Annotated in this window: 100 protein-coding genes and 3 pseudogenes (2 of these 103 cut by a window edge); 46 read left to right on the forward strand and 57 right to left on the reverse strand. The window is 60.1% G+C overall.

Annotated elements, in window-relative coordinates; all coding sequences use genetic code 11:
• The 6 genes from ACP7BN_RS03705 to ACP7BN_RS03730 all read left to right on the forward strand — a co-directional run.
• A protein-coding gene (locus ACP7BN_RS03705; protein WP_426201727.1) for a beta-ketoacyl-[acyl-carrier-protein] synthase family protein crosses the window boundary here: on the forward strand, positions 1–329 show its 3' portion. The gene continues 868 nt to the left of window position 1, outside the view; 329 of the gene's 1,197 nt are visible here — the last part of the coding sequence; its start codon lies beyond the left edge, outside the window; its stop codon occupies positions 327–329.
• Positions 326–790 carry a hotdog family protein gene (locus tag ACP7BN_RS03710; protein WP_426201729.1) on the forward strand — a complete coding sequence of 155 codons (465 nt, stop codon included), beginning with the start codon at positions 326–328 and terminating at the stop codon, positions 788–790. The genes ACP7BN_RS03705 and ACP7BN_RS03710 overlap by 4 nt, the downstream gene beginning before the upstream one ends.
• Entirely contained in the window at positions 783–1,511 is a 729-nt protein-coding gene (fabG, locus tag ACP7BN_RS03715) for a 3-oxoacyl-ACP reductase FabG (RefSeq protein WP_426201731.1), read from the forward strand. The genes ACP7BN_RS03710 and fabG overlap by 8 nt, the downstream gene beginning before the upstream one ends.
• Entirely contained in the window at positions 1,511–2,746 is a 1,236-nt protein-coding gene (locus tag ACP7BN_RS03720; protein ID WP_426201733.1) for a beta-ketoacyl-ACP synthase, read from the forward strand. The genes fabG and ACP7BN_RS03720 overlap by 1 nt, the downstream gene beginning before the upstream one ends.
• A 20-nt stretch (positions 2,747–2,766) precedes the next feature.
• On the forward strand, positions 2,767–3,213 hold the full coding sequence (locus tag ACP7BN_RS03725; protein ID WP_420646910.1) for an excinuclease: 447 nt from the start codon (positions 2,767–2,769) through the stop codon (positions 3,211–3,213).
• Between the two features lie 139 nt (positions 3,214–3,352).
• A complete protein-coding gene (locus ACP7BN_RS03730) occupies positions 3,353–3,790 on the forward strand; it encodes an excinuclease (RefSeq protein WP_426201736.1) in 438 nt (145 codons plus the stop codon).
• Between the two features lie 129 nt (positions 3,791–3,919).
• On the opposite strand, the gene ACP7BN_RS03735 is transcribed toward ACP7BN_RS03730, so the two are convergent.
• Positions 3,920–4,816: a LysR substrate-binding domain-containing protein gene (locus ACP7BN_RS03735; protein ID WP_426201738.1), complete on the reverse strand. Its 897-nt coding sequence runs from the start codon at positions 4,814–4,816 to the stop codon at positions 3,920–3,922.
• Positions 4,817–4,934: 118 nt separating this feature from the next.
• Between ACP7BN_RS03735 and ACP7BN_RS03740 the strand changes: the two genes are divergently transcribed.
• The gene (locus ACP7BN_RS03740) at positions 4,935–6,209 is read left to right on the forward strand and encodes an MFS transporter (protein WP_426201740.1); all 1,275 of its coding nucleotides are present in this window, start codon (positions 4,935–4,937) and stop codon (positions 6,207–6,209) included.
• 62 nt (positions 6,210–6,271) lie between these two features.
• Here the strand turns inward: ACP7BN_RS03740 and hemE are convergent, their stop codons facing one another.
• From hemE to ACP7BN_RS03795, 11 genes are all read right to left on the reverse strand, one after another.
• Entirely contained in the window at positions 6,272–7,339 is a 1,068-nt protein-coding gene (gene hemE / locus ACP7BN_RS03745) for a uroporphyrinogen decarboxylase (RefSeq protein ID WP_420646906.1), read from the reverse strand.
• Between the two features lie 238 nt (positions 7,340–7,577).
• Complete coding sequence (locus ACP7BN_RS03750) at positions 7,578–8,996, reverse strand: FAD-dependent oxidoreductase (protein WP_420646905.1); 1,419 nt, start codon at positions 8,994–8,996, stop codon at positions 7,578–7,580.
• Positions 8,997–9,029: 33 nt separating this feature from the next.
• Positions 9,030–13,475, reverse strand: coding sequence for a glutamate synthase large subunit (gene gltB / locus ACP7BN_RS03755; protein ID WP_426201743.1), 4,446 nt, complete (start codon positions 13,473–13,475; stop codon positions 9,030–9,032).
• Between the two features lie 350 nt (positions 13,476–13,825).
• Entirely contained in the window at positions 13,826–15,421 is a 1,596-nt protein-coding gene (locus tag ACP7BN_RS03760; RefSeq protein ID WP_426201745.1) for an AAA family ATPase, read from the reverse strand.
• Positions 15,422–15,431: 10 nt separating this feature from the next.
• On the reverse strand, positions 15,432–16,532 hold the full coding sequence (gene aroB, locus ACP7BN_RS03765) for a 3-dehydroquinate synthase (RefSeq protein ID WP_426201746.1): 1,101 nt from the start codon (positions 16,530–16,532) through the stop codon (positions 15,432–15,434).
• Between the two features lie 142 nt (positions 16,533–16,674).
• Positions 16,675–17,193, reverse strand: coding sequence for a shikimate kinase AroK (gene aroK / locus ACP7BN_RS03770; RefSeq protein ID WP_420646902.1), 519 nt, complete (start codon positions 17,191–17,193; stop codon positions 16,675–16,677).
• A gap of 4 nt (positions 17,194–17,197) precedes the next feature.
• Positions 17,198–19,276 carry a type IV pilus secretin PilQ gene (pilQ, locus tag ACP7BN_RS03775; RefSeq protein WP_426201749.1) on the reverse strand — a complete coding sequence of 693 codons (2,079 nt, stop codon included), beginning with the start codon at positions 19,274–19,276 and terminating at the stop codon, positions 17,198–17,200.
• A 13-nt stretch (positions 19,277–19,289) separates the two neighbouring features.
• A complete protein-coding gene (locus ACP7BN_RS03780; RefSeq protein WP_420646900.1) occupies positions 19,290–19,817 on the reverse strand; it encodes a pilus assembly protein PilP in 528 nt (175 codons plus the stop codon).
• Positions 19,814–20,437: a type 4a pilus biogenesis protein PilO gene (gene pilO, locus ACP7BN_RS03785; RefSeq protein ID WP_426201751.1), complete on the reverse strand. Its 624-nt coding sequence runs from the start codon at positions 20,435–20,437 to the stop codon at positions 19,814–19,816. The genes ACP7BN_RS03780 and pilO overlap by 4 nt, the downstream gene beginning before the upstream one ends.
• The gene (locus ACP7BN_RS03790; RefSeq protein ID WP_426201753.1) at positions 20,434–21,000 is read right to left on the reverse strand and encodes a PilN domain-containing protein; all 567 of its coding nucleotides are present in this window, start codon (positions 20,998–21,000) and stop codon (positions 20,434–20,436) included. The genes pilO and ACP7BN_RS03790 overlap by 4 nt, the downstream gene beginning before the upstream one ends.
• Positions 21,000–22,064 (reverse strand): pilus assembly protein PilM, encoded by a 1,065-nt coding sequence (locus ACP7BN_RS03795; protein ID WP_426201755.1) that lies wholly within the window; start codon positions 22,062–22,064, stop codon positions 21,000–21,002. Before ACP7BN_RS03795 ends, ACP7BN_RS03790 begins: the two co-directional genes overlap by 1 nt.
• Before the next feature lie 219 nt (positions 22,065–22,283).
• Here ACP7BN_RS03795 and ACP7BN_RS03800 point away from each other — a divergent pair, with 219 nt between their 5' ends.
• Positions 22,284–24,722: a penicillin-binding protein 1A gene (locus ACP7BN_RS03800; protein ID WP_426202200.1), complete on the forward strand. Its 2,439-nt coding sequence runs from the start codon at positions 22,284–22,286 to the stop codon at positions 24,720–24,722.
• 316 nt (positions 24,723–25,038) lie between these two features.
• Here the strand turns inward: ACP7BN_RS03800 and ACP7BN_RS03805 are convergent, their stop codons facing one another.
• From ACP7BN_RS03805 to rpmE, 3 genes are all read right to left on the reverse strand, one after another.
• On the reverse strand, positions 25,039–26,307 hold the full coding sequence (locus ACP7BN_RS03805; protein ID WP_420646896.1) for a malic enzyme-like NAD(P)-binding protein: 1,269 nt from the start codon (positions 26,305–26,307) through the stop codon (positions 25,039–25,041).
• 183 nt (positions 26,308–26,490) lie between these two features.
• Positions 26,491–27,240, reverse strand: a complete 750-nt coding sequence (locus tag ACP7BN_RS03810) for a thermonuclease family protein (protein WP_426201757.1) — start codon at positions 27,238–27,240, stop codon at positions 26,491–26,493.
• Positions 27,241–27,305: 65 nt separating this feature from the next.
• Entirely contained in the window at positions 27,306–27,533 is a 228-nt protein-coding gene (gene rpmE / locus ACP7BN_RS03815; RefSeq protein ID WP_420646894.1) for a 50S ribosomal protein L31, read from the reverse strand.
• 169 nt (positions 27,534–27,702) lie between these two features.
• Here rpmE and ACP7BN_RS03820 point away from each other — a divergent pair, with 169 nt between their 5' ends.
• From ACP7BN_RS03820 to ACP7BN_RS03865, 10 genes are all read left to right on the forward strand, one after another.
• On the forward strand, positions 27,703–29,922 hold the full coding sequence (locus ACP7BN_RS03820) for a primosomal protein N' (protein WP_426201760.1): 2,220 nt from the start codon (positions 27,703–27,705) through the stop codon (positions 29,920–29,922).
• A 243-nt stretch (positions 29,923–30,165) separates the two neighbouring features.
• Positions 30,166–31,902 carry an arginine--tRNA ligase gene (argS, locus tag ACP7BN_RS03825; RefSeq protein WP_426201762.1) on the forward strand — a complete coding sequence of 579 codons (1,737 nt, stop codon included), beginning with the start codon at positions 30,166–30,168 and terminating at the stop codon, positions 31,900–31,902.
• 1 nt (position 31,903) lies between these two features.
• Positions 31,904–32,620 (forward strand): SPOR domain-containing protein, encoded by a 717-nt coding sequence (locus ACP7BN_RS03830; protein WP_420646891.1) that lies wholly within the window; start codon positions 31,904–31,906, stop codon positions 32,618–32,620.
• Between the two features lie 289 nt (positions 32,621–32,909).
• Positions 32,910–33,446, forward strand: a complete 537-nt coding sequence (hslV, locus tag ACP7BN_RS03835; protein WP_420646890.1) for an ATP-dependent protease subunit HslV — start codon at positions 32,910–32,912, stop codon at positions 33,444–33,446.
• A 49-nt stretch (positions 33,447–33,495) separates the two neighbouring features.
• Positions 33,496–34,833 carry an ATP-dependent protease ATPase subunit HslU gene (gene hslU / locus ACP7BN_RS03840; protein WP_426201764.1) on the forward strand — a complete coding sequence of 446 codons (1,338 nt, stop codon included), beginning with the start codon at positions 33,496–33,498 and terminating at the stop codon, positions 34,831–34,833.
• Positions 34,834–34,975: 142 nt separating this feature from the next.
• Positions 34,976–35,347: a gamma-butyrobetaine hydroxylase-like domain-containing protein gene (locus tag ACP7BN_RS03845; RefSeq protein WP_426201766.1), complete on the forward strand. Its 372-nt coding sequence runs from the start codon at positions 34,976–34,978 to the stop codon at positions 35,345–35,347.
• 257 nt (positions 35,348–35,604) lie between these two features.
• Positions 35,605–37,284, forward strand: coding sequence for a class II poly(R)-hydroxyalkanoic acid synthase (gene phaC, locus ACP7BN_RS03850; protein ID WP_426201768.1), 1,680 nt, complete (start codon positions 35,605–35,607; stop codon positions 37,282–37,284).
• 59 nt (positions 37,285–37,343) lie between these two features.
• Positions 37,344–38,198, forward strand: a complete 855-nt coding sequence (gene phaZ, locus ACP7BN_RS03855) for a poly(3-hydroxyalkanoate) depolymerase (RefSeq protein WP_420646886.1) — start codon at positions 37,344–37,346, stop codon at positions 38,196–38,198.
• A 139-nt stretch (positions 38,199–38,337) separates the two neighbouring features.
• Complete coding sequence (phaC, locus tag ACP7BN_RS03860; protein ID WP_426201770.1) at positions 38,338–40,020, forward strand: class II poly(R)-hydroxyalkanoic acid synthase; 1,683 nt, start codon at positions 38,338–38,340, stop codon at positions 40,018–40,020.
• Between the two features lie 28 nt (positions 40,021–40,048).
• Positions 40,049–40,669 (forward strand): TetR/AcrR family transcriptional regulator, encoded by a 621-nt coding sequence (locus ACP7BN_RS03865; protein WP_426201772.1) that lies wholly within the window; start codon positions 40,049–40,051, stop codon positions 40,667–40,669.
• Between the two features lie 259 nt (positions 40,670–40,928).
• Here the strand turns inward: ACP7BN_RS03865 and ACP7BN_RS03870 are convergent, their stop codons facing one another.
• The 3 genes from ACP7BN_RS03870 to ACP7BN_RS03880 form a co-directional block, all read right to left on the reverse strand.
• Positions 40,929–41,783, reverse strand: coding sequence for a phasin family protein (locus tag ACP7BN_RS03870; protein ID WP_426201773.1), 855 nt, complete (start codon positions 41,781–41,783; stop codon positions 40,929–40,931).
• A 10-nt stretch (positions 41,784–41,793) separates the two neighbouring features.
• Positions 41,794–42,216, reverse strand: coding sequence for a phasin family protein (locus ACP7BN_RS03875; RefSeq protein ID WP_426201775.1), 423 nt, complete (start codon positions 42,214–42,216; stop codon positions 41,794–41,796).
• A gap of 119 nt (positions 42,217–42,335) precedes the next feature.
• Positions 42,336–42,611: a polyhydroxyalkanoic acid system family protein gene (locus ACP7BN_RS03880; RefSeq protein ID WP_420646881.1), complete on the reverse strand. Its 276-nt coding sequence runs from the start codon at positions 42,609–42,611 to the stop codon at positions 42,336–42,338.
• A 154-nt stretch (positions 42,612–42,765) separates the two neighbouring features.
• Between ACP7BN_RS03880 and ubiE the strand changes: the two genes are divergently transcribed.
• From ubiE to ACP7BN_RS03930, 10 genes are all read left to right on the forward strand, one after another.
• The gene (gene ubiE, locus ACP7BN_RS03885; RefSeq protein WP_426201777.1) at positions 42,766–43,536 is read left to right on the forward strand and encodes a bifunctional demethylmenaquinone methyltransferase/2-methoxy-6-polyprenyl-1,4-benzoquinol methylase UbiE; all 771 of its coding nucleotides are present in this window, start codon (positions 42,766–42,768) and stop codon (positions 43,534–43,536) included.
• Positions 43,536–44,159: a ubiquinone biosynthesis accessory factor UbiJ gene (locus tag ACP7BN_RS03890; RefSeq protein ID WP_426201779.1), complete on the forward strand. Its 624-nt coding sequence runs from the start codon at positions 43,536–43,538 to the stop codon at positions 44,157–44,159. The genes ubiE and ACP7BN_RS03890 overlap by 1 nt, the downstream gene beginning before the upstream one ends.
• The gene (gene ubiB, locus ACP7BN_RS03895) at positions 44,156–45,760 is read left to right on the forward strand and encodes a ubiquinone biosynthesis regulatory protein kinase UbiB (protein ID WP_420646880.1); all 1,605 of its coding nucleotides are present in this window, start codon (positions 44,156–44,158) and stop codon (positions 45,758–45,760) included. The genes ACP7BN_RS03890 and ubiB overlap by 4 nt, the downstream gene beginning before the upstream one ends.
• Positions 45,761–45,843: 83 nt before the next feature.
• Positions 45,844–46,245: a phosphoribosyl-AMP cyclohydrolase gene (hisI, locus tag ACP7BN_RS03900; RefSeq protein WP_426201781.1), complete on the forward strand. Its 402-nt coding sequence runs from the start codon at positions 45,844–45,846 to the stop codon at positions 46,243–46,245.
• Entirely contained in the window at positions 46,238–46,570 is a 333-nt protein-coding gene (locus tag ACP7BN_RS03905) for a phosphoribosyl-ATP diphosphatase (RefSeq protein WP_420646879.1), read from the forward strand. Before hisI ends, ACP7BN_RS03905 begins: the two co-directional genes overlap by 8 nt.
• A gap of 25 nt (positions 46,571–46,595) precedes the next feature.
• Positions 46,596–46,877, forward strand: a complete 282-nt coding sequence (locus ACP7BN_RS03910; RefSeq protein ID WP_426201784.1) for a twin-arginine translocase TatA/TatE family subunit — start codon at positions 46,596–46,598, stop codon at positions 46,875–46,877.
• Positions 46,878–46,887: 10 nt separating this feature from the next.
• Positions 46,888–47,316, forward strand: a complete 429-nt coding sequence (gene tatB / locus ACP7BN_RS03915; RefSeq protein ID WP_426201786.1) for a Sec-independent protein translocase protein TatB — start codon at positions 46,888–46,890, stop codon at positions 47,314–47,316.
• On the forward strand, positions 47,313–48,104 hold the full coding sequence (gene tatC, locus ACP7BN_RS03920; RefSeq protein WP_426201787.1) for a twin-arginine translocase subunit TatC: 792 nt from the start codon (positions 47,313–47,315) through the stop codon (positions 48,102–48,104). The genes tatB and tatC overlap by 4 nt, the downstream gene beginning before the upstream one ends.
• The gene (locus ACP7BN_RS03925; RefSeq protein ID WP_426201789.1) at positions 48,101–48,808 is read left to right on the forward strand and encodes a 16S rRNA (uracil(1498)-N(3))-methyltransferase; all 708 of its coding nucleotides are present in this window, start codon (positions 48,101–48,103) and stop codon (positions 48,806–48,808) included. Before tatC ends, ACP7BN_RS03925 begins: the two co-directional genes overlap by 4 nt.
• 95 nt (positions 48,809–48,903) lie before the next feature.
• Positions 48,904–50,820, forward strand: coding sequence for a methyl-accepting chemotaxis protein (locus ACP7BN_RS03930; RefSeq protein WP_426201791.1), 1,917 nt, complete (start codon positions 48,904–48,906; stop codon positions 50,818–50,820).
• A gap of 155 nt (positions 50,821–50,975) precedes the next feature.
• On the opposite strand, the gene ACP7BN_RS03935 is transcribed toward ACP7BN_RS03930, so the two are convergent.
• From ACP7BN_RS03935 to hutC, 18 genes are all read right to left on the reverse strand, one after another.
• Entirely contained in the window at positions 50,976–51,710 is a 735-nt protein-coding gene (locus tag ACP7BN_RS03935; protein WP_426201793.1) for an amino acid ABC transporter ATP-binding protein, read from the reverse strand.
• Positions 51,703–52,662: an amino acid ABC transporter permease gene (locus ACP7BN_RS03940; protein WP_426201795.1), complete on the reverse strand. Its 960-nt coding sequence runs from the start codon at positions 52,660–52,662 to the stop codon at positions 51,703–51,705. Before ACP7BN_RS03940 ends, ACP7BN_RS03935 begins: the two co-directional genes overlap by 8 nt.
• A gap of 159 nt (positions 52,663–52,821) precedes the next feature.
• The gene (locus tag ACP7BN_RS03945; protein WP_426201796.1) at positions 52,822–53,619 is read right to left on the reverse strand and encodes a transporter substrate-binding domain-containing protein; all 798 of its coding nucleotides are present in this window, start codon (positions 53,617–53,619) and stop codon (positions 52,822–52,824) included.
• Between the two features lie 189 nt (positions 53,620–53,808).
• A complete protein-coding gene (mdoH, locus tag ACP7BN_RS03950) occupies positions 53,809–56,379 on the reverse strand; it encodes a glucans biosynthesis glucosyltransferase MdoH (RefSeq protein ID WP_426201798.1) in 2,571 nt (856 codons plus the stop codon).
• Complete coding sequence (locus ACP7BN_RS03955) at positions 56,372–58,186, reverse strand: glucan biosynthesis protein G (protein WP_426201800.1); 1,815 nt, start codon at positions 58,184–58,186, stop codon at positions 56,372–56,374. Before ACP7BN_RS03955 ends, mdoH begins: the two co-directional genes overlap by 8 nt.
• Before the next feature lie 276 nt (positions 58,187–58,462).
• Positions 58,463–58,900: a D-aminoacyl-tRNA deacylase gene (gene dtd, locus ACP7BN_RS03960; RefSeq protein ID WP_420646869.1), complete on the reverse strand. Its 438-nt coding sequence runs from the start codon at positions 58,898–58,900 to the stop codon at positions 58,463–58,465.
• A complete protein-coding gene (pip, locus tag ACP7BN_RS03965; RefSeq protein ID WP_420646868.1) occupies positions 58,897–59,868 on the reverse strand; it encodes a prolyl aminopeptidase in 972 nt (323 codons plus the stop codon). The genes dtd and pip overlap by 4 nt, the downstream gene beginning before the upstream one ends.
• A gap of 228 nt (positions 59,869–60,096) precedes the next feature.
• Complete coding sequence (gene hutG / locus ACP7BN_RS03970) at positions 60,097–60,900, reverse strand: N-formylglutamate deformylase (RefSeq protein WP_426201802.1); 804 nt, start codon at positions 60,898–60,900, stop codon at positions 60,097–60,099.
• Between the two features lie 10 nt (positions 60,901–60,910).
• Entirely contained in the window at positions 60,911–62,116 is a 1,206-nt protein-coding gene (gene hutI / locus ACP7BN_RS03975; RefSeq protein WP_426201804.1) for an imidazolonepropionase, read from the reverse strand.
• A gap of 215 nt (positions 62,117–62,331) precedes the next feature.
• A complete protein-coding gene (gene hutH / locus ACP7BN_RS03980; RefSeq protein WP_426201806.1) occupies positions 62,332–63,864 on the reverse strand; it encodes a histidine ammonia-lyase in 1,533 nt (510 codons plus the stop codon).
• Between the two features lie 116 nt (positions 63,865–63,980).
• On the reverse strand, positions 63,981–65,504 hold the full coding sequence (locus ACP7BN_RS03985; protein WP_426201808.1) for an HAL/PAL/TAL family ammonia-lyase: 1,524 nt from the start codon (positions 65,502–65,504) through the stop codon (positions 63,981–63,983).
• A gap of 157 nt (positions 65,505–65,661) precedes the next feature.
• On the reverse strand, positions 65,662–66,492 hold the full coding sequence (locus ACP7BN_RS03990) for a quaternary amine ABC transporter ATP-binding protein (protein ID WP_426201810.1): 831 nt from the start codon (positions 66,490–66,492) through the stop codon (positions 65,662–65,664).
• Positions 66,489–67,340 (reverse strand): ABC transporter permease, encoded by an 852-nt coding sequence (locus ACP7BN_RS03995; protein WP_426201812.1) that lies wholly within the window; start codon positions 67,338–67,340, stop codon positions 66,489–66,491. The genes ACP7BN_RS03990 and ACP7BN_RS03995 overlap by 4 nt, the downstream gene beginning before the upstream one ends.
• 84 nt (positions 67,341–67,424) lie before the next feature.
• A complete protein-coding gene (locus ACP7BN_RS04000) occupies positions 67,425–68,393 on the reverse strand; it encodes an ABC transporter substrate-binding protein (RefSeq protein WP_426201814.1) in 969 nt (322 codons plus the stop codon).
• Positions 68,394–68,463: 70 nt separating this feature from the next.
• On the reverse strand, positions 68,464–69,936 hold the full coding sequence (locus ACP7BN_RS04005; protein ID WP_426201816.1) for a purine-cytosine permease family protein: 1,473 nt from the start codon (positions 69,934–69,936) through the stop codon (positions 68,464–68,466).
• A gap of 45 nt (positions 69,937–69,981) precedes the next feature.
• Positions 69,982–71,679: a urocanate hydratase gene (gene hutU / locus ACP7BN_RS04010; RefSeq protein ID WP_426201818.1), complete on the reverse strand. Its 1,698-nt coding sequence runs from the start codon at positions 71,677–71,679 to the stop codon at positions 69,982–69,984.
• A gap of 489 nt (positions 71,680–72,168) precedes the next feature.
• Positions 72,169–72,738 carry a HutD/Ves family protein gene (locus ACP7BN_RS04015; protein ID WP_426201820.1) on the reverse strand — a complete coding sequence of 190 codons (570 nt, stop codon included), beginning with the start codon at positions 72,736–72,738 and terminating at the stop codon, positions 72,169–72,171.
• Complete coding sequence (gene hutC / locus ACP7BN_RS04020; protein ID WP_426202202.1) at positions 72,735–73,445, reverse strand: histidine utilization repressor; 711 nt, start codon at positions 73,443–73,445, stop codon at positions 72,735–72,737. The genes ACP7BN_RS04015 and hutC overlap by 4 nt, the downstream gene beginning before the upstream one ends.
• Before the next feature lie 146 nt (positions 73,446–73,591).
• On the opposite strand from hutC, the gene ACP7BN_RS04025 reads away from it, so the two are divergent.
• Positions 73,592–74,956, forward strand: a complete 1,365-nt coding sequence (locus ACP7BN_RS04025; RefSeq protein WP_426201822.1) for a formimidoylglutamate deiminase — start codon at positions 73,592–73,594, stop codon at positions 74,954–74,956.
• A gap of 63 nt (positions 74,957–75,019) precedes the next feature.
• On the opposite strand, the gene ACP7BN_RS04030 is transcribed toward ACP7BN_RS04025, so the two are convergent.
• Together ACP7BN_RS04030 and ACP7BN_RS04035 are read right to left on the reverse strand one after the other, a co-directional pair.
• The gene (locus ACP7BN_RS04030; RefSeq protein ID WP_426201824.1) at positions 75,020–75,589 is read right to left on the reverse strand and encodes a lipocalin family protein; all 570 of its coding nucleotides are present in this window, start codon (positions 75,587–75,589) and stop codon (positions 75,020–75,022) included.
• A gap of 31 nt (positions 75,590–75,620) precedes the next feature.
• Positions 75,621–75,875, reverse strand: coding sequence for a hypothetical protein (locus ACP7BN_RS04035; RefSeq protein ID WP_420646855.1), 255 nt, complete (start codon positions 75,873–75,875; stop codon positions 75,621–75,623).
• A 291-nt stretch (positions 75,876–76,166) separates the two neighbouring features.
• Here ACP7BN_RS04035 and ACP7BN_RS04040 point away from each other — a divergent pair.
• The 3 genes and pseudogenes from ACP7BN_RS04040 to ACP7BN_RS04050 form a co-directional block, all read left to right on the forward strand.
• Positions 76,167–77,189 (forward strand): annotated as a pseudogene (locus tag ACP7BN_RS04040) (HAMP domain-containing protein); the annotation flags it as partial.
• Positions 77,190–77,282: 93 nt separating this feature from the next.
• Positions 77,283–78,047, forward strand: coding sequence for a methyl-accepting chemotaxis protein (locus tag ACP7BN_RS04045; RefSeq protein WP_426202205.1), 765 nt, complete (start codon positions 77,283–77,285; stop codon positions 78,045–78,047).
• A 100-nt stretch (positions 78,048–78,147) separates the two neighbouring features.
• Complete coding sequence (locus ACP7BN_RS04050; protein ID WP_426201826.1) at positions 78,148–78,321, forward strand: hypothetical protein; 174 nt, start codon at positions 78,148–78,150, stop codon at positions 78,319–78,321.
• Between the two features lie 75 nt (positions 78,322–78,396).
• Here the strand turns inward: ACP7BN_RS04050 and ACP7BN_RS04055 are convergent.
• The 6 genes and pseudogenes from ACP7BN_RS04055 to ACP7BN_RS04080 form a co-directional block, all read right to left on the reverse strand.
• Positions 78,397–78,573: pseudogene (locus ACP7BN_RS04055) on the reverse strand (DUF924 family protein); the annotation flags it as partial.
• Between the two features lie 3 nt (positions 78,574–78,576).
• Positions 78,577–79,587: a class 1 fructose-bisphosphatase gene (locus tag ACP7BN_RS04060; RefSeq protein ID WP_420646852.1), complete on the reverse strand. Its 1,011-nt coding sequence runs from the start codon at positions 79,585–79,587 to the stop codon at positions 78,577–78,579.
• Positions 79,588–79,782: 195 nt separating this feature from the next.
• Positions 79,783–81,147, reverse strand: a complete 1,365-nt coding sequence (locus ACP7BN_RS04065; RefSeq protein ID WP_426201828.1) for a DUF3999 domain-containing protein — start codon at positions 81,145–81,147, stop codon at positions 79,783–79,785.
• Positions 81,144–84,734: a DUF2339 domain-containing protein gene (locus tag ACP7BN_RS04070; RefSeq protein WP_426201830.1), complete on the reverse strand. Its 3,591-nt coding sequence runs from the start codon at positions 84,732–84,734 to the stop codon at positions 81,144–81,146. Before ACP7BN_RS04070 ends, ACP7BN_RS04065 begins: the two co-directional genes overlap by 4 nt.
• Before the next feature lie 122 nt (positions 84,735–84,856).
• A pseudogene (locus tag ACP7BN_RS04075) lies at positions 84,857–84,913 on the reverse strand (hypothetical protein); the annotation flags it as partial.
• The gene (locus ACP7BN_RS04080) at positions 84,891–87,341 is read right to left on the reverse strand and encodes a glycogen/starch/alpha-glucan phosphorylase (RefSeq protein WP_426201831.1); all 2,451 of its coding nucleotides are present in this window, start codon (positions 87,339–87,341) and stop codon (positions 84,891–84,893) included. The gene ACP7BN_RS04080 and the pseudogene ACP7BN_RS04075, both read right to left, overlap by 23 nt.
• Before the next feature lie 257 nt (positions 87,342–87,598).
• Between ACP7BN_RS04080 and ACP7BN_RS04085 the strand changes: the two genes are divergently transcribed.
• On the forward strand, positions 87,599–88,036 hold the full coding sequence (locus tag ACP7BN_RS04085) for a YkgJ family cysteine cluster protein (protein WP_420646848.1): 438 nt from the start codon (positions 87,599–87,601) through the stop codon (positions 88,034–88,036).
• A 208-nt stretch (positions 88,037–88,244) separates the two neighbouring features.
• Here ACP7BN_RS04085 and typA read toward each other — a convergent pair whose 3' ends face one another.
• Both typA and thiI read right to left on the reverse strand, forming a co-directional pair.
• Complete coding sequence (typA, locus tag ACP7BN_RS04090; RefSeq protein ID WP_420646847.1) at positions 88,245–90,065, reverse strand: translational GTPase TypA; 1,821 nt, start codon at positions 90,063–90,065, stop codon at positions 88,245–88,247.
• Positions 90,066–90,204: 139 nt separating this feature from the next.
• Positions 90,205–91,659 carry a tRNA uracil 4-sulfurtransferase ThiI gene (gene thiI / locus ACP7BN_RS04095; protein ID WP_426201834.1) on the reverse strand — a complete coding sequence of 485 codons (1,455 nt, stop codon included), beginning with the start codon at positions 91,657–91,659 and terminating at the stop codon, positions 90,205–90,207.
• A gap of 327 nt (positions 91,660–91,986) precedes the next feature.
• Between thiI and glnA the strand changes: the two genes are divergently transcribed.
• From glnA to ntrC, 6 genes are all read left to right on the forward strand, one after another.
• Positions 91,987–93,393, forward strand: a complete 1,407-nt coding sequence (gene glnA, locus ACP7BN_RS04100; RefSeq protein WP_420646845.1) for a glutamate--ammonia ligase — start codon at positions 91,987–91,989, stop codon at positions 93,391–93,393.
• 130 nt (positions 93,394–93,523) lie between these two features.
• Positions 93,524–95,587 carry a hypothetical protein gene (locus ACP7BN_RS04105; RefSeq protein WP_426201836.1) on the forward strand — a complete coding sequence of 688 codons (2,064 nt, stop codon included), beginning with the start codon at positions 93,524–93,526 and terminating at the stop codon, positions 95,585–95,587.
• Between the two features lie 109 nt (positions 95,588–95,696).
• A complete protein-coding gene (locus ACP7BN_RS04110; protein ID WP_426201838.1) occupies positions 95,697–96,209 on the forward strand; it encodes a DUF4124 domain-containing protein in 513 nt (170 codons plus the stop codon).
• Positions 96,206–96,832 (forward strand): DUF4124 domain-containing protein, encoded by a 627-nt coding sequence (locus ACP7BN_RS04115; RefSeq protein WP_426201840.1) that lies wholly within the window; start codon positions 96,206–96,208, stop codon positions 96,830–96,832. The genes ACP7BN_RS04110 and ACP7BN_RS04115 overlap by 4 nt, the downstream gene beginning before the upstream one ends.
• 230 nt (positions 96,833–97,062) lie before the next feature.
• A complete protein-coding gene (gene glnL, locus ACP7BN_RS04120; protein WP_426201842.1) occupies positions 97,063–98,148 on the forward strand; it encodes a nitrogen regulation protein NR(II) in 1,086 nt (361 codons plus the stop codon).
• Positions 98,145–99,581 carry a nitrogen regulation protein NR(I) gene (ntrC, locus tag ACP7BN_RS04125; RefSeq protein ID WP_420651274.1) on the forward strand — a complete coding sequence of 479 codons (1,437 nt, stop codon included), beginning with the start codon at positions 98,145–98,147 and terminating at the stop codon, positions 99,579–99,581. Before glnL ends, ntrC begins: the two co-directional genes overlap by 4 nt.
• 437 nt (positions 99,582–100,018) lie before the next feature.
• On the opposite strand, the gene ACP7BN_RS04130 is transcribed toward ntrC, so the two are convergent.
• The gene (locus ACP7BN_RS04130) at positions 100,019–100,459 is read right to left on the reverse strand and encodes a hypothetical protein (RefSeq protein WP_420646839.1); all 441 of its coding nucleotides are present in this window, start codon (positions 100,457–100,459) and stop codon (positions 100,019–100,021) included.
• On the opposite strand from ACP7BN_RS04130, the gene ACP7BN_RS04135 reads away from it, so the two are divergent.
• Complete coding sequence (locus tag ACP7BN_RS04135) at positions 100,458–100,913, forward strand: tRNA (cytidine(34)-2'-O)-methyltransferase (RefSeq protein ID WP_426201844.1); 456 nt, start codon at positions 100,458–100,460, stop codon at positions 100,911–100,913. The two genes, ACP7BN_RS04130 and ACP7BN_RS04135, sit on opposite strands and share 2 nt — an antisense overlap.
• Positions 100,914–101,010: 97 nt before the next feature.
• Here the strand turns inward: ACP7BN_RS04135 and secB are convergent, their stop codons facing one another.
• From secB to ACP7BN_RS04150, 3 genes are read right to left on the reverse strand one after another with little or no spacing between them, the layout of a single operon-like run.
• Positions 101,011–101,496 (reverse strand): protein-export chaperone SecB, encoded by a 486-nt coding sequence (secB, locus tag ACP7BN_RS04140; protein ID WP_420646837.1) that lies wholly within the window; start codon positions 101,494–101,496, stop codon positions 101,011–101,013.
• Positions 101,497–101,556: 60 nt separating this feature from the next.
• Positions 101,557–101,811 (reverse strand): glutaredoxin 3, encoded by a 255-nt coding sequence (gene grxC / locus ACP7BN_RS04145; RefSeq protein ID WP_420646836.1) that lies wholly within the window; start codon positions 101,809–101,811, stop codon positions 101,557–101,559.
• A gap of 1 nt (position 101,812) precedes the next feature.
• A complete protein-coding gene (locus ACP7BN_RS04150) occupies positions 101,813–102,226 on the reverse strand; it encodes a rhodanese-like domain-containing protein (protein WP_420646835.1) in 414 nt (137 codons plus the stop codon).
• A 154-nt stretch (positions 102,227–102,380) separates the two neighbouring features.
• On the opposite strand from ACP7BN_RS04150, the gene gpmI reads away from it, so the two are divergent.
• The 5 genes from gpmI (at position 102,381) to ACP7BN_RS04175 (ending at position 109,108) form a co-directional block, all read left to right on the forward strand.
• Positions 102,381–103,910 (forward strand): 2,3-bisphosphoglycerate-independent phosphoglycerate mutase, encoded by a 1,530-nt coding sequence (gene gpmI / locus ACP7BN_RS04155; protein ID WP_426201847.1) that lies wholly within the window; start codon positions 102,381–102,383, stop codon positions 103,908–103,910.
• A gap of 299 nt (positions 103,911–104,209) precedes the next feature.
• A complete protein-coding gene (locus ACP7BN_RS04160; RefSeq protein ID WP_426201849.1) occupies positions 104,210–105,514 on the forward strand; it encodes a murein hydrolase activator EnvC family protein in 1,305 nt (434 codons plus the stop codon).
• A 31-nt stretch (positions 105,515–105,545) separates the two neighbouring features.
• Positions 105,546–106,865, forward strand: coding sequence for a S41 family peptidase (locus tag ACP7BN_RS04165; protein WP_420646832.1), 1,320 nt, complete (start codon positions 105,546–105,548; stop codon positions 106,863–106,865).
• A 2-nt stretch (positions 106,866–106,867) separates the two neighbouring features.
• Entirely contained in the window at positions 106,868–107,644 is a 777-nt protein-coding gene (locus ACP7BN_RS04170; RefSeq protein ID WP_426201851.1) for a divergent polysaccharide deacetylase family protein, read from the forward strand.
• 111 nt (positions 107,645–107,755) lie between these two features.
• Positions 107,756–109,108, forward strand: coding sequence for a Vps62-related protein (locus ACP7BN_RS04175; protein WP_426201853.1), 1,353 nt, complete (start codon positions 107,756–107,758; stop codon positions 109,106–109,108).
• Here the strand turns inward: ACP7BN_RS04175 and ACP7BN_RS04180 are convergent.
• From ACP7BN_RS04180 to ACP7BN_RS04210, 7 genes are all read right to left on the reverse strand, one after another.
• Positions 109,089–109,844, reverse strand: a complete 756-nt coding sequence (locus tag ACP7BN_RS04180; RefSeq protein WP_426201855.1) for a substrate-binding periplasmic protein — start codon at positions 109,842–109,844, stop codon at positions 109,089–109,091. The two genes, ACP7BN_RS04175 and ACP7BN_RS04180, sit on opposite strands and share 20 nt — an antisense overlap.
• A gap of 77 nt (positions 109,845–109,921) precedes the next feature.
• Positions 109,922–110,692, reverse strand: a complete 771-nt coding sequence (gene hisF, locus ACP7BN_RS04185; RefSeq protein WP_007972752.1) for an imidazole glycerol phosphate synthase subunit HisF — start codon at positions 110,690–110,692, stop codon at positions 109,922–109,924.
• Positions 110,693–110,701: 9 nt separating this feature from the next.
• Positions 110,702–111,439: a 1-(5-phosphoribosyl)-5-[(5-phosphoribosylamino)methylideneamino]imidazole-4-carboxamide isomerase gene (hisA, locus tag ACP7BN_RS04190; protein ID WP_115985282.1), complete on the reverse strand. Its 738-nt coding sequence runs from the start codon at positions 111,437–111,439 to the stop codon at positions 110,702–110,704.
• Between the two features lie 98 nt (positions 111,440–111,537).
• Positions 111,538–111,798, reverse strand: a complete 261-nt coding sequence (locus ACP7BN_RS04195; RefSeq protein WP_426201857.1) for a DUF2164 domain-containing protein — start codon at positions 111,796–111,798, stop codon at positions 111,538–111,540.
• Positions 111,799–112,437 (reverse strand): imidazole glycerol phosphate synthase subunit HisH, encoded by a 639-nt coding sequence (gene hisH / locus ACP7BN_RS04200; protein ID WP_426201859.1) that lies wholly within the window; start codon positions 112,435–112,437, stop codon positions 111,799–111,801. It lies immediately after the preceding gene.
• Positions 112,437–113,030, reverse strand: coding sequence for an imidazoleglycerol-phosphate dehydratase HisB (gene hisB, locus ACP7BN_RS04205; protein WP_007897437.1), 594 nt, complete (start codon positions 113,028–113,030; stop codon positions 112,437–112,439). Before hisB ends, hisH begins: the two co-directional genes overlap by 1 nt.
• Positions 113,031–113,197: 167 nt before the next feature.
• Complete coding sequence (locus tag ACP7BN_RS04210; protein ID WP_426201861.1) at positions 113,198–114,862, reverse strand: OFA family MFS transporter; 1,665 nt, start codon at positions 114,860–114,862, stop codon at positions 113,198–113,200.
• Between the two features lie 354 nt (positions 114,863–115,216).
• Between ACP7BN_RS04210 and ACP7BN_RS04215 the strand changes: the two genes are divergently transcribed.
• Positions 115,217–115,343, forward strand: partial view of an AsmA family protein gene (locus ACP7BN_RS04215; protein WP_426201863.1) — the 5' portion only. Its footprint extends 2,096 nt past the window's final position; the window shows 127 of its 2,223 coding nt (coding positions 1–127); its start codon is at positions 115,217–115,219; its stop codon lies beyond the right edge, outside the window.

The raw sequence follows: 115,343 nt of genomic DNA on the forward strand, positions 1-115,343 counted from the left end.
AACACAACGACTCGATGGAAAGCCTGGCCGTGGCCGCGCTGTTCCCGGAGGGCGTGGCCTGTTCGTCAACCAAACCGCTGACCGGCCACACCCTTGGCGCTGCCGGTGCGCTGGAGGCGGCGTTCTGCTGGCTGAGCCTGAGTGCCGACAATCCCGATCACGCCTTGCCGCCGCACGTCTGGGACGCGCAGCAGGATCCCGCGCTGCCGGCCCTGAAGTGGGTGACTGCAAGCGAACGCCTGTCGTCCATTGCACCCCGCTACCTGATGAGCAATTCGTTCGCTTTCGGTGGCAATAACGTCAGCCTGATTATCGGAGACGCCCCATGACTGACTGGCCGCTCGCCGAACTGCTGCCGCACGCCGGCGACATGATCCTGATCGACAAGATTCTCTGCTTCGACGATGAGCAGATCCACACCCGTCTCACGGTCAAATCCGACGGCCTGTTCAACCTGCCCGACGGCAGCTTGCCGGCATGGGTCGGCGTCGAGCTGATGGCGCAAAGCGTCGCCGCGTTTGCCGGTTGTCATGCGCGACGCAAAGGCAATGCGGTGGAGCTGGGCTTTCTGCTCGGCACGCGCAAATTTGAATGCAATGTCGCGGCGTTTCCCGCTGGCAGTGAGCTGACCATCCACGGCATGCGCTCGCTGGAAGACGACAACGGCATGGGCGTTTTCGAATGCCACATCAACGCGCCCGGCATTGAGGCCAGCGCCCGGCTCAACGTGTTCCGCCCGCCACACGCGGCGAATTATCTAGAACAGAAAAAGGAGTCGAACGATGACTGAATCAATCCTGGTCACCGGCTCCAGCCGTGGCATCGGCCGCGCCATTGCCCTGCGTCTGGCACAGGCCGGACATGACATCGTCGTGCATTGCCGCAGCGGCATGGCCGAGGCGCAAGCGGTGCAGGCGGAAATTCAAGCGCTGGGCCGCAACGCCCGCGTGCTGCAATTCGACGTCGCCGACCGCGAAAGCTGCAAAGCCATTCTCGAGGCCGATGTCGAAACTCACGGTGCCTATTACGGCGTGGTGCTCAACGCCGGCCTGACCCGCGACGGCGCGTTTCCGGCCCTGAGCGACGATGACTGGGACGTGGTGCTGCGCACCAATCTCGATGGTTTCTACAACGTCCTGCACCCGGTGATGATGCCGATGATTCGCCGTCGCGCCGCCGGACGCATCGTCTGCATCACCTCGGTGTCGGGGCTGATCGGCAACCGTGGCCAGGTTAACTACAGCGCTTCGAAGGCTGGCGTTATCGGCGCTGCGAAAGCCTTGGCGATTGAACTGGCCAAGCGCAAAATTACCGTCAACTGCGTCGCTCCGGGTTTGATCGACACAGCGATGCTCGACGAAAACGTGCCGGTGGAAGAACTGATGAAAATGATCCCCGCACAACGCATGGGTACGCCTGAGGAGGTAGCCGGTGCGGTGAATTTCCTGATGTCGGCGGAAGCCTCGTACATCACCCGCCAAGTGCTGGCAGTCAACGGAGGCCTGTGCTGATGAAGCGCGTCGTCGTCACCGGCATGGCCGGCATCACTTCTCTGGGCAGCAACTGGGAGACCATCGCCGGCAACTTCGCGGCCAACCGCAGCGGCATTCGCCGGATGGACGAATGGGATCGGTTTACTGAACTCAACACACGTCTGGCCGGGCCGATCGATGATTTCGTGGTGCCGTCGCACTGGACGCGTAAACAACTGCGCAGCATGGGCCGTGTCTCGCGTCTGGCGGTCGGCGCCGCCGAACAGGCACTCGCCGACGCTGGGCTGCTCGGCGATCCGTCGATCAAGGACGGACGCATGGGCGTGGCCTGTGGCTCGTCCACCGGCAGCACCGACGAGATCAAGGCGTTCGGCAACATGCTGCTCAATTCGGTAGCCGAAGGTCTCAACGCCAACTCCTACGTACGAATGATGCCGCACACCACAGCAGCGAACATCAGCATCTTCTTCGGCCTCACCGGCCGGTTGATCCCGACGTCCAGCGCCTGCACCAGCGGCAGCCAGGGCATCGGCTATGCCTACGAGGCGATCAAGTTCGGCCGCTTGCCGCTGATGCTTGCCGGCGGTGCTGAAGAGCTGTGCCCGACCGAGGCCATGGTGTTCGATGCGCTATACGCCACCAGCCTGAAAAACGATGCCCCGCAAACCAGCCCGCGTCCGTATGACAAAGATCGCGACGGCCTGGTGATCGGTGAAGGCGGCGGCATGCTGGTGCTTGAGGAGCTGGAACACGCCCTCGCGCGCGGCGCGCACATTCACGCTGAGCTGGTCGGTTTCGGCAGCAACGCCGACGGCCAGCACACCACCCGCCCGGAACAGACCACCATGCGCCGTGCGATGGAACTGGCGCTGGAAGACGCCGGCCTGACGCCGGATGCCATCGGTTATGTTAACGGCCACGGCACCGCGACAGAACAGGGCGACATTGCCGAAACACTGGCCACCAGCAGTCTGTTTGGCGAACGCATGCCGATCAGCTCGCAGAAGAGTTTCCTCGGCCACACCCTGGGTGCCTGTGGTGCGCTGGAGTCGTGGTTCAGCATCGAAATGCTCAACCGTGACTTGTACGTGCACACGTTCAATCTCGACGAGGTCGATCCGCACTGCGGCAAGCTCGACTACCTGCGCGGCGAGTTCCGCCAGATGAGCAACGAGTACGTGATGAACAACAATTTTGCCTTCGGCGGGGTCAACACCTCGCTGATCTTCCGCCGCTGGCCGCAACCGAATTAATCCGGGTCAAGGAGACCTCCATGCACTTCAAGAAACTCGCTACCGCCGCCACCCTGCTGATCTGCGCCCTGCCGGCTGTCAGCCAGGCGCGTGACACTGCCGTCTACCTGCCGCTGGACAAAGCCGTCGCCGAAGCCACGCGCAGCGGCAAAATCGATGGCAGCGTGAAGTTCTATCTGGCCGGCAACACCCCGGCCGGCAAAGTCACCGTCCTCAGCCCGGGCGCCGTGACCAACAAGAAAACCAACGCCTTCAACAAGTCCGATCAAGTCGCCTGCGAATGGGTCGCCCAATCGGCAATCATCAGCCTGCACCAGGCCGCGAAAAGCGCCGGCGCCAACGCCGTGACCAACATCGTCAGCTTCTACAAGAGCAACGAGCGCAAGGATGCGAAGAACTATGAATGCCATGCAGGGGCAATCATGGCAGGTGTTGCGTTGAAGGGTGATCTGGCGCAGGTTCAGTAAGCGTCAGAAACGACAAAGGGCGCCTTTCGGCGCCCTTTTTTATTCTCCATCTACACTCGCTCAAGCAGGCCATCGCGTAGCGCCTGCATGAACCGCGAGCGAGCATTCGCGGCTCTCTTTCACCGTCAAGGAGATGACCATGCAAGTGAAAGCACTGATCGCCGCCGTCCTGTTCAGCGTGCTACCCAGCGCCAGCCATGCGACCAATCTGATGTACATGCCATTCGAAACGGTGGTATCGGATGCCCTGCGCGCCGGGCGGCTGGATGGGAGTGTGAAGTTTTATCTGGCGGGGAACGGGCCGCAGGGGACTCAGCGGTTGATGCAGCGCGGCGTGGTCAGTGATCTGAAGACCAACGGCTTCAACAAAAGCGATCACGCTTCGTGCGAGTGGGTGTTGCAGTCGAATCTGATCAAGTTGCAGGCGGATGCGAAGCGTGTCGGGGCGAATGCGGTGACCAATATCGTCAGTTATTACGACCAGCGTGTGCGCAAGGATTTAAATACGTACGAGTGTCGGGCGGGGATCTTTGTGACGCGGGTGGCGTTGAAAGGGGATTTGGTGCGGCTGCCCTGAAATATGTGGTGATTGAGCTGACGTCATCGCTGGCAAGCCAGCTCCCACAGGATTTTGGATGTACACAAAAAATGTGAACAACAGCGAAAACTGTGGGAGCTGGCTTGCCAGCGATTGACGGCGAAGCCGTCAGGTTTGTTCGACCTTGCGCGTGAGGAGGTCGACAAACGCCTTGGCCATCGGTGATTTCTGATCCTTGCGCTGCACCAGCCACACTGCCGAGATCGCTTCGGGGTCAAGCAGCGGCCGATAGACCACGCCGTCGATGCGCATCCGCTGATAAGACGCCGGCAGCACCGAGACGCCCAACCCCGCTGCCACCAGGCCAATGATGGTCATCGCTTCGCCGGCCTCCTGCGCAAAGTGCGGGCTGAACCCGGCATCACGCGCCAGGCTTAACAGTTGCGCGTACAAACCGCTGCCGTAACTGCGTGGGAAAAATACGAAAGGTTCGAGGGCCAATGCCGAGAGAAATAGACCTTCTTCACTGCCGGTGGCCAACGGATGTTTGGAGCTCAGCACGGCGACCAAAGGCTCGCGCATCAATTCGACCACGCTCAGCGAATCCGGCAAACCCAGCGGCCGCATGATGCCCACTTCGATTGATTCATCCACCAGCGCTTCGGCGACCTGGGTGCTGCTCATTTCCCGCAGGTTCAGGTGCACTGCCGGAAAGCGCTGGCGAAACGAGAAAATCGCCTGAGGAATGGTCGAGTTGAACGGCGCCGACGAGGTGAAGCCGATTTTCAGTTCGCCGATTTCGCCTAACTGCGCGCGTCGCGCCACATCCGCCGCTTTGTCGACCTGCGCCAGCACCAGCCGCGCCTCTTGCAGGAACAATCTCCCGGCCTCGCTCAGCTCGACCCGACGATTGGTACGTTCGAACAGCCGCGCGCCGACCTCTTGTTCCAGCGCCTGAATCTGCTGGCTCAGCGGTGGTTGGGAGATGCCCAGCACCTGAGCGGCGCGGCCGAAGTGCAGTTCTTCGGCGACGGCGATGAAGTAGCGCAGATGACGTAATTCCATGCAAATCCCATTAGGTCGTTAAAGCTATCAAACAGGTCGAACAATATATTGGATAGAAACATTAGCCAGCTATATGATTTTTTCATTGCCTGACCGGCCGCGCCCTCCGAGGTCTGAAGTGAAAACTGCTGTCGCCCCTCTCGCCCACGAAGTCCCGCCCGCCGCAGCCGACGATGTGCTCGCCGAACTGCAAGAAATCTACATCGAAAAAGGCACACCTGCGTTCATGCGCACGGTGCTGGCGCTGTTCTGTGGCGGCTTCGCGACTTTTGCGTTGCTGTACTGCGTGCAGCCGATGATGCCGCTGCTGTCTCACGAATATTCGATCAATGCGGCGCAGAGCAGTCTGATTCTGTCGGTGGCGACCGGAATGCTCGCTATCGGTCTGCTGATCACCGGACCGATTTCGGATCGGGTCGGACGCAAACCGGTGATGGTCGCGGCGTTGTTCGCGGCGGCGCTGTGCACCATCGCCAGTTCGGTGATGCCGAGCTGGGAGGGCGTGCTGCTGATGCGTGCGCTGATCGGCTTGTCGCTGAGCGGGCTGGCGGCAGTCGCGATGACTTATCTGAGCGAAGAAATTCACCCGCAGCACATCGGTCTGGCGATGGGTTTGTACATTGGTGGCAACGCGATTGGCGGGATGAGTGGCCGATTGATCACCGGGGTATTGATCGACTTCGTAAGCTGGCACACCGCAATGCTGGTGATCGGCGGCCTGGCGCTGATCGCCGCGGCGGTGTTCTGGAAAATCCTCCCCGAGTCGCGCAATTTCCGCTCGCGCTCACTGCACCCGCGCAGCCTGCTCGACGGCTTCACCATGCACTTTCGCGACGCCGGTCTGCCGCTGCTGTTTCTTGAAGCCTTCGTGCTGATGGGCGCATTCGTCACCCTGTTCAACTACATCGGCTATCGCCTGCTGGCCGGGCCATACAACCTCGATCAGGCGTACGTTGGCCTGCTGTCGGTGGTGTATCTATCCGGGATCTACAGCTCGGCGAAGATTGGTTCGCTGGCCGACCAACTGGGGCGCCGCAAAGTGCTGTGGGCAACCATCGCGCTGATGTTCGCCGGTCTTGCGCTGACCATGTTCACCGCGCTGCCGCTGGTGATCATCGGCATGCTGATCTTCACTTTCGGCTTCTTCGCTGCGCACTCGGTTGCCAGCAGTTGGATCGGCCGCCGCGCGACCAAGGCCAAGGGCCAAGCGTCGTCGTTGTACCTGTTCAGTTATTACGCGGGGTCGAGTATCGCCGGGACGGCGGGCGGAGTGTTCTGGCACATCGGCGGGTGGAACGGGATCGGGCTGTTTATTGGCGCGCTGTTGTTGGTTGCGCTGTGGGTCGCGTTGAAGCTGGCGAAGTTGCCGCCATTGGGTGGCGTCAACGCCTGAAACAAAAACGCCCGGCATCTAGCCGGGCGTTTTTGTTTTGTACCATTAGAGCTGGGCGCAGATCACTCGTGATACTGCCCCGACAGATCATGCACCGCGCGCAGGAACGCACCGGCATGTTCCGGATCAACTTCCGGCGTGATGCCGTGGCCGAGGTTGAATACGTGGCCGCTGCCTTTGCCGTAGCTGGCGAGGATGCGCCCGACTTCGGTGCGAATGGCTTCCGGTTTGGCGTAGAGCACGGTCGGGTCCATGTTGCCTTGCAGCGCAACTTTGTCACCGACGCGGGCGCGGGCGTTGCCGATGTCGCAGGTCCAGTCCAGGCCGAGTGCGTCGGCGCCAGCGTCGGCGATGCTTTCCAGCCACAGGCCGCCGTTCTTGGTGAACAGGATCACCGGGACCTTGCGCCCTTCGTGCTCGCGGATCAGGCCGCTGACGATTTTCTTCATGTAGGCCAGCGAGAATTCCTGATACGCCGCCGCCGACAGATTGCCGCCCCAGGTATCGAAAATCTGCACCGCTTGCGCGCCGGCCATGATCTGGCCGTTGAGGTAGCTGGTGACCGACTGCGCGAGTTTATCCAACAGCAGGTGCATGGCTTGCGGGTTGTCGTAGAGCATGGCTTTGGTCTTGCGGAAGTCTTTCGACGAGCCGCCTTCAACCATGTACGTCGCCAGAGTCCACGGGCTGCCGGAGAAGCCGATCAGCGGCACACGACCATTCAGCTCACGGCGGATAGTGCTGACCGCGTCCATCACGTAGCCGAGGTCTTTGTGCGGATCAGGAATCGGCAGGGCTTCGATGTCGGCCATCGTGCTGACGACTTTCTTGAAGCGCGGGCCTTCACCGGTCTCGAAGTACAGGCCCTGGCCCATGGCATCGGGGATGGTCAGGATGTCGGAAAACAGGATCGCCGCATCCAGCTGTGGATAGCGGTCGAGCGGTTGCATGGTGACTTCGCAGGCGAACTCCGGGTTCATGCACAGGCTCATGAAGTCACCGGCCTTGGCGCGGCTGGCGCGGTATTCCGGCAGGTAGCGACCGGCCTGACGCATCATCCACACGGGGGTGACGTCAACGGGTTGCTTGAGCAGGGCACGAAGGAAACGGTCGTTCTTGAGGGCAGTCATGTCGGCATCCGCAAAAAAAGTGCGGGCATTTTCTCAGAGCGCGACGCAAAAGGCACGGTTGCAGGTCAGCCTTTTGTCTATCGGGTCAATTTATTGCGCTGGAACACCGACTTTGTAACACCACAAAACACTGTGGGAGCTGGCTTGCCAGCGATGCAGACACCTCGGTGTGTCCAGATAAACCGAGGTGATGCTATCGCTGGCAAGCCAGCTCCCACAGGTACTGCGATGCAGTCAGTTAGACCCCGAGGTAATCGAGGATCCCTTCAGCCGCATTGCGCCCTTCGAAGATCGCCGTCACCACCAGGTCAGACCCGCGCACCATGTCGCCACCAGCAAAGATTTTCGGGTTGCTGGTCTGGTGCTTGTATTGAGCTTGCTCAGGCGCAACAACGCGGCCCTGGCTGTCGGTCTGGATCTCGAACTGCTCAAACCACGGCGCCGGGCTTGGACGGAAACCGAAAGCGATGACCACGGCGTCAGCCGGGATGATCTCTTCGGAACCCGGGATCGGCTCGGGGCTGCGACGGCCACGGGCATCCGGTTCGCCGAGACGGGTCTCGACCACCTTCACGCCTTCAACGCGGTCTTCGCCGACGATGGCGATTGGCTGGCGGTTATAGAGGAATTTCACGCCTTCTTCCTTGGCGTTCTTCACCTCTTTGCGCGAGCCGGGCATGTTCGCTTCGTCACGACGATAGGCGCAGGTCACCGACTTGGCGCCCTGGCGGATCGAGGTGCGGTTGCAGTCCATGGCCGTGTCGCCGCCGCCGAGTACCACGACCTTTTTGCCTTTCATGTCGACGAAATCTTCCGGCGACTTTTCAAAGCCCAGGTTGCGGTTGACGTTGGCAATCAGGAAATCCAGCGCGTCGTGCACGCCCGGCAGATCCTCACCGGCAAAGCCGCCCTTCATGTAGGTGTAAGTGCCCATGCCCATGAACACCGCATCGTATTCGGCGAGCAGTTGCTCCATGGTCACGTCCTTGCCGACCTCGGTGTTGAGGCGGAACTCGATGCCCATGCCGGTAAAGACTTCGCGACGATTGCTCAGCACGCTCTTTTCCAGCTTGAACTCGGGAATGCCGAAGGTCAGCAGACCGCCGATTTCCGGGTTCTTGTCGAACACCACCGGGGTCACGCCGCCGCGCACCAACACGTCGGCGCAACCAAGGCCCGCCGGGCCTGCGCCGATGATCGCGACACGTTTGCCGGTCGGTTTGACCTTGGACATGTCCGGGCGCCAGCCCATGGCAAACGCGGTGTCGGTGATGTACTTCTCGACCGAACCGATGGTCACCGCGCCAAAACCGTCGTTGAGCGTGCAGGCACCCTCGCACAGACGATCCTGTGGGCACACCCGGCCGCAGACCTCCGGCAAGGTGTTGGTCTGGTGCGACAGCTCGGCGGCCTGGAGAATGTTGCCCTCGGCCACCAGCTTCAGCCAGTTGGGAATGAAGTTGTGCACCGGGCACTTCCATTCGCAATACGGGTTGCCGCAACCCAGGCAGCGGTGGGCCTGATCGGCCGAGTGCTGGGGTTTGAACGGTTCGTAGATTTCCACGAACTCTTTCTTGCGTTGACGCAACAGTTTCTTCTTCGGATCTTTGCGCCCGACGTCGATGAACTGGAAGTCGTTATTCAGACGTTCAGCCATTGTTAAAACCTCATCAAACTCTTCAGGCGCATATCACTGCGGGTTGGCACGAGTGCTGGAAAGCAACGATTTCAGGTTGGCAGCCTTGGGCTTGACCAGCCAGAAACGACGCAAGTAATCATCGAGGTTCTCGGCGAGTTCACGACCCCACTCGCTGTCGGTTTCCTCGACGTACTCGTTCAGCACGCGTTGCAGGTGGCTGCGGTAGGCTTCCATCGCCTCGCCGCTGATCCGCTGGATTTCCACCAGTTCGTGGTTGACCCGGTCAACGAAGGCGTTGTCCTGGTCGAGCACGTAAGCGAAACCGCCGGTCATGCCAGAGCCGAAGTTGTAACCGGTCTTGCCCAATACGCAGACGAAACCACCGGTCATGTATTCGCAGCAGTGATCGCCAGTCCCTTCAACCACGGCATGCGCGCCGGAGTTACGCACAGCAAATCGCTCGCCCGCGGTGCCGGCGGCGAACAACTTGCCGCCAGTGGCGCCGTACAGGCAGGTGTTGCCGATGATGGCACTGTCCTGAGTTTTGTAGACACTGCCCTTCGGCGGCACGATGGTCAGCTTGCCACCGGTCATGCCTTTGCCGACGTAGTCGTTGGCGTCGCCTTCGAGGTACAGGTTCAGACCACCAGCGTTCCACACGCCGAAGCTCTGACCGGCAGTGCCCTTGAAGCGGAAGGTGATCGGCGCATTCGCCATGCCCTGATTACCGTGCTTGCGCGCGATTTCGCCGGAGATCCGCGCGCCGATCGAACGGTCGCAGTTGCAGATATCCAGATCGAACTCGGCGCCGCTCATGTCATTGATGGCCGAGGTGGCCATGTCGACCATTTTCTCGGCCAGCAGGCCTTGGTCGAATGGCGGATTGCGCTCAACCTGGCAGAACTGCGGCTTGTCCGCCGGGATGTGATCGCTGCCGAGCAGCGGAGTCAGATCCAGATGGTTTTGCTTGGCGGTCTGGCCTTCGAGGACTTCCAGCAGATCGGTGCGACCGATCAGCTCTTCGAGGGAGCGCACGCCCAGCTTGGCCAGCCACTCACGGGTTTCTTCGGCGACGTAGGTGAAGAAGTTCACCACCATGTCGACGGTGCCGATGTAGTGATCCTTACGCAGCTTCTCGTTTTGAGTGGCAACGCCAGTGGCGCAGTTGTTCAGGTGGCAGATGCGCAGGTATTTGCAGCCCAGCGCGATCATTGGCGCGGTGCCGAAGCCGAAGCTTTCGGCGCCGAGAATCGCAGCCTTGATCACGTCGAGGCCGGTTTTCAGGCCACCGTCGGTTTGCACCCGGACTTTGCCGCGCAAGTCGTTGCCACGCAGGGTCTGGTGGGTTTCGGCGAGGCCGAGTTCCCACGGTGCGCCGGCGTACTTGATCGAAGTCAGCGGCGAAGCGCCGGTGCCACCGTCGTAACCGGAGATGGTGATCAAGTCCGCATAGGCCTTGGCCACACCGGCGGCGATGGTGCCGACGCCGGCTTCTGCCACGAGTTTTACCGAAACCAGCGCCTTCGGATTGACTTGTTTCAGGTCAAAAATCAGCTGCGACAAGTCTTCAATCGAGTAGATGTCGTGGTGCGGCGGCGGCGAAATCAGGGTCACGCCCGGCACTGCGTAACGCAACTTGGCGATCAGCCCGTTGACCTTGCCGCCCGGCAGTTGACCACCTTCGCCGGGCTTGGCGCCCTGGGCGACTTTGATCTGCAACACTTCAGCGTTGACCAGGTATTCCGGAGTAACACCGAAACGGCCCGTCGCAACCTGCTTGATTTTCGAGCTCTTGATGGTGCCATAACGCGCCGGGTCTTCGCCGCCTTCACCGGAGTTGGAACGCGCACCGAGGCGGTTCATGGCTTCGGCCAGGGCTTCGTGAGCTTCCGGCGACAGTGCGCCCAAAGAGATACCGGCGGAGTCAAAGCGCTTGAGCACGGATTCCAGCGGTTCGATTTCACTGATGTCCAGCGGCGTGTCGAGGGTCTTGACCTTGAGCAGGTCGCGGATCATCGACACCGGACGGTTGTCCACCAGCGCGGTGTATTCCTTGAACTTGGCGTAGTCGCCCTGCTGCACAGCGGCCTGCAGAGTGTTGACCACGTCCGGGTTATACGCGTGATATTCGCCACCGTGGACGAACTTCAGCAGACCGCCCTGCTGGATCGGCTTGCGCGGACTCCAGGCTTCGGCAGCCAGCGCTTTCTGCTCGGCTTCGATATCGACGAAACGCGCACCCTTGATGCGGCTCGGCACGCCACGGAAGCTCAGGTCGCACACTTCTTCGGACAGGCCGATGGCTTCGAACAGCTGCGCACCGCGATACGAGGCAATGGTCGAAATGCCCATCTTCGACAGGATCTTCAGCAGACCTTTGGTGATGCCTTTGCGGTAGTTCTTGAACACCTCATAGAGGTCGCCCAGTACTTCACCGGTACGGATCAGGTCGCCCAATACTTCGTAAGCGAGGAACGGATACACCGCCGAGGCGCCAAAACCGATCAGCACCGCGAAGTGATGCGGATCGCGCGCAGTGGCGGTTTCGACAAGGATGTTCGAGTCGCAGCGCAGGCCTTTTTCGGTCAGGCGGTGATGCACCGCACCGGTGGCCAGCGAGGCGTGGATCGGCAGTTTGCCCGGGGCGATATGGCGGTCGCTCAGGACGATCTGGGTACGCCCGGCGCGCACGGCTTCTTCAGCCTGATCGGCAACGTTGCGGATCGCCGCTTCGAGACCGACGCTTTCGTCATAGTTGAGGTCGATGACTTGACGCTCGAAACCCGGGCGGTCGAGGTTCATCAGCGAGCGCCACTTGGCCGGCGAGATGACCGGCGAGCTGAGGATCACGCGCGAGGCATGTTCCGGCGACTCCTGGAAGATGTTGCGCTCGGCGCCGAGGCAGATTTCCAGCGACATCACGATGGCTTCACGCAACGGATCGATCGGCGGGTTGGTCACCTGCGCGAACTGCTGACGGAAATAGTCGTACGGCGTGCGCACGCGCTGGGACAGCACCGCCATCGGCGTATCGTCGCCCATCGAGCCAACGGCTTCATAGCCTTGCTCGCCAAGCGGACGCAGCACTTGGTCGCGCTCTTCGAACGTGACCTGATACATCTTCATGTATTGCTTGAGCTGATCGACGTCGTAGAAAGCCGAACCGTGATCGTTGTCCTCCATGGTCGCCTGAATGCGCAAGGCATTCTTGCGCAGCCATTGCTTGTACGGATGACGGGATTTCAGTCGGTTGTCGATCGCATCGGTGTCGAGGATCTGCCCGGTTTCGGTGTCCACGGCAAGGATCTGCCCCGGCCCCACACGGCCCTTGGCGATCACGTCTTCCGGCTGGTAATTCCACACGCCGATTTCCGACGCAACCGTGATGAAACCGTTGGTGGTGGTCACCCAACGCGCCGGGCGCAGACCGTTACGGTCGAGCAGGCATACCGCGTAGCGACCATCGGTCATGACCACGCCGGCCGGGCCGTCCCACGGTTCCATGTGCATCGAGTTGTACTCGTAGAACGCACGCAGATCCGGGTCCATGGTTTCAACGTTCTGCCACGCAGGCGGAATGATCATGCGCACGCCACGGAACAGGTCGATGCCACCGGTGACCATCAGCTCAAGCATGTTGTCCATGCTCGATGAGTCGGAACCCACGCGGTTGACCAGTGGGCCGAGTTCTTCCAGATCCATCAGATCGTTGGTGAATTTGGTCCGACGCGCCTGGGCCCAGTTGCGGTTACCGGTGATGGTGTTGATTTCGCCGTTATGGGCGAGGAAGCGGAATGGCTGAGCCAGCGGCCATTTTGGCAAGGTGTTGGTAGAGAAGCGCTGGTGAAACACACAGATCGCGGTTTGCAGGCGCTCGTCACTCAGGTCCGGATAAAACGCGGCCAGATCGGCCGGCATCATCAGGCCTTTATAAATGATGGTCTTGTGCGAAAAGCTGCAGATGTAGTGGTCGCTGTCGACAGCATTGGTCACCGACGAACGACGACGGGCGCTGAACAGCTTGACCGCCATGTCCTGATCGCTCAGGCCTTCGCCGCCGATGTACACCTGCTCGATCTGCGGCAGGCGCTCAAGGGCCAGGCGGCCGAGGACGCTGGTGTCGATGGGCACTTTGCGCCAGCCGATCAGTTGCAGGCCTTCAGCGATGATCTCGCGGTTCATGTTCTCGCGAGCGGCTTCGGCTTTGACCGGATCCTGGTTGAAGAAAACCATGCCCACGGCGTATTGCTTGGGCAACTCGACACTGAAGGTTTTCTGGGCAATCGCACGCAGGAAGGCGTCGGGTTTTTGAATCAGCAGACCGCAGCCGTCACCGGTCTTGCCGTCGGCATTAATCCCACCGCGGTGGGTCATGCAGGTCAGGGCCTCAATGGCCGTTTGCAAAAGGGTATGACTGGGTTCGCCCTGCATATGGGCTATCAGGCCGAAACCGCAGTTATCCTTGAATTCATCTGGTTGGTACAGACCTGCTTTCATAGACACTTTCTCACCAGGCTGCCTCTTTTCGAGGCAAATTTCTTTTCAATTCAACCACTTGCGATCCGCGCCGAACGTACGCCGGCTTAGCGGGGGCAAAAGGGTGGTCATTGTACACAGCGACACAGAGGCTCACAAATTTGACGACGAAATGTCGCAAATTCATGTCGCATTTGTGAAAGGTTTAAAGCGATCTGCTGTGCTAGTCAAAACTTTTTTAATTTTGACCGCAACGACTCAAAGACTACTGTGACGCAGACACCACAAGGCACGCGGCCTGTAGAGGCGGCGCGCACTTGCGGAAATTTTGAGGTGCCTGGAGTGGCGGCCTGGGTAAGGCCGCCGAATCTTCAGCGAGTTGTTGCCAGTTCCTGTTGGACGCTGGCGACAGTGCGAGGCCAAGGTTTACCAGCCTGAACCTTCGCTGGCAAGGCCTTGATGGCAGAAACAGCCGCATCACGATTGGCGAAGTTGCCGTAGGTGATCACGTAGAGCGGCTTGCCGTTGAGGACTTTCTTGAAATAGCGGTACTCACCGCCCTGCTCTTTGACGAAGCTTTGCGCAGCAGTCTCGGAGCTGGTGCCGAGGATCTGCACCACATAGTTGCTGGTCGGCTGGCCGGCGTACCAGCTGCCACCGGCAGCTTTGGCCACGACAGCTGGCTTCTCGGCCGGTTTGACCGCTGCAACCGGCTTGGCCGGTGCTGGCGCCGGTTTCACCGCTGGTGCAACCGGAGCAGGCTTGGCGGTGGCGATCTGGGTCGGTGCAGGCGTTGGCTTGGCCGCAGGCACTGGAACCGGGGTCGGCGCAGGACCGGCCGGAACGCCCGCAGGTGGCGCGGAAGTGGTCACGGTTGGTGGCGTATCGCTGGAGCCTTCGAGCGGCACGCCGTCGTCGCCTTCGGTGATGCCGCCAGCCGCTTCAGCCAACGGGCCGCGCATCACTGGCTGCGAGTTGCCGACCAGCGGCAGCGGCATTGGCTGCGTATTGCCATTGAATTCGACGGATGGGTTGGCGCCCGCCTGAGGCGTGCCTTGACCCAATGGCAGTTGCGCCTGTTCGTTGGCCGGCGCACCGGTAGTCGGTGTCTTGTTGCGACCCGGCATCAGCCAGGCGGCAGCAACCGCGACCACAACGACGGCGGAAATCGCCAATACGTGTTTCTTCGGCATGTTGAACCCCATACTTGGACGCTTGACCGCAGAGCGGCTGGCAATCATGGCTTCGATCAGTGCATCGCGAGCGACCTGGTTGATATTACCCGGCCAACCCTCGGAGCTTTCGTGAATATCAGAGATCTGATCCGCGGTGAAAAGTTCGATACCGCGGCCAGCACCTTGCAGACGCAGATCGAGATATTCGCGGGTTTCTTCTTCGGTGTACGGCTGCAATTCGATGACGTGGAAACGCTCTTCCTCAAGCTGCAAAGCCTCAAGCTGAGCGATCAGCGACGACTCGCCGAACAGGAACACGTGCGGGCGACCTTCCGGTGCGCCGGCACCCAGCGCCATCAGCGCTTCGAGAGCGGATTCGTCGAGCTGCTCGGCGTCATCTACCAGCAGATAGACTTCCTGACCGGTCAGCGCCAACTGCACTACCTGATCAAGAATCGCACCGACGTCGGCCTGCGCCACGTCCAGCGCTTGAGCAACCTGGCGCAACACGCCCGCCGCATCGCCGGCACCGCGTGCGGAAACCACCACGCTCTGCACCGATTGTTTGTTGGTACTGGCTACCAGCGCCTGACGCAGCAGGGTCTTGCCGCTGCCTTGCGGGCCGGTAACCACCAGCAGCAACTGGCTGTAACGCGCCAGATGATGCAGTTGACCCAGCACTGGTTTGCGCTGGGCCGGGAAGAATTTGAAGCCCGGCACCCGTGGAGCGAAAGGGTCGTGGCTTAACTGGTAATGGCCGAGGAACGCCTCGTCGGCATGCAAACTAGTCATCGGAATCTTATTAACCTTTAAGCTGAGCCAGAGCGCGGTAATCCGCGCTCAGCGTGGCCTGTAGAACCTCTTTCGGATAATCGGCGGTCACCACCGCTTCGCCCATCCGGCGCAGCAGCACCAGGCGTAGACGACCGTCGATCACTTTTTTATCAATTGCCATGTGTTCGAGAAAATCGGCTTCGCTCATCTCTTCAGGCGGAACCACCGGCAGACCGGCGCGCTGGAACAGACGAATGCCGCGATCGCGCTCCTGCTCGCTGATCCAGCCCAGACGCGCGGACATCTCCAGCGCCATCACGGTGCCCGCGGCGACTGCTTCGCCATGCAACCAGACACCATAGCCCATGTGGGTTTCGATGGCGTGGCCAAAGGTGTGGCCGAGGTTGAGCGTGGCGCGCACGCCAGTTTCTTTCTCGTCAGCGCCGACCACCGCAGCCTTCGCGGCGCAGGAGCGCTCGATCGCGTAAGTCAGGGCTTGCTGATCGAGATTGCGCAGGCGATCGACGTTTTCTTCGAGCCAGGTGAGGAACGGCTCGTCGCAGATCAGCCCGTATTTGATGACTTCGGCCAGACCGGCGGACAGTTCGCGCGCCGGCAGGGTATTCAGCGAGGCAGTATCGATCAGCACCACGTTCGGCTGATAGAACGCGCCGACCATGTTCTTGCCCAGCGGATGATTGATCCCGGTCTTGCCGCCCACCGACGAATCGACCTGGGACAGCAGCGTGGTTGGAATCTGAATGAAATCGACACCGCGCTGGTAGCAGGACGCCGCGAAACCGGCCATGTCGCCGATCACCCCGCCGCCCAGGGCGATCACGGTGGTGCGGCGGTCATGACGTGCAGTCAGCAGGCCGTCGAAGATCAGTTGCAGGGTTTCCCAGTTCTTGAAGGCTTCGCCGTCGGGCAGCACTACGGAAATCACCGAGAACTGCGCGAGGCTGCGGGTCAGACGTTCGAGATACAGCGGCGCTACGGTCTCGTTGGAGATGATTGCCACTTGCCGCCCGTGGATATGCGGCGCCAGCAACTCCGCCTGATCCAACAAACCTTCGCCGATATGAATCGGGTAGCTGCGCTCGCCTAAATCGACCTTGAGTGTCTGCATGTGTCCCCACAGTGAAGATGGAAGCAGGCGTCCTGCCATGAATTATCGGACGTCCCCGGCCTTGAGAGGTGTGACGCCGCTTGCGTGCGATCCGCCACAACCCTCGACAGGACGCCGAGGATAGCGCATTTCGGGCGACGGTTTAACGGGGTGGAAGCTGCGCCAGGCGCTCGAGGATATCCAGCACGACCATGCGTGGCGGCCGCTCGTCGGTTTCCACCACCAGATCAGCGATTTCTCGATACAGCGGATCACGGATCGCCAGCAGATCACGCAGGGTTTTTTCGGGATTGCCGGTGCGCAGCAACGGGCGGTTGCGGTCGCGAGAAGTGCGACCGACCTGCTGTTCGACCGAGGCGTGCAGATACACCACTCGCCCTCCCTCATGCAGGGCCTTGCGGTTGGCATCGCGCATGACTGCGCCGCCGCCGGTTGCCAACACCACGCCATCGAACCCGCACAGCTCGGCGATCATCGCCTGCTCACGGTCACGAAAGCCGGGCTCGCCTTCCTTGTCGAAGATCCACGGGATATTGGCGCCCGTACGCAGTTCAATTTCCTTGTCGGAATCTTTGAACGGCAGGCGCAGCTCTTTGGCCAGTAATCGGCCGATGGTGCTTTTACCAGCCCCCATCGGTCCTACAAGAATCAAATTTCGCACAGAATCAACGACTCACAGCAATCGCCTGGTTATTCATGATACGCGGAGTGAGAAATACCAGCAGCTCGGATTTTTTCTCCGAAACCACATCACGCCGGAAAAGGCGGCCAAGATACGGCACATCGCCAAGAAATGGCACCTTATCTACGACCTTGCTTTGAGTATTTGAGAAAACCCCACCGATCACGATGGTTTCGCCGTCATTCACCAGCACCTTGGCGTTGACCTCGTTTTTCTTGATCGGCGGCACGTCCTGCACTTTGTTCAGGTAGTCCGGTTCGTCCTTGGTGACCTTGACCTCCATGATGATGCGGTTGTCCGGAGTGATCTGTGGCGTCACTTCCAGCGACAGCGAAGCCTCCTTGAATGACACCGACGTAGCGCCGCTGGAGCTGGCCTCCTGATACGGAATCTCGGTGCCTTTGAGGATTTTCGCGGTTTCCTTGTCCGAGGTGACCACCTTGGGCTGCGAAACGATTTCGCCGTTGCCGGTTTTCTCCATCGCCGTCAGCTCCAGGTCGAGCAGCACGTTGTCGGTGATGAACGCGATGCCGATCCCCGAGGTGTTGCCGATGGTGCCCATGTCGACGAACGGCGAGTTGGTGCTGGTACTGCCCGGCGTGCCGATGGTGGTCGACGAACCGTTGCTCACGCCGGAGGTGTTCCAGTTGCCTTTGTTCTGGATCGAACCGCCCCAGCGCACGCCCAGGCTCTTGTCATAATCGACGTTGGCCTCGACGATGCGCGCTTCGATCATGACCTGACGCACCGGGATATCCAGCTGCGCCACGATCCGCCGCAGTTCGTCGAGGCGATCCTGAGTCTGATAGGCAATGATGTTGTTGGTGCGTTCATCGACGGTGATCGAACCGCGCTCGTCGATTTTCGCCTCGGCACTGGTCACCGACTGAAACAGCTTGGCAATGTCCGCTGCCTTGGCGTAGTTGACCTGCAACAGTTCGCGGCGCAACGGCGCCAGCTCGGCGATCTGTTTCTGCGATTCCAGTTCCTGGCGCTCACGCGCAGCGATTTCATCGGCGGGGGCCACTAGCAACACATTGCCGATCTTGCGCTTGTCCAGGCCCTTGGTCTTCAGCACCAGATCCAGCGCCTGATCCCACGGCACGTTTTGCAGGCGCAAGGTGATGCCGCCCTGCACCGTATCGCTGGCCACCAGATTGAGGTTGGTGAAATCGGCGATCAGTTGCAGCACCGAGCGCACGTCGATGTCCTGAAAATTCAGCGAAAGCTTCTCGCCGCTGTAGGCCTTGCGATCGGCGTTGCGCTTTTGCAAGTCATCGACCGTCATCGGCCGGATGCTCACGGTCAGCTTGTTGTCGGTCTGGAACGTTGAATAGTCGAACGTACCGCTCGGTTCGACGGTGATCACCGCGCGATCCCCGCTGACAGCGGCGTTGACGAATTGCACCGGGGTGGCGAAATCCTTGACGTCGAGGCGCACCCGCAATGGCTCAGGCAACTGAGTGCGGGCGAAGCTGAGGATGATCTTGCCGTCGTGCTCCTGAATATCCGGGGCGATAGTCGGGTCGGACAGGTCGATCACCACATTGCCTTCGCCCGCCGTGCCGCGCTGAAAATCCACACCGCGAATGGCTTTGGACGACGGCGCGTACGCCCGAGTCGGCGCTTTAACCGCTGTGGCCCGTGGCGCAGTGGTTTTCGGGCGTGCAGCCACAGGTTTGGTGCCCGGCCCGACCACTACGAACACATTATTGCCTTCGACCCGCGTGTCATACGGGGCCAACTGGGTCAGGCTGATGATCAGTCGCGTACGATCCTTGGCCTCGACCACCGTGGCAGTGCGCGCATTGCCGCTGCCCAGGTCGCGATTCTTGTTGGCCAATTGGCTGGCGACACCCGGCAGGTCCAGCGCAATACGCGCCGGCGACTCGGTGGTGTAACCCTTGGGTTGCGGCGGCGGGCCGTCGAACGACAACTTGAGTTCGACACGATCACCCGGCAACGCCGCAACATCCAGCGCCTGCAGATTGGCCGCGATTACCATCGGTGACAGCAACGCTATCCATAGCGAAAAACCGAAGGTTGAGAAAATCCTGTTCATTGATCGACTTCCACTATGAGTGCTCTTTCAAAGGAATGGTGCGCGGCCGCTCCAGCCAGGCGCCGTCGCCATCGGGAACGATTTCGACCACATCGACCTGAGCCGCATTGATCGCGACGATGCGTCCGTCATTGCGCCCCAGGTAATCGCCGACCTTGAGCCGATGCACCCCGCCCGCTCCGCGCAATAACGCGAAGGAGCCGCTGGCATTGGAGATCGTGCCGACCATTTCAAACTGCTCGATGTTGAAACCTTCGAGGTATTGCTTGACCCGGTTCGGGTCTGGTTTGACGTTGCGCGAGCCGCGTTTTTGTCCGGCCACATCAGCGCGCACCTGGCGCGAGAACGGGCTGCGCAGGTTGGCGGCGCTGTAGGTAAATGTCGGATAGGAACGGAACGTCGGTGTCGGTTCGATCTTGCCCGGTGGGCGTAGACGCTCTTGATTCATGTAGGCGTCGAGGTCGCTGAAGTCGTCGCTGCCGCCACAACCGTTAAGCGTGAGGATCAGCAAAGCCAGGGTGGAATAACGAATCGGGGTCATTTCTGCAGCCCCTTGTCGTTATAGCGGTAGGTCTTGGCGAGGATGCTCATGCGCAACTTAGTGCCGCCGTCGGGATTGGCCGGGGCCAGTTCGAAATCGTGCAGGGTAACGATGCGTGGCAGCCCGGCGACGCCGCTGACGAAGGTGGCGAGGTCGTGATAGGCGCCGGTCACAGTGATCTGGATCGGCAGTTCGATGTAGAACTGCTGGGTGACCTCGGGCAGCAGTTTGATCTCTTCAAACTCAAGACCGCTGCCCAGCCCCGTGCGGGTGATGTCTTCGAGCAAGCCCGGCACTTCAGTGTCACTGGGCAATTGCCGCAGCAGCACGCCGAAGGAGTTTTCCATTTCCTTCATCTGCTGGGTGTACAACTCCAGATTGGCCGCCATGCGTGCTTTGCTGGCGAACTGCTCCTTGAGGGTGATTTCTTCCTCGCGCTTGAGATCGAGCTGGCTCTGCATGTCGCTGATGAAAAAGCTGTAGCCAAGCGCCAGAACCACGATCATCAACAGTGCGCCGGCCAAGCCTTTGACTGCTGCGGGCCACGAACCGATGTTGCTCGTATCGAGGTCGTTGAAATCGATACTGCGTAGACTTTCCAGCCATTCGGACGGCTTCATTGGTCGCCCTCCAGGTTCTTCGGCCGGGTCTGGCGTACGGTCAGTTGAAAGACATTGGCCTGCTCAAGCTGCCCGGCCGTGGTCGCCTTGACTTCCGTCAGGCTCGGCGCGTCGAACCAGTCGGAGGCGTCGAGGTTGCGCATCAGGTCGGACACGCGATTGTTCGACTCGGCCGCACCGCTGATCGACAGGGTTTTGCCGGCCATTTTCACGTCGGTGAAATACACCCCGTCCGGCAGCGTGCGCGCCAGTTGATCGAAGATCCGCCCGCTGATCTGCCGGTTGACCTGCAAGTCCTGGATGATGCGCATGCGCTCCACCAATTGCTGGCGGTGGGCCTTGAGTTCGCTGATCTGTTTGATCCGCTCATCGACTACCGCGATCTGTTTGCCAATGTAATCGTTGCGCGCCATTTGTCGCTGGATGGCAGCACTGACGATCTGGTCGGCGATAAACACCGCTCCGACCGAGCCGACCACCACGCCGATCAAGACCAGCAGAAAGCGTTTGCGCTTTTCTTCGCGACGCTCCTCGCGCCAGGGTAAAAGGTTGATCCGCGCCATCAGTCAAAACTCCTGAGCGCGAGCCCACAGGCAATCATCAGGGCCGGCGCATCACTTGCAAGCGCCCCGGCGTTGACCCTGCTGCTCAGGGCCATGTCGGCAAACGGGTTGGCAACCTGGGTCGGTGTCTTCAGGCGTTCTTCGATCAGCCGGTCCAGCCCCGGCACCGAAGCCGTGCCACCGGCCAGCAAAATGTGATCGACCGCGTTGTACTGACCGGAAGCGAAGAAGAACTGCAACGAGCGCGAGACTTGCTGCACCAGCGCCTCGCGAAATGGCTGCAATACCTCGCTGACGTAGTCGTCGGGCAAGCCGCCCTGTTTTTTTGCCAGGCCGGCCTGTTCGACGGTCAGGCCGTAGCGCCGCTGGATTTCTTCGGTCAACTGGCGACCGCCGAACAACTGCTCGCGGGTATAGATGATGCGGCCGTTATGCAGAACGCTGAGGGTGGTCATGGTCGCGCCGATATCGACTACCGCGACAGTCAGGCGCTCTTGAGAAGCCGCCAGTTGCTTGGCGAGCAACCCGAACGAACGCTCCAGCGCGTAGGCTTCGACATCGACCACCCGCGCAGTCAGCCCGGCCAGCGCCAGCGCCGCTTCGCGGACTTCGACGTTTTCCTTGCGACAGGCGGCCAGCAACACATTGACCCGCTCGGGGTTACGCGGCGAGACGCCCTGGACTTCAAAGTCGATGGCGACTTCATCCAGCGGATAGGGGATGTATTGATCGGCCTCGATCTTGAGCTGGTTTTCCAGTTCGTCGTCGGAAAGTCCGGCGTCCATCTCGATGATCTTGGTGATCACCGCAGAACCGGCGACAGCCACCGCCACGTTTTTCTGCCCGGTGCGGGCCTTGGCCAATACCTTGGACAGGGCAAGCCCGACGCCCTCAAGTTCGGCAATGTTCTTTTCGACCACGGCATTCGCCGGCAACGGCTCGACCGCATACGCCTCGACCCGATAGCGATCGCCCTGACGGCTCAGCTCCAGCAGCTTCACTGAGGTGGAACTGATGTCGATCCCCAGTAACGTATTGGTCTTTTTATTGAAGAGTCCTAGCACTACCAATTCCCTATGACTATCCGTGAGTTACGGACTCTGTAATGCCCATTGCGTTCCCTGACCCCGTCTTGACAGCAGCGCAAATGACGCCCCCGGCGGAAAAGTGCTTATAATGCCCAGCGATTTTTTCCGCTTTTTACTGCCAGCGCGGGCCGTTCTGTGTGTTCCCGGAACCCTGTCGCCTAATTCATTCTTTGCCCTGGATGTTCAAACGCCTTGATTCGTCTGCTGAAATTTTTCGGTTGGTCCATCGTCGCCATTTTCTGCGGACTGCTTTTAGCTCTCAGCGGCGCGTACCTTTACCTTAGTCCGGGATTGCCGTCCGTGGAGGCGCTGAGAAGCATCCAGTTGCAGATTCCCCTTCGCGTCTACAGCAGCGACGACAAATTGATCGCAGAGTTTGGCGAAATGCGCCGGACTCCGATCCGTTTCGCCGACATTCCCCCCAATTTCATTAATGCGTTACTAAGTGCTGAAGACGACAACTTCGCCAACCACTATGGCGTCGATCCGAGCAGCCTGATGCGCGCCGCGACCCAACTGGTCAAAAGCGGACACATCCAGTCCGGCGGCAGCACCATCACCATGCAGGTGGCGAAGAACTTCTTCCTGAGCAGCGAACGCAGCTTCTCGCGCAAAACCACCGAAATCCTCCTGGCCTTGCAGATCGAACGGCAGCTGACCAAGGACGAAATCCTTGAGCTGTACGTCAACAAGATCTATCTGGGCAACCGCGCCTACGGCATCGAAGCTGCTGCGCAGGTGTATTACGGCAAGTCGATCCGCGACGTCAGCCTGGCGCAGATGGCGATGATCGCCGGCCTGCCGAAAGCTCCGTCGCGTTTCAACCCGCTGGCCAACCCGGCACGCAGTAAAGAACGGCGCGACTGGATTCTCGGCCGCATGTACAAGCTCGGCAAAATCAGCGAGCCGGACTACACCGCCGCAATCAACGAGCCACTGAACGCCAGCTACCACGTGCCGACGCCGGAAGTGAACGCGCCGTACATCGCCGAAATGGCTCGCGCGGAAATGGTCGGTCGTTACGGCAGCGACGCCTACACCGAAGGTTTCCGCGTCACCACTACGGTGCCGAGCAACTTGCAGGAAATGGCCAACACCGCGCTGCACGAAGGCCTGATGACCTACGACCAGCGTCACGGCTACCGTGGGCCTGAGTCGCGTCTGCCAGGCAAGACCCGTGAAGCCTGGGCCGCTGAACTGACCAAACAACGCACCATCAGCAGTCTAGAGCCAGCCATCGTTACCCAGGTGGACAAGAACGGCCTGCAAGTGTTGACCCGTACCGGCGAAGAGCACGTGGCCTGGGACACCATGAAATGGGCACGACCGTTCCTCAACACAAACAGCATGGGCGCCAACCCGCGTCAGCCGTCGGATGTAGCGCAGATCGGTGACCTGGTGCGCGTGCAACGGCAGAAAGACAACTCGCTGAAGTTCAGCCAGCTCCCGCAGGCGCAAGGCGCGCTGGTGTCGCTGGATCCGCAGAACGGCGCAATCCGCTCGCTGGTCGGTGGTTTCGCTTTCGAGCAAAGCAACTACAACCGTGCGATGCAGGCCAAGCGTCAGCCGGGTTCGAGCTTCAAGCCATTCGTTTATAGCGCCGCGCTGGATAGCGGCTACACCGCCGCCACACTGGTGAACGACGCACCGATCGTGTTCGTCGACGAGTACCTGGACAAGGTCTGGCGTCCAAAGAACGACACCAACACGTTCCTCGGCCCGATCCGCTTGCGTGAGGCGCTGTACAAGTCGCGCAACCTGGTGTCGATCCGTTTGCTGCAAGCAATGGGCGTGGGCAAGACCATCGACTACATCAGCCGCTTCGGCTTCAACAAGCAGGACTTGCCGCCGAACCTGTCGCTGGCACTCGGCACCGCGACCCTGACACCGATGGAGATCGCGACCGGTTGGGCCACCTTCGCCAACGGTGGCTACAAGATCACCCCGTTCATCATCGACAAGATCGAAAGCCGCAACGGCGACACGCTGTTCGTCGCCAACCCGCCAAGCGTGCCGCAGGGCGCCGCAGCGACTGACGGCATCGCCGCGCCGTCGGCCGAGACCTTCACGGTCAACGCGACACCGGGTGAAGCACCGGGCAGCCCGGCCACGCCGCAGACGCCAGCGGTTGCCGAGCGCATCGTTGATGGCCGCACCACCTACATTCTCAACAGCATGTTGCAGGACGTGATCAAGCTCGGCACCGGTCGCCGTGCACTGGCGCTGGGTCGCAGCGATATCGCCGGTAAAACCGGTACCACCAACGAATCCAAGGATGCGTGGTTCTCCGGCTACAACGCCGATTACGTGACCACCGTGTGGACTGGCTTCGACCAGCCGGAAAGCCTCGGTCGCCGCGAGTTCGGCGGCACCGTGGCGCTGCCGATCTGGATGAACTACATGGCTGCCGCACTGAAGGACAAGCCACCGCATGTGCAGGCCGAGCCGGAAGGGTTGCTGAGCTTGCGGGTGGATCCGGCCAGTGGCCGTGCGGCCTCGCCGAGCACGCCGGGTGCGTACTTCGAGCTGTTCAAGGCCGAAGATACGCCGCCGTCGGTGAATGAGCTTGGTAATGGAGCGGTGCCGGGCAGTCCGTTGCCGGCGGATGAACAGGCGCCTATCGACCTGTTCTGATTTAGCCACCTGATGAAAAGCCCCGCCTTCGAGAGAAGAGCGGGGCTTTTTTATACATGAAGATCAAGAGCCCCTCACCCTAGCCCTCTCCCAGAGGGAGAGGGGACTGACCGAGGTGTCTTCCGCCATACATCGACCTGAATGACCGAGTCGATTATGGATTCGGTAAAGCAAGTTCAGGTCGGCGTATCTCTCAAACATCCCACGGTCGGCTCCCTCTCCCTCTGGGAGAGGGCTGGGGTGAGGGTTGCTTTTGACCAACAAAAAAGCCCCGACTCTCGCGAGCCGGGGCTTTCAGTTGAAGCGCTACAACAGCTTAACCGTTGAACACGTCATCCACGCTTTTCAGCGGGTAGTTCTTCGGATACGGCAGGGTCGCCACACCGGTCTCGATCGCGGCTTTGGCCACAGCATCGGAGATCAGGGTGATCAGGCGCTTGTCCATTGGCTTCGGAATGATGTACTCACGGCCGAATTCCAGCGGAGCACCACCGTAGGCATCGCACACGTCCTGTGGCACTGGCAGTTTGGCCAGTTCACGCAGGGCGTTGGCGGCGGCCACTTTCATTTCTTCGTTGATGCGCTTGGCGCGAACGTCCAGGGCACCACGGAAGATGAACGGGAAGCCCAGCACGTTGTTGACCTGGTTCGGGTAGTCCGAACGGCCGGTGGCCATGATCACGTCGCTGCGGGTGGCGTGCGCCAGTTCCGGGGAGATTTCCGGATCCGGGTTCGAGCAGGCGAACACGATCGGGTTGGCCGCCATCGACAGCAGGCCTTCAGCGCTCAGCAGGTTCGGGCCGGACAGACCGACGAACACGTCAGCGCCCTTCAGCGCGTCAGCCAGAGTGCGTTTTTCGGTCGCGTGAGCGAACACCGCTTTGTACTGGTTCAGGTCGTCACGGCCGGAGTGGATCACGCCGGTACGGTCAACCATGAAGATGTTTTCGATGCTTGCGCCCATGCTCACCAGCAATTTCATGCATGAGATGGCAGCAGCACCGGCACCGAGGCAGACGATCTTCGCGTCAGCAAGGGTTTTGCCGGCGATTTCCAGGGCGTTGATCATGCCCGCAGCGGTCACGATGGCGGTGCCGTGCTGGTCATCGTGGAACACCGGAATGTCGCACTGCTCGATCAGAGCGCGTTCGATCTCAAAGCACTCAGGCGCCTTGATGTCTTCCAGGTTGATGCCGCCGAAGGTGATGGAGATGCGCTTGACGGTGTCGATGAAGGCTTGCGGGCTTTCGGAGTCGACTTCGATGTCGAATACGTCGATGCCGGCGAAGCGCTTGAACAGCACGCCTTTACCTTCCATCACTGGCTTGGAAGCCAATGGGCCGAGGTTACCCAGACCGAGAATCGCGGTGCCATCGGAAATGACTGCAACCAGGTTGCCTTTGCCGGTGTATTTGTAAGCCAGTTCAGGATCGCGAGCGATCTCGCGCACTGGTTCGGCTACGCCGGGGCTGTACGCCAGCGACAGGTCGCGAGCAGTAGCTGTGGCCTTGGTGAGCTCGACACTCAGCTTCCCTGGACGAGGATGGGCATGGTATTCGAGAGCGGCAGTTTTCAGATCAGACATGGGGGCATTCCGCTTTTTACTGTTGGACAGACTGGTCAGCGAGGATACGCGCCTCGCAAAGTCCCCACAAGACTGACCGGTCACCCCTGTCAAGCGCCCTGTCCTACGACTTTGGGCCAAGAGCCACGGTGCACAAGGGCTGGAGTGTTCACAATCGAGTTGAAAAATGTCTACAATTTTTCTTCAGCGCGAAGACTGCAGCATCGACGGATCGGTCAGTGGCAGCAGCCAGCGTGGCTGTCCTGATTTCAGTCCGCCGCGTCGCGAACGATCAACGATCCAGCCACGAGCCTCGATTTGTCGGCCCTTCAACGCTTGCAGCGCCGCACCGTCAAAGCGGTCGAGCAGATTGGGTGCAACGCGCAATACAAGCGAGTCCTGCAACTCGATCCAGATTCCGCCACGATTGCGCTGAACCTTGCTCACACGCCCGCTGATCACGGCAAAACCCGAACGCTGGATCTGCTCTGCTTTCAGTACAGGCGACTGCTTCCACACGCCAAGACCGGCCTGCCGCGCATTGCGTTCGGCAGCTTGCTGACAGGCAACCAGATCGACATTCGGCGCCACCGCGACCAGGAATCCCAGGCCATCGGCGAGCATTTGTGCTTCGAGATTGGCGCCGCTGGCGCTGTAGAGGTGGGCCAGCGTGCGGCCGTAATGATCCTTGGACTCCTTACCGGGAAGCACACCGACGCGCCCGCCACTGCTGGCCACTAGCGCTTCCAGGCGTTGCCGCGCAGCTACGGCGAATGGCTCGTCGCTGCGGCCCTGCTTGCCGAGTTCAGGCGTATTGAGCCCGATCATGCGCACGCTGCGCCCGTCGCTCAGGCGCACGGTGTCGCCATCTACTACGCGCTGCACCGTGACTTGCGTCAAACCGGACGGGGCCGGGCAGAACGCCTGCGCCGTTGACAGCCAAATCGCAGGCATAAAAAAGGCGCCCGCGAGGGACGCCTTTTTCAGCAATGAGGAAAAGCCCACCGGGCCTTTCAACCTTACTCTGCAGCTGCAGGTTTCTTGCCGAAAGCACCGAAACGGTCTGCGAAGCGCTGAACGCGGCCGCCAGTGTCCAGAGTCTTTTGCTTACCGGTGTAGAACGGGTGGCATTCGTTGCACACGTCGATTGGCAGCGGCTTGCCGAAAGTCGAACGAGTTTCGAACTTGTTGCCACAGCTGCAGGTAACAGCAATGACTGGGTAATTCGGGTGGATATCAGCTTTCATGGTGTCTTCCTCAGCTAGCGTGCCGCCATCCAACACTATTGTTGAATACCGCACGTAATTAGGCCGCGGATTCTACCAGACCTTTGCAATGACGCAAGCTGTCACTGAGACCGACCGTCTGCTAGGCTCCGGCCCTTCTTCGACCATCCGCCCAAAGAGATCCCCCCGCGTGCCCGACGCCATCCTGCGCCTCGCCCTGCCTTCGCCCTTGCGCCGTCTGTTCGATTATCGAGCACCGGCCGGCGTGCTGCGTGAGCAGTTGCAGCCGGGCATGCGCCTGCGGGTGCCGTTCGGGCGACGCGAGATGATCGGGATTCTGGTGGAGGTCACCGACACCAGCGAAGTGCCAGCGGAAAAGCTCAAACCGGCACTGGCCCTGCTCGACGCGACCGCGCCGCTGCCGCCAGCGCTGTTCAAGCTGTGCCTGTGGACGTCGCAGTATTATCAGCACAGCCTCGGCGACACCTTGAGCTGGGCGCTGCCGGTACTGCTGCGTCAAGGCGAATTGGCCGAAGCACGCCAGGAACGCTTCTGGTCGGCCGCCCCCGGCGCCAGCCTGGATGATCCACGCATCGCCCGTGCGCCGCGTCAGCGTGAAGCCCTGGCCACGCTGGCCCAGCATCCGCACGGCGTCGCCCATCAGTTGCTGAGCAAACTGATGCTGAGCAAGGACAGCCTCGATCTGCTGCTGGCGAAAAATCTGGTGCAGGTGGAAATCCGCCGGCATGCGCCGGGCGCGCGTCACGAGCGTTGGCTGGCACAACCGGAATTGCCGCTCAACAGCGAACAACGCGCTGCTTATGAAGCGATCCGCGCCGGGTTCGACAGTTATCATGCGTTCTTGCTGGCCGGCGTCACCGGCAGCGGCAAGACCGAAGTGTATTTGCAGTTGATCCGCGAAACCTTGGAGGCCGGCAAGCAGGCGCTGGTGCTGATCCCGGAGATCAACCTCGGCCCGCAGACGCTGGCGCGTTTCGAGCAGCGCTTCAATGCGCGCATCGCGCTGATTCACTCCGCGGTCAACGACCGCGAACGCCTCGACGCCTGGCTCGCCGCCCGCGATGGCGAGGCCGACATTATTATCGGCACCCGTTCGGCGCTGTTCACCCCGATGAAAAATCCCGGGCTGATCATTATCGACGAAGAACACGACGGCTCGTATAAACAGCAGGAAGGTTTGCGCTACCACGCGCGTGATCTGGCGCTGGTACGCGCGCGGCAGGAAAACATTCCGATCGTGCTCGGCTCGGCGACGCCGTCGCTGGAAAGCCTGCACAACGCCTACACCGGCCGCTACGGCCTGCTACGCCTGAACGAGCGCGCCGGCGGCGCCAAGCAGCCACGCTTCCTGCGACTGGACGTGAAAAGTCGTCCACTGGATAGCGGTATTTCCGGGCCGATGCAGCAAGCGATCGGTCAGACCCTGGCGAAGGGGCAGCAGGTGCTGGTATTCCTCAACCGTCGTGGCTTCGCGCCGACTTTGCTGTGCCACGATTGCGGCTGGATGTCCGAGTGTCAGCGCTGCGATGCGCGGATGACCGTGCACCAGCGCCATGGCGAGCTGCGTTGCCACCATTGCGGCTACGTCGAACGTACGCCCCGCCAGTGCCCGAAGTGCAACAAGGTCGACCTGCGCCCGGTAGGCGCCGGCACCGAACGCGCCGAGGAACGACTGGCGATTCTGTTCCCGGACTATCCAGTGCTGCGCGTCGACCGCGACAGCACTTCGCGCAAAGACGCAATGAATCAGTTGTTCGCGACGATTCAGAAGGGTCAGCCGTGCATTCTGGTCGGCACGCAGATGTTGGCCAAGGGTCACCACTTTCCGCGAGTAACACTGGTATCGATCCTTGACGCCGACGGCGGACTGTTTTCCGGCGACTTCCGCGCCAGCGAGCGCATGGCGCAGTTGATCGTGCAGGTAGCGGGGCGTGCCGGCCGTGCAGAAGAGCCGGGCAAGGTGATCATTCAGACGCACCTGGCCGACCATCCTTTATTGGTGCAGTTAACCGAGCAGGGTTACTTCGCTTTCGCCGAACAGGCGTTGAGCGAGCGCCGTGCGGCCGGGCTGCCGCCGTTTGCTCACTTGGCACTACTGCGCGCCGAGGCGCATAAACCGGGGCAGGCCGAAGGCTTTCTCGATGAGGCGTGCAGCGCGGCCGAGCGTTTGCTGGCGGAGCAGAATCTGACTGGCATCGAGTTGCTCGGGCCAGTGCCGGCACCGATGGAACGCCGCGCCGGGCGTTATCGTGCGCAGTTGTTGTTGCAGGCGACGGCTCGCGCACCGTTGCATCGATTGCTCGCCAGTTGGTTGCTGGTGCTGGAACAGATGCCGAGCGGGCGCGCGGTGCGTTGGTCGCTGGATGTTGATCCCGTCGATTTGTATTGACCCTGAATCTGTGGCGAGGGAGCTTGCTCCCGCTCGGCTGCGAAGCAGACGCACATTTCAGGGCCGCTTCGCGCCCCAGCGGGAGCAAGCTCCCTCGCCACAGGATAATCGCCCATCGATTTGTCACCACATATCCATAACCTGCCTGCTAAGGTTGGCAAGCCCGTCTTCGCAACGGATAATGCCCAGTTTTTCCACCCGCGCATTGATGCGCCGCCGCGCTTGCGGTCGAAAGAGAAGACCATGAAAGACACCATTCGCCAGCTGATCCAACAAGCCATCACCCAACTCGTCAACGAAGGTGTGTTGCCTGAAGGCCTGTCGCCGGCGATCCAGGTGGAAAACGCCCGCGACAAGACCCACGGTGACTTCGCCAGCAACATCGCGATGATGCTGGCCAAACCGGCGGGCATGAAGCCGCGCGATCTGGCGGAAAAAATCATCGCCGCACTGCCAGCCGACGAGAACGTCACCAAGGCTGAAATCGCAGGCCCAGGCTTCATCAATTTCTTCCAGAACACCCAAGCGCTGGCCTCGCGCCTCGACGCCGCTCTGGCCGACGCCCATGTCGGCGTGCGTAAGGCCGGTCCTGCGCAACGTACCGTGGTCGACTTGTCGGCACCGAACCTCGCTAAAGAAATGCACGTCGGTCACTTGCGTTCGACCATCATCGGCGACGGCGTGGCCCGTGTTCTCGAGTTCCTCGGCGACACCGTGATCCGCCAGAACCACGTTGGCGACTGGGGCACCCAGTTCGGCATGTTGATGGCTTACTTGCAGGAAAACCCGATCACCAGCGACGAGCTCTCTGACCTGGAAAACTTCTACCGCGCCGCCAAGCAGCGCTTTGACGAGTCGCCGGAATTCGCCGACCGCGCCCGCGGTCTGGTGGTCAAGTTGCAGGCCGGCGATGCCGAGTGCCTGGCACTGTGGACCAAGTTCAAGGACATCTCGCTGTCGCATTGCCAGAAGATCTACGAACTGCTCAACGTCAAACTGACCATGGCCGACGTGATGGGCGAAAGTGCCTACAACGACGACCTGGTCAACGTGGTCAACGACCTCAAAGCCGCTGGCATGCTGGTGGAAAGCAACGGCGCGCAGTGCGTGTTCCTCGACGAGTTCAAGAATGCCGATGGCGACCCGCTGCCGGTGATCATCGTCAAGGCTGACGGCGGTTATCTGTACGCCACCACTGACTTGGCCGCCGTGCGCTATCGCAGCGGCCAACTGAAAGCTGATCGCGCGCTGTACTTCGTGGACCAGCGCCAGGCCCTGCACTTCCAGCAAGTCTTCGCCGTGGCGCGCAAGGCCGGTTTCGTGACCCATCCGATGGAAATGGAACACATGGGCTTCGGCACCATGAACGGCGCCGATGGCCGTCCGTTCAAGACCCGTGATGGCGGCACCGTCAAGCTGATCGATCTGCTGACCGAAGCTCAGGAACGCGCCTACAGTCTGGTGAAAGAGAAGAACCCGACGTTGGCTGAAGACGAACTGCGCAACATTGCCAAAGTGGTCGGCATCGGCGCGGTGAAATACGCCGACCTGTCGAAACACCGCACCAGCGACTACAGCTTCAACTTCGACCTGATGCTCAACTTCGAAGGCAACACCGCGCCGTATCTGCTGTACGCCTACACTCGCGTGGCTGGTGTGTTCCGCAAGTTGGGCAAGGATTTCAGCGAAGTCGACGGCCAGATCGTTCTCGAAGCGCCGCACGAACACGAACTGGCAGCCAAACTGGCGCAGTTCGGCGAAGTGCTGAACAACGTCGCGGAAAAAGGCACGCCGCACACGCTGTGCACCTACCTGTACGACGTCGCCGGCCTGTTCTCCAGCTTCTACGAGAACTGCCCGATTCTGGCTGCAGAAACCCCGGCGCAAATGCAAAGCCGTCTGCGCCTCGCCGCGCTGACCGGCCGTACCCTCAAGCAAGGCCTGGAGTTGTTGGGCCTGGAAACCCTGGAGCGCATGTAAGTTGGCTGCCAAGAAAAAACCTGCACCCAAGCGTGGCGCCAGCCGTTACCAAGCTCCTGCAAAGCAACCGATTCCGGGCTGGCTGTGGATGGCCATCGGCCTGACGGTCGGCGCGTTCATCGTGTTTCTGATGAAACTGGAACCGGGCAAGGGCAGCGACGCGGTCAAGCGTGAAAAGCTCGAGCAACAGCAACAACAGAAAGCCAGCAAGATCGCCGAGGCCAACAAGACCCCGCCGAGCCCGACGCAACCAGTGAAGCCGAAGTACGACTTCTACACCCTGCTGCCGGAATCGGAAGTGATCGTGCCGCCGGACGCTGTGCCGGAGAAAACCCTGCCGACGCCACAAGTGCCGGCAATCCCGACGACGCCGGTAACGCCTGCGGAAGCGGCGAAGATCGACACTGCACGCGCTCAGGCTGCACTGGCCGGGATCACCCCGCCGCCAGCACCGCCAGTGAGCAAAGCGGCACCGGTGACCAAGTTCTTCCTGCAGGCCGGCTCGTTCCGCAAAGAAGCTGACGCGGACAAAGTGCGCGCGCAGATTATTCTGCTCGGGCAGGCGGTGGCGGTTGAATCCGGCACGGTGAAAGAGGAAACCTGGTATCGCGTATTGGTCGGGCCGTTCAGCAACCGCGAACAGCTGACCACAGCGCAGAAACAACTGGCCGGCGCAGGCTTTAGCAACCTGTTGTTACAACAACGCCAGAGCCGCTGATCCAAAGCTGAACCTAAACAGTTCGGCGGACATTGTGGCGAGGGAGCTTGCTCCCGCTGGGGTGCGAAGCGCCCCCAAACTCTGTGAATTCGGTGCATCAGACAGACCGGGATCGCAGGGTTTGCGACTGCTGCGCAGCCGAGCGGGAGCAAGCTCCCTCGCCACATGGGCTTGTATCCCATCACCACACCGCTCGTCCCCTCCCCCGCGCCACAGTTGAAATCTTCTCCACCACCCCCATATGAATGGGAATCAGGCATTTTCGCCTCGCTGCGTGGAGACTCTTCCCTTGACCACCATCGTTTCAGTCCGCCGCCACGGCAAAGTCGTCATGGGCGGCGACGGCCAGGTTTCTCTTGGCAACACCGTGATGAAAGGCAACGCGAAGAAAGTGCGTCGCCTGTACCACGGCCAGGTCATCGCCGGTTTTGCCGGCGCCACCGCTGACGCCTTCACTTTGTTCGAACGCTTTGAAGGCCAGCTCGAGAAGCATCAGGGCCACCTGGTCCGCGCCGCTGTCGAACTCGCCAAAGAATGGCGCACCGACCGTTCCCTGAGCCGCCTCGAAGCCATGCTCGCGGTGGCCAACAAAGACGCCTCGCTGATCATCACCGGCAACGGTGACGTGGTTGAGCCGGAAAACGGCTTGATCGCCATGGGTTCCGGCGGCGGTTACGCCCAGGCTGCTGCCAGCGCGCTGCTGAAAAAGACTGATCTGTCGGCCCGCGAAATCGTCGAGACTGCGCTCGGCATCGCCGGCGACATCTGTGTATTCACCAACCACACTCAGACCATTGAGGAGCAGGATCTCGCTGAAGAAGCCTGATTTGGCCCCTGCGCCACGGCTTGTTTCTGCTTGAGGACCGCCAACTATTATGTCCATGACTCCCCGCGAAATCGTTCACGAACTCAATCGCCATATCATCGGCCAGGACGATGCCAAGCGCGCCGTCGCGATTGCTTTGCGCAACCGCTGGCGCCGCATGCAGCTGCCGGAAGAGCTGCGCGTTGAAGTGACCCCGAAAAACATCCTGATGATCGGCCCGACCGGTGTCGGTAAAACCGAAATCGCCCGTCGCTTGGCGAAACTGGCCAACGCGCCGTTCATCAAGGTCGAAGCGACCAAGTTCACCGAAGTCGGCTATGTCGGCCGTGACGTCGAATCGATCATTCGTGATCTGGCCGACGCCGCAATCAAGCTGTTGCGCGAACAGGAAATGACCAAGGTTCGCCACCGCGCCGAAGACGCCGCCGAAGACCGCATTCTCGACGCCCTGCTGCCGCCGGCACGCATGGGCTTCAGCAATGAAGAAGCGCCGAGCGCGGATTCCAACACCCGCCAGCTGTTCCGCAAGCGCCTGCGCGAAGGTCAGCTGGATGACAAGGAAATCGAAATCGAAGTCGCCGAGATGGCCGGCGTCGATATTTCCGCGCCTCCGGGCATGGAAGAGATGACCAACCAGCTGCAAAGCCTGTTTGCCAACATGGGCAAAGGCAAGAAGAAGGCGCGCAAGCTCAAGGTTAAAGAAGCACTGAAGCTGGTGCGCGATGAAGAAGCCGGGCGTCTGGTCAACGACGAAGAGTTGAAGGCCAAGGCGCTGGAAGCGGTCGAGCAGCACGGCATCGTGTTCATCGACGAAATCGACAAGGTTGCCAAGCGCGGCAATTCCGGTGGCGTCGATGTGTCCCGCGAAGGCGTGCAACGTGACTTGCTGCCGCTGATCGAAGGCTGCACCGTCAACACCAAACTGGGCATGGTCAAGACCGACCACATCCTGTTCATCGCTTCCGGTGCGTTCCACCTGAGCAAGCCGAGCGATCTGGTGCCGGAGCTGCAAGGTCGTCTGCCGATCCGCGTCGAACTCAAGGCCCTGAGCCCGGAAGACTTCGAACGCATCCTCAGCGAACCGCATGCCTCGCTCACCGAGCAATATTGCGCGCTGCTGAAGACCGAAGGCCTGAACATCGAGTTCAAGCCCGAAGGTATCAAGCGCATCGCCGAGATCGCCTGGCAGGTCAACGAAAAGACCGAGAACATCGGTGCCCGTCGTCTACACACGCTGCTTGAGCGGTTGCTCGAAGAGGTTTCGTTCAGCGCCGGCGATCTGGCCAGCGCGCATGATGACAAGGTGATCCTGATCGACGCTGAATACGTCAACAGCCACCTCGGCGAATTGGCGGAGAACGAAGACCTGTCCCGTTATATCCTGTAAGCAATCTTACAGATGCAGTGAAACTGTGGGAGCCAGCCTGCTGGCGATGGCGGTGGGTCATTCAACTGATGTGTTGAATGACTGATCGCAATCGCTAGCAGGCTAGCTCCCACAAGTTTTCGCACAAGACGGATACCTGGTCATGATCCCCACCGACATCAAACTGCACAAAGCCTCGAAAACCCTGACGCTCACCTACGCGTCCGGCGAGGAATACACCCTGCCCGCAGAATTCCTGCGCGTGCATTCGCCCTCCGCCGAGGTCCAGGGCCACGGCAAACCGATCCTGCAATTCGGCAAGCTCAACGTTGGTCTGAGCAAGCTGGAACCGGCCGGTCAGTACGCACTGAAACTGACCTTCGACGACGGTCACGACAGTGGTCTGTTCACCTGGGAATATCTCTACGAGCTGGGGCGACGTCATGACGCACTCTGGGCCGATTATCTCGCTGAGCTAAAAGCTGCCGGGAAAACCCGCGATCCGAACGAGTCGATCGTCAAGCTGATGCTCTAGTCCGCACCTCCTGCTCTTTAGAGGGCATTTTCTAAATTCATCTGATTGAATGCTCCGCACCGGCGGCCAGGATCGGCTGCTTGCGAAAAAAATTAAACTCGGGTAACCAATGGAGCTGGCAAGTTCCCTGCAGTGCTCTACGACTGTAAAGCAGCTATGCAGAATCAACGGTCACCCGAGCAGTAGTACCTGGCATTGGCTGTGGAACTGCACAGCAGAAAACCGGGTACTCGTCTCAGGACAATGGAGCGTCGTAGATGAGTAACAAGAATAACGATGACTTGAAGTACCAAGCCTCGGAAAACACCCTGGGGCTTAATCCCGTCGTTGGGCTACGCGGAAAGGATCTGCTGGCCTCTGCTCGAATGGTGCTGACCCAGGCCATTAAACAACCGATCCATAGTGTCAAACACGTCACTCACTTCGGCCTCGAATTGAAGAACGTGCTATTCGGCAAATCCGAACTGCAACCGGCTGGCGATGACCGTCGTTTTGCCGATCCGGCGTGGAGTCAGAACCCGCTGTACAAACGCTATCTGCAAACTTATCTGGCGTGGCGCAAGGAACTCCACGCCTGGATTGACGACAGCAGCCTGACGCCCAAAGACATTGCGCGCGGGCACTTCGTGATCAACCTGATGACTGAAGCCATGGCGCCGACCAACAGCGCGGCCAACCCCGCAGCGGTCAAACGCTTCTTCGAAACAGGCGGCAAAAGCCTGCTCGACGGGCTCTCGCATCTGGCCAAGGATCTGGTACACAACGGTGGCATGCCGAGCCAGGTCAACATGGGCGCGTTCGAAGTCGGCAAGAGCCTCGGTGTCACCGAAGGCGCGGTGGTGTTTCGCAACGACGTGCTGGAGCTGATCCAGTACAAGCCGATCACCGAGCAAGTGCACGAGCGCCCGCTGCTGGTGGTGCCGCCGCAGATCAACAAGTTCTATGTATTCGACCTGAGCCCGGACAAGAGCCTGGCGCGGTTCTGCCTGCGCAATAACGTGCAGACCTTCATTGTCAGTTGGCGCAATCCGACCAAGGAACAGCGCGAGTGGGGCCTCTCGACTTACATCGATGCCTTGAAGGAAGCAGTCGATGTGGTCACCGCGATCACTGGCAGCAAAGACATCAACATGCTCGGCGCATGCTCCGGCGGCATCACCTGCACCGCCCTGCTCGGCCATTACGCCGCGCTCGGCCAGAACAAAGTCAACGCCCTGACGCTGCTGGTCAGCGTGCTCGACACCACCCTCGACAGCGACGTAGCGCTGTTCGTCGACGAGCAAACCCTTGAAGCCGCCAAGCGCCATTCGTATCAGGCCGGCGTGCTCGAAGGCAAAGACATGGCGAAAGTCTTCGCCTGGATGCGTCCAAACGATTTGATCTGGAACTACTGGGTCAACAACTACTTGCTCGGTAACGAGCCGCCGGTGTTCGACATCCTGTTCTGGAACAACGATACGACCCGCTTGCCGGCAGCGTTCCACGGCGACCTGATCGAGATGTTCAAAAACAACCCACTGATCCGCTCCAATGCACTGGAAGTGTGCGGCACTGCGATTGACCTCAAGCAGGTGACCGCCGACATCTTCTCGCTGGCCGGCACCAACGACCACATCACGCCGTGGAAGTCCTGCTACAAGTCGGCGCAGTTGTTTGGCGGCAAGGTTGAATTCGTGTTGTCGAGCAGCGGCCATATACAAAGCATTTTGAACCCGCCGGGCAATCCGAAATCGCGTTACATGACCAGCGAAGGCATGGCCGCCAACGCCGATGACTGGCAGGCGAATTCGACCAAGCACACCGATTCCTGGTGGCTGCACTGGCAGGCGTGGCAAGCCGCGCGCGCGGGCGAATTGAAGAAGGCACCGACCAAACTGGGCAACAAGGCATACCCGGCGGGCGAAGCATCGCCGGGCACTTATGTACATGAGCGGTAACTGACACACCGCGCTCCTACACAGGGGCGCGGTGACCTTAAATCCACAGGGCCTGACGCATGCCGCACCCGTTTATTTTTCGTACTGTCGAGCTGGATGGCCAGACCCTCCGCACCGCAGTACGCCCCGGCAAGCCTCACTTGACGCCCTTGCTGATTTTCAACGGCATCGGCGCCAACCTGGAGCTGGTGTTTCCGTTCGTCGCGGCTTTGGACCCGGATCTGGAAGTGATCGCCTTCGACGTGCCCGGTGTCGGCGGCTCTTCGACGCCGAATCGGCCGTACCGCTTTCCCGGACTGGCCAAGCTTACCGCGCGGATGCTCGATTACCTCGACTACGGACAGGTCAACGTGATCGGCGTGTCCTGGGGTGGCGCGCTGGCGCAGCAGTTCGCCTACGACTATCCCGAGCGCTGCAAGAAGCTGGTTCTGGCGGCGACAGCGGCAGGCGCGGTGATGGTGCCGGGCAAGCCGAAAGTGCTGTGGATGATGGCCAGCCCGCGCCGTTACATTCAGCCGTCACACGTGATTCGCATCGCGCCGATGATCTACGGCGGCGCGTTCCGTCGCGATCCGACGTTAGCGGCAAGCCATGCGGCGAAGGTGCGTTCGGCGGGCAAGCTTGGCTACTACTGGCAACTGTTCGCCGGCCTTGGCTGGACCAGCATTCACTGGCTGCACAAGATCCATCAACCGACGCTGGTGTTGGCCGGTGACGATGATCCGCTGATCCCGCTGATCAACATGCGCATGCTCGCCTGGCGCATTCCCAACGCACAGTTGCACATCATCGATGACGGCCATCTGTTCCTGATCACCCGCGCCGAAGCGGTGGCGCCGATCATCATGAAGTTCCTCCAGGAAGAACGTCAGCGTGCAGTGATGCATCCACATCCGACTCCGCTGGGCGGATAAACGGCTCCGGCAGCTGTATTGGATGGATTTTTGCAAAGTGCGTGGCAGGACGCTGCGCAGGCAACAACCCGTAACAGCGTCTATGGTGTTCTGGTTCGGTGTGTTTGTTTTTGGCCTGAAGACGAAGGAGTGTTGAGTCATGCGCGACAAACCAGCGACGGGCGTTGTGCCCAGCCCCGCCGTGTTTATCAATGCACAGAGTGCGATGACCGGCCTGCGTGGCCGCGATCTGATTTCGACATTGCGCAGCGTCGCCGCCCATGGCCTGCGCAATCCGCTGCACAGTGCCAAACACGCCTTGAAATTCGGCAGCGCGCTCGGACGCGTGCTGCTCGGTGAAACCCTGCATCCGACCAACCCGCAGGACACGCGTTTCGCCGATCCGGCGTGGAGTCTCAACCCGTTTTACCGGCGCAGCTTGCAGGCGTATCTGGCCTGGCAGAAACAGGCCAAGAGCTGGATCGACGACAGCAACATGACCCCCGACGATCGCGCCCGCGCGCACTTCGCCTTCACCCTGCTCAACGATGCGGTGGCGCCGTCCAATACCTTGCTCAATCCGCTGGCGCTCAAGGAGCTGTTTAACTCCGGCGGGCACAGCCTGGTGCGCGGTTTCAGCCATTTGTTCGATGACATGCTGCACAACGATGGCCTGCCACGCCAGGTCACCAAGCAAGCGTTCGAGGTTGGCAAAACCGTGGCGACCACCACTGGCTCGGTGGTGTTTCGCAACGAGATGCTTGAGCTGATCCAGTACAAGCCGATGAGCGAAAAGCAGTACGCCAAGCCGTTGCTGGTGGTGCCGCCGCAAATCAACAAGTACTACATTTTCGACCTCAGCCCGCACAACAGCTTCGTTCAGTTCGCCCTGAAAAACGGTTTGCAGACGTTCATGATCAGTTGGCGCAACCCGGATGTGCGCCATCGCGAATGGGGTCTGTCGACTTACGTCGAGGCCGTCGAAGAAGCGATGAACATCTGCCGGGCGATCACTGGCGCCCGCGAAGTCAATTTGATGGGCGCCTGCGCCGGCGGGCTGACCATCGCCGCGCTGCAAGGGCATTTGCAGGCCAAACGGCAACTGCGGCGGGTCGCCAGCGCGACCTATCTGGTGAGCCTGCTGGACAGCCAGATGGACTCTCCGGCCACGCTGTTTGCCGATGAACAAACCATCGAAGCGGCCAAGCGTCGCTCGTATCAGAAGGGTGTGCTCGACGGTCGCGACATGGCCAAGGTGTTCGCCTGGATGCGCCCCAATGATTTGATCTGGAGCTACTTCGTCAACAATTACCTGCTGGGCAAAGAACCGCCGGCCTTCGACATCCTCTACTGGAACAACGACAGCACGCGCCTGCCCGCCGCGCTGCACGGCGATCTGCTGGACTTCTTCAAGCACAACCCGCTGACCCATCCGGGTGGACTGGAGGTGTGCGGCACGCCAATCGATTTGCAGAAAGTCACGGTCGACAGTTTCAGCGTCGCCGGTATGAACGACCACATCACGCCGTGGGACGCGGTGTATCGCTCGACCCTGCTGCTGGGCGGCGAGAAGCGCTTCGTGCTGTCCAACAGCGGCCATGTGCAGAGCATTCTCAACCCGCCGAACAACCCGAAGGCCAACTACGTCGAGAACGGCAAACTGAGCAGCGATCCGCGCGCCTGGTACTACGACGCCAAGCATGTTGACGGCAGCTGGTGGCCGCAGTGGCTGACTTGGATTCAGGAACGCTCCGGCGCCCAACACGAAACCCAGATGACTCTCGGCAACGCCAACTACCCACCGATGGAGGCCGCGCCCGGTACTTACGTGCGCGTGCGCTGATCCGCCCCACCTTTTTTAAGAAGACTGGATGAAAACAAGCGAACGGATCCTCGAATGCGCCCTGCAGTTATTCAATGAAAAGGGCGAGCCGAATGTCTCCACGATGGAAGTGGCCAATGAAATGGGGATCAGCCCCGGCAATCTGTATTACCACTTTCATGGCAAGGAGCCGCTGATTCTCGGGCTGTTCGAACGCTTTCAGAATGAGCTGGCGCCGTTGCTTGATCCGCCGGCCGATGTTGAATTGGCGCCGGAGGATTATTGGCTGTTTCTGCATTTGATCGTCGAGCGACTGGCGCAGTACCGCTTTCTGTTTCAGGACCTGTCGAACCTCGCCGGGCGTTTGCCGAAACTGGCGAAGGGCATTCGCAACCTGCTCAACTCGCTCAAGCGCACGCTGGCTTCATTGCTGGCGCGGTTGAAGGCAGCTGGGCAGTTGGTGAGTGATACGCAGGCGTTGGGGCAACTGGTGGAGCAGATCACCATGACGCTGCTGTTTTCGCTGGATTATCAGCGGATTCTCGATCGTGAGGGTGAGGTTCGGTTGGTGGTTTATCAGATCATGATGCTGGTGGCGCCGCATTTGTTGCCGCCGGTGAAGGTGGCTACGGAGCGGTTGGCTTTGCGGTATCTAGAGGATCATGAGTAAGCCGAAAAGCCCCTCACCCTAGCCCTCTCCCGGAGGGAGAGGGGACTGACCGTGGGATGGTTCAGATCTGCATCGACCTGAAAATGCTACACCGAATCCATAATCGACTCGATTTCTCAGGTCGATGTATAGCGCAAGACTGCTCGGTCGGCCCCCTCTCCCTCCGGGAGAGGGCTGGGGTGAGGGTAAGCCTGTAAACCGAAAAAACAAAAACGCCCGACCTTCACAGGCCGGGCGTTTTGTTGAAGCCCCGAAAAAATCAGGACTGACTGGTTGGCGTCGACGGTGTCGATGCTGCAGTCGATGTAGCCGCCGGAGCTGGAGCCGCGACGGAGTTCGACGCGCTCACCGGGGCTGCCGGTGTTGCTGGCTTGGCGGCTGGCGCTGCCGGTTTCGGCGCAGCGGCTTTCGGCGTGGCCGGTTTTTTCACTGCGGGTTTCTTCGGAGCAGCAGGTTTGGCGGCAGCGGTTTTCGCTGCTGGCTTGGCTGCCGGTTTTGCCGCAGGCTTGGCTGCCGACTTGGCAACGGCCTTGGCAGCTGCAACCGGTTTGGCTGCAGCTTTTGCAGCAGGTTTGGCCGCAACAGTTTTCGCCACCGATTTGACCGCAGCTTTAGCTTTGGCAACCGGTTTGGCGGCAGCTTTGGCTAACGGCTTGGCAGCAGGTTTCGCCGCAGCAGTTTTAGCCGCAACCGGACGAGCCTTCTCGCCAGTCAGTTTTTCAATCTGCTTGGTCAGTGTTTCGACCTTGCTGTGCAGCGCTTTCACTTCATTGCGGCTCGGCACGCCGAGACGCGAAATCGCGCTGTTCAGACGCTTGTCGAAAGCCCCTTCGAGCTCGTCCCACTTGCCCAGTGCGCGATCTTTCACGCCGCTGATGCGCGACTTGGCGGAAGAAGCAGAGTCCTTGGCCGCATCGACTTTTTTGCCGACTGCGTTCTTGGTGAGCTTCTCGGCTTTCTCGCCGTCTTTGACCAATGTATCGAAGAGCTTGCTGCCGTCAGTGTCGATCTTCGAGTACACGCCTAAACCAGCCAGCCAGATCTTGCGGGAGTAGTCTTCGACCTTCCCGATCCACGAGCTGCCTTCTTTATCGGTGTTCTTTTTACCAGCCATCCCGTTCTCCTTAAGATTTACGCGCGACGCGTTCGAGCAATGCCGTCAGCTCATCGAGCTTAGCAGAGAGTGTCTCAACGTCATGTTTAGACGGAATGCCGATGCGATTCAAGGCACTGGCCACACGCGTGTCGAAGACCTTCTCGACCTTGTCGAGCTGAACTTCGACCCGGCCTTTGAAAGAGCTGACTTCACTTTTGGCTTCATCGATCTCGGCGTTGGCCGCTTCGAGTTTTTCGGTGACGACTTTTTTGCCTTGCTTTTCAACAGTTTGACCAGCCTTGATCAACTCTTGAAAGTACTCGCTACCCTCTTGGCCGACCTTGGTGTAGGCACCCAGGCCTGCCAGCCAGATCTTGCGGGCATAGGATTTGACGTCGCTCAGAGCAGTTGTCGAAGCGTCGATTTTTTTCTTCAAAATTACTTTAGCCATGGTCCACCTCACGCGCAGAAGGGTTGAGGAACTGCCCGGATAAGTGTCGGGCTCAGGCACAAAGTAGGTTTAAAAATTAGAAACGGCACCCTAACAACTGACATAAAGCGCGGGTGCTGTCACACCAACGCTTTGTCCAAAGCCTTTTCGATTTCCGCTTTGATCATGCCGCTCATGGCCGACATCATCAGCCCCAACTCGACATCCACGCGGATCGAATCGTCGCCCACATGCACCGCGCCTTTCACGCCCGAACGTTTAAGGTTCAACACGTCGCCGGCCCATTGCGGCTCCAGGCCGTATTGTTCATTAAGCTTTTGGGCCAGTTTGTCGGCCTTCTCGCGGGCGGCTTCCTTGCCCAGGGTGTGGGCACGCTCAACAGTGATTTTGGCCATTGAATGACTCCTGATTGATCAATAGGTGACAGTAAATCTTGACCGCCGCTGCGGCAAATCGTCCCGAAGGTTGCCTATCTTACCTTTCGCCATTCCAAGACAAAGCATGGCTTGGGGATTAGAATGTCGCGCATTCTCTTTTGGTGACAGCGATATGACTGATCAGCGCAAAGGCAGCGATGCCGAACCCACCACTCACTTCGGCTTCAAAAACGTTCCGGAAAGCCAGAAAGCGGAAAAAGTCGCTGAGGTGTTCCACTCCGTAGCCTCTAAATACGACTTGATGAACGACCTTCTGTCGGGCGGCATGCACCGTTTGTGGAAGCGTTTCGCGATCGAACTGTCGGGCGTGCGCAGCGGTAACCGCGTGCTGGACATCGCTGGCGGCACCGGCGACCTGACCAAAAAGTTTTCGCATCTGGTTGGCCCGACCGGTCAGGTCGTTTTGGCCGACATCAACGAATCCATGCTCAAGGTCGGTCGTGACCGCCTGCTGGATCTCGGTGTGGCGGGCAACGTCGAATTCGTCCAGGCCGACGCAGAAAAACTGCCGTTCCCGGACAATCATTTCGACTGCGTGACCATCGCCTTCGGCCTGCGCAACGTGACGCACAAAGAAGACGCGCTGCGCTCGATGCTGCGCGTGCTCAAACCCGGCGGCCGTCTGCTGGTGCTGGAGTTCTCCAAGCCGACCAACGCGCTGATGTCCAAGGCCTACGACGCTTACTCGTTCGCGTTCATGCCGCTGATGGGCAAGCTGATCACCAACGACTCGGAAAGCTATCGCTATCTGGCCGAATCGATCCGCATGCACCCGAATCAGGAAACCCTGAAGTCGATGATGGTCGAGGCCGGTTTCGACCGCGTGACCTATCACAACATGACTGCCGGCATCGTCGCCCTGCACCGTGGCATCAAGCCCTGATGTTGCTGACCGGGCTGCTCGCCAGCGTTGAACTCGGCCTGAACCGGGTGCTGCGTCTCGACAGCACGGCGCTGCCGCGTCTGGCGCATCTGACCGGCAAAGTGATTGCCGTGGACTGCCGCAGCCCGGCGCTGCAACTGTTCATTTTGCCGAGCGATGAAGGTCTGATGCTGGCTTCGCACTGGGAAACCGGTGTCGACTGCACCCTGCGCGCCCCGGCCTCCAGCCTGCTGAAACTGGCGCTGAGCAAAGACAAAACGGCAGTGCTGCACGCGCCGGAAGTCGAGCTCGACGGCGACAGCGGCGTGCTGCTGGAACTGGCCGGCGTGCTGCAAGACCTCGAGCTGGACTGGGAGTACGAACTCTCGCGCTGGCTGGGCCCGGTCGCCACGCAACTGATCGGTGGCCACCTGCGCAGCCGCGCGCGCTGGTATCAGCAAGGATTTGCCAGCCTCAACCAGAACCTCGCCGAATACCTCGCCGAAGAATCGCGCACCCTTGTCGGGCAGCGCGAAGCCGAAGCGCGCTTCAGCGAACTGGACCGGATCAAACTTGATCTGGAACGTCTCGAGGCGCGCTTCGAGCGCCTTTCCCGATCCCTCGACCCAAGCGATAACGCATGAAGCTGCTCGCCGTCCGCCGTCTGCTGCGCATCCAGTCCGTCGTGATCCGCTACCGCCTCGATGACTTGCTGTTCGACCTGCCACTGCCGTGGTTCCTGCTCGCGCTGCGCTATGCGCTGCCGTGGCGCTGGTTCCCGCGCAAGCCGCTGGAACTCAGTCGCGGTGCGCGTCTGCGGCTGGCACTGCAGGATCTTGGGCCGATCTTCATCAAGTTCGGGCAGATTCTTTCGACCCGTCGCGACCTGTTGCCGGAAGACATCGCCGATGAGCTGATGCTGTTGCAGGACCGCGTGCCGCCGTTCGATTCGCAGGTGTCGATCAAGCTGATCGAAGCCCAGCTCGGCAAGAAGATCAGCGAAGTGTTCACGCGTTTCGACGTCGAACCGCTGGCCTCGGCCTCGGTGGCGCAGGTGCATGCCGCGCAGCTGAAAACCGGCGAAGAAGTGGTGGTCAAGGTGATCCGCCCGGGCCTGAAACCGATCATCGCGCAGGATCTGGCGTGGCTGTTCATCCTCGCCCGCGCCGCCGAAAAGGTCTCGGCCGACGCGCGCCTGCTGCATCCGGTGGACGTGGTTCAGGATTACGAAAAAACCATCTACGACGAACTCGATCTGCTGCGCGAGGCGGCCAATGCCAGCCAGTTGAAGCGCAACTTCGAAGGTTCGCCGCTGCTTTACGTGCCGCAAGTCTATTGGGACTGGTGCCGGCCGAAAGTGCTGGTGATGGAGCGTATCTACGGGATTCAGGTGACGGATCTGGCGACCCTCGCCGACCAGCGCACCGACATGAAAATGCTCGCTGAACGCGGTGTGGAGATTTTCTTCACTCAAGTGTTCCGTGACAGCTTTTTCCACGCCGATATGCACCCGGGCAACATCTTCGTCAGCACCGTCAACCCGTGGAGCCCGCAGTACATCGCGATCGACTGCGGCATTGTTGGCAGCCTGACCCCGGAAGACCAGGATTACCTGGCGCGCAACCTGTTTGCCTTCTTCAAGCGTGACTACCGGCGTGTGGCGCAATTGCACATCGATTCGGGCTGGGTGCCGGCGGAAACCAAACTCAACGAATTCGAAGCGGCGATCCGCACCGTCTGCGAACCGATCTTCGAAAAACCGTTAAAAGATATTTCATTTGGCCAGGTGCTGATGCGCCTGTTCCAGACCGCGCGCCGCTTCAACATGGAAGTGCAGCCGCAACTGGTACTGCTGCAAAAAACCCTGCTGAACATCGAAGGTCTGGGCCGTCAGCTGTATCCGGATCTGGATTTGTGGAACACCGCGCAACCGTTCCTCGAACGCTGGATGCGCGAGCGTGTCAGCCCGAAAGCCTTGCTGGGCAATGTGCAAAGCCAGCTCGAGCAGATTCCGCATCTGTCGAACATGGCCCGCGATCTGCTCGAGCGCATGTCGCAACCGCACGCCAAAGACCCACCGCCGCCGTGGCACAAACGCAAGGACGACTGGTTCCTGAGACTGCTCGGCAGCGCTCATCTGGCCGGCGGTACGATCCTCGCGGCAGGTGGCCCGATGCATGAATTGGGGCATTGGCCGGCGGGCATCATGGTGGCAGTCGGCTTGTATCTGGTCGTTCGCCGATAGCCAGTTCGGTGATCGGCTGGCACACTGTTTCAACGCCCTGAGCCCGACTAATTCAAGTGTGGGGCTCGCTGTCGGAGTCGAAGATGAAAAACTGGCTGGACGAGATCAAGTGGGACGCTGATGGCCTGGTGCCGGCGATTGCCCAGGATCACAAGACCGGACGCGTGCTGATGATGGCCTGGATGAACCGCGAAGCCCTCGAGCTGACCGCGGCAGAAAACCGTGCCATCTATTGGTCACGTTCGCGTGGCAAGCTGTGGCGCAAGGGCGAAGAGTCCGGCCACGTTCAGACCCTGCATGAAATGCGTCTGGACTGTGACGCCGACGTGATCATCCTGATGATCGAACAGATTGGCGACATCGCTTGCCATACCGGCCGTCAAAGCTGCTTCTACCGTGTCTTCGAAAACGGCGATTGGAAAACAGTTGACCCGGTACTCAAAGACCCGCACGCCATTTACTCCGCAGGACACAAACATGAGTGACACCCTGACTCGCCTCGCTCAGGTACTTGAGGAGCGCAAGGGCGCGGCCGCTGACAGTTCGTACGTCGCCAGCCTGTATCACAAGGGTCTGAACAAGATTCTGGAGAAAGTCGGCGAAGAGTCGGTCGAAACCATTATTGCCGCCAAGGACGCCGCGATCAGCGGCGACTGCAGCGACGTGATCTACGAGACCGCCGATTTGTGGTTTCACAGCATGATCATGCTCGCCCAACTGGGGCAGCATCCGCAGGCTGTGCTGGATGAACTGGATCGCCGCTTCGGCCTGTCCGGACACGTCGAGAAAGCTTCGCGTCCGTCCGCCTGAACAACTTTTAGAGAGGAACAGCCACATGGGTATTTTTGACTGGAAACACTGGGTCGTCATTCTGGTTGTCGTGGTGCTGGTGTTCGGCACCAAGAAACTGAAAAACCTCGGCACTGATGTCGGCGAGTCGATCAAGGGCTTTCGCAAAGCCATGAACGATGACGAAAAACCGGCCGCCGATCCGACCGTCACGCCTACGCAGCCAGTGCCACCGGTACAGCCGCAAGCCACGGCACAGGCCAACCCGCCGCACACCATCGACGTGCAGGCGCAGAAAGTCGAAGAGCCGATCCGCAAAGACGTGTGAGCACTGACTAATGTTTGGTATCAGCTTCTCTGAACTGCTGCTCGTCGGCCTCGTGGCCCTGCTGGTGTTGGGCCCCGAGCGTCTGCCGGGTGCTGCGCGCACCGCTGGCCTGTGGGTCGGACGGCTGAAGCGCAGCTTCAACGCGATCAAACAGGAAGTTGAACGTGAGATCGGTGCCGACGAAATTCGCCGGCAACTGCACAACGAGCACATTCTGTCGCTGGAGCAAGAGGCGCGGAAGATCTTCCAGCCGGTTCAGCAAGAGCCGACGCCGGTTGAACACGTGGGCGGGCAGACGATTCATGCGCCTGCCCCGGTTGTGGCGGCTACCGAACCTGCACCCGCGGTTGCGCCAACGACTGTTGAACACATTGCTCCAGCCGCCGCGCCAACAGCGCCGGCCCCTCACGACCCAACACTGCCGCCGCGAGCCCCATGAGCGATCTCCCCGAAAACGACCAGCATATGCCGCTGGTATCGCACCTCACCGAGTTGCGCACCCGCCTGCTGCGTTGCGTCGCGGCGATCTTCATCATCTTCGCCGGGTTGTTCGCCTTCACCCAGCAGATCTACACCTTCGTCTCGACGCCGCTGCGCCAGTACCTGCCGGTCGGCGCGACGATGATCGCCACCGACGTGTCGTCGCCGTTCCTGACGCCGCTGAAGCTGACGATGATGGTTTCGCTGTTCCTGGCGATCCCGGTGATCCTGCATCAGATCTGGGGCTTCATCGCGCCGGGCCTGTACAAGCATGAGAAACGCATCGCGGTGCCGCTGCTGGTTTCGAGCATTCTGCTGTTCTACACCGGCATGGCCTTCGCCTATTACTTCGTGTTCCCGCTGATCTTCAAGTTTTTCGCCGCTGCCACCCCGGCCGGCGTGGAGATGATGACGGACATCGCCAGCTATCTCGACTTCGTCATGACGCTGTTCTTCGCGTTCGGCGTGGCGTTCGAGATTCCGGTGGCCGTGGTGCTGCTGGTGTGGATCGGTGTGGTCGATGTCGTTTACCTGAAGAAGATCCGCCCGTACGTGATCATCGGCTGCTTCGTGGTCGGCATGATCCTGACACCGCCGGACATCTTCTCGCAGACCCTGCTGGCCGTGCCGATGTGGATGCTGTTTGAAATCGGCATCATTTTCGGTGGTCTGATCAGCAAGCGCGAACGCCCGGAAGAAACGCCTGCCGACGATCACAACGACCAGCCGCCAGCGACCCAGGCATGAACCTGCTGTTGCTCGAAGAAGCCGATTTCATCGCGGCCGACCGCGTCGTGTTGCGTGACCGCCGTCTGACGCATATGCAGGAAGTGCATCGCTCGGAAGTCGGCGACAGCCTGCGGGTCGGGCGCATTGGCGGCTTGATGGGAACCGCCGAACTGCTGCGTCTTGAACCCGGCGAAGCGGAACTGCGCGTCACCCTTGATCAACCTCCGCCGGCCAAGCTGCCGTTGACGCTGGTATTGGCCCTGCCCCGCCCGAAGATGCTGCGACGCGTGTTCCAGACCGTGGCGACCATGGGTGTGCCACGGGTGATTCTGGTCAACAGCTACCGCGTCGAAAAGAGCTTCTGGCAGACGCCGTTTCTTGAACCCGAGGCAATCCGCGAACAACTGATCCTCGGCCTCGAACAGGCCCGCGATACCGTGCTGCCGGAAATCGTCATCGAGAAACGCTTCAAGCCGTTTGTCGAAGATCGCCTGCCCGCGATCAGCGAAGGCACGCTGGGGCTGGTCGGCCATCCCGGTAATTTCCCGCCCTGCCCGCGCGCCCTCAGCGAACCAGTAACCCTGGCCATCGGCCCCGAGGGTGGCTGGATTCCTTACGAAATCGACCTGCTGGGCAAGTCCGGCCTGCAACCGGTGCAACTCGGTGAGCGCATCCTGCGCGTCGAAACCGCCGTCACCGCCCTGCTCGCGCGCCTGTTCTAAACTCGCCACAAATGACCGACGGCGCCTTTAGATTGCCATCACTCAGCCGATACAGTCCCCATAAGTCCAATTAGTGGTCCGAGGGGAGTGGTCGCATGTACCGTTGGTTAGCCGAAAGTCTTGGAAACGTCAGCGTCAAACGCAAGCTGGGCATCGGTTTCGGCCTGGTGCTGCTGTTGACGCTGTTGATCACCTTCACCGGCTGGACCGGCATGAGCGGCATCATCAGCCGCGGCGACAAGCTCGGTTTCATCTCGAGCCTGAATGAGCTGACCAAGGACCTGCGTCTGGCCCGTGTCGACTACGACGCGCGCCGTGGCGAACAAGGCCCCGGCGCGGTCAACGACCTGCTCGGCAAACTCGACAGCGGCTTGCAAAACGCGCGCAACATGATCGAGCAACCAGCCGATGTGGCGATGGTCGATCAACAACTGGCAGCGGTCGCAGAATACAAACGCGCCTTCGCCGACATGACTCAGGCCACCGTGCAGCGTGAAGATGCGCGCAGCAAGCTCGGCGCCAGCGCTGATAACGCCGTGGCCAGAGTGAGTGAAGTCGAGAAGTCCCTGCTGCAGGGTGAGAGCGTTGCGCAATTCAACAGCGTGATCGAACTGAGCAAGCTGTTGCAGCAAGCGCGCTATCAGGTGCGCGGCTACACCTACAGCGGCAAGGCCGAAGCCGAGCAACCGGCGCTCGATGCCATCGCCAACGCGCTGAACAATCTCGAAAGCCTGCCGGCCAAACTGCCCGAGCAACACATCGCCAACCTGCAACAGGCGGCCGATTCGCTCAAAGCCTACCGTGGGGCGGTCGGCCAGTTCCGCGACTCGCAAGTGATCAATGCCAAGGCTCTCGCACGCATGGCGGCACAGGGCGACATCCTGATCGACGTCAGCAAGAAGCTCACCGCCTCGCAAACCATCGTGCGCGACACTGACGCGGCTCACGCCAAGAACATGCTGCTGATCGCCACCGTGTTGGCCCTTGCGTTTGGTTTGCTCGCCGCTTGGGCGATCACCCGGCAGATCATTATTCCGCTGACCCAGACCCTGAAAGTCGCCGAACGCGTGGCGGCTGGCGACCTGACGCACAACCTGGTGTCCCTGCGCCGCGACGAACTCGGCCAATTGCAACGCTCGATGCAGAGCATGACCCAAGGCCTGCGCGAGTTGATCGGCGGCATCAGCGACGGCGTAACGCAGATAGCCAGCGCTGCCGAAGAACTCTCAGCGGTGACCGAACAGACCAGCGCCGGGGTCAACAACCAGAAAATCGAGACCGATCAGGTCGCCACCGCCATGAATGAAATGGCCGCCACCGTGCAGGAAGTCGCGCGCAACGCCGAGGAAGCTTCGGAAGCAGCGGTCGCGGCTGATCAGCAGGCACGTGAGGGCGACAAGGTGGTCGGTGAGGCCATCGCGCAGATCGAACGTCTGGCGACCGAAGTCGGCCACTCCACCGAGGCCATGGGCGAACTCAAGCGCGAAAGCGACAAGATCGGCAGCGTCCTCGACGTGATCAAGTCCGTGGCCCAGCAAACCAACCTGCTGGCGCTCAACGCCGCCATCGAAGCCGCCCGCGCAGGCGAGGCCGGACGTGGTTTTGCCGTGGTTGCAGATGAAGTGCGTAGCCTCGCGCAGCGTACGCAGAAGTCGACTGAAGAGATTGAAGAGCTGATTGTCGGTTTGCAGAACGGCACCCAGCAAGTGGCGACGATCATGGACAACAGCCGCACGCTGACCCAGAGCAGCGTGGAGCTGACGCGTCGGGCCGGTGGCTCGCTGGACAACATCACGCGCACCGTTTCGGCGATTCAGGCGATGAACCAGCAGATCGCGGCGGCGGCTGAACAGCAGAGCGCGGTCGCGGAAGAGATCAACCGCAGCATCCTGAACGTGCGCGATGTGTCGGATCAGACGTCAGCGGCGAGTGAAGAGACGGCGGCGTCCAGCGTTGAGCTGGCGCGACTCGGTACGCATCTGCAGACGCTGGTGGGCCGGTTCAAGGTTTGAGGTGATTCAGCCACCTCGGTTCGCTTGGGACCGAGGTGATGCTATCGCTGGCAAGCCAGCTCCCACAGGGTTTTCGGTTGTACACACATTTGTGAACGACGGAAAATCCTGTGGGAGCTGGCTTGCCAGCGATGGCGTCCGAAAGAGCGCCGCAGTTACAGGACTTGGCGCAGAAAGGCCTGCGCGCGCGGATCCTTCGGCGCATCGAAGAACTCCGCCGGAGCAGCATCTTCCAGCAATTTTCCGTGATCGAAGAACAACACCCGATCCGCCACTTCCCGCGCGAAGCCCATCTCGTGGGTCACGCAGACCATGGTCATGCCCTCCACGGCCAGGTTCTTCATCACGTCCAGCACTTCGCCGACCATTTCCGGGTCGAGCGCCGAGGTCGGCTCATCGAACAGCATGACTTTCGGGTCCATCGCCAACGCCCGGGCAATCGCCACACGCTGCTGCTGACCACCGGAAAGCCGTGACGGATACTCGCGAGCCTTCTGCGCAATGCCGACCTTCTCCAGCAATGCCAAGGCCTTGGCTTCGCTTTCCTTCTGGCCGCGCTTGCGCACGACTTTCTGCGCCAGGCAGAGGTTTTCCAGCACGGTCATGTGCGGGAACAGATTGAAATGCTGGAACACCATGCCGACTTCACGGCGATAGGCGTTGACGTCGGTTTTCGGGTCGGCCAGCTGCAGACCGTCGATGCTCACCGAGCCGGAATCGAATTCCTCCAGACCATTCAGGCAGCGCAGGAAGGTCGACTTGCCGGAACCCGACGGGCCGATCACCACCAGCACTTCACCCTTGGCCACCTGGGTGCTGACGTTATCCACCGCACGGACGACTTGGCCGCGAGTGTCGAAGACTTTTACCAGATCGCGGACTTCAATCACTTTGCGCGAGCCTCCGCTCAAGCCGGCTGGCGATTTTCGACAGCGGCAGGTTGATCAACAGGTACAGGCCGGCAACGCAGAACAGAATCTCGAACGGCGAAAACGAGGTGGTGATGACTTCACGGCCGCTTTTCAGCAGCTCGGTGATGGCGATCACCGACACCAGCGACGTGTCCTTGACCAGACTGATGAACTGCCCGGCCAGCGGCGGCAGCACGCGCTTGAGCGCTTGCGGCAACACCACGTGGCGCATCGACTGCCCCGAGCTAAGGCCCAACGAACGCGCAGCTTCGTTCTGGCCACGGGCGATCGACTGCACGCCGGAACGGATGATCTCGGCCACGTAGGCGCCAGTGAACAGCGCCAATGCGGCGACGCCTGCGAACTCGCGGGACAGGTTCATCACCGTGCCGATGAAGAAGTAAAAGATGAAGATCTGCACCAGCAACGGCGTGCCGCGCACCAGTTCGACGTAGATCGTCGATAGGTCGCGCAGGGGCGGGTTGCTCGACAATCGACACAGCCCGGTAGCCAGACCGATCAGCAGCCCGAGCACCCCGGACACCACCGACAGCCACAACGTCGTCCACAGCCCCCACAACAGCGGTCCTGCGGCCCAATGCCGGGTAACACCCACGACGTCGCCTTCAGCGACATCATCGCCCTGAGCGAATGCCAGGCTGTTCTCGTCGACGGTCAGGTGTTGCTCGTCACCGGCGTCGTTGCGCAGGGTGACTTCAGCAATGCCGCCCTTGCGCACCAGTTGGCTGACAGTGGAAATGTCACTGGCGCGCTGGGTTTCCTCGGCCTGATAGGCGAAGTACTGCGGCACACGGTTCCAGCGCCATTCGTAGGACATCAGCGACGTGGCGTAATACAGCGCGCCGGCCAGGCCGATCAGCACCAGCACGGTCAGCACATGCCAGGGCCATTGGGCTTTTTTCTGTTTCATTGGGTTTGCAGGTTCCGAATTCTGTGTCGCCTGGGAGGCCGCCATCGCTGGCAAGCCAGCTCCCACAGGTCTAGTGCCGGACACAAAATTTGTGTTCACCTAAATCCCTGTGGGAGCTGGCTTGCCAGCGATTGGGGCGACTCGGTCTATGCGACCGAGTTATTCCATGTCCTTGAGCCACTCGGTGCTCTTGAACCACTTGTCATGGATGCGATCGTAGGTGCCGTCTTCGTGGATCTGGTGCAGGAAGTTATTGATGAAGTTGAGGCTGTCGTAATCGCCCTTCTTCAGACCGAAGGCCAGCGGTTCGTAGGTGAACGGTTTGTCGAGGAATACCAGTTTGCCGGCCCCGACCTTGTTCACCGCCACAACGTTGTACGGTGCGTCGTAGATGAAGGCGTCAGCCTTGCCGTTGACCACGTCGAGCACCGCTTCCTGCTCGTTATCGTAGCCGTGGTACTTGGCTTTGGAGATCAGCTTCTTGGCGACCATCTCACCCGTGGTGCCGAGCTTGGAGGTGATGCGATAGTCGGCGGTATTCAGGTCTTTGTAGGACTTGATGGTGCCTTCCAGTTCCTTGCGGATCAGCAGGGTCTGGCCGACGACGATGAACGGTTCGCTGAAGTTCAGGCGCAGGTTGCGTTCCTGGGTCAGGGTCATGCCGCTGCCGATCATGTCGAACTTGTCGGTCAGCAGGGCCGGGATGATCCCGTCGTAACCGGTGGAGACCAGCTCCAGCTTGACGCCCATGGCTTTGGACATGGCTTTGAGGATGTCGACTTCGAAACCGATGATCTCACCACGCTTGTTGGTCATCTCGAACGGCATGTAGGTCGGATCCATGCCGACTTTCAACGTACCGCGCTTGACCGCATCATCGATTGCGCCGGCCTGTGCCGCATTGACTGCAACCAGTGCCGTGACGCCGACCAGCAGCATCGACAGATACTTCTTCATCTTCAAGTCCCCAAAACCATTGCGTTTGCGGCGCGAAAGCCGACGGAGATGGGCCAAAAAGCCCGGGCGCGCCAATTCGGGGACGGATGCTAACGCACTCGTTCGTTTGCACAAGTTTTTTTGCTCCGTCGCATTGCTATGCCTGCATTCGCAAGGCGAAAAAAAACCCCGCTTTCGCGGGGTTTTTTATCAGGCTGGTTGAGCTTCGAAGCTTAACGGCCGCAGCGGTAGCAACGGCGCATGCGGATCGGCTTTCACCGAAGCCCGCCACGCGTCCAGCCACTCGGCATGGCCTTCGCTCCAGACGATTTCGTGCAAGCGCGCCAGAGCCACCGGATCGCTCAGCAGTTGCAGACGATCATGGTTGTTCAACCCTGCCGGGCCCACCTTGATCGCGTGACGTACGCGCTCTTGGCGCAGCCACTCGATCGGTTCAGCCTGACCATGACGCGAGGTCGCCAGCGAGCACGCCAAGGCGTTCTGCTGTGGATCGACCACCGCGCGGACGAAGCCGTCGTTGAGTGCATGCCAGCGGTTTTCGTGGGTGTACTGATCGGTCGCCAGCAGCGCCTGTGGCGGATTGTATTCCTCGGGAATGAGGAACAGGCTCTCGTCACGCGACTTCAGGCCCAGACCAACACGGCTGGAAATCACCGACACCGGAATCGACAGCATCAGCGAGCCGACGATCGGCACCAGCCACCACAGGAAGCTCGGGTTCAGCCAGATCACCAGCAGCGCCCAGAAGAAACCCAGCAGTGTCTGTGGACCGTGGCGTTTGACCGCTTCGCTCCACGGCGTGGAGTCGTCGTCACGTTGTGGCGAGTTCCAGGTCGCGGCCCAGCCGAGGAACGCGGCCAGTACGAAACGGGTGTGGAAGATCATGCGCACCGGCGCCAGCAGCATGGAGAACAACATCTCCAGCAGCATCGACAGGGTCACCTTGAACTTGCCACCGAACTCTTTCGCGCCCTTGGCCCAGATCAGGATGATGCTCAACAGTTTCGGCAGGAACAGCAGCACGATGGTCGTCGAGAACAGCGCAATCGCTTTGTCCGGGTGCCATTGTGGCCACAGCGGATAGAGCTGACGTGGTTCGAGGAAGTACTGCGGCTCCATCAGCGTGTTCACCGCCAGCAGCGCGGTCGACAACACGAGGAAGAAGAACCACAGCGGCGCCGACAGGTACGACATCACGCCGGTCAGGAACACCGCGCGGTGCACCGGGTGCATGCCTTTGACCAGGAACAGCCGGAAGTTCATCAGGTTGCCGTGGCACCAGCGACGGTCGCGCTTGAGTTCGTCGAGCAGGTTCGGCGGCAGCTCTTCGTAGCTGCCCGGCAAGTCGTAGGCAATCCACACGCCCCAACCGGCACGACGCATCAGCGCGGCTTCAACGAAGTCGTGGGACAGAATCGCCCCGGCGAAAGCGCCTTTACCCGGCAACGGCGCCAAAGCGCAGTGCTCGATGAACGGCTTCATGCGGATGATCGCGTTGTGACCCCAGTAATGGGATTCACCCAGTTGCCAGAAGTGCAGACCGGCGGTAAACAGCGGGCCGTACACTCGAGTGGCAAACTGCTGCATGCGCGCATACAGGGTGTCCATGCCCGACGCACGTGGCGCGGTCTGGATGATCCCGGCGTCCGGCGTGGCTTCCATCAAGCGCACCAGACTGGTCAAGCACTCACCGCTCATCACCGAGTCAGCGTCGAGCACGACCATGTACTTGTAGTCACCACCCCAGCGACGGCAGAAGTCGTCGAGGTTACCGCTCTTGCGTTTTACACGGCGACGGCGGCGACGATAGAAGATCTTGCCGAAACCCTTGGCTTCGCGGCAGACGTCCAGCCAGGCTTGTTGCTCGGCAACGCAGATGTCGCTGTCGTTACTGTCGCTGAGGACGAAGAAGTCGAAGCGATCCAGATCCCCCGTGGCGGCGACCGACTCGAACGTCGCACGCAGACCGGCGAACACGCGCGGCACGTCTTCGTTGCAGATCGGCATGACCAGTGCGGTACGCGCGTCTTTGGCAATCGGCTCGTTGCCGGCGCTTTTGCCCGAGATGCGGTACTTGTCGTGACCGGTGAGCAACTCGAGGAAGCCCATCAGCGCGGTCCAGAAACCGGCCGACACCCAGCAGAACAGAATCCCGAACAGAATCAGAATGCTGGTTTGCAGCGCATACGGCAGCACTTGCGTGACGGTTTGCAGCAGCGGTTGGTGCAGGACTTCGTCGAGATCAACGAACGACCAGCCCTGATACGGCATGATGCCTTTCATGTACCAGCCAGCGACGATGGTCTGGCCGAGCATCAGTACCAGCAAAATGTAGCGGCGGATCGAACCGACCGTACGCCAGCGAGCCGCTGGCAAGACGTTTTCGTCCTTCGGCGGCTGTGGCGGGTTGGTGCGGCCGGTCAGGCGACGCCAGCCACGCACCAGAATGTTGGTGCGCCATGGCTCCGGCACGACTTTTGTCCGACGAATCGGCGGCGTAGCCTTGAGGCAAACGCGGCCGCTGGCGTCGAGCACGAGCATTTCCGCATCTTGCAGTTCTTCGGCTGTGCTTAGCGTCAGGCGCTTGCCCACCGAAGCCTGGGCGGCCTCGGCAGGAGCGTCGAAGGTTTTCGACGACAGGCGTTCATGCAGCTCGCTGAACGACTGGCAGCCCGCGAGTTCCGCGCGCTGCTCGTCGGTCATCGGCAGATGCGCCAGATACTCGGACAGAGTCTCTGGCTGTACTTGAGAATTACTCATCGGCAGGCAACTGATAGCTCCAGGTCTCGGTCAGGACTTCTTCAGTCGACGCCGATTCCGGTGTGGCTGGGGCCGCGTCCGCAGCGACTGGCTGCTTGGCGTCTTTGTTGGCCTTGTCCTTGGCATCTGCGACTGGCTTGGCGTCGGCCTGTTTGGCCTCGGCTGCCTTGGCTTCCTTGTCGAGTTTCTCTTGTTGCTTGGCGGCGACCTTGTCGGCTTTGGCCACCGACGAGTTCGATGCTGGCAGCGAAGTCTTGGCCAGATCAGCCGGCACCACGTTTTGCGCCAGTGCGGCACGCATCTCGGTGGACTTGCTCGGATCCTTGATCTTCATCCGCAGGGTCAGACGCCAGCCCTTGGTTTCAGGGTTGTAACGCACGCTGTTCTCGACCAGCTCGGCGTTGTCACCGACGCTGACCTGGCTGCGCACGTCTGCATCCGGAGCCAGTGCGGCCAGGGATGGACCCATGAAATCCACCAGATAGGCAACGCTGCCATCCGGCTGACGGATCAGGTTCGACTGTTTCACATCACCGGTGGAACGCAGAGTCTGCTCGACCCAGGCGCTGTCCGGCGCGTGAAGTGCTGCTTCGTCGATGGTCCAGTGCATGCGATAGGCGAAGTCCAGCGGCTGGCCTGGCTCCGGCAGTTTTTCCGGGTTCCAGAACGCAACGATGTTGTCGTTGGTTTCGTCAGCGGTCGGAATTTCAACCAGCTCGACGGTGCCCTTGCCCCAATCGCCCTTCGGCTCGATCCAGGCGCTTGGACGTTTGTCGTAGCGATCGTCGAGGTCTTCGTAGTGGCTGAAGTCGCGGCCACGTTGCAGCAGACCGAAACCACGCGGGTTCTCGACGCTGAACTGGCTGACAGCCAGGTGTTTCGGATTGTTCAGTGGACGCCAGATCCACTCGCCGTTGCCGGCATGGATCGACAGACCGCTGGAGTCGTGCAGTTCACGACGATAATTGAGGACTTTCGACGGCTGGTTGGCGCCGAACAGGAACATGCTGGTCAGCGGCGCGATGCCAAGCTTGCCAACCTTGTCACGCAGGTACATCTGGCCTTTGACATCGACAATCGTGTCGCTGCCCGGACGCAGAGTCAGGCGATAAGCACCGGTAGCACGCGGCGAATCGAGCAGGGCGAAGATCACCAGGTGCTTGTCACCCGGCTTCGGCTGCTGAATCCAGAACTCGCGGAAACGCGGGAATTCTTCACCGGACGGCAAAGCGGTATCGATCGCCAGGCCACGGGCCGACAGACCGTAAGTGTGACCCTTGCCGACGACGCGGAAGTAACTCGCGCCGAGCATGGTCATGATTTCGTCTTGCTTGTCAGCCTTGTTGATCGGGTACAGCACACGGAAACCGGCATAACCCAGTTGTTCGGTGGCTTTAGGATCGAATTTCAGATCGCCGAAATCGAAACGTGCCGGATCGTATTTGATCTCTTCGACGTTGTTCGCGGTGATTTCGTTGATTTTCACCGGCGTATCGAAGTGCATGCCCTGGTGATAGAAGGACAGCTTGAACGGGGTTTTCTGATCAGCCCATTCGGCTTTTTCAGTGCGGAAACGAATTTTCTGATAATCCGCGAATTTCATTTCGCGGAATTCGTTCGGCAGGTTACTGCGCGGGGCTTCGAATTTCTGCCCGGCCAGCTCTTTAGCCTTGACCGACACATCGTCGAGATTGAATGCCCAAAGCTGGCCGGCGCTGAGCAGGCACAGGAGTGCCGAGCCCGCTACCAGAGCACTTCGCAAGCGTTTGGCAGACAATTTTGGTGCATTACAGGGACTAACAATCACGAGCAACCCTCGCCGAAAACAGATCAAAAAACCAACGGCCAGCTATCTATATGCCAGGTTGGCGAGCATTGTTCCGACTCCGGCAGGGCAAAATGATTCCCCAATCGGATCCGGACAAGTCTCTACCTAAGTCAAAACGGATACAGCGGACGCTGATCCCCATGCTCGCGATTATCTAGTAGCCCGCATGACAACGCATCAGGGGTAACAAAGTATTTATCGCGAAAAAACCCTGTTTTCAGTCGAAAAGCCTTTAAAAAGATGTTTCAAGCGCTTTCACGTCTGTAACAGGAAGGTTACCGGGCCATCGTTGACCAGGTGCACCTGCATATCCGCGCCGAATCTACCTGATGCCACAGTGCCATGCACCTGTTTCGCTTTGGTTAATAGATAGTCGAATAATTCCTCGCCCAGGACCGGAGGGGCGGCGGTCGAAAAACTCGGGCGCAACCCGCTTTTGGTGTCGGCAGCCAGGGTGAACTGAGAGACCAGCAGCAACCCGCCATCGACGTCCGCCAAGGACAGATTCATCTTGCCGTCGGCGTCACTGAACACTCGATAGTTAAGCAGTTTATGCAGAAGTTTGTCGGCGCTGGCGCGCGTGTCGTCGGGTTCGACAGCCACCAGTACCAACAAACCCTGATCCACCGCGCCAACCACCTCGCCTGCTACTTCGACCCGCGCGCCTTTCACGCGCTGCAACAAACCCTTCATGCTTCTTCGGGCGGCAGATCGAGCAGGCGCTGGGCCATTTGGCCGGCCGCGCGCACCAGTGCGTCGGTAATGCCTGGTTCAGACGCGGCGTGGCCGGCGTCGCGGATCACTTGCAGCTCGCTGTTCGGCCACGCTTGATGCAACTCCCAGGCATTGTCGAGCGGGCAGATCACGTCGTAGCGGCCGTGGATGATCACGCCCGGCAGATGGGCGATCTTGCCCATATCGCGGATCAGTTGATTCGGCTCAAGGAACGCGTTGTTGGTGAAGTAATGGCATTCGATCCGCGCAATCGACAGCGCGCGCTGCGGCTCGGAGAAACGATCGACCACCAGCGGATTCGGGCGCAGGGTCGCGGTACGCCCTTCCCACGTCGACCAGGCTTTGGCTGCGTGCATCTGCGCGATCTGATCGTTGCCGGTCAGACGTTTGTGGAAAGCACTCAGCAGATCGCCGCGCTCGTCCTGCGGGATCGGCGCAATGTAGTCCTGCCAGTAATCGGGGAACAGACGGCTGGCACCGGCCTGATAGAACCACTCGATTTCCTGCGGACGGCAGAGAAAGATCCCACGCAGGATCAAGCCGTGTACCCGTTCCGGGTGGGTTTGCGCGTAGGCCAGCGCCAGGGTCGACCCCCAGGAACCGCCGAACAGCACCCATTTGTCGATGCCCAGGTGTTTGCGGATGCGCTCAAGGTCGGCGACCAGATCCCAGGTGGTGTTGTTTTCCAGGCTGGCGTGCGGGGTGGAGCGTCCGCAGCCGCGCTGGTCGAAGGTCACAATGCGATACAGGTTCGGATCGAAGTAGCGCCGGCTCTGTGCGTCACAACCGGCGCCGGGGCCGCCGTGGATGAACACCACCGGCAAGCCTTCCGGTGAACCGCTTTCGTCGACGTACAGGGTATGGGTGCCGTCGACGGCCAGATCGTGCCGTGCGTGAGGTTTGATCTGCGGAAACAAAGTCTGCATTGCGCGCTCCGTAAGGGGTCGGGTCATCCCTGGGGGGACTCGTATTATTCTGCCGTCCGGCATCATAAACCCGATTTACTTCAATGAGCATGCACAGGATCGAATCAAAACCTGTGGCGAGGGAGCTTGCTCCCGCTCGGCGGCGCAGCCGTCGCAGAATGTTATGGGGCTGCTTCGCAGCCCAGCGGGAGCAAGCTCCCTCGCCACAAAGGTAGTCTCCCGCACGGGTTATGCGGTGTGACGGGTTTTGCCCCACGCCAGGAAGGCTTCCAGCAATTGTTTGAGGACTACTCGGGTCGGCTCCGCCAGATCAGGCCGATAGCGGAACGGTTCGAACTCTTCCATATACGTGCACTGGCCAAGCTCCAGTTGCACCGCGTGGATATTTTCCGCCGGGTTGCCGTAATGGCGGGTGATGTGCCCGCCCTTGAACCGCCCGTTCAGCACATGGCTGTATTCGCCGTGTTGGGCGCAAATAGCTTCCAACTGCTTGGCCAGTTGCGGATCGCAACTCGCGCCGTTGAAAGTGCCGAGGTTGAAGTCCGGCAGCTTGCCGTCGAACAGGTGCGGGATGATCGAACGGATCGAATGCGCGTCGAACAGCAGCGCGTAGCCAAACTCGGCCTTCAGCCGCGCCAGCTCTTGCTGCAAGGTGCGGTGATAGGGCGTCCAGATTTGCTCCAGATAGGTCGCCCGCTCTTCTTTCGACGGCTCCAGCCCTTCGCGAAATAGAGGAATGCCGTCAAACAACGTCGCCGGGTACAGACCGGTGGTCGCGCCGACGTACATCGGCTTATCGTCGGAAGGCCGGTTCAGATCGATGACAAAGCGCGAATATTCGCCGGCCAGCGTACTTGCGCCCAGTTCAGCGGCGAAGTCATACAGCTGGGGAATATGCCAATCAGTGTCCGGCAGGCTTTTCGCATCGGCGATCAACCCGGCCTCGACCATCGGCGTCAGACGCAAACCGGCGTGAGGCATGCTGATCAGCAGCGGCACGCGACCTTGTTTGAAATTCAGAACCTTATCCACAACCACTCTCCTACAGACTTGATTCAACGCCGTGACGCACGACGCGTTTGTCCAGTTCACCACCCAGCCAATAGGCCAGATCCGCCGGCCGATCGATCTGCCAGGCGACGAAATCCGCAACCTTGCCGACTTCCAGCGAACCATGGGTCTCGGCCATGCCCAGCGCTTGCGCCGCATGAATGGTCGCGCCAGCCAGGGCTTCTTCCGGCGTCATGCGAAAACAGGTGCACGCCATGTTCAGCATCAGCCGTAGCGACAGCGCTGGCGAGGTGCCGGGGTTGAGGTCGCTGGCGATGGCAATCTTGACCTTGTGTTTGCGCAAGGCGTCCATCGGCGGCAACTGGTTTTCACGCAGGAAATAGAACGCACCCGGCAGCAACACCGCGACGGTATCGGCTGCGGCCATGGCGATGGCATCGGCTTCGTCCATGAATTCCAGATGATCGGAGGACAACGCCTTATAGCGCGCGGCGAGGCTGGAGCCGTGCAGCGACGACAACTGTTCGGCGTGCAGTTTCACCGGCAGACCCAGTTTTTGCGCGGCGATGAACACGCGCTCGACCTGCTCGGGCGAAAACGCCAGGTACTCGCAGAAAGCATCCACCGCATCGACCAAACCTTCAGCGGCGAGGGCCGGCAGCATTTCAGTGCAGATGTGCTCGATGTAAGCGTCGGCGCGATCGGCGTATTCCGGCGGCAGTGCGTGCGCAGCGAGGCAGGTGCTACGTACGCTGATTGGCAGTTCGTCGGCGAGGCGCCGGATGACGCGCAGGATCTTGCGTTCGTTGGCCAGATCCAGACCGTAGCCGGATTTTATTTCGACCGTGGTCACGCCGTCGCGCATCAGGCTTTTCAGGCGTTTGGCGGCGCTGGCGAACAGCTCGTCTTCAGTCGCTTCACGGGTGGCGCGCACGGTGCTGGCAATGCCGCCGCCCTGCGCCGCGATTTCCGCATAGCTGACGCCTTGCAGACGCTTTTCAAATTCGCCGCTGCGGTTACCGCCAAACACCGTGTGGGTATGGCAGTCGATCAGACCGGGGGTAACCCACGCGCCTTGCAGATCGGTGACGGCCGGGTATTCGCCGGATGGCAGTTGCGTGCGTGGGCCGATCCACTCGATGTGCGCACCTGACGTCACGATGGCGGCGTCTTCGATGATTGAGTAGACGCCATGTGCCATGGTTGCGACGTGGCAGTTTTGCCAGAGGGTTTTCACTATGGGCCTCCGTTGGGAATCTGTTTGATGAGGAGCCTGCTAAAAGCCCCTCACCCTAGCCCTCTCCCGGGGGGAGAGGGGACTGACCGAGGTGTTCTGGCGCTATACATCGACCTGAAATATCCAGTCGATCTCAGGTTTTGAAAAGCACGAAGATCTGCTCCCTTCCCCCTCTCCCCCACTGGGGGAGAGGGTTGGGGTGAGGGGGTAGGTTCTTACAGGCTAGGCAATAGCTTCGCCGGAACCAACTCTGTCAAACACCGCGAAGCCAACAACTCGGTCGCCGCATTGATGTCCGGCGCAAAGAACCGGTCTTTCTCGTAAAACGGCACCTCGTTACGCAGAATCGCCCGAGCTTTCTCAAGCTTCACCGAGGTCTTCAGCCCTTCACGCAGATCCAGCCCCTGCGCCGCTGCCAGCCATTCCACCGCGAGAATCCCGCGGGTATTTTCAGCCATTTCCCACAAGCGCTTGCCGGCCGCCGGCGCCATCGAAACATGGTCTTCCTGATTCGCCGATGTCGGCAGGCTGTCGACCGAATGCGGATGCGCCAACGCCTTGTTCTCGCTGGCCAGCGCAGCTGCAGTCACCTGGGCAATCATGAAACCGGAATTGACCCCGCCATTCGCCACCAGGAACGGCGGCAGTTGCGACATGTGCTTGTCCATCATCAGCGAAATGCGGCGCTCGCTCAGCGAGCCGATTTCGGCGATGGCCAGCGCCATGTTGTCAGCGGCCATGGCCACCGGTTCGGCGTGGAAATTACCGCCGGAAATCACATCGCCCTCGGCAGCGAACACCAGCGGGTTATCCGACACCGCGTTGGCTTCAACAGCCAGCACCTCAGCAGCCTGACGCAACTGGGTCAGGCAGGCGCCCATGACTTGTGGCTGGCAGCGCAGCGAGTATGGGTCCTGCACCTTGTCGCAGTTCTGGTGCGAGTCGGAGACTTCACTGCGCTCACCGAGCAAATCGCGATAAGCCGCCGCTGCGTCGATCTGGCCTTTCTGGCCACGAGCCGCGTGGATGCGCGCGTCGAACGGCGAGCGCGAACCGAGCACCGCTTCGACCGTCAGACCACCCAGTGCGATGGCGCCTGCGAACAGGTCTTCACCTTCAAACAGACCACGCAGCGCATAAGCAGTGGAAACCTGCGTGCCGTTGAGCAGCGCCAGACCTTCTTTCGCGGCCAGGGTCAGCGGGGTCAGACCGGCAACTTTCAGCGCTTCAGTCGCTTCCAGCCACTCGCCCTTGTAACGCGCTTTGCCTTCACCCAGCAGCACCAGCGACATGTGCGCCAATGGCGCCAGGTCGCCAGACGCACCCACCGAACCTTTCAACGGAATGTGCGGATAAACCTCGGCGTTGATCAGCGCAATCAACGCGTCGATCACCACGCGGCGGATGCCGGAGAAACCACGGCTGAGGCTGTTGACCTTGAGCACCATCACCAGGCGCACCAGCTCATCGCTGATCGGCTGGCCGACGCCGGCCGCGTGCGACAGCACCAGCGAGCGCTGCAGGTTTTCCAGGTCTTGGCTGGCAATGCGCGTCGAGGCCAGCAGACCGAAACCGGTGTTGATGCCGTACGCGGTGCGATTCTCGGCGAGGATCTGCTCGACACAGGCGACGCTGGCTTCGATCTGCGCCGAGGCGCTGTTGTCGAGGGTCAGCTTGACCGGGTGGTGATAGATCTCACGCAGTTGGGCCAGGCTCAGTTGGCCGGGGATCAGGTTCAGCGCAGTCATTTTGTGCTCCTTTTGAGAGTTTATTGTTAACTCGCCAGACGCTCCGGAGTTGTCCGTTGTCCGTCGCGTCTGCCCTTTTGGGGAGTCGCGCCTTGGCACGCTGGCGTAGATAGTTTTCAGTGCAAATTCGGTAACGCGTGATGCAACAGATTCGGATCTTTCAAAAGGCTTGCGGCGGCGGCGATATCCGGTGCCAGCCAACGATCCTGATCGTAAGCCGGGACCTTCTCGCGCAGCAGTCGCCACGCGATATCGGTGCCTGCGCCGAAGCGCTGTTCTTTCAAAAATTCAAACGCCTGCGCCGCCAGCAAATACTCGATCGCAAGGATCTGCGTGCAGTTCTCAAGCGCACGGTGCAGCTTCAGCGCGGCGTTGGTGCCCATGCTCAGATGGTCTTCCTGCAAGCCCGAGGTGACGTAGTTGTCGAGCACCGCCGGTTGCGCCAACTGGCGGTTTTCCGCGCACAGCGATGCGGCGACGTATTGCACGATCATCATCCCCGAATTGACTCCCGGATTGGCCACCAGAAACGCCGGCAGACCGCTGACGTGCGGGTTGATCAGGCGATCCAGACGACGCTCGGCAATCGAGCCGATTTCAGCCATGGAAATCGCCAGTAGATCCGCCGCCAGCGCCACTGACTGACCGTGCGGATTGGCTTGGGACATAACTCGGAAATCTTCTGGCGTACCCAGCAGTAACGGGTTGTCGGTGCAGCCGTTAAGTTCGGTTTCAACTTGCTTGATCGCGTGTTCGAGTTGATCGCGTGCAGCACCGTGCACTTGTGGAATCGAACGAATGCTCAGTGCATCCTGAGTACGAATGCCTTTGCTCGATTCAATCACTTCACTGCGATCAAGCAATGCGCGCAAATTGATGCCGACCTGCTGCATGCCCGGATGCGGTTTGAGCGCGATGATCTCGGCATCGAACGCGGCAATCTGTCCGCGTTGCGCTTCGAAACTCATGGCGCCGATCACGTCGGCCCATTGCAGCAGGCGCGTGGCGTCGGCAATCGCCAGACAGCTGAGGCCGGACATGCACGGCGTGCCGTTGACCAGACACAAGCCGTCCTTCGCGCCGAGCAGCACCGGTTGCAGACCTTCTTCGGCCAGCGCTTGCTGCGCGGAAACGATTTGCCCGCGATAGCTGACATTACCCACGCCCAACAGCGCGATACCGATGTGCGCCATGTGCGTCAGGTAACCGACTGAACCTTGCGCCGGGACTTGCGGGGTGATGCTGCGATTGAGCAGCGCCAGCAGCGCTTCGACCACTTGCCGATGGATGCCGGATTTGCCGTGGCTGTAATTGCGGATCGCGGCGCAGATGATCGCGCGGGTCTGCTCATCGGGCAGCACCGGGCCGACGCCGCAGGCGTGGCTGAGTAGCGTATTGCGTGAGAGCTGGCTGAGTTGTTCATCTTTCAGCGACACGTTGCACAACGCACCGAGACCGGTGTTGACGCCGTAAGCGCGTTCGCCGCTGGTGACGATGCGCTGGACGATGGCCTGCGCGTTATCGATACGCGCCCAGGTCTGCGCCGACAGCTCGAGTGGCGCGCCGTGGCGGGCGACGGCGACCACGCCCTGCCAATGCAAATGGTCGCCAGTGATCACGATTTTTTCAGCCTGGGACATCTTCAACCTCACACCAATTCTGTTGATGCATGCTTTTTGTGGCGAGGGAGCTTGCTCCCGCTCGAGCGCGCAGCGGTCGCAGATTTTTTGGGGCCGCTTCGCAGCCCAGCGGGAGCAAGCTCCCTCGCCACAAAAGCAGTCTCACCACAAACTTCTCTCAAACCACTGCCGCACGTCGCTGCACGAACCGGTCGACATACTCATCTGCCGGCGAATGCAGGATCTCTTTCGGTGTGCCGACCTGAATCAACCTTCCATCCTTGAGAATCGCAATCCGGTTGCCAATGCGCACCGCCTCATCAAGGTCGTGGGTAATGAACACGATGGTCTTGTGCAGGGTCTTTTGCAGCTCAAGCAGTTGGTCCTGCATCTCGGCGCGGATCAGCGGATCGAGGGCGCTGAAGGCTTCGTCCATCAGAATGATGTCGGTGTCCGCCGCCAATGCCCGCGCCAGACCGACACGCTGACGCATGCCGCCAGAGAGTTGATGCGGGTATTTGTTTTCGTAGCCCTTGAGGCCGACGGTATTGATCCAGTGCAGCGCACGTTCGGCCCACAGTTGCTTGCTCTCGCCGCGCACTTTCAGGCCGTAGGCGACGTTGTCCAGCACGCTCTTGTGCGGCAGCAGGCCGAAGCTCTGGAACACCATGCTGATCTTGTGCCGGCGAAATTCGCGCAGGGCTTCCATGTCGTATTGCAGGATGTCCACGCCGTCCACCAGGATCGCGCCGCTGGTCGGGTCGATCAGGCGATTGAAGTGCCTGACCAGCGTCGATTTGCCCGAGCCGGACAGACCCATGATCACGAAAATCTCGCCAGTGCCGATGCTCAGCGACAGGTCATTCACGCCGACCACGCAACCGGTTTCGCTCAGCACCTGATCCTTGGTCTTGCCCTGGCCAATCATGCCCAGCGCTTCCTTGGAACGATTGCCGAAAATCTTGAAGACGTTTTTGACTTCGATCTTGCTCACGGTTGCATTGTTCATTTGCTCACCTCGTGCCGTGGCCGACCGTACGCCTGAGTAATGCGGTCGATGACCACTGCGAGAATCACGATCGCCAGACCGGCCTCGAGCCCGCGTCCAACGTTGAGGGTCTGAATCCCCACCAGCACATCTTCACCCAGGCCACGGGCGCCGATCATCGAGGCGATTACCACCATCGACAGGGCCATCATGGTGGTCTGGTTGATCCCGGCCATGATGCTCGGCAGAGCCAGCGGCAGTTGCACGCCGAACAGCTGCTGCCAGCGATTGGCGCCGAACGCGTTGATCGCTTCCATGACTTCACCGTCGACCTGGCGGATGCCCAGATCGGTCAGGCGAATCAGCGGCGGCGCGGCGTAGATCACCGTGGCGAAAATCGCCGGGACTTTGCCCAGACCAAACAGCATCAGCACCGGAATCAGGTACACGAAACTCGGCATGGTCTGCATGATGTCGAGCAGCGGCATCAGCACCGAACGCAGGCGATTGCTGCGCGCCGAGAGGATCCCCAGCGGGATGCCGATCAGCACCGAAATGACAGTCGCGACCATCATCAGCGCCAGCGTTTGCATCAGCTTGTCCCACAGGCCGACCGCGCCAACCAGGAACAACAGACCGACGATCACCGCCGTGGTCACGACCTTGCGCGTGGCGTGCCAGGCAACGCCGCCAACAATCGCGAGCATCAACCACCAAGGGGCGGCGCGCAGCAGGCCTTCAAGATTGACGATGGCCCACAGCAGCGTGTCGGAGATCTGCCGGAACACGTCGCCGTAGTTGGTGACCAGCGCATCGACCCAACCGTTGACCCAGTCGGCAATGGAAAAGGTAAAGCTCTCGGGAAACATAAGCGGCTCTCAATCAGGAAACTCAATCAAGCGATTGCGGCGAACACCCCGGCCCGCCTCTCGGTTGGCCGGGAGGAATTCGACCTACAGCGCCGCGTCGATTTTCTTGGCAGCGTCTTCGCTGACCCACGCATGCCAGACTTCAGGATGTTCCTTGAGGAAGATTTTCGCCAGTTTCGGCGACTCGATGCGTTCCTTGGCCATGCGCCCCAGATTCTGGTTCAGCAGATCGATTGGCAGGTTGACCTTTTCCAGCACCGCCACCAGTTCCGGGGCTTGCTCGTGGAAGGTCTTGGACAGGCCGACCTTGATCGTCACGCGCTTGTCGACGCCGGGTTTTTCTTCGAGTTTGACCGCGTCGATCTGGCCCATCAGCGGGGTCGGCGTCCAGTAGTAGAACAGGATCGGTTCGCCACGCTTGTAGCTCGACAGCACCGCCGCATCCAGCGCCGGACCGGTGCCGGGACGGAAGTTGGTGTAGCTGTTTTCCAGACCGTAGCTTTTCAACATTTCGCTGTTGTCGAGTTCGCAGGTCCAGCCGGCCGGGCAGTTGTAGAAGCGGCCCTTGGCCGGTTCTTCGGCGTCTTTGAACACGGCGGAATACTTGGCCAGGTCAGCAATATTTTTCAGGTCTGGCGCCTTGGCTTCGAGCTTGCGCTTGGCGTCGCCTTCGATCACGTAGCGCGGCACGTACCAGCCCTCGACTGCGCCCACCACCGGAGCGCCGACACCAATGACTTTGCCGGCCTTCTCGGCCTTGTTCCAGACCTCGCTGCGGCCGACCCACTCTTCGGCGAAGATCTGAATGTCGTTGCTGCTCAGGGCGTTCTCCATGGTGATGGAATTGCCCGGCAGGCTGTCGGTCTTGCAGCCGTAGCCTTTCTCCAGCACCACTTGCAGAACGTCGGTCAGCAGCATGCCGCTTTCCCAGTTCAGGCCAGCGAATTTCACCGGTTTGCCGGACTCGCACCAGCCGGCAGCCTGAGTGGCGCCGGTGCTGGCCAGCAGGCCCATGGACAGCAATGTGGTCAGCAGGGTCTTGTTCGATTTCATTGTCGTGACGCTCCTAATCATGAATTGGCTTACGGCAGTCAAGAGGCATCCAGCCCTGTCCACGTCCAGATCAGGCCTGCGCCGCAGCGCGAGTGGCCCCATTTGTTGTTGGTTGTGCAACGCTGTTCTGCTCGACCGGCAGAATCAGTTGATCGGGTACAGAGCCGTGCCATTTTTTCGCACACACGTAATACAGCGCGGCGGGCACCACCAGACCGATGATCCACGAGATGTCCACATCACCCAGCGCCGCCACCAGCGGGCCGGTGTAGAACTTGCTGGAGATGAACGGCAACTGCACCAGCACGCCGAACACATAGATGCTGATACCCAGCAGGTTCCAACGGCCGTAGCGACCATTCGGATCGGCCAGCGCCGGCACGTCATAGCGCTCGCGGGTGATGCAGTAGTAATCGACCAGATTGATCGCGCTCCACGGCGTGAAGAACGCCAGCAGGAACAGGATGAAGGACTTGAACGCGCCGAGGAACGAGTGCTGACCGAGCAGCGCCATCAGGGTCGCCGCACCGACGATCACCAGCACGAACACCAGACGCTGCATGCGCGTGACTTTCAGCTCACCGCGAAAACCACTGATGATGGTCGCAATGCACATGAAGCTGCCGTACGAGTTCAACGTCGAGATGGTGACCTTGCCGAATGCGATGCTGAAATACAGCAGCGCAGCGGTAGCACCGGTGCCGCCCAGACCAACGATGTAGGCGACTTCATGCCCGGCAAATTGGCCGTTGGCCGAGGCCGCCGCGAACACACCGAGGATCATCGCCACTTGCGCGCCAATCACCGAACCGGCGCCAGCGGCAAAGAAGGTTTTCACCGAGGAAGTCTTGCTCGGCAGGTAACGCGAATAGTCAGCCACGTAAGGGCCGAAAGCGATCTGCCACGAGGCCGCAAGCGACACCGCCAGCAGGAAACTGCTCCAGCTGAAGTGGCGGATTTGCAGGAGTGCACCAACGTCGGTCTGGCTCATCAGACGGTAGAACAGATAAACAAAGGCGATCACACCCACGACACTGGCAACCCGGCCAATCCAGTGGATCACCCGATAACCGAGCACCGTGACCAGCACGATAACGCTGGCGAAAATCAGAATGCCGACGCTGTCGCTCACACCAAACAACTGGCCCAGCGCCTGCCCGGAAAGCACCGTACCGGTGGCAGTGAAGCCGAGGTACATCAGGCACACCAGCACGATCGGGATCGCCGCGCCGTACACACCAAATTGCACGCGGCTGGAAATCATCTGCGGCAAACCGAGCTTCGGCCCTTGCGCCGCGTGCAACGCCATCACCCCACCGCCGAGCACTTGACCGATCAACAGACCGATCAACGACCAGAACACATCACCGCCCAGCACCACGGCCAAGGCCCCGGTGACAATCGCGGTGATTTGCAGGTTGGCACCCATCCACAGGGTGAACTGGCTGAACAGACGACCGTGTCTTTCCGCTTCCGGGATGTAGTCGATCGAACGCCTTTCGATCAACGGTTTGTTGCTTGCACGATCGTTGCTGACAGCCATGATTCAACCTCTGTGGATTGTTATTGGAAGGGTTGGCTCGGGTGTTTATTTGCCGGTGATCATCGGCAGGTTCAGGCCTTGTTCCTTGGCGCAGTCGATGGCGATCTGGTAACCCGCATCGGCGTGACGCATGACACCGGTGGCCGGGTCGTTGTGCAGCACGCGTGCAATACGCTCGGCCGCTTCGTCAGTACCGTCGCAGACAATCACCATGCCCGAGTGCTGGGAGAAGCCCATGCCGACGCCGCCGCCGTGGTGCAGGGAAACCCAGGTCGCGCCGCTCGCGGTGTTCAGTAGAGCGTTGAGCAATGGCCAGTCGGACACGGCGTCGGAGCCGTCCTGCATCGATTCGGTTTCGCGGTTCGGACTGGCCACGGAACCGGAGTCCAGGTGGTCGCGACCGATGACGATTGGCGCGGACAATTCACCGCTACGCACCATTTCGTTGAATGCCAGACCGAGCTTGGCGCGCAGGCCCAGACCGACCCAGCAGATACGTGCCGGCAGACCCTGGAAGCTGATGCGCTCGCGGGCCATGTCCAGCCAGTTGTGCAGATGGGCGTCGTCCGGAATCAGCTCTTTGACCTTGGCGTCGGTTTTGTAGATGTCTTGTGGATCGCCCGAGAGCGCAGCCCAACGGAACGGACCGATGCCGCGGCAGAACAGCGGACGGATATAAGCCGGTACGAAACCCGGGAAGTCGAATGCATTCTCGACGCCCTCTTCCTGGGCCATCTGACGGATGTTGTTGCCGTAGTCGAAAGTCGGAATGCCCATTTTCTGGAATTCCAGCATTGCTTTGACGTGTACGGCCATCGATTGCTTGGCGGCTTTGACTACGGCGGCAGGCTCGGTCTTGGCGCGAGCGCGATACTCTTCCCAAGTCCAACCGGCTGGCAGGTAACCGTTGAGTGGATCGTGGGCACTGGTCTGGTCGGTGACCATGTCCGGGCGCACGCCGCGCTTGACCAGTTCCGGCAGAATTTCCGCCGCGTTACCCAGCAGCGCGATGGAGATCGCCTTGCCTTCTTTGGTGTATTTGGCGATGCGCGCCAGTGCGTCGTCGAGGTCGGTGGCTTGCTCGTCGACGTAACGGCTATTGAGGCGGAAGTCGATGCTGACTTGCTGGCATTCGATGTTCAGCGAGCAAGCGCCGGCCAGGGTTGCGGCGAGAGGCTGTGCGCCGCCCATGCCACCGAGGCCTGCGGTCAGTACCCAGCGACCCTTGAGGTCATCGTTGTAGTGCTGGCGACCAGCTTCAACGAAGGTTTCGTAGGTGCCTTGAACGATGCCCTGGCTGCCGATGTAGATCCAGCTGCCGGCGGTCATCTGGCCGTACATGGCCAGGCCCTTGGCGTCTAGTTCGTTGAAGTGCTCCCAGCTCGCCCAGTGCGGCACCAGGTTGGAGTTGGCGATCAGTACGCGCGGCGCATTACTGTGGGTCTTGAACACGCCGACCGGCTTGCCGGATTGCACCAGCAAGGTCTCGTCGTCATTCAGGTTGGTCAGGCTTTCGACGATCTTGTCGTAGCACTCCCAGTTGCGCGCAGCGCGGCCGATGCCACCGTAAACCACCAGTTCTTTCGGGTTCTCGGCGACTTCCGGGTCGAGGTTGTTCATCAACATGCGCAGCGGCGCTTCGGTCAGCCAGCTCTTGGCGGTCAGCTTGTTACCGCGTGCGGCACGGATTTCGACGTCACGTCTCTTTGTATAAACGGCAGTTGTAGGCTTATTGTCAGTCACGAAAAAGACTCCTCAGCGATCAATTCAAACCAACCCTGGCAGTGGGCAAGCAGCTGTGCGCCTCAATGCGCGACCAGCGAATCAGTGGACGCTGCGGAGAGTCTCGATCGACTCATACGCATACGTCTTTACTTGTACATACAAGCATATGCAATCGAGCGGCCAACTTGTCGGTCGGGGAATCGAGAACGATTGGGCGCAGAGCTGGAGAGCTCATGAATCAAGGGTTTGGGCTTGGATGAAATTTTTTTCGGGAATTTTTTCGAGGGTGTACGAGCCGTTACATAAGCGTGGCTTTGCGCCACGCTGGGGCGTTCGGTAACAAATTGGTGCGTGAGTTGGGAACAAGTTGTGGAAGCAAATGTGGCGAGGGAGCTTGCTCCCGCTGGAGGCCGAAGGACTCCCAATTCGGTGTACACCGAATTGGGGCCGCTTCGCAGCCCAGCGGGAGCAAGCTCCCTCGCCACAAGGTATTCGTTGAATCGGGAACTAGCGTGCAGTCAGTTCGATTACGCAGCAACCCGCATCAACGGCAATTTCGACCAACCCGCTGTTACCGTCCAGTTGCAGACAATCATGCCGGCCCAGTTGCGCTGCGCTGGCACCGACCACCACTTCCAGCAGCTCACTGACACTGAACACCAACACCGTCCCCGCCGAGCTGAAAAACCGTTGCTCGCCAACCAGCCATTGCAGCCGTGCGCTGTAACGTTGCGGCGCATAGATCAGGTTGAAGTCGCGAATCGCGCCGCCGAGCAACGTGCAGGAAACCTGACTTTCACCGCTGAAGGCAAACGGGTCGAGGGGTAACAATGGTCGGGTATCGTCGCCGTCAACGCACAATGTCATGCCGTCGCCTTGCAACACCGTGATCACTCGTTGGTAACCGGCGAAGGTCGAGAAGCCGCCAGATTCAGCGATGTCGGCAATCGACAGACGCCAGCCGAAACCATCGAGGCCGGCGCCCGCGTCACGGGTGATTTCTTCAGTGCTGCCGCCGCCGTTTTTCCACGGCATGCGCGGGTAACCTTCTGCGCGTAAAACCTTGACTTGTTTCATTTATGAAACCGCCCTTCCAGACGATGACGAGAACCGGGATGAATGAGGCGCGCCGCCGTGACCGGCTGACGACCCGACCAGGTGCGGCGGCGGATCAGCAGGCATGGCTCGCCTTGTTCGATCTGCAGCAATTTGCATTCGGACGCTTCAGCGAGGATCGCTTCGACCACGTGCTCGCCCTCAGTCAGTGGCGCAACCTGGTTCAAGTAGGCGTAAGGCGTTTGCAGGGTGAAGTCCTGCTTGAGGTATTCCGGGGCGACCAGCGCATTGACGAAACGGTCTTCGATTTGTACCGGAATGTCGTTTTCGAAATGCACGATCAGCGAGTGGAAGACCTTCTGCCCTTCGCGCATATCGAGGGCCAGCGCGCGCTCGGAACCGGCGGCCTCCTCTTCCAGGGTGATCACCTGACAAGTGTGACGGTGACCGCGCGAGGCGATCTCGTCGGCAATGTTGTGCACTTCGAACAGCGCGGACTGGCTCTTCGGCTCGGCAACGAAAGTACCGACGCCTTGCATGCGCACCAACAGGCCATCGGCAGTCATTTCGCGCAGCGCGCGGTTGATGGTCATACGGCTGAAGCCCAACTGGCTGACCAATTCGCTTTCCGACGGCACGCGGTAATGCGGAGGCCAGTTACCGCTGTCGATCTGCTGGGTGATCATCTGTTTGACGCGGGCGTACAAAGGCGCCGGACTGTCGCCCATGTTCGCGGCCAACGGAGAAACTGGAGGCGGAGTCGGCACGGTTGATCCCTGTTCATTGGATGAAGGTCGCTAGCTTGCCGGAGTTTACCGGGCAGGCAAACGTCTGTATATGTATATACAAATAACACACGATGGGGTGCTGAACCATGTCCGCCTTCTTTGCCGAACGCGCGCTGCTGCCTGACGGATGGGCCAATAATGTACGTCTTGAGGTCAGCGCCGACGGCGTTCTGACCCGAATCCAGGCCGATTCCACAGCAGATGGCGCCGAACGGCTGAGCGGTCCGCTGCTGCCGGGCATGCCCAACTTGCACTCCCACGCGTTCCAGCGCGCCATGGCCGGACTGGCCGAAGTCGCCGGCAATCCGAACGACAGTTTCTGGACCTGGCGCGATCTGATGTATCGCCTCGTCGGAAAAATCAGCCCGGATCAGCTCGGCGTGATCGCCCGTCAGCTGTACATCGAAATGCTCAAGGCCGGTTACACCTCGGTCGCTGAATTCCACTATGTGCACCACGACGTCAACGGCCAGCCGTACGCAGATCCGGCTGAACTGGCGCTGCAAATCAGCCAGGCTGCGAGCACCGCCGGGATCGGTCTGACCCTGCTGCCGGTGCTCTACAGCCACAGCGGTTTCGGTGGCCAGACGCCGAACGATGGCCAGCGCCGCTTCATCAACAGCACCGAAAACTACCTGAATCTGCAAGCGCGCCTGCAACCCTTGCTGGCGCAGCAAAAGGCGCAGTCCTTGGGATTGTGTTTCCACTCGTTGCGCGCGGTCACGCCGCAGCAAATCAGCGACGTGCTGGCTGCGAGCGACAAGCAGTGCCCGATCCACATTCACATCGCCGAGCAGCAGAAGGAAGTCGACGACTGTCTGAGCTGGAGCGGCCGCCGCCCGCTGCAATGGCTGTACGAAAACACCGAAGTCGATCAGCGCTGGTGCCTGGTGCATGCGACTCACGCCAACCCGGAAGAAGTCACGCTGATGGCCAAGAGTCGCGCCATTGCCGGGCTGTGCCTGACCACTGAAGCCAACTTGGGCGACGGGATTTTTCCGGCGGTGGATTTTCTCGCGCAGGGTGGACGCATGGGCATCGGTTCCGACAGCCATGTGTCGTTGAGCGTGGTGGAAGAATTGCGCTGGCTGGAATACGGCCAGCGGCTGCGTGATCAGCGGCGTAATCGTTTGTATGGCGCGGAGCAGCCGATGGTCGGGCGCACGCTGTATGACGCGGCGCTGGACGGGGGTGCTCAAGCGTTGGGCCAGCCGATTGGGGTGCTGGAAGTTGGCAAGCGTGCGGACTGGATAGTGCTCGACGGCAATGACCCGTATCTGGCGACAGCCAAGGGTGACGGGATTTTGAATCGCTGGTTGTTTGCTGGCGGCGATCGTCAGGTGCGTGACGTCTTGGTCAACGGCCAATGGGTGGTGCGCGATGGGCGGCATGCCGCTGAGGAAGACAGCAATCGCGCGTTCACCCAAGTGCTGCGCGAGCTTCTGAGCTGACACATAACCAACTGTGGGAGCTATCGCTAGCAGGCTAGCTCCCACAATGGTTTGCGGCGTTTGTTAATGCGAGGTCTTGGCCATCTGCCGATCCGACGCCCGCCAGATCAGGCGCGTAGTGTCGTAACCCTGCTGACGCGCCTTGCTCAGCAATTCTTCACGCACCACCCCGTTGACGGTCGGTGTACGCGACAGCAGCCACAGGTACTTGCGACTCGGGTCGCCGACGATGGCGGTCTTGTAGTCGTCGCTGACGTACAACACCCAATATTGCCCCTTCGCCACACCCGGAATCAGACGTGAAAACCAGGTATCGAACTCGACCCACAATTTGTCGGTCTTGCCCGGCACCTGTGGATAAGCCGTGCCTTTGGCCTCTTCCCACTGCCAGTCCGCCGTCAGGCAGCGGTTGAACACGCCGACATTGCCATCCGGCTTGAGGGTGTAACGGGCTTCGGATTGCGCGCAGTTGCGCTGGAAGTACATCGGCAACCGGGCCAGCTCGTACCAGGTGCCCTGATAACGCTTGAGATTGACACTGTCGACCGTTTTCGGCGCCAACGGATCTTCACCGCTGGTGGCGCAGCCGGCCAATACCAGGCCGGCAAAAAGAACAAGCAATAACCGCTTCATTGTTTTTCTCCCGTGGGCGTGTAGCCCCGGTTTACTTCAGGCCTTGGCCGGAAAACATCAGCACTTTGTCACCGGCGTACTGCACGCTGATAAAGCTGTTCTTGTCGCCCCAGGTGCAACTGGACATACCAAGCGCGCCCGAGCAATCGGTGGGTTTGCCGAGCAAGGTCTCGACTTCGGCTTTCGGCATGCCGGCCGACAGCTTCGAATAGTTTTCCTGATTGATTTTGCCGCACGCGGCCAACAACACGCAGAACGACAGCAAGGCGATAGATCGCAGCGACATGGTGTAACTCCTGAAACGAGGGGGGATGGCATGGTGCCAACCAGAAGCTTAGAAGAGAAAAGCCCTATCTGGTTCCCTGTACTGAAGGCTATTTATCAGGTCATTCGTCTGGCTTTTACCCATAAATCAAACACTTTTTGGGGCTATTGAGCATTTCGTCGCAATTCACGGACGGCGCCTAATCTTTGGCGTGAACCGGTCGACACAAGAGCAGCGCAATGCCTTCTGATGTGGCAAATTGCCGCCCTTTCTCGATTTGACCCTCGCGGTAGCTTTCTTATGACCAGAAACATGAAGTTCAGCCACAAGATCTTGCTGGCAGCCGCGCTCGTGGTGGCTGTTGCGTTCGCCTGTTTCATCCTGTTCAACGACTATCGCCAGCGCGAGGCCCTGCAAACCAGCACCGAAGCATCGATGCAGGAACTGGGCAGTCTGACCACCAGCAACATTCAGACCTGGCTCGAGAGCCGCATTCAGCTGCTGCAATCGATGTCGCAGCAAGTGGTCGCCGATGGCAATGCTCCGGCGAGCCTGAAACGCATCATCGACCTGCCCGCCTACACCGGCAATTTCCAACTGAGCTACTTCGGTGGTGCGGACGGCGTGATGTTCTCGGTGCCGGCCGGTAACCGTGCGCCGGATTACGACCCGCGCGCCCGTGGCTGGTACAAGGCTGCCAACGCCGCACAGCAGACCATCGTCACTGAACCGTACATCGCGGCTTCATCAGGAAAACTGGTGATCACCGTCGCCACTCCGGTACAGCGTCAGGGCCAGATGATCGGTGTGGCCGGTGCGGACATCGACCTGACCAGCGTCAGCGCGATCATCAACTTGCTGAACTTCGGCGGCCACGGTCATGCGTTCATCGTCAGCGCCGACGGCAAGATACTGATCCACCCGGACAGCAAACTGGTGCTGAAAACCCTGGCCGAGGCCTACCCGAACGGTGCACCAAAAGTCAGTCCGGGGCTGAAAGAAGTCGAGTTCGACGGCAAGCCCCAGTTGATCTCCTTCACCCGCGTAAACGGCGTGCCGTCGGCTGACTGGTACGTAGCGCTGGTGCTGGACAAGGACACCGCGTTCGCGATGCTCAGCGAATTCCGCACCTCGGCGCTGATCGCCATGGTCATCGCCGTGCTGATCATCATCGGCCTGCTCGGCATGCTGATCCGCGTGTTGATGCAGCCGCTGCTGACCATGGGCCGCGCCATGCACGACATCGCCGAAGGAGAAGGCGACCTGACCAAGCGTCTGACTATTTACGGCAATGATGAATTCGGCGCACTGGGCACCTCGTTCAACCGTTTCGTCGAGCGCATTCACACCTCGATCCGCGAAGTGTCCTCGGCCACTGGCCAAGTCAACGAAGTCGCGCTGCGCGTAGTCGCCGCGTCGAACTCGTCGATGTACAACTCCGACCAGCAGGCCACCCGCACCAACAGCGTGGCCGCTGCGATCAACCAGTTGGGCGCCGCCGCCCAGGAAATCGCGCAGAACGCCGCCCTCGCTTCGCAGCATTCCAGCGACGCGCGCAGCCTGGCCGAAGACGGTCAGCAAGTGGTGGATAAAACCATCGCCGCGATGCAACAGCTGTCGGCGAAGATCAGCGATTCGTGCGGCAACATCGAAACCCTCAACAGCAACACCGTGAACATCGGGCAGATTCTGGAAGTGATCACCAGCATCTCGCAGCAGACCAATCTGCTGGCACTCAACGCCGCGATCGAAGCCGCCCGCGCCGGTGAAGCCGGGCGTGGTTTCGCCGTGGTTGCCGATGAAGTGCGCAACCTCGCGCACCGCACTCAGGATTCGGCGCAGCAAGTGCAGAAGATGATCGAAGAACTGCAAGTCGGCGCACGTCAGGCCGTGAGCATCATGACCGACAGCCAGCGCCAGAGCGAAAGCAGCGTCGGCATTGCCAATCAGGCCGGTGAGCGACTGGGCAGCGTGACTCAGCGTATCGGCGAGATCGACGGCATGAACCAGTCGGTGGCGACCGCGACTGAAGAGCAGACGGCGGTGGTCGAGTCGATCAACGTGGATATCAACGAGATCAACACGCTGAACCAGGAAGGCGTGGAGAACTTGCAGGCGACATTGCGTGCTTGTTCGGATCTGGAGCAGCAGGCTGCGCGGTTGAAGCAGTTGGTGGGTAGTTTCCGGATTTAATACGCGGCCACTAACTTCTTCGCGAGCCTGCTCGCGAAGGCGGGTTAACTGACGCAGAATGCCTCCAGCCTGATCCGCAACTCACTAAGAGGTTTGACTGATGAACAAGAAACAGGATTGCGCTCATCCAGACCAAAGGACTTTCTTGGCCATCCTTGCATTGAGTGCCAAGGAAATTGAACAAGGAAAATACAAAGATGCTGAAACCTTGTTTTTTGAATTAGATGAAATGGACACAGTTCAACAAAATAGCTCAGGCGAGCTAAAAGCTTGAACCAGGCTGACCGAGAAACATTAACTCCTCCGCACTAGACTCCCGCTCCAAAACCGCATTGCGATGCGCAAACAACTCGATCAATTCACCGGCCAGAGCCTGAACGACAAAGACCCCGAAACGCTCTCGCGCTTCGAGGTCTTGACTGTCGCGTTTACCGAACCACAACTTGCCCTGTTGCGCCGCCACTTGGTTCGGCGATTCGGCATCACCGAACCACCAATCGAGCAACGGCTGCCAGGGCGCGTTCATGGTTTATTCCTTGTGGTAAGCCGTAACGCGGGCAACTTCTTCTTTCGAGCCGAGGTACACCGCTACGCGCTGGTGCAGGCCTTCAGGCTGGATGTCGAGGATGCGCTGGTGACCGTCGGTGGACGCGCCGCCTGCTTGTTCAACAAGGAACGACATCGGGTTGGCTTCGTACATCAGACGCAGCTTGCCCGGCTTGGACGGCTCACGGCTGTCGCGTGGGTACATGAACAGACCACCACGGGTCAGGATGCGGTGTACGTCGGCAACCATCGCGGCCACCCAACGCATGTTGTAGTTCTTCTTCAGCGGGCCTTCTTCGCCAGCCAGCAACTCGCCAACGTAGCGCTGTACCGGAGCTTCCCAGTGACGCTGGTTGGACATGTTGATCGCGAATTCCTGGGTGGTTTCAGGAATGGTGATGTCTTCGTGGGTCAGGACGAAGCTGCCCATTTCACGGTCCAGGGTGAAGCCTTTGACGCCGTCGCCGAGGGTCAGGATCAGCATGGTCTGCGGGCCGTAGATCGCGTAACCGGCAGCGACCTGCTGGGTGCCTGGCTGCAAGAAAGCCTTCTCGTTCAGCGGCTCGTTCTGGGTCAGGTATTCGTTCGGGCAACGCAGTACCGAGAAGATCGTGCCGACTGGCGCGTTGATGTCGATGTTCGACGAACCGTCCAGTGGGTCGAATACCAGCAGGTACGCGCCCTTCGGGTATTTGCCCGGGATCTGGTAGGCATTGTCCATTTCTTCGGACGCCATGCCGGCCAGGTGACCACCCCATTCGTTGGCTTCGAGCAGGATCTCGTTGGAGATCACGTCGAGTTTCTTCTGCACTTCGCCTTGCACGTTTTCCGTGCCCATGCTGCCCAGAACACCGCCCAGGGCGCCTTTGGAGACGGCGTGGTTGATTTCTTTACAGGCGCGCGCCACCACTTCGATCAGAAAACGCAGATCGGCAGGTGTGTTGTTGCTACGGGTCTGCTCGATCAGATAGCGACTCAGGGTAACGCGGGACATGGACGGCTCCGGTGGAATGGGGGGCTAAAAACCCGCGCAGTTTACAGGGAGTCTGAAAACGTAGCGAGCAATGACGCCGGGTAACGTGCGTCGGATGCAATTCCTGCTATCAGACGTGATCGACAGCACAAGGTTCATGTATCGCTTTCAGCGTAGATGGAAACCCGACGGGCGCGAGCGGCGCACCCGCGATCTTCAGGACTTCGCCGGCGGCTTGCGCAACAGACTGAAAGCCATTGCGCCGAGGAACACCACGCTCAGCAGCAACACTGCCCACAGGCCGAATTTCTTCCAGTTGGTTTGCTCGGCCACTGTAGCGGTGGCGGGCGCAGTCGGGGTCGCGACCGCTGCGCCTTGTACCGTGGCCTTGCCCAGTGCGGCGAGTTTGGCCGGGGTGAAGTCGGGAATCAGCGTCGACAGCGGCAGGTTTGCGGTTTTCGCGGTCGGATTGCCCAGCGCGAGACTGAACGGGCCTTCGCCGCGAGCCAGAAAGATTACTTGAGTGGCGCGCACCGCGTACTTCACGCTCGGCGCCTGCTCCCCTAGACCGCCTCCGCGCTCATCAACTGTCAGCTTGAGCTGCTGCACCGGCTGCCCGTAGAGCTGCAATTCGTTCTGCACCACATCCTGACCGTTCTGCGTCAGGCGATAGAGCAAACCGCTGCTCAACGTCTGCCATGGCAGGCTGCTTTCGCGACGACCCGCCAAGGTCACCGGCGCCAGGCTGTTCGGCTGCTTCAGTTCGACCTGCACCCGCTCGACATTCAGCCCCATCGGCAACTGCCAGGTGTATTCGCCGGCCTTGGTAGTGCTGCCGGCCAACGCTTGCGACCAGACCAATGGCAGCGGCAGATTACGTGGGTCGCTGCTTTTCAGTTGCGCGGAGGTGAGGATTGGTGCGAAGGATGAAGAATCCCATAGCAGCCTCAGGTAACGTGCCGATCGCCCCGGCAGTGCCACTTCGTGCTGCTCGATCCTCTCGTCGGAAAACGTCAGGCGCGCAACCTGGCCCTCGCCCCAGGCCTGCCAGTGTTGCAAGTCGTCGCTGGCTTCGATGCTGAAACGCTGGAAGCCGTCGCGCTCGCTGGTCCAGTCGAGGATCAACTGCTGCAACGGCGCCTTGATCGCGCTGGCGTCGAGCAGCCAGCCGCGCAGCACTTCTTCGCCTGCTTCCAGTTGGCTGGACGGCTGCACTTCGACCAGCGTGCCGTTGGCGCTGGATTGCACACGCACACTCGGCGCGCGTTCGGTGGCATCGGCCGAGTTGTACAGCGGGAACCATTTCACATCATTGAGCCTGCCGTCATCGCGGGTCTGCGCCGATTCGCGGGCCAGCGCATAGGCTTGGGGTTCGCCGGCAGCGTTGAACACGCGCAAGTCGCTGAGATCGGTCTGACGCGCCTGTAATTGCACGTTCAGCGGCAGTTCGAGGCGATACCACGGCCCGCTGCCACTCACCGCCAACGGCACCTGGGCGGCGAAGTCCGCCGGTTTTTCCTGCGCGCCCACACTCATCGCCATGCCCAGCAGCAGCCAGACCGGATTCAGCTTTTGACTCAAGACGAAACTCCTTCGGTTTCCGGCGCGGGCTTGTCCGCCACCGGTGCAGCGTCGACGCGTTTTGGCGGCAGCGGCGCGAAGTAGCCCACCACCAGCAGCAACACGCCAACGCCGATAAACGAGACGATCCGCGCCAGCCCGCCACGGTTGCTCAATTCGACAAAAATCAGTTTGGTCACCACCAGCGCAATCAGCGCCGCGCCGATCAGCCACACCTCGCGACGATGACGCAAATGCCCGCCGATCATCAGCCCCAACGCCATCAGCGTCCAGACGATGGACAAGCCGGCCTGCACCAGCATCGAACCGAGCAGTTGATCCAGCTCGAACGGCACGCCAGCCCAATGGTGCGCGGCACGCATGACCAACACGGTGCAGAAGGCGAACAGCGAAACACCGGCAATCAATTGCGTGGCGTGGTCGGCGTAGTCTTTACGGATCGACAGTTGCGTTACGGCGCTACGCGACCAGACGTAAACGCCGAACAGTGCGAACAACAGGCCCAACTCCAATGGGTTGATCAGCGGCACGTATGGCAACGGTTCGGCGTTGCCGTCGCTGACGGCGTTGGCCAGCCAGAACCAGCCGAGCATCAATACCGCCAACGGCGCTGCCGCGTACAAGCGGTATTCGCGCGGGAACGCCGCCACCGGCCACGGCCAGTTGCGCGGCGCCGCCATCAGCAACAGATACACACTTGGCAGAATCGCCCAACCCAGCCAACGCCAGGCGTTGTATTGCTCGGACAACAACAGCAAGCCGTAGCGCAATTCCAGCGCCAGCACGCCGATCAGTAGCCAGCAGCCGAGCACGTGCGCCGCACTCAGCGCGCGCGCCGGCAGCATCGGCGCCAGTCGCCGCAGGCTGAAGAAATGCACGGCGAACACCGCTGCCCACGCCAGCCAGCCGAAATCCGCTGCTGGGTGATAACGCGAGTGCCACGCCGTCAACAACACCAACGCAGCGGCCGGAATCAGCAAAGTGCAGAGCAGGCCCAGCGCTGGCCATTTCAGACGCAATGACAACAGCGTCCACAGCGCAACACTCAGCGCCGCGACCAGCAGCAACAAACTCGCTTGCAAGTTCAACGGCGTAAAACGCAGCACGTCGCTGACCCACGCCAGCGCCCACCAACCGGCGCCCCAGATCAACAGCACCTCAGACAGCCGCTGCAAGCTCAGCACATCGAACGCCGAAGCGTGATTGCCCTGCTGCAAGCGCCAGGCGCCGATCATCGCTGCCAGCCCCAGCACCAGCGGCGTCCAGAATCCGCCATGCGCCAGCGGCGTCAAACCTTCGCTCGACAGCGGTCCGAGCAATTGCGGCCCGGCCAGCAAAAACGCCGCACCGCCGATCAACTGCAACAGCAGACCAAAGACAAAACTCACACGCTGCTTGAGATACAGACTGAGCCAGATGATCAACAATCCGCTGGCCGCCCACACCGCGCTCGCGGTCTGCCATGGCAGCACGAACAGCACCGCCAGATTGATCAGCACCAAGCCCGCCAGCAGCACCACCGACAAGCCGCGCAGCAGCCGCACATCGCTGCGCACCATCTCGTCGCGCGCTGCCAGCAACATGCCGGCAATCAGCGCCAGACCGATCAGCGAAGCGCTGAGCAGGCCGCTCCAACCGGCGTTGAACACTGCCGCCGAATCCTCTCCCGCGCCTTGCAGACGCAACAGGAACAACGCGCCGCCAAGCAGTTGCACGGCAAACGCGGTGAACAGGAAGGTGCGCGATTGCAGGCGCAGCCCGACAAACAAAGTCACGAGTCCCGCGAGCGCCCAACTGATCGCCGTGCCGTGGGTGAAGAGGAACAGCGGCGCCAGCAGATAGAGGAACGTCAGGCCCAGAGCTGCCAGCACCGGCAAGCCTTGGCGCTCGCGATCAGAAGCCTGCTCCGGCGACGCCTTGCGCAGTTGATAGAAGCTGAACAGCAACGCCGCGCCGAGCATCAATGCGCCCAGCGGCGAACCGTCGAGCAGGCTGCTTTCGCCAATGCGCAACTGGCTGAGAAAGGCCAGCGCCGAGCCCAGTTGCAGCAACAACGCGAACGCTCGGGCAAACGGTCGGTGCTGACGCAGACCAAGCCAGAAAATCCCCGCGCCCTCCACTGCCCACGCCGCCGACGTCCAACGCGCATCGAGGCCCAGCGGAATCGCCAGACTGGCGAAAATCACCCCCAGCGCCAGACAGGTTTCCGCCAGCAAGAGTGCGCGGCCGCCCATCAACACCTTGGCGAGAACCATGTAGATCGCGCCCAGCGCCAGCGCGCTGAATGCGGCGGCAAACTCCAGATGCTGCACCAGCGCAAACTGCAAGCCGAAGCCCACTAGCGGCGGGCCGAACAGCATCGTCCCGTCGACGTAGTCACCCTTGCGCGCTGACCAGTGCAGCAGCGCTTCACGGTCGCCATCGGCCGGCGCATCCGGCATGTCGAGCAACTTGCGCCGGGCGAACAGCAGGCCGATGGCGAGGTACATCAGGAAGAATAGAATCAGGAACGGCTCGGTGCTCCACAGCAGCTCCGGCGTATACGAACGCAAGCCCCAGGCGAAACCGATGCCGAAGGTGCCGACAAACCCGATCAGGTTGAGCAGACGCCAGGCCTTGAACCAGGCGATGGCGAGAATGCCGGCGTTGAGCAGCGCGAAATAGCTGAACAGTGCGACATGGTTGCCGGCACCGGTCGAGGTCAGGATCGGCGCGGCAAATCCGCCGAGCGCGGCGGCGCAAGCCAGCGCGAGGGAATCTTGAGTGATCGCTAGAATCGCCGAGAACACCGTGACTGCCACCAGCAATCCCAGCGCTGCCGTCGGATCGAGCAATGGATGCAAGCGCATCGCCGCAAACACCGTGAGGTACAACACCGCAATCCCGGTGCCTTGCAGCATCAACGCGTAATTAGTGTTGCGATGCCGCAGCCACCAGCCAAGCGCCAGCAGACCCAGCGCCGCTGCCGCGACCCCGGCGTAACGCAATTCGATTGGCACCACCATGCCTTCAGTGGCGTAGCGCAGCAGGAATGCCAGGCCGAAGAACAGCAGCACCACGCCGACCCGCAACACGGTGTTGCCGCCGAACAGCCAGTTGCGCGCGGCACCGATGGCGCGGTCGAACAGGTTCGGGCCACGCGGTTCGGCCGGGGCTGGCGCTTCGCGGGGGATCGGCTCCGCACGCCAGACATCGGCCGGCAACGGCTGGCTTGATTCGACGCTGGCGGCGGATAGCGGTTCGAGTTCTGGCGGCAGCTCCCAGATCAATTCAGGAGCTGCGGCGGAGGCTTGTTCAGGTACCGGAGCAGACTCAACGATGATTTCGCTGACTGGGGCAACAACGGGCGGTGGCGCAGGCTGAACGCGCGCACCTTCAAGCAGAAACAAGCGTTGCTCGACATCCTGCAACGCGACTTTTGCCTGCTCAAGTTGAAGCTGCTGCTGCGCCGCTTGCGCGCCGAGACGGGCGATGCGCAGCGTCTGACCGATGGCCAGCCCGAGCAATGCACCGAGCAGCGCGCCCTCGACCGACTCGTCGAGCAGTCCGCCGAGCAGCAGCCCGATCAACATGAACATCCATTGCATGGTCGATATCCCTGAGCGCGAAGGCTAATCCGGGAAGATTAGCGCAGCCTGTGCGAAAAAGATCGCAGCCTGCGGCAGTCCCTACACAGGTTCTGCAGGAGCTGCCGCAGGCTGCGATCTTTTCAGCCGCGCCAGTATATCGAGCCGTGCTGGAAGTTACTCCAGCGCCTTCCAGATTTCCGTCGCGTACTCGCGAATCGTCCGGTCCGAGGAGAACCAACCCATGCGCGAGGTGTTCAGCACTGCCGAGCGCCACCACTGATTGGCGTCATGCCAGTGCGCTTCCACGCGCATCTGCGCGTTCCAGTAGGAGTCGAAATCGGCGCAGACCAGGAAGCGGTCGTAGTCGATCAGCGAATCGATCAAACCGGTGTAGCGCGAGGTGTCGTCCGGCGAGAACACACCACTGCGGATCGCCTGCAACACATCGTTGAGGCGATGCGATGCAGCGATGTCCGGCAAGGCGCTGAACTCGTGGTTCTGTTTGCGCGCTTCGACCTGCTGGGCCGAAAGACCGAAGATGAACATGTGCTCGGCACCGATGCGCTCGCACATTTCCACGTTGGCGCCGTCGAGGGTGCCGATGGTCAGTGCACCGTTCAGGCCGAACTTCATGTTGCTGGTGCCCGACGCTTCGAAACCGGCTGTGGATATCTGTTCGGACAAGTCCGCCGCCGGAATGATGCTCTCCGCCAGACTGACGTTGTAGTTGGGCAGGAACACCACTTTCAGCAGCCCGCGCACGGTCGGATCGTTGTTGACCACGCGGGCGATGTCGTTGGTCAGTTTGATGATCAGCTTGGCCTGGTGATAACTCGCCGCTGCTTTACCGGCAAAGATTTTCACCCGTGGCACCCAGTCGGTTTCCGGCTCGGCACGAATTGCCTGATAAAGCGCCACGGTGTGCAACAGGTTGAGCAACTGACGCTTGTATTCGTGGATGCGCTTGACCTGCACGTCGAACAGGGCCGCCGGATTGACCGCAATCCCCAGCCTTTCGTGAATCAGATAGGCCAAAGCCTTTTTGCTGTGCAGGCGTTGCTCGGCGAAGGCTTTGCGGAACGCCGGTTTTTCGGCGAACGGCTCAAGCTCGGTCAAGCGGTCTTCGGCGTGATCAAGCACGTCCGGCCCAAGCGCATCGACCAGCATCGAGGTCAGTTCCGGGTTGGCCTGATACAGCCAGCGCCGGAAAGTAATGCCGTTGGTTTTGTTGTTGATCCGTTCCGGATACAGCTTGTGCAGCTCGGAGAACACGGTTTCGCGCATCAACTGCGTGTGCAGCCCCGACACGCCATTGACGCTGTGCGAACCGAGGAACGCGAGGTTGCCCATGCGTACTCGGCGCCCATTGTCTTCCTCGATCAGCGACACCGCCCGCAGCACGTCGAAATCGTGAATGCCTTTGGCGCGCAGCGAATCGATGTGCTGGGCGTTGATCAGATAGATGATCTGCATGTGCCGCGGCAGCATGCGTTCCATCAGGCCGACCGGCCAGGTTTCCAGCGCTTCGGGCAGCAATGTGTGGTTGGTGTACGACAGCGTATCGACGGTGACCTGCCACGCCGCGTCCCAAGCCACGTCGTAAACGTCGACCAGTTGGCGCATCAGTTCGGCGACGGCAATCGAGGGGTGCGTATCGTTGAGCTGAATCGCGGCGTGATCGCCGAGTGTCAGTACCGAGGAGTGCATGTTGCGATGACGACGCAGCAAATCCTGCAGCGACGCGGCGACGAAGAAATATTCCTGACGCAGACGCAACTCCTGCCCCGCTTCGGTGCTGTCAGCCGGGTAGAGCACGCGGGAAATACTTTCGGCGCGGGCGACTTCCGCCACCGCCCCCAAGTGATCACCGGCGTTGAAGCGTTCCAGGTGCAAATCTTCCACGGCGCGAGCGCGCCACAGGCGCAGGGTGTTGACGCTCGCCCCACGCCAGCCGACCACCGGCGTGTCGTAAGCGATGGCGCGGACGGTTTCGCCCGGTGTCCAGACTTGTTTGGATTTGCCATTTTCATCGATTACGGTTTCGACGCTGCCGCCGAAGCCGATCGGATAAGCCACTTCCGGCCGCTCGAATTCCCACGGGTTGCCGAAATCCAGCCAGTGTTCGGTCTGCTCCTGTTGCCAGCCGTCAACGATGGCCTGGCGGAACAAGCCATGCTCATAACGAATGCCGTAACCGTGGCCGGCGATGCCGAGGGTCGACATGCTTTCCATGAAGCATGCAGCCAGCCGGCCGAGGCCGCCGTTACCCAGCGCGGCATCCGGCTCGAGAATACGAATGCGCTCAAGGTCAACGCCCAGCTCAGTCAGCGCTTCGCGCGCCACATCGAGCAGGCCGAGGTTGCTCAGGCTGTCGTAGAGCAAACGGCCGATGAGGAATTCCAGCGAGAGGTAGTACACCCGCTTCTGGCCTTTGCGGTAAATCTGCCGGGTGTGATCCATCCAGTGCTCGACCATGTGATCGCGCGCCGCCAGAGCGATGGCTTCGAACCAGTCATGGTCGAAGGCGTGATCCGGGTCTTTGCCGACCGCGTAGGTGAGTTTGGTCAGGACGGCATCGCGGAATGCGGCCACCTCTGCTTCGCGAACTAGTGGTTCTTGAGTCATCGATAGGACCTCGAGCGAGCGGGAATTGTCAGAGCCTAGACGGTCTGACCGGCAGTAGGGCATGTCGTTCGGCAGTATTTCCTGTATCTGCAAGTTGGCACGGCATTCCCTTGGCGGATGCCCTGATCAATGCAGGGGCCGTGCCGATTTGTCGGCCTCGGCGTACGCAGCCGGAAAAAATCTGGCGAAAGGTTGTTCAAAAATCCACCAGTCCCGGTATGATCGCGCGCCCTGATACACACGCCTGGTAAAACCCGATGATGAAGCCCAACCTGATCGCCGCAGCCGAGATTGACCGTCTCGACACCTGGGCCAAATACACGGCACCGATGTGCGGCTCGTGCATGTCGAGCTGCTGCACGCTGCCGGTCGAGGTCAAGATCAAGGATCTGGTGCGTATCGGCGTGGTCGACGAGTTCGAACTGGGCGATCCGCCAAAGAACATCGCCAAGCGTCTGCAAAAGGACGGGCTGGTCGAACGCTTCAATCAGAAGTCGGGGATCTTCACCCTGCAGCGTATGAGCAACAACGATTGCTACTACCTGGATCGTAAAAGCCGCCTGTGCACCATTTATGACAAACGCCCGGACACTTGCCGCAACCACCCGAAGATCGGACCGCGTCCGGGGTATTGCGCGTACAAGCCGAAAGAAGTGGTGCGTGAGCAGAATTTCAAGCCGATCGAGCGCTTTTGATTTTTGTGGCGGCTGACAGGCCGCCATCGCTGGCAAGCCAGCTCCCACAGTGATTGTTGTCGTACACAGAATCCATGTCCGACTCAAAACCCTGTGGGAGCTGGCTTGCCAGCGATGGGGCGCTGAAATCAATACATAACCCCCAGACAAACAAAAACGCCCCCGGTCTCTCGACCGGGGGCGTTTTCGTTCAGCCTGAACTAATTACTCAGATCTTGGCTTTCTTGGCAGCGCGGGTACGCTCGCTTTCGTCCAGGATCTTCTTGCGAAGACGGATGGACTTAGGCGTAACTTCGCACAGCTCGTCTTCCTGGATGTATTCCAGAGCCTGTTCCAGAGTGAACTTCACTGGTGGAACCAGAGCGATGGTTTCGTCTTTACCCGAAGCACGCATGTTGTCGAGCTTCTTGCCTTTGGTTGGGTTGATACCCAGGTCGTTGTCGCGGCTGTTCTGGCCGACGATTTGACCGGTGTAGATCTCTTGACCGTGTTCAACGAACAGCTTGCCACGCGCCTGCAGAGTTTCCAGCGAGTAGGTCAGAGCCTTGCCGGTTTCAACCGAAACCAGAACGCCGTTCTGACGGCCGGACATGTGGCCCGACTTGACGGTGTCGTAGCGATCGAAGATCGAGGTCAGGATGCCAGCACCGTTGGTCAGGGTCAGGAACTGGTTACGGAAACCGATCAGACCACGAGCAGGGATGTTGTATTCCAGACGCACACGGCCTTTACCATCCGGGACCATGTTGCTCAGGTCGCCTTTACGCAGACCCATCTCTTCCATGACCTTGCCCTGCGCTTCTTCAGGGATGTCGATGGTCACGTTTTCGAACGGTTCTTGTTTAACGCCGTTCACTTCACGAATGATCACTTCCGGACGGCCCAGGGCCAGCTCGAAGCCTTCGCGACGCATGGTTTCGATCAGTACCGAGAGGTGCAGCTCACCACGGCCGGAAACCTTGAACTTGTCAGCGGTGTCGCCTTCTTCAACTTTCAGGGCAACGTTGTACAGCAGCTCTTTGTCCAGACGGTCCTTGATGTTACGGGACGTCACGAACTTGCCTTCTTTACCGCAGAATGGCGAGTCGTTTACCTGGAAGGTCATGGAAACGGTTGGCTCGTCAACGGTCAGAGGCTTCATCGCCTCGACAGTGTCCGGGTGGCACAGGGTGTCGGAGATGAACAGCGAGTCCATACCGCTGACGCAAACGATGTCGCCTGCGAAAGCTTCTTCAACGTCGATACGGTGCAGACCGTGGTGACCCATCAGCTTCAGGATACGACCGTTACGCTTCTTGCCATCAGCACCGATTGCGACAACCGGGGTGTTCGGCTTGACGCTACCACGAGCGATACGGCCAACGCCGATAACACCCAGGAAGCTGTTGTAGTCCAGTGCCGAGATTTGCATCTGGAACGGACCTTCACGGTCAACTTTTGGCGCTGGAACGTGATCGACAACCGCTTGGTACAGCGGGGTCATGTCTTCAGCCATGTCGGTGTGATCCAGACCGGCAATGCCGTTCAGGGCCGAGGCGTAAACAACCTGGAAGTCCAGTTGTTCTTCGGTAGCACCGAGGTTGTCGAACAGGTCGAAGATCTGATCCAGAACCCAGTCCGGACGCGCGCCTGGACGGTCAACCTTGTTGATCACCACGATTGGACGCAGGCCGGCTTCGAAAGCCTTTTTGGTCACGAAACGGGTTTGCGGCATAGGGCCGTCTTGAGCGTCGACCAGCAGCAGCACGGAGTCAACCATCGACATCACGCGCTCAACTTCGCCGCCGAAGTCGGCGTGGCCCGGGGTGTCCACGATGTTGATGTGGTAGCCGTTCCAGTTGATGGCGGTGTTTTTCGCCAGAATGGTAATACCGCGCTCTTTTTCCTGGTCGTTAGAGTCCATCACGCGCTCGTCGTTGAGCTCGTTGCGCTCCAGAGTGCCGGATTGACGCAAGAGTTTGTCTACCAGGGTGGTTTTACCATGGTCAACGTGAGCAATGATGGCGATGTTGCGTAGATTTTCGATCACTTGTGTATCTCGATCAGAGGATTCGGTTTGCTGACAAGTCTTGGCAGCGATTAGCAGTAGTGTCCGGCGTGGCCGTTACAGCTTGACGGCGGTGTCGGGGGGCCGGTGACGCAGGCCACAGGCAAACAGCCCCGGGCACTTAGCTCGGTCGATAAACGCGCACATTGGCATGCCCCTCACTGAGCAAATGGTGGGCATGCAGGCGACTCATCACGCCTTTGTCGCAATACAGCAGGTACTGGCGAGTAGGGTCCAGTTCCTTGAAACGTGCGTTCACTGCATAGAACGGCATCGTCTGTACCTCAATGCCGGCAAGCTCCAGCGGCTCGTCCTCAGCGGCATCCGGATGACGGATGTCGATGACGATCTGACCGGCCAGCGCTTCGCCGACTTCTTCGATTTGCAAATCCTGGCCCAATTCGTCGATCACCCGATCGATCGGCACCAGTCTGGCGTTCTCGAGCGCACGCTCAAGGACTGCCATGTCGAATTCTTTCTCTTCGTGCTCGACCCGATTGCGCTTGGCTGCGGTCTTCGGATTGACCGAAATCACGCCGCAATATTCCGGCATGTGCCGGGCGAAATCGGCGGTGCCGATTTCGTTGGCCGTGTCGATGATGTCCTGCTTGTGCGCGACGATCAGCGGTCGCAGAACAAGCTTGTCGGTCACACAGTCGATCACGGACAGGTTCGGCAGCGTCTGACTGGAAACCTGAGAGATCGCCTCGCCGGTCACCAGCGCACCGATCTGCAATCGGTCGGCGATACTGGAAGCCGCGCGCAACATCATACGCTTCAAAACGACGCCCATATGACCGTTATCGACTTTGCCGAGAATTTCTCCCAGCACTTCTTCGAACGGTACACTGACAAATAACACGCGTTGCGAGCTGCCGTACTTCTTCCAGATGAAATGCGCGACTTCCATAACCCCCAATTCGTGGGCTCGACCGCCCAGATTGAAGAAGCAGAAGTGGCTCATCAGGCCGCGGCGCATGATCTGATACGCGGCAACCGTCGAGTCAAAGCCGCCGGACATCAACACCAGCGTCTGTTCCAGCGCACCGAGCGGGTAGCCGCCGATACCATTGTGCTGGCTGTGGATCACAAACAACCGTTTGTCGCGAATTTCCATCCGGACTTCGATTTGCGGCGCTTTCAGGTCGATTCCAGCGGCACCGCACTCACGGCGCAGCTTGCTGCCGACGTATTTTTCGACATCCATCGAGCTGAAAGTGTGCTTGCCCGCACGTTTGCAGCGCACCGAAAAAATCTTCCCGGCCAGCGCATCGCCGTAGTGCTGTTTGCACTTCTCGGTGATGTCGTCGAAGTCACCCAGCGGGTACTCGTCGATCTGCAAAAAGTGCGCGATGCCCGGCATGCACGTCAGGCGCTCGCCCATCTCTTTCAGGGCCTTGGGGTCGCTGATGCGCGTTTCCAGCTCGAGATTGTCCCACACACCGTTCACCACCACGGCCGGGTCCAGATCGCGGAGCACGGTGCGGATGTTCTTGGCCAACTGGCGGATGAATTTCGTCCGGACAGGTCGGCTTTTGATGGTGATCTCGGGGAAGACTTTTACGATTAATTTCATGAAAACAGCGCGCGCAGGGCCAGCCGAAAAAGGGGGGCGCGGATTATAGCGGAAATTGCTCAAGGTTTAACCAGTTAATGTGCAGAAGGTTTTGCCTGCACCAAAACAGGTCATTTCCGGTAAATGACGCTACATTAGAGGGCGGGTTTTTCTATATTTCGAAGCTTTGCACCTTTATAAGCGTGAATACGGGGCAAAAAACCCATGCTGGGGCACTGGCATGCAATTTGCTCCCTTGTGAGGCAGGTTGCCTTGGCAGAGTATTCGCGCCGGCATCACCACTATTAAGGGCATCCACTACCCGCCCTAATTCACCCGGAGGACACTATGTCGAAGTCGGTTCAACTCATCAAAGATCATGACGTCAAGTGGATTGATCTGCGCTTCACGGACACCAAAGGCACTCAGCACCACGTGACCATGCCGGCTCGCGATGCGCTGGAAGACGACTTCTTCGAAGTCGGCAAGATGTTCGACGGTTCCTCCATCGCTGGCTGGAAAGGCATCGAAGCCTCCGACATGATCCTGCTGCCGGACGACGATTCTGCCGTTCTCGATCCGTTCACCGAAGAGCCGACCCTGATCCTGGTCTGCGACATCATCGAACCTTCGACCATGCAAGGTTACGATCGCGACCCGCGCGCCATCGCCCACCGCGCCGAGGAATACCTGAAGACCACCGGTATCGGTGACACCGTTTTCTGCGGTCCTGAGCCAGAGTTCTTCATCTTCGACGAAGTGAAGTTCAAGTCCGACATCTCCGGTTCGATGTTCAAAATCTTCTCCGAGCAAGGCTCGTGGATGTCCGACCAGGACGTGGAAGGCGGCAACCGCGGCCACCGTCCAGGCGTGAAAGGCGGCTACTTCCCGGTTCCGCCGTTCGACCACGACCACGAAATCCGTACCTCGATGTGCAACGCACTGGAAGAGATGGGTCAAGTCGTTGAAGTTCACCACCACGAGGTGGCAACTGCCGGTCAGAACGAAATCGGTGTCAAGTTCAACACCTTGGTGAAGAAAGCTGACGAAGTTCAGACACTGAAATACGTTGTGCACAACGTTGCCGACGCTTACGGCCGCACCGCTACCTTCATGCCGAAGCCGCTGTACGGCGACAACGGTTCGGGTATGCACGTGCACATGTCCATCTCCAAAGATGGCAAGAACACCTTCGCTGGCGAAGGCTATGCCGGCCTGTCGGAAACCGCTCTGTACTTCATCGGCGGCATCATCAAGCACGGTAAGGCGCTGAACGGCTTCACCAACCCGGCTACCAACTCGTACAAGCGTCTGGTGCCAGGCTTCGAAGCTCCGGTAATGCTTGCCTACTCGGCGCGCAACCGTTCCGCCTCGATCCGTATTCCTTACGTCAACAGCCCTAAAGGCCGTCGTATCGAAGCACGTTTCCCGGATCCGGCTGCCAACCCGTACCTGGCTTTCGCAGCGCTGCTGATGGCTGGCCTCGACGGCATCCAGAACAAAATCCACCCAGGCGATGCTGCCGACAAAAACCTGTACGACCTGCCGCCTGAAGAGGCGAAAGAGATCCCACAAGTTTGCGGCAGCCTGAAAGAAGCTCTGGAAGAGCTGGACAAGGGCCGTGCGTTCCTGACCAAGGGCGGCGTGTTCTCCGACGACTTCATCGATGCTTACATCGCGCTGAAAAGCGAAGAAGAAATCAAGGTCCGCACCTTCGTACACCCACTGGAATATGAGCTGTACTACAGCTGCTGATCAGGTAGCGCCGCGCTACGCGGCGTGACAAAAAAGAGGCCTCCTTCGGGAGGCCTTTTTTGTGCCTGCGCATCCATGGATAATCCGCCGCTCTCGCGCCCCCGCCCGGCGCCTTGACGAAAGGATTCGTATGAAGTGGTTGTGGTTGTTCGCCCTGACGCTCGGCATTGGCTGCTCAACTGTCAGCGCCACCGAGTTTTATGAAAACAAGTCGCTGGCGCATCCGCTGATTCAGGGATTGCAGGAGAGTTCGGCGACGCTGGCGTTCATCAAGGAAGCGGGCGGTGTGAAAGGCTACTACTGCGCTTGCGAAGCTCCGGGAGAACGCCCGCAGTTGCTCGACGACTTCGGCCCGGCGACCATCGAATCGGTTTTTCTGCTGGCACTGGACAGTGAAGCACCAACTCGCTTCGTTCTATTCCGGCAAAAAGCCGCGTACCGGATTTACGCTTACAAATTCGACGTTAATGATCATCTCTATCATCGTGTCACGGCTTTGCAAAAAGGCCTCGACCGCATCACTGCCGGCAAGAAGCAGCTGGACGCTCTGACAGTCAAGAAAGCCCTGAACCAACTCACGCCAGCCAACTACCGCTTCCACTACGCTCCATCGGGTATTGCCGAGTTCGACCAACTCGACCTCAGCGCAGGAACGCTGGTCGGCTACTTCGATCAGCAAACCAGGCCACTCGACATCAACACACCCGGCGCTGACCAGCACTACTTCAAAAAGACCTATCAGGAAAAAGACCGACGCTTTCTCACCGTCACGTTCTGGCGCGGCATCGAATCACCACTCAACGACGGCAACCGTACGCTGTACAACTATCAGGTCAGCCGCATGGCTTGGGAAACCGCGCCCGCGATGTTCAATGGCAGCCCGGAAGGCGAGTCGGTTTCATATAACTACGGAGAGATCGATGGCCGGGGCGCCTACAAAAATGGCCTGCGCGTGGGCGCCTGGTCTTTTGCCAAAGAATATAAATACTCGGGCAGCGGCAACTTTGTCGCGGGCAAACGCCAGGGTGAATGGAGCGAAACCGAGTATTCGAAAACCTTCACCGGACAGTATGTTGATGACGTGCGAGAGGGACGCTGGGCAATCCTCGACGACGGCGACGCTGATAACACCGTGACCGGGTTCCAGACTTACCTGCACGGCGTACTCGACGGCCCGAGTGAAGAAATCACCGGCACTGTCACCGAGCGCGGCAACTATCGCGACGGCAAGCGCGCAGGCCCGTGGCTGACCGAAGCTGGCACCGGCTCTTTCGAAAATGGCCTGAAAAACGGTCCATGGACCCTCAAGACCGACAAAGGCCACAACCAGAACGTGAACTTTGTCGCGGGCAAGAAAGAAGGTGAGCTGCGCGAAACCGATACCAACGGGGTCTTGGTCCTGATTGAGCATCACAAAGCCGATGTATTGTCGGGCACCCAAGAGTTCTACAACCCTGATGGCAAACTTGTGAACTTGCGCAATTACGAAAACGGCAAAAAAGAAGGCCGCGCGCTGGATTACAGCAACGACGGCAGCGCTCTGATCAATGACATTTCCTGGCACAACGATGAGCGCGAAGGCCCGTATCTGACCTTCTTGCGCGACGGCACTCCCGCCGCAGTCGGACGTTTCGAGCTGCGACGCTTTGTCGGCCTGATGAAAAAATACGACGAACAGGAAGTCCTGTACGAAGAGTCGAACTGGTGCCGTTTCGACAAGGATGGTCACCCGACGGTCGACCGCTGTGGAATAACTCGACATTTCACCCATGGAAAACTGTCGTCGGAGACGGACTATCTCTACGGCGATCGGCAAGCCTCAACCGACTACGACTATGAAACCGGGCGCAAGACCAGCGAGACAATCATTGGCGACAACGACCAGATCAGCGACATCAACTATTACGACAACGGGCAGGTCGAATGCCGAAAAAATCGAGTGGGATTCAGTCTGCTGAACATTAATCAGCGACAAGTCAAAACCTATGAGCACGCGGGCTACCTGACTGGCGAGCAACTGTGCTATCACCGTAACGGCGTGGTCAAAAGCCGTGCGTTTTACGACAAAGGTCCGGTCGGGTGCACTGTGCTTTACAACGAAACCGGCCAGCAAACCTACCCTAGTCCTGAGGGCTGTCCGAAACCCGTGATACCGGTCGGAAAGCAGAAACGTATGCTCAATTTCAGCAGTTAAAGGCTGCTCAAAACCGACCGGTTTATGTGATCGGATGTTGAACCGACCGAGTCAACCGTCGCTCGCTGGCCTATGCTGCACCCACTCTCATCGTTCACCGGTCGATTCCATGGGTCGTGGTTTTCTATTCCTGTCGCTGCTGATCGCTCTGCCCGCCGCAGCGCAGATCTACAAATACACCGACGCCAGCGGCAACACGGTGTACAGCGATCATGCACCGGACGGCGTGCAGGCGCAGCCGGTGGAGTTGCCGCCGCTCAATCGCGTCGAGCCGCAGTCGCCGAGCTCTCCGGCGCCGCCAGTCACGGATAACCGCGAACAGCCGCGCAAAACCTACGAGATTCTGGAACTGGGAGGCTTGCCCACCGAAGAAGCCCTGCGCGCCAACAACGGCACCTTTACCGTCACCGTGCTGATCAAGCCGCGCCTGCAACCGCCGCATCAATTGCGCCTGCTTCTGGATGATCAGCCGTACGGCCAACCGAGCAACGTGCCGATCCTGCAACTGGTGAATGTCGACCGTGGCGAGCATCGGCTGGCGGTGCAGGTGATCGACGGTGAAGCGATCATCCAGCAAAGCCCCGCAGCGGTGTTTACCGTGCAGAGAGTGCACAAGCCATGAAGCGCTGGGGAATTGGGGTTCTGTTGGGGCTGATCGCGCTGTCAGCGTCGGCCGAGGTGTTTACCTACATTGATGCGCAGGGTAACCGGGTGTTTACCGACCAGCCGACCCACGGCAAAGCCAAGCGTGTGCCGCTGCCAACCAGCAACCGCATGTCGGCCAACCCCACCGGCGCCCTGCCGATCACCAGCGCAAAACAAACGCCCGAATTACCGCTGTTCCGTTACGACATGCTGCGTCTGCTGATCCCGGAACCTGATGTAACCATCCGCAGCAGTGCCGGCGAGTTGATCGTCAGCGTCACCAGCGAACCCGGCCTGCAAGCCGGGCACCGCTACCGTTTGCTGCTCGACGGTCAGGCGATTGGCAGACCCGGCCTCAGCCCGGTTTTCCCACTGAGCAACATCGACCGGGGCAGCCACAACCTGTCGGTGGAAATCCTCGACGCCCAAGGGCGGACGGTCGAAAAAACCGCCAATCAGCCGTTCCACATGCTGCGCATCTCGCTGACACAGAAACGTCAGGTCAAACCTTGCGTCGCTGACGACTACGGCATGCGCCCGGAATGCCCGCTGAAAGACAAACCCGCAGAACCGAAAAACCCCTTCCTGCGTTTCTTCTAACGCTGTTCAGCTTTGCGCACTATATTGGTGCGCAAGGCTACACCGTACTCACATTGCAGCCCATTTTGGTTCGAAACTACCCGTTGGAGCTGGCCACCTGCCACGCAAACGAGCGTCAAACGCCCGTTTCAGTGGTCGAGCGCTTCTTTTCGGAGCCTTGGTTTGGTTTTTGCATTTTCCGTTTACCGACGCTTGTTTCCTGCGCACGCTCCGCTGCAAAAGAGGTCCTGATGACCATTAGCGACGCACTACACCGTTTGCTGCTCGACAACCTGACCACCGCCACCATCCTGCTCGATGCCGAACTGCGCCTCGAGTACATGAACCCGGCGGCGGAGATGCTGCTGGCCATCAGCGGCCAGCGCAGCCATGGCCAGTTCATCAGTGAGCTGTTCACTGAGTCCACAGAGGCGCTCAACTCGCTCCGCCAGGCCGTGGAACAGGCGCACCCGTTCACCAAACGCGAAGCGATGCTCACCGCCCTCACCGGCCAGACCCTGACTGTGGATTACGCGGTGACGCCAATCCTCAGCAACGGCGCGACGCTGCTGTTGCTCGAAGTGCATCCGCGTGACCGCCTGCTGCGGATCACCAAGGAAGAGGCGCAGTTGTCGAAGCAGGAAACCAGCAAGATGCTGGTGCGCGGCCTCGCCCACGAAATCAAGAATCCACTCGGCGGCATCCGTGGCGCCGCGCAATTACTGGCCCGGCAACTACCGGAGGACAGCCTGCGTGATTACACCAACGTGATCATCGAGGAGGCTGACCGCCTGCGCAATCTGGTCGACCGCATGCTCGGTTCGAACAAGCTGCCCTCGCTGGCGCTGTGCAACGTACATGAAGTATTGGAGCGCGTTTGCCATCTGGTCGAGGCCGAGAGTCAGGGCTGCATCACCTTGGTGCGCGATTACGATCCGAGCATTCCTGATGTGTTGATCGACCGCGAGCAGATGATTCAGGCGGTGTTGAACATCGTGCGTAACGCGATGCAGGCGATCAGCAGCCAGAACGAGCTGCGCCTGGGCCGCATCAGCCTGCGTTCGCGGGCCATGCGCCAGTTCACCATTGGCCACATCCGCCATCGCCTGGTGACCAAGATTGAAATCATCGACAACGGTCCGGGCATTCCGCCGGAACTGCAGGAAACCATTTTTTTTCCGATGGTCAGCGGCCGTCCGGACGGTACCGGGCTAGGCCTCGCCATTACCCAGAACATCATCAGCCAGCACCAGGGCCTGATCGAGTGTGACAGCCACCCAGGCCACACCACCTTCTCGATCTTTCTGCCACTGGAACAAGGAGCCACATCGACATGAGCCGTAGTGAAACCGTGTGGATCGTCGATGACGACCGTTCAATCCGTTGGGTGCTGGAAAAAGCCCTGCAACAAGAAGGCATGACCACCCAGAGCTTCGACAGCGCCGATGGCGTGATGAGCCGTCTCGCGCGTCAGCAACCGGATGTGATCATCTCCGATATCCGCATGCCGGGTGCCAGTGGCCTCGATCTGCTGGCGCGGATTCGCGAGCAACACCCACGTTTGCCGGTCATCATCATGACCGCTCACTCCGATCTGGACAGCGCGGTCGCCTCCTATCAGGGCGGCGCGTTCGAGTACCTGCCAAAACCGTTCGACGTTGATGAAGCGGTATCGCTGGTCAAGCGCGCCAATCAACACGCGCAAGAACAGCAAGGCCTGGAAGTGGTGCCAGCCCTGACCCGCACCCCGGAAATCATCGGCGAAGCGCCGGCGATGCAGGAAGTGTTTCGCGCCATCGGCCGCTTGAGCCACTCCAACATCACCGTGCTGATCAACGGCGAATCCGGCACCGGTAAAGAACTGGTAGCCCACGCCCTGCACCGCCACAGCCCGCGCGCGGCCTCGCCTTTTATTGCGCTGAACATGGCGGCGATTCCGAAAGATCTGATGGAATCCGAGCTGTTCGGCCATGAGAAAGGCGCATTCACCGGTGCGGCCAACTTGCGCCGTGGTCGTTTTGAACAGGCGGATGGCGGCACGCTGTTCCTCGATGAAATCGGCGACATGCCGGCGGATACCCAGACGCGCTTGCTGCGGGTTTTGGCCGATGGCGAGTTTTATCGGGTGGGCGGGCATGTGCCGGTCAAGGTCGATGTGCGCATCATCGCCGCGACGCACCAGAATCTGGAAACCCTGGTACACGCCGGGAAATTCCGTGAGGACTTGTTCCATCGCCTCAACGTGATCCGTATCCACATCCCGCGCCTGTCGGATCGTCGCGAAGACATACCGACCCTGGCCAGGCATTTCCTCAGCCGCGCCGCGCAAGAACTCGCGGTCGAGCCGAAGCTGCTGAAAAGCGAGACCGAGGAATACCTGAAAAACCTGCCCTGGCCGGGCAACGTGCGTCAGTTGGAGAACACCTGCCGCTGGATCACCGTGATGGCGTCGGGACGCGAAGTACACGTCAGCGACCTGCCGCCGGAACTGCTGAACCTGCCGCAGGATTCGGCACCGGTGACCAACTGGGAGCAAGCATTGCGTCAGTGGGCCGATCAGGCCTTGGCGCGCGGGCAATCGAGCCTGCTCGACAGCGCGGTGCCGGCGTTTGAGCGGATCATGATCGAGACGGCGCTGAAGCATACAGCCGGGCGTCGGCGGGATGCGGCGGTGTTGCTGGGTTGGGGGCGCAATACTCTGACGCGCAAGATCAAGGAATTGGGGATGAAGGTTGATGGTGGGGATGATGATGAGGGCGAAGAGGGTTAATCAACCTTCAACCGTCTCGCTCGCGATGTCGCAAGGGCCAGCGTGCACCATCGCAATGCGCTCTGACCCGCAATTGCGCACGGCAGCCCATTGTTATTTCTGCAATTGACCCGCAAAAAAACCGACGTAAGACACACGAAAGCCCCGAATCCCGGGGCTTTCGCATTTCTATCGAGCCATTTTGTTTCGCCATATTAAAACCTGGCACGGCCCCTGCAATACCTCAATCAGGTGATTCGATTCACCACCCGTTTCGGGGGCCTTGGTACAGGCAGGCCGGGGATTCCCCTCTTTACATCGGACTCATCGAGTCCACCCTTTTGGGGCCCTTGATACAGGCAGGTCAGGGGTTCCTTCTTTACACCGGCTCAGCCCGCATTGCGATGAGCCCGCCCGTTTTGGGAACCTTGGTACAGGCAGGCCGGGGATTCCCTCTTTTATTTATCGCGCAGACGAATCTCCAGCCGCCAGCGGTCGTCGAGCTGTTTGCCGACCCACTCGCCTTGCAGCGGCCGCGCGGCCACCAGCGTCAGCAACAAGCCCTTGTCACTCAATCGCGTCCGCCAGTTCACGTCCTTGCCGTCGAGCTTGAGCTGGCCTTTCTGCGCCTTGCCCTCCGCTTCGAACAACAACGCCACGCTGCCGTCGACGATCTCGCCGTGCAGCTTCGGTTCGTTGTTGAACCACACCAGCAAGCCACCATCGACCACCTCGACCTGCTGCAAGACGCTCGGGTCCGGCGTGGTCAACCGACCAATCATCAGCCCGACCATCACACCGACAATTGCCAGCGAAGCAATCACGCGCGGGAATAGTTTCGAACGCCGATCCGTTGGCGGCGTAGAATGCGCGTCATCTTTACCTGCGGAGCCGTGCATGTTTCACGTCATCCTTTTTCAACCAGAAATTCCGCCGAATACCGGCAACGTTATCAGGCTGTGCGCCAACAGCGGCTGCCACCTGCATTTGATCGAACCGCTGGGCTTCGACATGGACGACAAACGTCTGCGTCGCGCCGGCCTCGACTATCACGAGTATGCCACTCTCCAGCGCCACGCCGACCTTGCCAGTTGCCTGGAAAGCCTCGGCCATCCACGGCTGTTCGCGTTCACCACCAAGGGTTCGCGGCCGTTTCATGATGCGGCGTTCGTGCCGGGCGATGCGTTCATCTTCGGCCCGGAAAGCCGTGGCTTGCCGCCGGAAGTGCTCGACGCCCTGCCGTCCGAACAGCGCCTGCGCCTGCCGATGCGTGAAGGCTGCCGCAGCTTGAATCTGTCGAACACCGTCGCCGTGGCGGTGTACGAAGCTTGGCGGCAGAACGACTTCAAATAATTTTCGCCTGACACAAACAATCGCGGGCAAGCCCGCTCCCACAGGTTTTGCACAATCCTGTGGGAGCGGGCTTGCCCGCGATTTTCAGCAGCGCCGTTTATTGAACGGTTGGCGTCTCGCCGCTTTCCTGCATACGCTGCAGTTCTTGCGCGTACAGGGCGTCGAAGTTCACCGGGGCCAGCATCAGAGCCGGGAACGAGCCACGGGTGACCAGACTGTCCAGCGTCTCGCGAGCATACGGGAACAGGATGTTCGGGCAGAACGCGCCCAGGGTGTGGCTCATCGAAGCCGCATCGAGGTTCTTGATCAGGAAGATACCGGCCTGCTGCACTTCAGCAATGAAGGCCACTTCTTCACCGTTCTTGACGGTCACCGACAGGGTCAGCACGACTTCGTAGAAATCGCCTTCCAGTTGCTTTTGGCGGGTGTTCAGATCCAGACCGACCTGCGGGTCCCACTGCTGGCGGAAGATCGCCGGGCTTTTCGGGGCTTCGAAGGACAAGTCACGTACGTAGATGCGCTGCAAGGAGAATTGCGGTGCGGTTTCTTCTTCGCTGGCTGCAGTGTTCTGTTGGTCAGTCATCTCAGATCCTTTCTGATCTTGGGTCTTTTAGGGTTCTTGGTGTGCGGTCGAGTATGCAGGTCAAGCCTTGAGCAGCGCGTCGAGCTTGCCGGCGCGCTCGAGGGCAAACAAATCATCACAGCCGCCAACGTGCTTGTCGCCGATCCAGATCTGCGGCACAGACGTGCGCCCGGCCTTCTGGGCCATGGCGGCACGCACCTGCGGCTTGCCATCGACCTTGATCTCTTCGAAGGCCACGCCTTTGTTCACGAGCAGATGCTTGGCTCGCGAACAGTAAGGGCAGTAATCGCTGGAGTAGACGATGACTTGAGTCATTTCACTTCACCAGCGGCAGGTTGTCGCCTTTCCAGCTGGAGATCCCGCCGGACAGCTTGCCGGCGGTGAAGCCGGATTTCATCAGCTCGCGAGCGTGAGTGCCAGCGGTCTGGCCCAGGGCGTCGACCAGAATGATGGTCTTGGCCTTGTGCTTTTCCAGCTCAGCGACACGCGCGGCCAGTTTGTCTTGAGGAATATTGATCGCGCCAACGATGTGGCCAGCGGCGAAATCCTTGTTCGAACGGATGTCCACCACAATGCCTGCGTCCTTGTTGACCAGTGCGGTCAGTTCGCCGGTGCTCAGGCTTTTACCGCCGCCCTGCATCGTGTGCGCCAGCAGCAGTGCCAGCAGTACGACGAAGATACCGACAAGAATGTAGTGGTTAGTGGCAAATTCAATCAGGTGAGCAACCATCGAAGGAGGTTCCAGGGCGTTAAAATGTCGGCCAGTATACACAGCCACTATGGTCGGCCAAACCCCGTCCGGCGGTGACGCGGTCGGAACTTCGCTTTAAACTCCAACTCCCTTTTCCATCGCCCTCTTATTAACTCAGCCACGAGTGGATTCCATGACTACCACGCCTAAACCTTTGGTCCTGATCATCCTCGACGGCTTCGGTCACAGCGACAGCCCTGAATCCAACGCCGTATTTGCCGCGAACAAGCCTGTGCTGGATCGCCTGACAGCCAATCAGCCGAACGGCCTGATTTCGGGCAGTGGCATGGACGTCGGCCTGCCGGACGGCCAGATGGGCAACTCGGAAGTCGGCCACATGAACCTTGGCGCCGGGCGCGTGGTGTATCAGGACTTCACTCGCGTGACCAAATCGATCCGCGACGGCGAGTTCTTCGAGAACCCGACCATCTGCGCCGCTGTGGATAAAGCCGTGGCCGCCGGCAAAGCCGTGCACTTCATGGGCCTGCTGTCCGATGGCGGCGTGCACAGCCACCAGGATCATCTGGTCGCCATGGCTGAGCTGGCGTTCAAGCGCGGCGCTGAAAAAATCTACCTGCACGCCTTCCTCGACGGTCGCGACACCCCGCCGAAAAGCGCACAGTCGTCGATCGAACTGCTCGACGCGACCTTCCAGGCACTCGGCAAGGGTCGCATCGCCAGCATCGTCGGGCGTTATTTCGCCATGGATCGCGATAACCGCTGGGATCGCGTATCCCAGGCCTACAACCTGATCGTCGATGGCAACGGCGAATTCAACGCCGCCACCGCTCAGGAAGGCCTGGAAGCCGCCTATGCGCGTGGCGAGAGCGACGAGTTCGTCAAAGCCACCAGCATCGGTGAGCCGGTCAAGGTCGAAGACGGCGACGCCGTGGTGTTCATGAACTTCCGCGCCGACCGTGCCCGCGAGCTGACTCGCGTATTCGTCGAAGACGATTTCAACGAGTTCGAACGCGCGCGCCAGCCAAAACTGGCCGGTTTCGTCATGCTCACCCAATACGCCGCCAGCATTCCTGCGCCTTCGGCCTTCGCCGCCGGCAGCCTGGAAAACGTGCTCGGCGACTATCTGGCGAAAAACGGCAAAACCCAGCTGCGCATCGCCGAAACCGAAAAATATGCCCACGTGACCTTCTTCTTCTCCGGTGGCCGTGAAGAACCGTTCCCGGGCGAAGAACGCATTCTGATCCCGTCGCCAAAAGTCGCTACTTATGACTTGCAGCCGGAAATGAGCGCGCCGGAAGTTACCGACCGCATCGTCGATGCCATCGAAAACCAGCGTTACGACGTGATCGTGGTCAACTACGCCAACGGCGACATGGTCGGCCACAGCGGCGTGTTTGACGCTGCGGTGAAGGCTGTTGAATGCCTGGATCTGTGCGTTGGCCGTATCGTCGAGGCGCTGGAAAAGGTTGGCGGCGAAGCACTGATCACCGCCGACCACGGCAATGTCGAGCAAATGGCCGATGAGTCCACCGGTCAAGCGCACACCGCGCACACCACCGAGCCGGTGCCGTTCATCTATGTCGGCAAGCGTGACTTGAAAGTACGTGAAGGCGGCGTGCTGGCGGACGTGGCACCAACCATGCTCAAGCTGCTGGGCATGGAAAAGCCGACTGAAATGACCGGGACTTCGATTCTGGTGTAATTCGCCGGATCAAACACCGCAAAACCCTGTGGGAGCTGAATTGTGGCGAGGGGATTTATCCCCGTTCGGCTGCGTAGCAGTCGTGAAATCTTCGCATGCGGTATGCAAAACGCACCGTGACAGCAGATTTTGGGGCGGCTTCGCCACCCAACGGGGATAAATCCCCTCGCCACAGTTCGCTTCTACAAAGGTTTTTGGCGTTTTTCAGCCCAGTTATCACACAGCCCCAATTGGGCGTTTTTTTTGCCGCGTGGGGCGGGCATACTAGGCCGTCTCTTACCCTGGTGCCGCCCGCCTCTATGCTTCGCCTCCTGATCGCCCTTGCTCTGACATGCCTGCTCCAACCGGCCTTCGCTGACGAGCGCGCGCAAACCCAACAACAGTTGGACGCCACGCGTCAGGACATCGCCGAGCTGAAAAAACTGCTGGGCAAGCTCCAGGAAGAAAAATCCGGGGTGCAGAAAGACCTCAAGGGCACCGAAACCGAGATGGGCAAGCTCGAGAAACAGGTCGATGCCCTGCAAAAAGAGCTGAAGAAAAGCGAATCCGAGCTGCAGCGACTCGATGCGGAGAAAAAAAAACTCCAGAGCGCGCGCACTGAACAGCAACGACTGATCGCCATCCAGGCCCGTGCGGCCTATCAGAACGGCCGGCAGGAATACCTCAAGCTGCTGCTCAACCAGCAGAACCCCGAGAAATTCGCCCGCACCCTGACCTATTACGACTACCTGAGCCAGGCCCGCCTGGAGCAGTTGAAAAACTTCAATGAAACCCTGCGCCAACTGGCTAATGTCGAAAAAGACATCGGCGCGCAGCAAGCGCAGTTGCTGTCACAGAAAAGCGACCTCGACACCCAGCGCGACGCACTCGACAAGGTGCGCAAAGAGCGCCAGCAAGTGTTGGCCAAGCTCAACGACGACGTGAAGGCCCGCGATCAGAAACTCGCCGCCCGCGAGCAGGATCAGGCAGACCTGTCTAAAGTCCTTAAAACCATTGAGGAAACCCTGGCTCGCCAGGCTCGTGAGGCAGAAGAAGCGCGGCAGAAAGCGCTCATTGCCCAGCAGGAAGCCGAAAAAAAGCGTTTACGTGAGGCCCAGGCTGAGGCGGACGCGAAATCCGACACCAGCGACGCCCCACGCAAACCCGCCAGACCAACACCCGGCGCACTGGTTTCCAGCAGCGGGGAGACCTTCGGTGGCGCATTTTCGGCAACTCGGGGAAAACTTCCCTGGCCAGTTGATGGTCGACTGCTGGCACGCTTCGGCGAAACCCGTGGCGACGATGTGCGCACCAAATGGGACGGCGTGATGATCAGCGCCTCCGCCGGCAGCCAGGTGCATGCCGTACACGGCGGGCGCGTGGTGTTTGCCGATTGGCTGCGTGGCGCCGGCTTGCTGGTGATCCTCGACCACGGCAACGGGTTTCTAAGTCTTTATGGTCACAACCAGACGCTGCTCAAGTCGGCCGGTGACGTAGTAAAAGCCGGTGAGTCCATCTCCACTGTCGGCAACAGCGGCGGACAGGACACACCAGCACTGTATTTCGCAATTCGTCAGCAGGGTCACCCGAGTGATCCGGCGCAATGGTGTCGTGCGCAAGGATAAGCGCACCATCTAATTCAGGAGTTCGTTCGACATGCTGCATTTGTCCCGCCTTACCTCGCTGGCCCTGACGATCGCTCTGGTGATCGGCGCGCCTCTGGCGTTTGCCGCTCAACCGGCTCCGGCCGTCGCTCCGGCAGGCACGGCCGCGACCTCCAAGGCGCCATTGCCGCTGGAAGAGTTGCGCACCTTTGCCGAGGTCATGGACCGGATCAAGGCAGCCTATGTCGAGCCGGTAGACGACAAGACCCTGCTGGAAAACGCCATCAAGGGCATGCTCAGCAACCTCGATCCGCATTCGGCCTACCTCGGCCCGGAAGACTTCGCTGAATTGCAGGAAAGCACCAGCGGCGAATTCGGCGGTCTGGGCATCGAAGTCGGCGCTGAAGACGGCTTTATCAAAGTCGTGTCGCCAATCGACGACACCCCGGCGTCGAAGGCCGGTATTCAGGCCGGTGACTTCATCGTCAAGATCAATGGCGCGCCGACTCGCGGCCAGACCATGACCGAAGCCGTGGACAAGATGCGCGGCAAGATCGGCCAGAAAATCACCCTGACTCTGGTGCGCGATGGCGGCACGCCGTTCGACGTGACCCTGGCCCGCGCAGTGATTCAGGTGAAGAGCGTCAAGGCGCAACTCCTGGAGTCGGGCTACGGCCTGATCCGCATCACCCAGTTCCAGGTCAAGACTGGCGAAGAGGTCTCCAAGGCCTTGGCCAAGCTGCGCAAGGACAACGGCAAGAAGCTCAAAGGCGTGATCCTCGACCTGCGCAACAACCCGGGCGGCGTGCTGCAAGCGGCGGTGGAAGTGGTCGACCACTTCATCACCAAAGGCCTGATCGTCTACACCAAGGGCCGGATCGCCAACTCCGAACTGCGCTTCTCCGCCACCGGCAAAGACGAAAGCGAAGCGGTGCCAATGGTTGTGCTGATCAACGGTGGCAGCGCCTCGGCCTCGGAAATCGTCGCCGGTGCCTTGCAGGATCAGAAACGCGCCGTAGTGATGGGTACCACCAGTTTCGGCAAAGGCTCGGTACAAACCGTGCTGCCGCTGAACAACGACCGCGCGCTGAAGATCACCACCGCGTTGTACTTCACGCCGAACGGCCGCTCGATTCAGGCCCAGGGCATCGTGCCAGACATCGAAGTGCGCAAGGCCAAGATCACCAGCGAGCAGGACGGCGAATACTTCAAGGAAGCCGATCTGCAAGGTCACCTCGGCAATGGCAACGGCGGCGCGGACAAACCGACCGGTTCCGGCGCCAAGCCGAAAGCCATGCCGCAGGATGACGATTACCAGTTGGCCCAGGCCCTGAGCCTGCTCAAAGGCCTGAGCATCACCTCCGGCCGTTGAGGATGGGTCTGCGCTTCACGCTCGCCCTGTTGTGCCTGCTGACAGGTTTTGCTCACGCAGAACCTGTCGGCTCCAAGCCTCACAAGGTCTACCTGAGCCTGATCATCGATGATCTGGGGCAAAGCCTGCCCCGCGATCGTCGTGTCCTCGCCCTGCCCGGCCCGGTGACGGCGGCGATCATGCCTGACACCCCGCACGCCACTGAGTTTGCCCGCGAGGCCCATCGCGCCGGCAAGATCGTGATTCTGCACATGCCCATGGATCCGGCCACCGGCCCGTTCGCCTGGCACCCTGAATTGCCTATCGAAGAACTGCAAAAACGCCTCGACGCCGCATTCAAAATGGTCCCGTACACCGCTGGCATCAACAACCATATGGGCAGTCGCATGACTGCGCAGCCGGTGGCCATGGCCTGGTTGATGGCTGAGTTGCAGCGGCGGCACAAATTCTTTGTCGACAGTCGTACCAGCGCTCAGACCGTTGCAGCGCAGCAGGCGCAGAAGATCGATCTGGCGAGTGTTTCGCGCGACGTGTTTCTCGATGACGAACGCACCGAAGCAGCGATTTTCACGCAGTTGCAGACTGCGATCAGCCTCGCTCGCAAGCAGGGTTCGGCAGTGATGATCGGTCATCCCTATCCACAGACACTCGCCGTGCTTGAGCGCGAGTTGCCCAAGCTCAAGGCGCAAGGCATCGAGTGGATCGACATCAAACAGATGATCAGCGTGCGCAGCAATCGCGCCACGGCTGCGCATGGCAAAGACGGAACCTATCGGTAACAAACCGACACACGCCTATAAATAGTTACCGCCCCACGCCCCAGGTAATTCCAGATATTGAGACCTGCAACAGGTCGCGACCGTGAGTCGCTTTCACTATCAGGAATGACCATGAACAATGAGAACACGCAAACAACGGCCGACAGGCCAATGCAGTCGATCACGGTTGATAACCTGCTGATCAACTTCACGACCGAGTTCCAGCGGGTCTGGACCTGCAACAGTTCCACTGCAAAACCCTGTGCCTTCTGGCGCCCGACCCCCGCCCCTGACTTGCTGCCGGGGTACTTCCCGCTTGGCGACGTCGCCATCTCCGGCGACGGCAATATCAATGGCGGCAGGATCGTGGCGGTTGTCTGCGAGGGACCGGCGGCGAGCGCCGATGCACAGCGGCGCAAAGCACTCAGCCCGCCCGATGACTTTGAGCAGGTCTGGAGCGATACAGGCTCGAATCCCGCCGGTGGTACGTTGTGGCTACCACTGGCTCAGGAAGGTTATGTAGCACTGGGTCTGGTGAGCTCCATCAACGACGAAAAGCCTTCATTGAATGCAGTCCGCTGCGTGCGTGAAGACCTCGTAACCGCGGCCAGCGTTGGCGCTTTGATCTGGGATGACCAAGGCAGTCGCGCTAATCAGGGTTTCAGCGTCTGGAGCGTAGATCCTCCGCTTGCGGAGGCAGGCGAGATCAACTTCGCGCCAGGAACTTTCGTCAGCTCCAATAACCACGACCGACCAGTCACCGATGTCGAAGTGTATTCACTGCGAATGCAGATCCCGGTAGAGATCAATCCGGGGCCGGAACTTCCGATACTGTCTGGCTTTGCAGCGCCCGAAGCGCATGAACCGACGCAGCCGACTCAAGTAGCCAAACTGCCCTGGTTCGCGGTCGAAGACCACGGTCAGCCGCCCGCACAACGCCTGCGAGAATCGCCGTATTACTATCTGCAAAGGACGGATCGTTATGTGCTCATCGGCTCGAGCCATAACCAGGGGGACAAAAACGGCCTGGTCACATGGACCTTGCGCCGAGTGAAGAGCCGCCGGGACATGCGGCTGTTCACGCGCATCAGCGCTGTGCAGATCCCGAGTGCATGGCCACTCCCGGGGTCGGACGTTGAACGACCGATAAAATTCTCGGCCAAATTGAGCGAAGAATTCACCCACACCCAAACTTCAATCAGTGGATGGACAACTCCGGACATCGGGGCAGTTGCCGCCAACGTCGCAAAAAACACGATGATGGCGCTGTATCAACTGCAAAGTAACTACGACTTGTGGCGGGAAAACCGTACAGAAACAGCTATCAACTTCATGTACTCCGATAGCGAGAGCCTGTGCTGGCTGCAATATCCACCTGAAGACGCGACTGAGGGCCTGGCGGCGCCGACGCCGACGCCTGTGGCAGAGCTGCCTCAGTTGCCCGAACTGCCGGAGGTGCCGGATATTACAAATACCGCGCCATGATGTCGTCGACCACGCCTTCCTTGCGCAGTTGATCAAGCGCAGCCTGTAGCTTGGCGACCACCTCGTCCGGCACGTCTTTATTCAGCGCCAGATAGAGTTCGGCGCTGTTGAAGCGCAGCACGGTTTTCAGCCCGGTGACTCCGTCCTGGCGCGCCAGATAGCGCCCGGCCGGGTCGCCGGTAGCCCACAGGTCAATCTGGCCATTGATGAGTTTTTTCGCGTTGTCCTGATCGCGCAAAACGACGACGGGCTTGAGACCCTGCTTGCTCAGGGTCTCGGCAATCGCATCACCCTTGTACGCGCCGATCTTGTACTTGCGCGCATCATTGAGGGTTTCGAGGGTGATCTTGCTGTCGGGTTTGGCCAGCAGAATCCAGTCATCCGGGCCGATCGGGCCAACCCATTTGAAGAGCTTTTCGCGATCCGGCAGCCGTGCCATGACGAATGCGCCGTAGCCGGGATTTTCCAGGGCGAGTTTGTAGACACGCTCCCATGGGAATCGCAGGGTCAGGCTGTAAGTGAGTTCGGCGCGCTTGAACATCTCGCGGACGATGTCCGTGGCGATGCCATTGATGTTCTCGTCCTGAGCGAAATTCTTGCCGTTCTTCGCCATGTTGTATGGCGGGAAGTTTTCGGTGAGGAGCACCAGATCGGTGTCGGGACTGTCCCCGGCATGGGCCGTGTTGAGCAACAACACAGAAGCACTGGCGAGGGCGAGAAGCAGGCGTTTGATCATGTCGGGCTACCGAAATCCATGGCGTGCCCAAGAGTGCCTTGGGTACGCCATGCTGTCCACTGGCCTGTACGGAATGTTTAGCGCATTACGATGCCGCGATGCGCCATGTACGCCTTGGCTTCCTGCACGGTGTATTCGCCGAAGTGGAAGATACTTGCCGCCAGCACTGCGCTGGCGTGGCCTTCAATGATGCCGTCGGCCAGGTGCTGCAAGTTGCCGACGCCGCCGGAGGCGATCACCGGGATGCCCAGCGCATCACTGATCGCGCGAGTCACGCCAAGATCGAAGCCGTTTTTCATGCCGTCCTGATCCATGCTGGTCAGCAGGATCTCACCGGCACCGAGGCCTTCCATTTTTTTTGCCCACTCGACCGCGTCGAGCCCGGTCGGCTTGCGCCCGCCGTGGGTGAAGATTTCCCAGCGCGGGGTTTCGCCCGGGCCGGAGACCTTCTTCGCGTCGATGGCGACGACGATGCATTGCGAGCCGAAATGCTGCGCCGCTTCGCCGACGAATTCCGGGTTGAATACGGCGGCGGTGTTGATCGAAACCTTGTCCGCGCCGGCATTCAGCAGGTTGCGGATATCCTGCACGGTGCGTACGCCGCCGCCGACAGTCAGCGGAATGAACACCTGACTGGCCATGCGTTCGACGGTATGCAGCGTGGTATCGCGGCCATCGACGCTGGCGGTGATGTCGAGAAAAGTAATCTCGTCGGCACCTTGCTCGTCATAGCGACGGGCGATTTCCACCGGGTCACCGGCATCGCGGATGTTCTCGAACTTCACACCCTTGACGACCCGGCCGTTGTCCACGTCCAGGCAAGGGATGATGCGTTTGGCCAGCGCCATGGTCAGTCCTCAGCCTTGGTATGAATCGCAGAAAGCTTGCGCTTCAGCGACGTCGAGGGTGCCTTCGTAGATCGCCCGGCCGGTAATTGCGCCGATGATGCCTGGCGCACGCGCGTCGAGCAGCGACTTGATGTCTCCCAGATTGTGGATACCACCGGAGGCGATTACCGGAATCTTCGTTGCAGCAGCCAACGCAGCGGTGAACGGTACGTTGCAGCCCTGCATCATGCCGTCTTTGGCGATGTCGGTATAAACGATCGACGACACGCCGTCGGCTTCGAACTGCTTCGCCAGGTCGATAACCTGCACGGTGCTGATTTCAGCCCAGCCGTCGGTGGCGACAAAACCGTCTTTGGCGTCGAGGCCGACGATGATCTTGCCCGGGAATGCGCGGCAGGCTTCAGCGACGAACGCCGGGTCTTTCACGGCTTTGGTGCCGATGATCACGTAGCTCACGCCAGCCTTGACGTAGTGCTCGATGGTTTCCAGCGAGCGGATGCCGCCACCGATCTGGATCGGCAGGTTCGGGTAGCGCTTGGCGATGGCAGTAACCACTTCACCGTTGACCGGCTGACCTTCGAAGGCGCCGTTCAGATCGACCAGATGCAGACGACGGCAACCGCCCTCCACCCACTTGGCAGCCATGCTCACCGGGTCATCGGAGAACACTGTGGAATCTTCCATGCGGCCCTGGCGCAGACGTACGCAGGCACCGTCTTTGAGATCGATAGCGGGAATAATCAGCATGCTTTTTCCTTCGTCAAAAGAGCTGCAAGCTGCAAGCGACAAGCTGCAAGCATGCGTGGCTGTTCTTTCTTGCAGCTTGAAGCTTGAAGCTTGAAGCTTCAACTGCTCTTCTCTAATGCCCACAGGTCGCTTTCGATGCTTTCAAACCGCTCCTTGAGGTGGGTCTGCACATCGAAAATCGCCCTGTTGTAATAGTGCGGCGCAATTTCGCGGGTAAACAGCTCAAGAATTTCGGCCGCTTCGAACAAACCCAGATCCAGCTCGAAGCGATCCTCCATGAAGCGTTTGATCTTGTGATTGGCCTCGTTCTCCTGTTCGGGAGTGAGGGTCAGGATCGGCGGCTTCTTCTTGACGGCCATTTACCAGCGACCGTCCCACGCGGCGAAGTTCTGCAACAGTTGCAGGCCATGGGTATGGCTCTTCTCCGGGTGAAACTGCACGGCGAAACGCGAACCTTCGGCCAGCGCCGCAGCGAAATCGACGCCGTAATGACCGCCACCCACCACCTGCCGCGCGTTGCCGGCGGCGATGTAGTAGCTGTGTACGAAGTAGAAGCGCGCCAGATCCGGAATGTTGTGCCACAGCGGGTGACTCACCGTCTGCTTTACTTCGTTCCAGCCCATGTGCGGGACTTTCAGGTGTTCGCCATCTTCGTGCAGGTCTTTGCCAAAGAACTTCACTGCGCCCGGGAACAGGCCGATGCAGTCGACGCCGTCGTTCTCTTCACTGCTGTCGAGCAAGGCTTGCATGCCGACGCAGATGCCGAGGAACGGACGATCCTGGCTGACTTCACGCACCAGCGAATCGAAGCCCAGGCGACGGATTTCCGCCATGCAATCGCGAATCGCGCCAACGCCGGGAAACACCACCCGGTCGGCTTCACGAATCACATTCGCATCGCTGGTGATCAAGACCTTGCCGGCACCGACGTGCTCGAGGGCCTTGGCCACCGAGTGCAGGTTGCCCATGCCGTAATCGATAACCGCGACCGTCTGCATTACAGAACGCCTTTGGTCGAAGGCATCTGGCCGGCCATACGGTCGTCCAGTTCGACGGCCATGCGCAGCGCGCGGCCGAACGCCTTGAACACGGTTTCGATCTGGTGATGAGTGTTGGTGCCACGCAGGTTGTCGATGTGCAGGCTGACCAACGCGTGGTTGACGAAGCCCTGGAAGAATTCCTGGAACAGGTCAACGTCGAAGCCGCCGACAGTGGCGCGGGTGTAAGGCACATGCATCTGCAGGCCCGGACGACCGGAGAAGTCGATCACCACACGCGACAGCGCTTCATCGAGCGGCACGTAGGCGTGGCCGTAGCGACGGATGCCTTTCTTGTCGCCGATTGCTTTGGCGAAGGCCTGGCCGAGGGTGATGCCGACGTCTTCCACAGTGTGGTGGTCGTCGATATGCAGGTCGCCCTTGCTGACAATATCCAGGTCGATCAGCCCGTGACGGGCGATCTGGTCCAGCATGTGCTCGAGAAAAGGAACACCGATATCGAATCGGGCCTTTCCGGTGCCATCAAGGTTGATCGAGGCTTTGATCTGGGTTTCCAGAGTGTCGCGCTCGACAGACGCCATACGTTCGGCCATCACCAGCTCCGCAAATCATTGGGCGAAAAAGGCAGCCATTATAGGGGCGCGGGCGGGAAACAGAAACACGAGAGGTGATATCGCTGACGGAGTGAATTCCCTGCCGCCAGCGATGTACATGTCCGTACAAGCCAGCATTCATTGCGAATGCCGGCTTTCGTCGCCGCTTAGTGGAACAGAACCGCGGTCTTCTGCAGGGTCACCCACACACCCCACGCCAACGGAATACCCACCACCAGCCACGCAGCAATTGCCAACGGCTTGCTGCCCGGCGCGGCTTTCCACTCCAGTACGGTGCTGCTGTCAGCCCCCTTGTCGTGGCCCAGCGCCTGTTCGGCAGCCAGTTCGGCGTCGGTCATGAAGTACTTGTCGGCCACCGGACGTACCAGCAGGTTGCACAGGAAGCCCAACACCAGCAGGCCGGCGAGGATGTACAAAGTGATGTCGTAAGCGGCAGCGCGTTCAACGCCGATGCTCAACTGATACTCACGCAGATAGTTGACCAGCACTGGACCGAGCACACCGGCCGCAGCCCACGCAGTCAGCAGTCGACCATGAATCGCGCCGACCATTTGCGTACCGAACAGGTCCGCCAGATACGCCGGAACCGTCGCGAAACCACCGCCGTACATCGACAGAATGATGCAGAACGCCGCCACGAACAGCGCAACGTTGCCCAGATGACCGAGGTTCGGAATCAACGCGTACAGCGCAAAGCCCAGCGCGAAGAACACAAAGTAAGTGTTTTTCCGGCCCAGGTAGTCCGAGAACGAGGCCCAGAAGAACCGGCCACCGATGTTGAACAGGCTCAGCAGACCGGTGAAACCGGCAGCAATCGCAGCGATCGAAGCCAACTGCCCTGCATCCAGCTGACCAAACGGCAGATCAACCCCGATTAATTTGCCGCCAAACACTTCCTGCAACAGTGGCGACGCCATGCCGAGGATGCCGATACCAGCGGATACGTTCAGGCACAGCACCAGCCACACCAGACGGAATTGCGGGGTTTTCCACGCCACATTCACATGCACGTGACGATGCGTGATCATCGCGTTCGCGGCTTTCTTCGCCGGAGCAGTCCAGCCTTCAGGCTTCCAGCCGGTTGGCGGAACGCGGTAGGCCAAAGCACCACCGATCATGAACACAAAGTAGATCGCAGCCATCGCCACGAAGCTCTGCCACACGCCAACGCCGGTCGGCGAAGCGAAATGGCTCATCAGTGCGGTCGCCAGTGGAGCGCCAACCATCGCGCCACCACCGAAGCCCATGATCGCCATGCCGGTGGCCATGCCACGCTTGTCCGGGAACCACTTGATCAGGGTCGAGACGGGCGAGATGTAACCCAGGCCCAGACCGATACCGCCGATCACGCCCGAGCCGATCCACATCAGCCAGATCTGGTGGGTATAAATCCCCAGCGCCGAAATCAGCAGACCGCCGCACCAGCACAATGCCGATACCACACCGGCCTTGCGCGGCCCGGCGTGTTCAAGCCAGCCGCCCCAGATCGCTGCCGAGCAGCCGAGGAAGATGAAGAACAGCGTGTAGATCCAGCCGAGCATGGAGATCGGCCAGTCGCATTGCGACGAAAACACTTGTGCGATGAAGCTCATGTCCGGCGCGCAAGCCTGCGGAGCGGTGACGCCTAGCGCCTTGGATAGCGGCAACCAGAACACCGAGAAGCCGTAGGCCATGCCGATGCACAAGTGGATGGCCAGAGCGGCCGGTGGTACCAGCCAGCGGTTGAAACCGGGCTTGGCGATGATGCGTTCCTTGGACAGGAAGCCTGGCTGATCGGCTTTGAGGCCGTCCGCCGTGATGCTCGTGCTCATTGTGTATCCCCCAATTATTAGTATGGTTCGCCAGCCACTGTTCACCCCCGGTCTTTATGCACGCAGGCATGACCGTGTTAGTGGGTGAAGCTCCTTGAGGCGCGACCAAAAGTCGCAGAAGGGCGGACGAACCGGCGCAGGTTACCATCTGCAGGTGACAGAAAAACCAAACTGATATCACCTTTTTTGAGTCAACTGATCTCCTGCCTGCGGGGAACCACCAAGGCATGCGCTGTCGAAGCGCTGCGTGCCGCGGCTCGGCAGGTTGTGACAGGACGCCTCAGCAGCCCGGGCAGATGCAGCGCTATACTCCCCGGCTAAATTATGAATTCGACTACTTACAAGGACTCGCCCATGAAAGCGTTCGGCAAAATCCTGGGTCTGGTACTTCTCGGGCTGTTGCTGATCATTGTGGCGCTGGGCTTTGCCCTGACCCACCTCTTCGATCCCAACGACTACAAAGACGAGATCCGCCAGATAG

The sequence above is a fragment of the Pseudomonas sp. TWP3-1 genome (genome assembly GCF_049896625.1).
Lineage (GTDB): Bacteria > Pseudomonadota > Gammaproteobacteria > Pseudomonadales > Pseudomonadaceae > Aquipseudomonas.

Bases quoted from the DNA above. Each gene is read 5' to 3' on its own strand.
- ACP7BN_RS03710 (WP_426201729.1), top strand. From the start codon at position 326: ATGACTGACTGGCCGCTCGCCGAACTGCTGCCGCACGCCGGCGACATG.
- fabG (WP_426201731.1), top strand. From the start codon at position 783: ATGACTGAATCAATCCTGGTCACCGGCTCCAGCCGTGGCATCGGCCGC.
- ACP7BN_RS03720 (WP_426201733.1), top strand. From the start codon at position 1,511: ATGAAGCGCGTCGTCGTCACCGGCATGGCCGGCATCACTTCTCTGGGC.
- ACP7BN_RS03725 (WP_420646910.1), top strand. From the start codon at position 2,767: ATGCACTTCAAGAAACTCGCTACCGCCGCCACCCTGCTGATCTGCGCC.
- ACP7BN_RS03730 (WP_426201736.1), top strand. From the start codon at position 3,353: ATGCAAGTGAAAGCACTGATCGCCGCCGTCCTGTTCAGCGTGCTACCC.
- ACP7BN_RS03735 (WP_426201738.1), bottom strand. From the start codon at position 4,816: ATGGAATTACGTCATCTGCGCTACTTCATCGCCGTCGCCGAAGAACTG.
- hemE (WP_420646906.1), bottom strand. From the start codon at position 7,339: ATGACTGCCCTCAAGAACGACCGTTTCCTTCGTGCCCTGCTCAAGCAA.
- ACP7BN_RS03750 (WP_420646905.1), bottom strand. From the start codon at position 8,996: ATGGCTGAACGTCTGAATAACGACTTCCAGTTCATCGACGTCGGGCGC.
- gltB (WP_426201743.1), bottom strand. From the start codon at position 13,475: ATGAAAGCAGGTCTGTACCAACCAGATGAATTCAAGGATAACTGCGGT.
- ACP7BN_RS03760 (WP_426201745.1), bottom strand. From the start codon at position 15,421: ATGACTAGTTTGCATGCCGACGAGGCGTTCCTCGGCCATTACCAGTTA.
- aroB (WP_426201746.1), bottom strand. From the start codon at position 16,532: ATGCAGACACTCAAGGTCGATTTAGGCGAGCGCAGCTACCCGATTCAT.
- pilQ (WP_426201749.1), bottom strand. From the start codon at position 19,276: ATGAACAGGATTTTCTCAACCTTCGGTTTTTCGCTATGGATAGCGTTG.
- ACP7BN_RS03780 (WP_420646900.1), bottom strand. From the start codon at position 19,817: ATGACCCCGATTCGTTATTCCACCCTGGCTTTGCTGATCCTCACGCTT.
- pilO (WP_426201751.1), bottom strand. From the start codon at position 20,437: ATGAAGCCGTCCGAATGGCTGGAAAGTCTACGCAGTATCGATTTCAAC.
- ACP7BN_RS03790 (WP_426201753.1), bottom strand. From the start codon at position 21,000: ATGGCGCGGATCAACCTTTTACCCTGGCGCGAGGAGCGTCGCGAAGAA.
- ACP7BN_RS03805 (WP_420646896.1), bottom strand. From the start codon at position 26,307: ATGTCTGATCTGAAAACTGCCGCTCTCGAATACCATGCCCATCCTCGT.
- ACP7BN_RS03810 (WP_426201757.1), bottom strand. From the start codon at position 27,240: ATGCCTGCGATTTGGCTGTCAACGGCGCAGGCGTTCTGCCCGGCCCCG.
- rpmE (WP_420646894.1), bottom strand. From the start codon at position 27,533: ATGAAAGCTGATATCCACCCGAATTACCCAGTCATTGCTGTTACCTGC.
- argS (WP_426201762.1), top strand. From the start codon at position 30,166: ATGAAAGACACCATTCGCCAGCTGATCCAACAAGCCATCACCCAACTC.
- hslU (WP_426201764.1), top strand. From the start codon at position 33,496: ATGTCCATGACTCCCCGCGAAATCGTTCACGAACTCAATCGCCATATC.
- ACP7BN_RS03845 (WP_426201766.1), top strand. From the start codon at position 34,976: ATGATCCCCACCGACATCAAACTGCACAAAGCCTCGAAAACCCTGACG.
- phaC (WP_426201768.1), top strand. From the start codon at position 35,605: ATGAGTAACAAGAATAACGATGACTTGAAGTACCAAGCCTCGGAAAAC.
- phaZ (WP_420646886.1), top strand. From the start codon at position 37,344: ATGCCGCACCCGTTTATTTTTCGTACTGTCGAGCTGGATGGCCAGACC.
- phaC (WP_426201770.1), top strand. From the start codon at position 38,338: ATGCGCGACAAACCAGCGACGGGCGTTGTGCCCAGCCCCGCCGTGTTT.
- ACP7BN_RS03865 (WP_426201772.1), top strand. From the start codon at position 40,049: ATGAAAACAAGCGAACGGATCCTCGAATGCGCCCTGCAGTTATTCAAT.
- ACP7BN_RS03870 (WP_426201773.1), bottom strand. From the start codon at position 41,783: ATGGCTGGTAAAAAGAACACCGATAAAGAAGGCAGCTCGTGGATCGGG.
- ACP7BN_RS03875 (WP_426201775.1), bottom strand. From the start codon at position 42,216: ATGGCTAAAGTAATTTTGAAGAAAAAAATCGACGCTTCGACAACTGCT.
- ACP7BN_RS03880 (WP_420646881.1), bottom strand. From the start codon at position 42,611: ATGGCCAAAATCACTGTTGAGCGTGCCCACACCCTGGGCAAGGAAGCC.
- ubiE (WP_426201777.1), top strand. From the start codon at position 42,766: ATGACTGATCAGCGCAAAGGCAGCGATGCCGAACCCACCACTCACTTC.
- ACP7BN_RS03890 (WP_426201779.1), top strand. From the start codon at position 43,536: ATGTTGCTGACCGGGCTGCTCGCCAGCGTTGAACTCGGCCTGAACCGG.
- ubiB (WP_420646880.1), top strand. From the start codon at position 44,156: ATGAAGCTGCTCGCCGTCCGCCGTCTGCTGCGCATCCAGTCCGTCGTG.
- hisI (WP_426201781.1), top strand. From the start codon at position 45,844: ATGAAAAACTGGCTGGACGAGATCAAGTGGGACGCTGATGGCCTGGTG.
- ACP7BN_RS03905 (WP_420646879.1), top strand. From the start codon at position 46,238: ATGAGTGACACCCTGACTCGCCTCGCTCAGGTACTTGAGGAGCGCAAG.
- ACP7BN_RS03910 (WP_426201784.1), top strand. From the start codon at position 46,596: ATGGGTATTTTTGACTGGAAACACTGGGTCGTCATTCTGGTTGTCGTG.
- tatB (WP_426201786.1), top strand. From the start codon at position 46,888: ATGTTTGGTATCAGCTTCTCTGAACTGCTGCTCGTCGGCCTCGTGGCC.
- tatC (WP_426201787.1), top strand. From the start codon at position 47,313: ATGAGCGATCTCCCCGAAAACGACCAGCATATGCCGCTGGTATCGCAC.
- ACP7BN_RS03925 (WP_426201789.1), top strand. From the start codon at position 48,101: ATGAACCTGCTGTTGCTCGAAGAAGCCGATTTCATCGCGGCCGACCGC.
- ACP7BN_RS03930 (WP_426201791.1), top strand. From the start codon at position 48,904: ATGTACCGTTGGTTAGCCGAAAGTCTTGGAAACGTCAGCGTCAAACGC.
- ACP7BN_RS03940 (WP_426201795.1), bottom strand. From the start codon at position 52,662: ATGAAACAGAAAAAAGCCCAATGGCCCTGGCATGTGCTGACCGTGCTG.
- ACP7BN_RS03945 (WP_426201796.1), bottom strand. From the start codon at position 53,619: ATGAAGAAGTATCTGTCGATGCTGCTGGTCGGCGTCACGGCACTGGTT.
- mdoH (WP_426201798.1), bottom strand. From the start codon at position 56,379: ATGAGTAATTCTCAAGTACAGCCAGAGACTCTGTCCGAGTATCTGGCG.
- dtd (WP_420646869.1), bottom strand. From the start codon at position 58,900: ATGAAGGGTTTGTTGCAGCGCGTGAAAGGCGCGCGGGTCGAAGTAGCA.
- pip (WP_420646868.1), bottom strand. From the start codon at position 59,868: ATGCAGACTTTGTTTCCGCAGATCAAACCTCACGCACGGCACGATCTG.
- hutH (WP_426201806.1), bottom strand. From the start codon at position 63,864: ATGACTGCGCTGAACCTGATCCCCGGCCAACTGAGCCTGGCCCAACTG.
- ACP7BN_RS03985 (WP_426201808.1), bottom strand. From the start codon at position 65,504: ATGTCCCAGGCTGAAAAAATCGTGATCACTGGCGACCATTTGCATTGG.
- ACP7BN_RS03990 (WP_426201810.1), bottom strand. From the start codon at position 66,492: ATGAACAATGCAACCGTGAGCAAGATCGAAGTCAAAAACGTCTTCAAG.
- ACP7BN_RS03995 (WP_426201812.1), bottom strand. From the start codon at position 67,340: ATGTTTCCCGAGAGCTTTACCTTTTCCATTGCCGACTGGGTCAACGGT.
- ACP7BN_RS04000 (WP_426201814.1), bottom strand. From the start codon at position 68,393: ATGAAATCGAACAAGACCCTGCTGACCACATTGCTGTCCATGGGCCTG.
- ACP7BN_RS04005 (WP_426201816.1), bottom strand. From the start codon at position 69,936: ATGGCTGTCAGCAACGATCGTGCAAGCAACAAACCGTTGATCGAAAGG.
- ACP7BN_RS04015 (WP_426201820.1), bottom strand. From the start codon at position 72,738: ATGAAACAAGTCAAGGTTTTACGCGCAGAAGGTTACCCGCGCATGCCG.
- hutC (WP_426202202.1), bottom strand. From the start codon at position 73,445: ATGGGCGACAGTCCGGCGCCTTTGTACGCCCGCGTCAAACAGATGATC.
- ACP7BN_RS04025 (WP_426201822.1), top strand. From the start codon at position 73,592: ATGTCCGCCTTCTTTGCCGAACGCGCGCTGCTGCCTGACGGATGGGCC.
- ACP7BN_RS04030 (WP_426201824.1), bottom strand. From the start codon at position 75,589: ATGAAGCGGTTATTGCTTGTTCTTTTTGCCGGCCTGGTATTGGCCGGC.
- ACP7BN_RS04035 (WP_420646855.1), bottom strand. From the start codon at position 75,875: ATGTCGCTGCGATCTATCGCCTTGCTGTCGTTCTGCGTGTTGTTGGCC.
- ACP7BN_RS04045 (WP_426202205.1), top strand. From the start codon at position 77,283: ATGTACAACTCCGACCAGCAGGCCACCCGCACCAACAGCGTGGCCGCT.
- ACP7BN_RS04050 (WP_426201826.1), top strand. From the start codon at position 78,148: ATGAACAAGAAACAGGATTGCGCTCATCCAGACCAAAGGACTTTCTTG.
- ACP7BN_RS04060 (WP_420646852.1), bottom strand. From the start codon at position 79,587: ATGTCCCGCGTTACCCTGAGTCGCTATCTGATCGAGCAGACCCGTAGC.
- ACP7BN_RS04070 (WP_426201830.1), bottom strand. From the start codon at position 84,734: ATGCAATGGATGTTCATGTTGATCGGGCTGCTGCTCGGCGGACTGCTC.
- ACP7BN_RS04080 (WP_426201831.1), bottom strand. From the start codon at position 87,341: ATGACTCAAGAACCACTAGTTCGCGAAGCAGAGGTGGCCGCATTCCGC.
- ACP7BN_RS04085 (WP_420646848.1), top strand. From the start codon at position 87,599: ATGATGAAGCCCAACCTGATCGCCGCAGCCGAGATTGACCGTCTCGAC.
- thiI (WP_426201834.1), bottom strand. From the start codon at position 91,659: ATGAAATTAATCGTAAAAGTCTTCCCCGAGATCACCATCAAAAGCCGA.
- glnA (WP_420646845.1), top strand. From the start codon at position 91,987: ATGTCGAAGTCGGTTCAACTCATCAAAGATCATGACGTCAAGTGGATT.
- ACP7BN_RS04105 (WP_426201836.1), top strand. From the start codon at position 93,524: ATGAAGTGGTTGTGGTTGTTCGCCCTGACGCTCGGCATTGGCTGCTCA.
- ACP7BN_RS04110 (WP_426201838.1), top strand. From the start codon at position 95,697: ATGGGTCGTGGTTTTCTATTCCTGTCGCTGCTGATCGCTCTGCCCGCC.
- ACP7BN_RS04115 (WP_426201840.1), top strand. From the start codon at position 96,206: ATGAAGCGCTGGGGAATTGGGGTTCTGTTGGGGCTGATCGCGCTGTCA.
- glnL (WP_426201842.1), top strand. From the start codon at position 97,063: ATGACCATTAGCGACGCACTACACCGTTTGCTGCTCGACAACCTGACC.
- ntrC (WP_420651274.1), top strand. From the start codon at position 98,145: ATGAGCCGTAGTGAAACCGTGTGGATCGTCGATGACGACCGTTCAATC.
- ACP7BN_RS04135 (WP_426201844.1), top strand. From the start codon at position 100,458: ATGTTTCACGTCATCCTTTTTCAACCAGAAATTCCGCCGAATACCGGC.
- ACP7BN_RS04130 (WP_420646839.1), bottom strand. From the start codon at position 100,459: ATGCACGGCTCCGCAGGTAAAGATGACGCGCATTCTACGCCGCCAACG.
- secB (WP_420646837.1), bottom strand. From the start codon at position 101,496: ATGACTGACCAACAGAACACTGCAGCCAGCGAAGAAGAAACCGCACCG.
- grxC (WP_420646836.1), bottom strand. From the start codon at position 101,811: ATGACTCAAGTCATCGTCTACTCCAGCGATTACTGCCCTTACTGTTCG.
- ACP7BN_RS04150 (WP_420646835.1), bottom strand. From the start codon at position 102,226: ATGGTTGCTCACCTGATTGAATTTGCCACTAACCACTACATTCTTGTC.
- gpmI (WP_426201847.1), top strand. From the start codon at position 102,381: ATGACTACCACGCCTAAACCTTTGGTCCTGATCATCCTCGACGGCTTC.
- ACP7BN_RS04160 (WP_426201849.1), top strand. From the start codon at position 104,210: ATGCTTCGCCTCCTGATCGCCCTTGCTCTGACATGCCTGCTCCAACCG.
- ACP7BN_RS04165 (WP_420646832.1), top strand. From the start codon at position 105,546: ATGCTGCATTTGTCCCGCCTTACCTCGCTGGCCCTGACGATCGCTCTG.
- ACP7BN_RS04170 (WP_426201851.1), top strand. From the start codon at position 106,868: ATGGGTCTGCGCTTCACGCTCGCCCTGTTGTGCCTGCTGACAGGTTTT.
- ACP7BN_RS04175 (WP_426201853.1), top strand. From the start codon at position 107,756: ATGAACAATGAGAACACGCAAACAACGGCCGACAGGCCAATGCAGTCG.
- ACP7BN_RS04180 (WP_426201855.1), bottom strand. From the start codon at position 109,844: ATGATCAAACGCCTGCTTCTCGCCCTCGCCAGTGCTTCTGTGTTGTTG.
- hisF (WP_007972752.1), bottom strand. From the start codon at position 110,692: ATGGCGCTGGCCAAACGCATCATCCCTTGCCTGGACGTGGACAACGGC.
- hisA (WP_115985282.1), bottom strand. From the start codon at position 111,439: ATGCTGATTATTCCCGCTATCGATCTCAAAGACGGTGCCTGCGTACGT.
- ACP7BN_RS04195 (WP_426201857.1), bottom strand. From the start codon at position 111,798: ATGGCCGTCAAGAAGAAGCCGCCGATCCTGACCCTCACTCCCGAACAG.
- hisH (WP_426201859.1), bottom strand. From the start codon at position 112,437: ATGCAGACGGTCGCGGTTATCGATTACGGCATGGGCAACCTGCACTCG.
- hisB (WP_007897437.1), bottom strand. From the start codon at position 113,030: ATGGCCGAACGTATGGCGTCTGTCGAGCGCGACACTCTGGAAACCCAG.
- ACP7BN_RS04210 (WP_426201861.1), bottom strand. From the start codon at position 114,862: ATGAGCACGAGCATCACGGCGGACGGCCTCAAAGCCGATCAGCCAGGC.